The sequence below is a fragment of the Luteimonas sp. Soil_C_16 genome (genome assembly GCF_057657295.1).
The window spans coordinates 1-111,778 of record NZ_JBDGIS010000008.1 but is presented as its reverse complement, the minus strand read 5'-3'; the positions used below and the strand labels follow the sequence as shown (position 1 = coordinate 111,778).

Here is a 111,778-nt window from a genome sequence, read left to right as displayed (position 1 = left end):
ACGGCCCGACGCTGCTGACGTTGTTCGCGCTGTACAAGCCGAACGTCGAACCGGACGCGGTGCTGGGCGCGGTCAACGAGGAAGTCGCACGCATCGTTGCCGAAGGCGTGCCCGCCGAAACGCTGGCCGCTGCCAAGACCAAGCTGCTGGCCGATTACGTCAACGGCCTGGAGCCCTTCATCTCGCGCGCCGACGAGCTCGCCAAGGCGCAGCTGCTGTGGGGCGATGCGGAGACGCTCAACAAGGTGCCCGAGTGGGTGCAGGCGGTGACCGTCGCCGACGTGCAGCGCGTGGCGAAGACCTATCTGACCGATGCCAACCGCACCGTCATCGATCGCGTGCCGGCCGCGATGGCGCCCGCGCGCGGCATCGCCCCGCCGGCTGCCCCGGCGCCCGCTGCCGCACCGGCGCAGGACTGAGGAGATCGATATGCACAAGCACTACATTCCGACCCGCGGCCTGCGTCCGCTCGCACTGGCGCTCGGCGCCTGCCTGTTCGCCAGCGCGGCCTGCGCGCAGCAGCCGGCCGCCGCCGGCGCACCGCCCGCCACCGCGCCACCGACCGAATTGCCCGCAGGTCTGCCCGATTACGGCGCCGACAAGCCGTTGCCCGAACTCGGCCTCGTCGAACACAGGCTCGACAACGGCCTGACCGTCTGGGTGCTGCCGCGCCAGGGCGGCCTGCCGCGTGTCGACTACGTGCTCGCCGTGCGCGGCGGTCTCGCCAGCGATCCGTCGCAGTTGCCAGGCATGTCGAACCTGCTCGCGGGCCTGATGCGCGAAGGCACCGCCACGCGCAGCTCGGTGCAGATCGCGCAAGAGCTCGACCGCCTCGGCGGCTCGATCGGCGCGACCGCGAGCAACGATGGGTTGTTCGTCAGCGCGTCGGGCCTGTCGTCGTCGGCGCAGCCGTTGGCGACGCTGTTCGCCGACGTGGTGCGCAATCCGGCGTTCCCCGCGAACGAAGTGCAGCTGGCGAAGACCAATGCGCTGCAGGGCCTCAAGGCCATGCAGGCGCAGCCGAGCTACCAGGCTAACCGTGCGATGGGTCGCGTGCTGTTCGGCGATCATCCCTACGGCAACACGCTGCCGACCGAAGCGGCGATCAACGGCACCGACATCGCCGGCCTGCAGGCCGCGCATGCCGCGCGCTTCCGGCCCGACCACGCACTGCTGGTGATCGCAGGGCCGGTGACGCCAGACGCGGCCAAGGCGCTGGCCGAGTCGATGTTCGGCAACTGGCAGGGCCGTGGCGATCCGATCGCCGAGGTCGCGGCGCCGGCGTATCCGAAGGGCCCGCAGTTCGTGCTCGTGCCGCGCCAGAACAGCGTGCAGTCGGCGGTGCGCATCGGCCGTCCGGCCTTCGATGCGGACGACGACCGCGCCATCCCCGCAGCGCTGGCCAACACGATTCTCGGCGGCGGCTTCGACAGCCGGCTGATGCGCAACCTGCGCGAGGACAAGGGCTATACCTACGGGGCCGGCAGCAGCTTCGGCCTGCGCGCGGCGGGCGGGTCCTTCCAGGCACAGGCCGACGTGCGCAACGAAGTGACCGGGGCCGCGATCGGCGAATTCCTGAAGGAGTTCGAGACGATGCGCGAGCAGACGGTGCCGGCCGATGAACTGCAGCGCGCCAAGCGCTTCACCGCCGGCACCTACCTGTTCCAGAACCAGCTGCAGTACGCGGTCGCGTCCGCGCTCGCCGGCAACTGGCTGCTGGGCCGGCCGGCCGACTACCTCAGCACCTACGTCGACAAGGTCAACAATGTGACCGCGGCGCAGGTGCAGTCGGTCGCGCGCGAGTTCTTCGATCCGAAGCAGCAGAGCATCGTCGTGGTCGGCGATGCGGCCGTCGCCGAGCAGCTGAAGACTTATGGGAGCTTCGGCAGCGGCGAGTGACTATGGGCATCGCGTGACGCAACGCAGAAGGCCCCGCACGTGCGGGGCCTTCTGTTGTCGAGCGGCGTTGCGGCCCGGGTGAAGCGCGAGAATGCCCGTCACCGCAGCGGGACATGATCCCGGGCGGATGCCCGCCTTTCCAGCGCACTCAACGCGGTTTCGCGTCTTCTGCCGCGAGCTGTGCTTCGAACCGCGTCGCCGCGCCTTCCGCATACGCCGCGCACGTCAACGCGTTTGCGCCCGCCGTATCGCCAGCCGCGTAGTTCCACTCGCTCGCACCGGGATGCGGCGTCAGCAGCAGATCGCAGGGCAGGCCGCGCACCACATCGAACGAACGCCTGTAGTCCTCGACCCGGCGCGGATAGCGCGGATTGCCCTGCAACCGGTAGCCCGGCGCACTGAGGCTGTCGACGTACGCGATCCGCACCGGGCGGCCGTCGCGGGTGTCGGTCCAGGTCCACGCGACGCTGCCGGGCGTGTGGCCGGGAATGAAATGCACGGTGAAGTCGATGCCGCCCTGCGACACCACTTCGTGGTCCATGACGATGCGGTCGGTCTGCACCGGCGGATACGTGATCTCGTCGCCGAAGTGCAGGTCGTCGCTGCCGCCGCGCGCGAACAGCGCCGCGGACTCCGCGTTGGCGACGAGATGCGCGCCGGTGCGGCGCTTGAGCGCGGCGAATGGACCGGCGTGATCGGCGTGCGCGTGGCTCGACAGCAGCAGGCGCAGATCGCCCGGTGCGACGTTCAGGCGCTGCATGTTCGCCAGAAGCAGATCCGCAGCCTGCGGCATGCCGCCATCAAGCAGTACGGCGCCGTCGTCCGTCATCACCAGCAGTGCGGTCAGTCCTTCGGTGCCGATCTGCCAGGTGCGATCGGCGATGCGGACCGGCGCGATCGGCTGCCGCCACGACGCATCGACCGTGTAGGCCTCGAGTTGCGGCAGCGGCGGTTCCGCAGCACTGGCGGTCAACGCCGCCGACAGCAGACAGGTGACGAGCGAACAGGCGAGCGGGAACGGGCGCATCGGAGGTCCAGCGGCAGGCGGACGCATAGTCTGCCGCGTCCAGCGCGTCCTGCAACCCGCTTCAGGCGCTCGCGGTCGCGTCGCGCGCGCCGGGCCGGTTGAGCCACGCGGCGAAGGCGGCGGCGGTGAAGAACATCAGCAGGCTGTAGACCGCGGCAGGCGCCGACATCGTCGCGTTGCCGAGCACGCTGAGCGCGATGAAGATCGCCAGCGTGCCGTTGTGGATGCCGATCTCCATCGCGATCGCGATCGCCTGCCGGCGGGGCAGTAGCAGCGCCCGCGGCGCCGCGTAGCCGGCGCCCATGCTGACCAGATTGAACAGTAGGCAGGCGAGGCCGACCGCGGCGAAGTAGGCGAGCAGCGTGTCCCAGGTGCCGGCGACGGCCGCGACGATCAGCAGCACCAGCACGATCACCGACAGCAAGCGGATCGGCTTCTCCATCCGCGAGGCGAATCCGCTGGCGAACGCGCGCACCAGCATGCCGATGCTGACCGGCAGCAGGATGATCAGCGCGACCTCGACGATCTTGCGCGTCGGCGGCGGCACGTACTGGCCGGCGCCGAGGAAGAACTCCAGCGACAGGTTGAGGATGATCGGCAGCGTGACCAGGCACAGCACGCTGTTGACCGCGGTCAGGGTGATGTTGAGCGCCACGTCGCCGCGCGCGATGTGGCTGTAGATGTTCGCAGTCGCGCCGCCGGGCGATGCGGCCAGCAGCATCAGGCCGACGGCGAGTTCGGGCGGCAGCCGGAACAGCAGCGCGAGTGCGAGCGCCGCCCACGGCAACACGCCGATCTGCAGGACGAGCCCGATCAGCACCGCACGCGGATAGCGTGCGACGCGGCGGAAATCATCGAGCGTCAGGCCGAGGCCGAGTCCGAACATGATCACGCCGAGCGCGAGCGGCAACAGCACGGTGGTCAGCAGCGATGCCTGCATGGAACGTCCTTCGGCTCAGGTGCGCGCGTCGACGCGATCGCGCCGCAGTGCGAGCCGGCCACCGCACCAGGCGAGCGGGATCGGCCCGATCACACCGAGCAGGGTCATCCACAGCGGATGCGGCAGCATCCAGGCATTGCCAATCACGCCCAGCACGATCAGCACACCCACCGCGATCGCGGCGCTCATGCGGCGCACGCGTGCGAGCCGCGCCGCGACCCAGCCCCCACAGACCGCGGCGAGCAGCCAGCCGCCCAGCACCCAGACGAGCTTGCCGGTCGGTGCATTGGCGACGATCTGCGCGAGGTCCGCTTCGTTGGCGAGCTGCCCGGCGGGCATCGGGAACATCCACGACCCGAAGAACTCCAGCCCGAGCATCACCATCATGGCGACGACCATGCCCAGCATCACCGAGAACATCGTGCGGATCATGGCGCCTCCCCAGCGCGAACCGGCGTGCAGCATCGCGCGGCGGGTGGAGGAGGGCAAGCGGCGGTGCGGCAATCGCGGTGTACCCGCGCGTTGCTTCATCCCCGGAGCGAGTCGCTGGATGACCAGCGCCTTTCATTCGAACAGCGAGCGGGGTCAACGCGCTCGCGATTTCCGGTCGGCGACTGGCTCAGCGCGAACGTTTTTACGACTCCACACCCGCCGGCGCCGTCGTGATCGGCTGGTCATCAGGCTGCCCACGCTGCGCCGCGATCCACGCGTCGATCTTCGCGTCCAGCAACGGCAACGGCAGCGCGCCGTCCTTCAGCACTTCCGCATGGAAGGCGCGGATGTCGAACGCCTCGCCCAGCGCAGCCTCGCTGCGCTTGCGCAGTTCCTGGATCTTGAGTTCGCCGATCTTGTAGGCCAGTGCCTGGCCGGGCCATGCGATGTAACGCTCGGCCTCGGCGATCGCATCGGGTTCGCTGACCGACGAGTTCTCGAACATGTAGTCGAGCACCTGCTGGCGCGTCCAGCCTTTGCTGTGCAGGCCGGTGTCGACGACCAGGCGCACCGCGCGCCACAGCTCGCCCTGCAGGCGGCCGAAATAATCATAGGGATCGGTGTAGAGGCCGAGTTCCTTGCCCAGGCTTTCGGCATACAGGCCCCAGCCTTCGATGTACGCGGTCTCGCCGCCGAAGCGGCGGAACGCGGGCAGGCCGGTCAGCTCCTGCTGCAGCGCCAGCTGGAAGTGGTGGCCGGGGATCGCCTCGTGCAGGAACAGATCTTCGGCATCCCAGCGCTTGCGTGTGGGCAGGTCGAAGGTGTTGACGTAGAAGATGCCCGGGCGCGTGCCGTCCTCGCTGGGGCTCATGTACTCGCCGCCTGCGGCCGACGCGGCGCGGAAGGCCTCGATCGGACGGATCTCGAAGCCGGCCTTGGGCGTCAGCGAGAACAGGTCGGGCACCCTGGCTTCGATCTTCTTCTCGATCGCGCGGTAGTGCGCGAGCAACTGGTCTTCGGAGCGGAACTCGAAACGCCGATCGGTCTGCATGAAGCGGAAGAAATCCTGCAGCGATCCTTCGAACTTCGTCTCCGCCATCACGCCGCGGATCTGCTCGTGGATGCGCGCGACTTCATCCAGGCCGATCTGGTGGATCGCATCGGGCGTGAGGTCGGACGTGGTCTGGTTCCGGGCCGAGAACGCATACCAGGCCATGCCGTCGGGCAGCGCATCGAGACCGACGCTGTCACGCGTGTGCGGCATGTAGTCGTTGGCGATGAAGTCGCGCTGGCGCTGGATCGCAGGATTGAGCTGGTCGGCGATCAGCGTGCGGAACGCGGCCGTCAGACGTTCGCGATCGGCCTGCGGAATGTCATCCGGAAACGTGTCGACCGGCCCCCAGAACGGACTCTTCTCCACGTCGTCGACGAGGATCGCGTCGAATTGCGGCAGCACCTTCTCCATCACCACGCGTGGCTGCACGACATTGGCGTCGATGCCGGCGCGCATGTTCGCGATCTCGGTATCGAGCAGCACGGGAATGCGCGCGGCGCGGCGCAGCCAGGCATCGTAGTCTTCAACGGTCGCGAACGGCTGCGCGTTCGTGCCCGAGCCCAGCAGCACGGAGTAGCTGACGATGCTGCCCATCTGGTTGACCGGCATCATCCAGCCCGGAAACCGCTCGCCGTCGAGCGCGTTGCGGCGGTCGTCGACGAAGATGCGATAGCTCAGCAAGTCCTGCCCCTGCAGGCCTTCGCTGCCGACCGCCTCGACGGTCTTGAGCCAGCGCTCGTTGAAGCTGCGCACCTGCTCGCGGTATTCGGCGCTACCGAAATCCGGCAGCTGGTCGTTGTAGCGCGCATCGCCCTGGAACGTCGCCTGCACGGGATTGAGCTTGAGCACGTCTTCCCAGTACTCGGCATACAGCGTGGTCAACCTCGCGGCGCGCGCTGCGGCATCTTCGACCGGCGCTTCGGCGACGGGGGCGGCCGCGGTCTGCGCGGGCGCATCGCGATTGCAGCCGACGAGTGCGCCACCGGCGGCGATTGCGATGGCGATGGCGAGAACGAGCGGCTGCTGCATGTCGGGCTCCAGGGGCGATTCGGGTCGATGCTGTCGAACGCGACGCAAGGCCGGCAAGGGCCGGAGGTCACGGGCTCAGGGCGCGGGCGGCGCCGGGGCTGGCGTCACGGGCGGCGCTGGTGGCGGGTCGAAGGGGATCGTATCCGGTGCGACCGCGCCACCGGAGATGATGAAGCTCATCGCCTGGTCGACGGTCCAGTCGGTCGGCGTGATCTTCTCGAGCGGCACGATTTCCAGATAGCCCGACGTCGGATTCGGCGTGGTCGGCACGTAGACCGCGGCGAGTTCGCGGCCGGTGCCCTGTTCGCGGATCACCCGGGTCACGAAGCCGACCGATTTCATCTCCGCGTGCGGGAAGTCGATCAGGACCACGCGCTGGGTGCCGTCGGGTTTCGTCTGCAGGATGTCGAGCAGCTTGCGCGCGCTGGAATAGATCACGTTCGCCAGCGGAATGCGGCGCACCAGCGCATCGACCCACGACAGCATGCGCTGGCCGATCACGCGACGCGCGAGCCAGCCCACGCCGAGGATCAGCGCGATGGTCGCGAGCATCGCGATCGTGGCCTGGACCGAGACCGCGTTGATCCAGCCCATCGAATTCGGAAAGCCCGCGGCGATCCGGTGCGCCAGCGGCGCGACCCACGGCGTGCTGATGTTGGACAGCAGCACGAAGACGAACTTGACGACGATCCAGGTCAGCCAGATCGGCAGCAGGGTCAGCAGGCCGGTGAGGAACAGACGCTGCAGGCGTCCGCCCAGGGTGTGGGCACTCATTGGAATCCGCGGGTGGGGTGGGGAACGCAACATGATGCGCCCCGCGACTGCACCGCGGAAGCGTGGTGCACGGCCACCGCCGTCCGACCGCTCGAATCAGGGCAGATGCGCGAGGCGGAAGCCGACGTCGTCGTAGCCGCGGCGCGGGTCCAGCGCACGGCTGGCGAGTTCGTCGCGCTGGCTGCGGCCGGCGGCGATGCGGTCCTTGCAGGCCGCCGCGCAGTCGCTGCGCCATTCGGCCGGACCGACCGCGCGCGTGGCGACGCTGGCACCCTGGGCGGTGGACGCGACGACGATGCTGCGGCCCTCGCGTTCGCTGCGCCAGCGCGCATAGTCCACCGCATCGTGCCAGGACACGCAGACCACGGGATCGGACGGGGACTGCTCGAATCCGGGGTTCTCCCAGTCCTTGGGCGACAGTGCACGCAGCACGGAACCGCGCGCGCGGCACGCCGCGGACTTGTGGCCGGTCGCCGCGACGAAGGCGGCGTAGTCCGCCCGCGTGACCGGCGCATTGGAGATCGCGTACACGCCGTCGCTGCTGCGGATCACGCGGGCGCCGCCGGCGACGCTGGCGGCCAGCGCGGCGACGTCGGGAATGGTCATGGCCTGGCGGCGCAGGCGCGACGTCGCAGCGGCATCGAGGCCCACCGCTTCGGCCGAGGCCAGGCTCGCGACCGCTTCGCCGCGATCGACATCGGTGACCGCCTGGCCGATGCGCGCTTCGAGCGCGTCGTCGACACGGGCGCGCAGGCGGCGCATCGCGTCGCCGTCGGCCTGCCCGGTCGCAGTCGCATGCTGGCGCGCAGCGGCGAGGAGCGCGCTCGCATCCCCGTGGTCGCCCTTGGCGATCAGCGCCGTGGCGCGTGCGCCGGCGGCATCGAACGCGCGGCCGGACAGCGGCGCGAAGCGCAGGTGTTCGCGATCGGCCTGCCAGGCGCGGGTCAGCGATTCGAACGCGTTCGCGCCGGCGGGCGCGGCCAGGTGGCCTGCACGCAACTGGCGCTCCGCATCGCCGAGGTGGCGGTCGGACGCCGAGACTGGCGCAGCCTTCGGTGCCGCGGATGCGTCCGCCGCGGCCGCGGTGGCGGAGGGGCGTGCGTCGTCATGGGCGAGGCCTTCGGCATCGACGGGCGCGGCTGCGTTGCCGGCGGCGACTGCGAGGCCGGGCGTCGGTGCATCGGCATCCGGCGCGCCGGACGGACGCAGCAGAAAACCGATGCCGGCCGCGACCACCAGCACCGCCGGAATCCACAGCATCGGCGAGACATGCCGCGCACCGGTACCGAGGCGACGTGCGCCTTCGCCGATGCGCCGGAACGTACCGGTGACGACCGGTTCGCGCTTGCCGTCGCGCTGCGGCACCTGCGCCAGCGCCTGCAGCATCTGGTTGGCGTCGGCGAAGCGGCGGCCGGGCGATTTCGCGAGGGCGCGGTCGATGAAACGCTGCCAGTGCCGCAGCGGCGGCGACAGGCGCGGGATCGGATTCTGGGTGTGGGCGATCGCCATCGACAGCGCGTCCTCGCCCTGGTACGGCAGGCTGCCGTTGAGCATCTCCCAGGCCAGCACGCCGACACTGTAGAGATCGGCGCGGAAGTCGACCTGCTGGCCGCGCGCCTGCTCGGGCGCCATGTAGGCGGTGCTGCCGACGGCCAGCCCGACCATCGTGACCCGCGTGCCGTACCCGCGACGCAGGGCGATGCCGAAATCCGCCAGCAGCGGCCGGTCGGCTTCGTCGAACAGCACGTTCTCGGCCTTGACGTCGCGATGGATCACGCCACGCGCATGCGCGTACGCCAGCGCCGACAGCAGGGCGCGCAGCACTTCGCGCACGCGGGCGTGGTCGCCGGTGAGATCACGGCTGCCCAGATGGCCGTGCGGCAAGTACGGCATCGCGTACCACGGCAGTCCGGCATCGGTGCGCCCGACCTCGTGGATGCCGACGATATTGGGATGCTCGAGCCGGGCGATCGTGCGCGCTTCGTTCTCGAAGCGGCGACGGCTCACTTCATCGGCCAGCGCCTCGGGCAGCATGACCTTGATCGCCACGTCGCGGCCCAGCGACAGCTGCGTGCCGAGATAGACCGTGGCCATGCCGCCGTGTCCGACGATGCGCAGCAGACGGTAACCGGCGATGTCCGGAAAGACCGTCGAATCGGGCCCGGCTGACGTGTACGACATGGTTCCCCCTGTGCGTCGCACAGCATACCGAGGGCGCGCCGGAAAACGGTGTGATGCGTTGCCGGGTCCGACGCGCGCGTCGTGCCGTGCGCAGCGCGGGGCATCAGGCCGCGCGCGCGTGCCCGGCGGCGACCATGGCCATCGCGACCGCCTCGGCGGCCTTGATGCCGTCCACGCCCGCCGACAGGATGCCGCCGGCGTAGCCCGCACCTTCGCCCGCAGGAAACAGGCCGCGCGTGTTCAAGCTCTGCCCGTCGGCATGACGGGTGATGCGCAGCGGCGAGGACGTGCGCGTTTCCACGCCGGTCAGCAGCGCATCGTGCATCGCAAAGCCGCGCAGCTGGCGGTCAAAGGCCGGCAGCGCTTCGCGGATCGCGGTGATCGCATACTCGGGCAACGCGCCCGACAGATCGCCCAGACGCACGCCGGGCGTATACGACGGCACGACGCTGCCGAACGCGCTCGATGCACGCCCGGCGAGCAGATCGCCGACCAGCTGGCCCGGTGCTTCGTACTCGCCACCGCCGAGCGCGAACGCGTTCGACTCCCAGTGGCGCTGCAGCGCGATACCGGCCAGCGGTCCGCCTTCGGGCGCGTAGGGCAGGAAATCCTCGGGCGTGATGCCGACGACGATCGCCGCATTCGCGTTGCGCTCGTTGCGCGAGTACTGGCTCATGCCGTTGGTCACCACGCGGCCCGGTTCGCTGGCCGCCGCCACCACGGTGCCGCCGGGGCACATGCAGAAGCTGTAGACCGAGCGGCCGTTGCGCGCGTGGTGCACCAGCTTGTAGTCGGCGGCGCCGAGCAGCGGATGACCGGCCTGCGGGCCGAAGCGCGCGGCGTCGACCAGCGACTGCGGGTGCTCGATGCGGAAGCCGATCGAGAACGGCTTGGCTTCCAGGAACACGCCCCGCGTGTGCAGCATCGCGAAGGTGTCGCGCGCGCTGTGGCCCAGCGCCATGACCACATGGTCGCTGCGGATCTCGCCGCCGCCGGCCAGGGTCACGCCGCGGATGTGGCGCACGCCGTCGGCATCGGTGTCGATCAGCAGGTCGTCGACGCGGCTGGAGAAGCGGATCTCGCCGCCCAGCGATTCGATCGTCGCGCGCATGTGTTCGACCATCGACACCAGCCGGAACGTGCCGATGTGCGGCTTGCTGACGTAGAGGATTTCCTCCGGCGCGCCGGCGGCGACGAACTCGGTCAGCACCTTGCGGCCGTGGTGGCGCTTGTCGGAGATCTGGCTGTAGAGCTTGCCGTCGGAGAACGTGCCCGCCCCGCCTTCGCCGAACTGCACGTTGGATTCGGGATTCAGCACCTTCTTGCGCCACAGGCCGAAGGTGTCCACCGTGCGTTCGCGCACGGCCTTGCCGCGCTCCAGCACGATCGGGCGGAATCCCATCTGGGCCAGTACCAGCGCCGCGAACAGGCCGCAGGGACCGGTGCCGATCACCAGCGGGCGCAGCGGCATTGCATCGCTGGCATGGGCGACGAAGCGGTACGAGGTGTCCGGCGATGCGCCGACCTTGCCGCTGCCACTGGCCACGGCGCCGTCGCCCTGTTCGCCCGCGGCCGCGGCTTCGGGATCGAGTTCCAGCCGCTGCAGGATGTCGGCCTCGCGCGGCGTCTCCACGTCGACCGAATAGATCAGCACGATCGCCCCGCGCCGGCGTGCGTCGTAGCTGCGCTTGGCCACGGTGAACCCGGTGAGCTCGTCGGCGTGGATGCCCAGCCGCGCGATGATCGCCGCGGGCAGTGCGGCATCGTCGTGGTCGAGGGGCAGTTTGAGGTCGGTGAGTCGGAGCATCGGGATTCGGGGCGTTGGAGGCGGGCGTGGGTCTGCTGGCGTGGCGCATCGCACGCAGGCGATCGGGTGCGTCGATGCATCCGGCGCAGGGTCAAGCGCGGCGCACAGGATACCTGTCGAGCCTCTGTACACGGGCGGCGTGCCTGTCGGACCGTCGCGAACAGGCTTGCCGAAATGGCAGACTGCCGGTCCGCAGGACGCGGATCGGGGGAGCGGGTATGCGCTGGTTGAAACGGTTGGGCTTGGGGTTATTGGTCGTGGTGCTCGTGCTGGCGGCGCTGTGGACGTGGTCGCGGTTGCGTGGACCTACGCCGGAACAGCGCGCGGCGCTGGCGGTGCTCGAAGCACCGAACACGTTCGAGGGGCGCAATGCGTTCGATTCGATCTGGGTGCTGCCATATGACGTGCCGGACTCGGAGATCGGGACGGTCGCAGACGCGGATATGGAAGCGCTAACTGCGGCGACGCGTGCGCCGCGCACTGCATTTTCCTTCGTCAGCGCAGCTGCGCGTTATCCGGATCTGCAGCCCGGATCGAGTGAAGTTGTGCCCTGCAGCTTCGGTGGCGTGGATTGTCTGGCCAAGGTGTCAGCGGCATTCGATGACTACGCAGAGCTGGTGCAGGCGAACGCACGGTTGATCGAGCGCGTCGAGGCACTGTCGGCGTACGATCATCACGCGAATCGCCAGCCAGGGGATTTTCGCGCGCCGATGCCGCGTTTGACTCTGCTGGCTTGGCCGGTCACTGCGCATGCAGTGCAATTCACGAGTGGCGAGCAGGTAGCCGCGGTCGAGGCCACCTGCCGTGATCTCGCTGCCTGGCGGCGTATGGGGACGCAAAGCGACACCCTGATCTTCAGGATGGTGAGCGCTTCGCTTGTGACGGACGGTTACGGCGGCCTGTTGGCTGGGATGCTCGCCGAGATGCCGCGCGATACACCGCTGCCGTCCGCCTGCGAAGCGGCCCTCGTGCCGCCGGCAGCTGAGGAGGCATCGATCTGTCCCGCCGTGCGCGGGGAGTTTGCCTGGAGTATGCGTGTGAGCGAAACGCTGCCGCAGATGCAGGCGTCCAATGCATGGAGTTGGCTGGTGCTCGATCAGAATGGATTCCGTGCCTTGATGGCAGAGCAAATGGTGCCGCCATGTCTCAAGCAGGAGGCTGCACTGGCTGCGGATCAACGGCTCACGGTTAAGGCCGTAACCGCCCCTGCATGGCACCGTTTTGAATGCATCGCCAACATCTCAGGCTGCATTCTCGGAGATATCGCTGGACCCGCGTACGCCCGCAATGCGTGGCGTGCCCAAGATCAAATTGCACGCCTGCAACTCCTCTCCACCTTGGCCTGGCTGCGCGATCAGCCCGATGACGACACGCTTGCCGAACGTCTCGCACGCCGCCCTGCCGACTTGCGTAGTCCCGCACGCGACATCACTGTCACAGCGGACGGGCGATCGATCGAGATCGCGCAGTACGACACCAGTCGCGGCGCGGCCTGGTCGCTGCCCCTGCCGGCCTACCTCGTCGAGTCGACCACGGCCTCGGATTGACCACTGCGCCGCTTGCGGCGCACATAGACCTGCTTGCGCACGCGGGCAACCAGTTCGCCCGAGGCGTCAACGACGTCGGTGGTGAACCAGTGCAGATGCTTGCTGCCGTCGGCGGTGACGGCGCGGATGGCCTCGACCGTCGCGGTGTCGAGATCGAAGGCCGCGTGCACGGTGCCGCGGCCCGGGCGGATGAACTCGATTTCGCCGGCCTTGTCCCAGACCACGTGGTCCTTGCCGAGCGCGCGCAGGGTCATGATCATCCAGAACGGATCGGTCATCGCGAACAGGCTGCCGCCGAAGTGCGTGCCGACGTAGTTGCGGTTGAACCAGCGCTGGCGCAGTTCGACGCGCGCATGCCGGAAACCGTCGTCGATCCGGGTCACGCGGATGCCCGAAAACAGGAACGGCGGCCACAGGTTCATCAGCAGGCGGAAGCGGCGTGGCGTCATGGGCAGGCGATCGGCGAGGGGACGCCGATCTTGCCATACGCCGCTGTACGGAAGCGCCCGGAGGCGCTGGATCAGAACAGCAGCGACGCCATCTTCCGGCGGTAACGGCCGACGAGTTCGGCGTCCTCGATGATGCGGAACGCATCGATCAGCGCCTTGCGCGGCAGGCCGTCGTCGAAATCGCGGTCGCGGCGCAGCAGCTCGATGAACTGTTCGAGGCCGGCCTCGGTGTCGCCGGCGACAATGTGCTGCACGCCGAGCAGATGACGCGCGCGCAGATCACCTTCGTCGGCCGCGATTGCCGCCTGGAGCGCATCGGTAGACGGCGCGCCGGCCAGCACCGTGGCGAAGCCCAGACGCGCGCGGGCTTTCACTGCACGGTCGTCGGTGGACAGGTTTGCCGGCAGACCGTCGAGTAGCGCTTCGGCCTCCTGCGCGGCGCCGGTCTGCAGCAGGGCGAGCGCGAGGTCGAGTTTGAGTTCGGACTTGTCCGGCTCGGCAACGACCGCGTCGCGCAGCCGCGCGACTTCGGCGGCCGGATCCAGCGGTGCGGGTTCGGCATCTTCGATGGCGCCGCCCTCGGCCGGCTCGATGCCGTGCTTCTTCAGGAATTCGCGGATCTCGCCTTCGGGCAGTGCGCCCGGGAAGCCGTCGACCGGCTGGCCGCCGATCAGCAGGAACACCGTCGGCACCGAGCGGATCTGGAACGCGGCCGCGATCTGCTGTTCCTTGTCGACGTCGACCTTGGCCAGCACGAACGCACCGTTGTACTCGCCCGCCAGCTTTTCCAGCACCGGTCCCAGCGACTTGCAGGGGCCGCACCATTCGGCCCAGAAATCGATCAGGACCGGGGTCTGCAACGACGCCTGCAACACCTCGGTCTCGAAGGTCGCGGTGGTCGCGTCGAAGACGTGGGGCAGGGCGGCGGGAGCGGGGGCGTTGCCGTCGAGAAGCATGCGGAAGTCCATTGAAGAGGGGATGCGCGAGCGCGATCCCGAAGGATGGCGACGGATGCGCAGGATACAACCATGTCAAAAATAGTTGACATGCCGATCCCGGAATGTAAATTCTTCTTGACCTGATGTCCGTTGGAGAAGACACGCATGGCGGTCGATCATCTGCAGTCCGACGTCCAGGCGTTCGGGGAGCGCTACGCACGCGGCGCGGCGCTCGGTGCGGCCTGCCTGTCGGTCTGGACGCTGTTGACGGGCGTAATCGACCCCAGCCCGTTCCCGTTGGCGAGCGTGGCCGGCGTCTTGATGCTGTCGCACTGGTTCAGGCGCCGTGCGCTGGCCGATGCCGAGCGCCGGCGCGGCGTGCTCGAGGACGAGCGGGACGCGGTGTTCCTGGCGCAGGGAGACCGAGCGTTCCGGTGGGTCGCCAGTGCATGAGCGGTCGGGCTGGCACTCGCCGTGGCCTTGCCGGCATCGCGCGCGCTGTTGCTGGAGGTCCACCTGCGCCTGCCGGGCGCGCTGTTGCTGGGCGTACTCGTCGCCAATCTCGCGGGCCACTCGGCAGTCGCGTTGGCCTACGCGCGCAACCGTCGATGAGCCGCGTCCGATGACTGGTACCCCCATCGCCAACGAGATCCGCCGCCTGCGCTTCGAGCATGGCGAGATGACCCAGCAGGCGCTGGCCGATGCCTGCCAGGTCACGCGACAGACGATCATCGCGCTGGAAGCGGGGCGCTATGCGCCGTCGCTGGAACTCGCGTTCCGGATCGCGCGGACGTTCGGCGTCGGTGTCGAAGGCGTCTTCCGGTGGGCGGCGTGAGCAGCGTGCGGCTGCGATCGCTGGTCGCCGGTGCGCATGTCTGCACCTTGCTGATGCTGCTGGTGTTCGCAGTGCTGACCGGTGTGCCCGCGGGCGCGCCGCTGGCCTGGTCCGGCGCACGCGGGATGCCGCTGGCGTGGCTGTTCAATGCGCTGGCGTGGATCGGGCCGGGGGTCGTCGTCGCGTTCGCTGCATTGCGCCTGCGCGCAACGCTGCCGGACGCGGGGCTCGGTGCGGGCATTGCGCTGCGCCTGGTGCTGCTGGCCGCGTTGGCCTTCGCCGCGCAGGGTGTCTGGACGCTGGACCCGAACGAACTCGATGCCGGCGCCAGCCGCTGGCATGCCACGGCGTGGATGGTCTGGAACCTGGCGTTCGGTGCGGGCGCACTGATGGCCGGTATTGCGCTGCGCGCGGTGCGATGGCCGTCGCTGGTGATCTGCGTGCTGGTGGCGCTGTGCCTGCTGGTGCCGTCACTGTTCGGCGATCAGCTCGGCGCGCGCGTGGTGCTGGGGTGCTGGTGGGGCTGGACGCTGCTGCTCGCATGGCGCCTGCCGCGCCCGCGCTGAGGCGGGCGCAGGCAGACCCCTTCAGTCGACGACAGGCGGCGCGACGTCCGGGCTGCGATGCACGCGGCCCGCCGTCATCACGAAGTCGACGTTCATCACCGCATTGATGTCGGCCACCGGATCGCCCGGCATCGCGATGATGTCGGCGCGCTTGCCCGGTTCGATGACGCCCTGGTCGTCGACGCCGAGCACGGTAGCCGCATGTAGCGTGGCCGACTGCAGCGCGTATGCGGCCGGAATGCCGGCCTCGACCATGTAGAGGAACTCGCGCGCGTTGTCGCCGTGCGGGCCGACGCCCTGGTCGGTGCCGAACGCGATCGGCACGCCGGCGCGGTACGCGCGCGCCGCGGTGTCCTGGATCTGCGCGCCGATCGTCGCCGCCTTCGGCCGCACGACTTCCGGGAAATAGCCGGGCTCCTTCGCCTTGTCGGCGACGAAGCGGCCGGCGTAGATCGTCGGCACGTACCACGTGCCGCGCTGCTTCATCAGCCGCATGACCTCGTCGTCCATGTGCGTGCCGTGCTCGATGCTGGTCACGCCGGCGAGCACCGCGCGTTTCATGCCCTCCGTGCCGTGCGCATGCGCGGCGACGCGGTAGCCGTAGTCCTTGGCCGTGTCGACGATCGCCTGGACCTCGTCGACCGTGAACTGCGGCGCATCGCCGCTGCGCGCATAGCTCAGCACGCCGCCGGTGGCGGTGATCTTGATGACGTCGCTGCCTTCCTTGTAGCGCTGGCGTACGGCCTGGCGCGCGTCGTCGATCGAATTGATTACGCCTTCGGTCGGGCCGGGCGGGCCGAGCAGATGCGAGAGCATCGAGTTGTAGCCGTTGCTCGGATCGGCATGACCGCCGGTGGTCGCGATCGACTTGCCCGCCGCGAAGATGCGCGGCCCCGGCACCAGGCCCTGGTTGATGGCATCACGCAGATGCGGGCTGACCTCGCCGCCCAGATCGCGCACGGTGGTGAAGCCCGCCGACAGCGTCTTCTCTGCGTAGCCCACGGCGCGGAACGCGTAGTCCACCGGATCGAGGCGGAAGCCTTCCGAATAGCTCGCCGGGCTGGACTGCGAGCCCAGATGCACGTGCAGGTCGGTCCAGCCGGGCGAACAGGTGCGGTCGCCGAGCACGATCGATTCCACGCCGTCCTGCAGCTTCGCGCGGCCCGGAATCACTTCGCGGATTGTGCCGTTCTCGACCAGGATCGTGTGCTCGCCGAGCACGCGGCCGCTGCGCGCATCGAACAGGCGTTCGCAGTGCACGGCGGTCTGGTTGGCGGCAGCCGCCGCGGCGGGCAGCAGCAGCGCGATCGCGAGCAGGCCCAGCGACGGACGGGCGAACGGGCGGGCGAGGGGACGACGGGCCATGTGGCACTCCGGAGCGGCGGCGGTCCCGGATTGAAGCACGCGGACGCGCCGCGCGGGCGCACTCAATCGTCGTAGGAGACGTGCAGCACGCGATTGCGACCTTCGGCCTTGGCGCGATACAGCGTGGCGTCGGCCAGTTGCAGCAGGACTTCGGGCGTCAGCCCGTCGCCGGGGAAGGTCGCGATGCCGATCGACATCGTGACCGGGCCGAGCTGCTGCCCCAGATGCTGGACGGTCGCGATCTCGACCGCGCGGCGGATCTGTTCGGCACGCACGAGGGCGCCCGCGGCGTCCAGCTCGGGCAGCACCACGGTGAACTCCTCGCCGCCGTAGCGGCAGGCGATGTCCTCGGCGCGCACGCCGGCCTGGATCTGGCGGCCGACCTGACCCAGCAGCGCATCGCCGGCGGCGTGGCCGTGGGTGTCGTTGAAGCGCTTGAAGTGGTCGACGTCGAGCATCAGCACCGACAGCGGCAGGCCACGTCGCTCGCAGCGCTGCAGCTCGCGGGCCAGGCTTTCCTCGAGATAGCGGCGGTTGAACAGGCCGGTCAGCGGATCGCGCAGCGACTGCGTGCGCAGCGTCTCGCGCAGTTGCAGGTTGGCGATCGCCAGTCCCAGCTGCTCGGCGAGCTGGCCGATGAGTTCGTCGACCGCCGAACCGTGGTCCATCGCATCGGCGGGCGCGCTGACCTGCAGCAGGCCGATCGAGGTGCCCTGCGCACTGAGCGGCAGGCACAGCGACGTGATGCCGGGCGCCGGCGTGCCGGCATCCAGATGGGCGCAGGTCAGCTGGCGCGATTCCTCGCCGGAGACCATGTGCGCCTGGCCGCGACGCAGCGCCCAGCAGTCGGACGGCATCAGCGAATCGGTGCTGCTGATCAGGTGATCGCCGAAGCTGGCGACGCTGTCGTGGAAATTCTGCGAGGCGCGGATCAGGTAGAAACGTCCGCTGGCGTCGGGCACCAGGCGCCGGATGGTGTCGATCGACAGTTGCACGATCTCCTCCAGCGTCTGGCAGCTCTGCAGCAGGCCGGAGTAGCGGGCGAGATCGTGCCGCTGCTTCGATAACTGGTCGACCTGCGCCATGCTCAGCGCCATCTCGTGGGCCGCGCTGCGCGCTTCGAATTCGAGCCGCCGGGCGCGTTTGTTCTCGCGGGTCACGCTGACCATCAGCGAGATCATCAGGCCGCCCGACAGCAGCATGCCCAGCACGACGATGGCGATCAGCAGATTCGCGTAGCGGTCGCTGCGCGCCTTGCGCTGGTCGAGCAGGCGCAGTTCCTCGCGCCGCATTTCGGAAGCCGCCGCGTCGAACTCGTTCCATTGGCGCAGGGTCAGCGTCGAATTCGTGGCCTGGCGGGCCACGTCGGCACCCTGCAGCTCCTGCAGGTCGAACAGCCGCCGCAGTTCGGACAGATGCGCCTGCGCCGCTTCGCGCATCCGCTTCGCCCGGGCGTGCTGGCCGGGGTTGTCGCGGATCGCCGACGCCAGGGCCTCGTGGGCGGTGTCCACCTGGTGGGTCGCGATCAGGTACTGGCTGCGGAATTCGGGATGGCCGGTCAGCCGGTAAGCGCGCGCATTGGCCTCGGTGCTGCGGATCGCGCGCTCGGCGACCTCGATCCGGTTGATCACCTCGTAGGTGTGTCCGATCCACTCGTTGCTCGTGCGCAGGCTCGACACGCCCCAGACGCTGGCGATCCCGACGCCCAGCAACAGCAACAGCGCCAGCGCGAACGCGGGCAGGCGGTAGGACGACAACCGGGAAGACGATGCAGGCAAGGCGGGGGAACCTGACGGCGCTGGCGCGATTCTAGCGCCAGTGACGCGCATCACGTCTGCGGCGACCGGCCCGGCACGCTCCGAATGGCGGCCGCATCTGCGCTGCGGTAGGCTGCCCGGCCGTTTCCGCAGCAGCAGCGTCCCGTGTCCAGCGAACCCGTCGTCGTCGATCCCAACGCCTACCAGCCCACTCCGGTGGAATCCGATGCCCAGACCTTCTGGACGTCGACCCGTGCGTTCGAGGTCACGGAACGGGACGACAAGCCCAAGTACTACTGCCTGTCGATGCTGCCGTATCCATCGGGCGCGCTGCACATGGGCCACGTGCGCAACTACACGCTCAGCGACGTCATCAGCCGCTACCAGCGGATGATCGGCAAGAATGTGTTGCAGCCGATGGGCTGGGACGCCTTCGGTCTGCCGGCCGAGAACGCCGCGATCAAGAACGCGACCGCCCCGGCCAAGTGGACCTACGCCAACATCGCGCACATGCGCAGCCAGCTGCAGTCGCTGGGCTACGCGATCGACTGGAGCCGCGAATTCGCGACCTGCGCGCCGGACTACTACGTCCACGAGCAGCGCATGTTCGTGCGCCTGATGAAGAAGGGCCTGGCCTACCGCCGCAACTCGGTCGTCAACTGGGATCCGGTCGACCAGACCGTGCTCGCCAACGAGCAGGTCATCGACGGCCGCGGCTGGCGCTCGGGCGCGCTGGTGGAGAAGCGCGAGATTCCGCAGTGGTTCCTCAAGATCACCGCCTACGCGCAGGAACTGCTCGACGGTCTGGACACGCTGGGTGGCTGGCCGGATTCGGTCAAGACCATGCAGCGCAACTGGATCGGACGCAGCGAAGGTCTTGAGTTCGCGTTCGACGTGGCCGGCAGCGACGACACACTCGCCGTCTACACCACGCGCCCCGACACGCTGATGGGCGTGACCTTCGTGTCCGTCGCCGCCGAGCATCCGCTGGCGATGCGCGCGGCCGAAACCAATCCGGATCTGGCGGAATTCATCGCCGACCTGCGCCAGGGCGGCGTGTCCGAGGCCGAGCTGGAAACCCAGGTCAAGCGCGGCATGGACACCGGCCTGCGTGCGATCCATCCGGTGACCGGTGAAGAAATCCCGATCTGGGTCGCCAATTTCGTGCTGATGGGCTACGGCACCGGCGCGGTCATGGCGGTGCCCGGCCACGACCAGCGCGACTGGGAATTCGCGAAGGCCTACGGCCTGCCGATCCGGATGGTGGTCGTGCCGACCGACGTGCGGGATGCCCTCGAGGAAATCGGCCGCGACCGCGCCACGCACACCGATCCGATGCAGTCCGCGCTGGGCGGCGGCGCGTCGCTGGACGTTTACGACACCGGCGCGGCCGTGCAGGTGGTCGAGTCCTTCGAGCGCCGCATCGCCGAAGAGGGCGCCTACACCGACCGCGGCTGGCTGGTGAATTCCGGCGAGTTCGACGGTCTCGACTTCCAGCAGGCGCTCGATGCACTGGCGACGCGCTTCGAGGCCGAGCGCCGCGGCGCGCGCAAGGTGAATTTCCGTCTGCGCGACTGGGGCGTGAGCCGCCAGCGCTACTGGGGCTGCCCGATTCCGGTGATCTACTGCGATGCCTGCGGCGCGGTGCCGGTGCCCGAGGACCAGCTCCCCGTGCTGCTGCCCGAGGACGTCGAAGACGCGTTCGCCAACCCGGGCGTCGTGCAGTCGCCGATCAAGTCCGACCCCGAGTGGCGCAAGACCACGTGTCCGACCTGCGGCGGCGCTGCCGAACGCGAGACCGACACCTTCGACACCTTCATGGAGTCGAGCTGGTACACCGCGCGCTACACCTCGCCCGGTGCGGCCGACATGGTCGACGCGCGCGCCGACTACTGGACGCCGGTCGACCAGTACATCGGCGGCATCGAGCACGCGATCCTGCACCTGCTGTATTTCCGCTTCTATCACCGCCTGATGCGCGATGAAGGCCTGGTGCGCAGCGACGAGCCGGTGATCAACCTGCTGACCCAGGGCATGGTCATCGCCGATACTTTCTATCGGGAGCAGGGCAACGGCGGCAAGGACTGGATCAACCCGGCCGATGTCGAGATCGTCCGCGACGACAAGGGCCGGATCACCGGCGCGACCTCGAAGCTAGACGGCCAGCCGGTCTCGATCGGCGGCACCGAGAAGATGTCCAAGTCGAAGAACAACGGCGTGGATCCGCAGTCGATGATCGGCAAGTACGGTGCTGATACCGTGCGCCTGTTCTCGATGTTCGCGGCCCCGCCCGAGCAGTCGCTGGAGTGGAACGAGGCCGGCGTCGAAGGCATGTCGCGCTTCCTGCGCCGGTTGTGGAACCAGGTGCAGAAGCACGTGCAGGGCGGGGCGGTCGGCACGTTCGACGTCGCGGCCGCCACGCCCGCGCAGAAGACCCTGCGTCGCCAGCTGCACGAAGCGATCCAGAAGGTCGGCGACGACTACGGCCGTCGCCACAGCTTCAACACCGCGATCGCCGCGGTGATGGAACTGCTCAACCACGTCGGCAAGTTCGACGAGGCCGACGCGAACGCGCGTGCGCTGCGTCAGGAAAGCTTCGAGACCATCACGCTGCTGCTCAACCCGATCACCCCGCACATCAGCCACACGCTGTGGCAGCTGCTGGGCCATGCCGAGACGCTGCTCGAGGACGTGCCGTTCCCGCAGGCCGACGCCGCCGCGCTGGAACGCGACGCGCTGACGCTGGCAGTGCAGGTCAACGGCAAGCTGCGCGGCACGATCGAGGTCGCGGTCGATCTGCCGAAGGATGCGGTCGAGGCGATGGCGCTAGCCGAGCCCAATGTCGTCAAGTTCCTGAGCGGGCTGACGGTGCGCAAGGTCATCGTGGTGCCGGGCAAGATCGTCAACATCGTCGCCGGCTGAACCCGGCGTCGCCGCGCTTCGCGCGCGGCGCTTGCCGGCCCTGTCCCCCTCGTCCAGACTCCGCCCATGCGCATCCTCCGACCGGTTTTCCTGCCTCTGGCCCTCGTCGCCCTCGTGGTGACGCTCTCCGCCTGCGGCTTCCATCTGCGCAACGCGCTGACGCTGCCGCCGAATCTCGGCCCGGTCGACATCGTGTCCAGCGATCCCTACAGCCGCCTGGCCCGCTCGGTCGAGCGCGCGCTGGCCGCCGCCGGTGCCGAGATCGCCGAGCCCCGCGCGACCGATGTCGCGACGCTCAACATCCAGTCCGAACGCTGGGCCGCGCTGCCGGCCAGTCTCGACGCGCAGGGCCGCGCGCAGGAATACACGCTGCGCTACGCGGTGGTGTTCTCGATGCGCGATGCCGACGGCCGCGACATCGTGCCGCAGCAGGCGATCGAACTCGCCCGCGACTACCTCGCGCCGCCGACCGATTCGATCGGCGCCGACTCCGAACGCGAGCTGCTGTCGCGCGAACTCGAGCGCGAGATGACCGCCTCGATCATCCGTCGCATCGATGCGGTGTTCCGCAATCCCCAGGAACGCACCCGCAGGTGAACCCGGCCGTGCACGGTATGCGTCCATCGTGGAGCTGACCCCCGAACGCCTGCCCGCGCAGCTCGCCCGCGAGCCGCTGCGCCCCGCCTATCTGATCGCCGGTCCCGAGCCGCTGCGCGTACTCGAAGCCGCCGATGCCGTGCGCGCCGCCGCGCGCGAACAGGGCGTCGCCGAGCGCGAAGTGTTCGAGCCCGAGGGTCGCGACATCGACTGGAACGCGGTCGAGGCTACGTTCCGCGCGCCGAGCCTGTTCGCCTCGCGCCGCATGGTCGAAATCCGCCTGCCGACGACCAAGCCCGGCAAGGACGGTGCCGCGGTCATCAGCGGCTTCTGCGCTGATCCGCCGTCCGACGTGACCCTGCTGGTCACCGGCGGCGAATGGAGCCGCCAGCACGGCGGCAAGTGGAGCGAGGCGATCATTGGCATCGGCCATCTCGTCGTCGCCTGGCAGGTCAAGCCGCACGAACTCGAAGGCTGGATCGAGGCGCGCCTACGCAGCCGCAACGTGCTGGCCGACCGCGCCGCCGTGCAGCAGCTGGCCGAACGCGTCGACGGCAACCTGCTCGCCGCCGCGCAGGAAGTCGACAAGCTCGCGCTGCTGGCTGACGGCAGCACGCTCGATGGGCCGCGCATGCAGGCACTGGTCGCCGACGCCGCGCGCTTCGACGTGTTCCGCCTGCTCGATGCCACGCTCAACGGTCAACCGGCGCAGGTCGTGCGCATGCTCGCGGGCCTGCGCGCCGAGGGCGCGGCGATTCCGGCGCTGATGGGCATGGTGGTCATGGAACTTGCACGTGCCGCGCAACTGGCGCAGGTGCAGGCGCGCGGCGGCAACATGGCCAACGAATTCAAGGCGCAGCGCATCTGGGATGCTCGCCAGGCGGGGTACCGGCGCGCGCTGCAGCGGCATCCCGAAACGCGCTGGGTGCGTTTCGTCGCCGAGGCCGGACGTGTCGATCGCATCGCCAAGGGCCGTGGCCGCTGGGGCGTGGATCCCGTCGACGGCTGGCTCGCGCTGGAGCGTCTGCTGGTCGCGGTGGCCGACGCGCGCGCGGGCGCCCTGCTGGCCGCCTGAGCGGCTGCGATGGCACTGCACCTCGTCTACGGCGGCACCTTCGATCCGATCCACAACGGGCATCTGGCGATCGCCTGCGCCGCGCGCGATGCGCTGGACTGCACCGTGCACCTGATGCCGGCCGGCGATCCGCCGCATCGCGCACCGCCCGGCGCCGACGGTGCGACGCGCGCGGCGATGGTCGCGCTGGCGATCGAAGGCGTGCCGGGCCTCGTACTCGACCGCCGCGAACTCGAACGCGTCGGCCGCAGCTACACCGTCGACACGCTGGCGGAACTGCGCGGAACGCTGGAGGCCTCGGCGCCGCTGGCGTGGCTGGTCGGCGCCGACAGCCTGCTCGGCCTGCCGGGCTGGCACCGCTGGCGCGATCTGTTCGGACTCGCGCATCTGGTGGTGGCCGAACGCCCGGGCAGTGCGCTCGACGCGGCGCTGCCGGCCGGACTCGCCGAGGCACTGCAGGATCGCTGGACGCGCGCGCCCGCGGATCTCCAATCGCAGCCCGCTGGCAGGGTGCTCCGTCTGCATCAGCCACTGTCGGCGGTGTCGGCGACCGCGATCCGCGCGCGTCTTGCGGCGGGCGCGTCGACCTCCGGTTGGTTGCCGCCCGCGGTGGCCGCATTCATCCAGGAGAAGGGGTTGTACGGGGCGGCCGCCCCCGCTCCGCTATAATTTCCGCCGCACTTTCAGAGCCAGACCTTTGTCCAATCCCGCACACGTCATCAAGACCCGCCTGCCAGAGCCCCCGCCGTCCCCGGATGCGCTGCTCGAAGTGGCCCGCGCGGCCGTCGCAGAACTCAAGGCCGTCGACGTCGTCGACATCGACGTGCGCGGCCGCAGCAGCGTCTGCGATTTCATGGTCATCGCGTCGGGCACGTCCAGCCGTCACGTCAAGTCGATCGCTGACGAAGTCGTCAAGCACGCCAAGAAGCTGGGTTGCCAGCCGCTGGGCGTCGAAGGCGAGCGCGAGGCCGAATGGGTGCTCGTCGACCTGGGTGACGTCATCGTCCACGTCATGCTGCCGCGCGTGCGCGAGTTCTATGCGCTCGAGCGTCTGTGGACCGTCGGCGACCAGCCGCCGGAAGACGAGCGCGGCCCGCGTCGCGATGCCTGATCGCGCCGTCCCGGCACGTCCGGGACGCGCAGCGGGATGAGCGCGGCACGATGAAAGCGAAACTGATTGCAGTCGGCGAGCGCGCCCCCGCCTGGGTGGCCGAGGGCTTCGCCGAGTACCGCAAGCGGCTGTCGCACTGGCTGCCGCTGGATCTGGTCGAAGTCGAGCCCGGCCTGCGCGGCAAGGGCCGCGATACCGTGCGCGCGATGTCCGACGAAGGCGCGCGCGTCCTCGCCGCCATCCCGCGAGACGCGCTGGTGATCACACTCGACGGCCGCGGCCGCCTGCATTCCTCGGAAGATCTCGCCCAGCGCCTCGAACACTGGCGCATGCAGGGGCGTGATCTCGCGTTCCTCATCGGCGGGCCGGAGGGCCATGCGCCGGATGTCCTTGCACGCGCCGACGAGCGCTGGTCGCTCGGCCCGTTGACGCTGCCGCACATGCTGGTGCGCCTGGTGCTGGCCGAGCAGGTCTACCGCGCCGCGGCGATGCTGGCGAATCATCCGTACCACCGGGCCTAGGGCAGTTTGGCGGTTGTCGATTGATCCAGTGTCGAGAGCGTCGATGCGCGATGTCTTCATCACCTCGACTGATTCGCGCGACGCGTCGGCGTGTCGGAGAAACTCACCCGTCATTCCGGCGAACGCCGGAATCCAGTGCCTTCTGCTCTTCGGCGAGGGGGGCAGAAGCACGACGGCGCTGGTGCGATCAATCAGGCTGTCGTGAGGCGCTTGTGCGTGTGCTCGGCACCTGACGAACAGCCAAGACGCTGGATTCCGGCGTTCGCCGGAATGACGGGGAGGCGCTTCAAGCTTCTGCTGATCAGGTCTGCTGTGCGAACTAAGTCGACGGTGCGAAGAACAACGCCGCCCGTCATCCGATCCACCGGATGACGGGACAGCCGCAATCCATCACCCCCGCGAAAGATTGAACGCGATCGGCACCAGTCCGATCGCTTCCACCGGCACGCCATCGCGCATCGCTGGCTGGAAGGTCCACATCCGCTGCACGTGACGAAGGGCAGCGCGATCGAGGTCGCGGTTGCCGCTGCTGCGGTGGATGCGCACGTCCATCGGGCGACCGTCGGTACCGACGTGGACTTCCAGCAACACCACGCCCTCGGCTCCTGCGGTCAGTGCGGCACGCGGATAGTCGGGCGCGGGTGCACTCGCGTACTGCAGGGCGATGCCGGACATCGGCGTGGTGTCGATCACGGTCGGCGCGACGTCGACCGGCGGGCCGTCGATCGCCGGCAGCGCCGGCAAGGTGCCGGCATCGACGACGACCGCGGCATCGACCGGCGCGATCCGCGGCAGCGTCTGTTGCGGCACGACCGGCGATGGCGTGCTGCGCGGCTGCACCACCTCGACACGTTCCGGCGGCAGCTCCGGCTTCGGCGGAGGCGGCGTAATCCACTGGAACTCCTGCTTGCGTTCCGGCAGGGCGTACTCGAGCGCGTCGCGACTGGCCGGCACCAGCAGCACCATGAACAGCATCGCGTTGAGGGCGAGGGTGCCGCTGAGTCCGACGATGCGCACGGCATCGGGACGCGACGGTTCGTGGACGGGTCCGCGCATGCGGGGACCAATGGGCTGCAGCACCATGCACCACCTCCTGTGTGCGGGCCGGATGGCCCGTGGAAGCGTCAACGTGGCAGCGGTGGCAATGGGGTCGAAGGCCGGCCGCGCCGTCGCATCGTTCGCCCCGAACCTGCGCCGATCGCGGCATGTCGACAAGACCGGCCCGACGAACGGATGCGCGCGCGGGACCGGCGGTTCAACGCGGCTGACGGGGCGCGCGCACTGAACCCTGCCTGCCCAGCAGCTGTGGCGCCACACTGCGCAATCGCGCCTCGTCCGCACCCGCACACGACAGGGCCCGCGCATGGCGGGCCCTGTCGATGCACCGGATCTCGCTGGATCAGTCTTCCGGCATGCTCTCCGGCTCGCGGTCGAGACCGCCTTCGTCCGGATTGTGCTCGCCGGTATCGGCCGGCTGCTGGGCGTCGCCCTTGTCGGTCGGGTTCTTCTCCGGGTAGCCGGGATTCTGTCCGGGCTTGACCGGCGGTTCGGGCGTGGTCCTGTTCTGGCTCATGTCAGCGTCCCAGTTCGAAAACGACGTCGAGATTGGCGGACAGGGTGGTTTCACCGGGTGAAACCGAGGTGGCCGGCGCGCTGTCGGCCATCGCGCGCATGGCCATCATCGGACGCGGCGGCTGGAAGCCACCACCCTCGCTGATGCTGACGATGCGGCGCACGCGCATGCCCAGCGACGCCGCATAGACCTCGGCGCGCGCCTGCGCCTTCTTCAGTGCATCGGCCCGTGCCAGGTCCTGCACGCCTTCGGCGTCCTCGATCTCGAACGTCGGGCCGTTGATCTGGTTGGCGCCGCTGGCGACCAGCGCGTCGAGCACCTGGCCCAGCTTGCCGATGTCGCGCACCTTGAGGTTGACCGTGTTGCTGGCCTGGTAGCCGGTGATCACCGGCGGCTGGTTGTCGGCGTAGCGGTACTGCGGGCTGAGGTTGATGCCCGAGGTCTGCACGTCGCGCTCGGCGATGCCGGCGGTCTTGATCGCGCCCATCAGCTTGGACATCTGCTCGGCGTTGGCACGCATCGCGGCGTTGGCATCGGCGGCCTGGGTCACGACGCCGGTCGACAGCGTGGCGATGTCGGGCGCACGGCTGGCTTCGGCCTGCGCGGAGATCGACAGCAGCGTGCCGTCACTCGGCGCGGCGTGGTGCGTGGCGGGCTGGGCGCTGGCGGTCATCGTCAGGGTTCCGAGGGCGAGGCCGCAGGCGAGCAGCAGGGGGCGGGGGATCAGGTGCATTCGAGGCTCCGTTGAGATGAACAAGGGTCGTCACGCACCGGTGAACGGCCCGTGAGCCAGGCCGGGGTTACGCAGGTTCAGCCGGCGGTCGGACACCGCCCGCACGGTATCCTTCCCGGATGCTGCATCTGGCTTCGCAATCCCCCCGCCGCCGCGATCTTCTGGCCCGTCTCGGACTGCCCTTCGGGCGGGTCGACGTCGACGTGCCCGAGGTCCAGATCCCCGGTGAATCCGCCGCCGATTACGTGCTGCGCGTCGCGGCCGACAAGGCGCGGGCCGGGCTGCAGGCGCTCGCCGAATCCGGTGAGCCGGGCGATGCCGTCGTGCTCGGCGCCGACACCGAAGTCGTGCTCGACGGGGTGGTGTTCGGCAAGCCGCGCGACGCCGCCGATGCGATCCGCATGCTGCAGGCGCTGTCGGGCCGCACGCACCAGGTGATCTCGGCCGTGGTGCTGGCCGCCGCGGACCGGCAGGCCGAGGCGACCGTCGTCACCGAGGTCACCTTCGATGCGCTCGACGCCGACACCATCGCGGCCTACGTCGCCAGCGGCGAACCACACGGCAAAGCCGGCGCGTACGCGATCCAGGGCGGCGCGGAACTGTTCGTCGCGCGCATGGCCGGCAGCCATTCGGGCGTGATCGGACTGCCGCTGCAGCAGACCGCGGCGCTGTTGCGGAGCTTCGGCCTGCAACCGCAGCCCTTCGCCACCCAAGACCACAAGGCGTGACACGGACATGTCGGAAGAGATCCTGATCAACGTGACCCCGCGCGAGACCCGCGTGGCGGTGGTCGAGAACGGCATGCTGCAGGAGCTGCACATCGAACGCGGCTGGCGTCGCGGCGTGGTCGGCAACATCTACAAGGGCAAGGTCCAGCGCGTCATGCCGGGCATGCAGGCGGCGTTCGTCGACATCGGCCTGGAGCGCGCGGCGTTCCTGCACGCCAACGACGTCATGCGGCCGCCGCAGACCGGCAACGATGGCGAGGGCGGTGGCGACAGCCTGTTCCCGTCGACCGCGCCGACGCTGCCGGTCACCGAACTGCTGCGCGACGGGCAGGACATCGTGGTGCAGGTCGTCAAGGATCCGATCGGCACCAAGGGCGCGCGCCTGACCACGCAGATCAGCATTCCGTCGCGCTATCTCGTGCTGCTGCCGCAGTCGCGCGTGGTCGGCGTGTCGGCGCGGATCGAGGACGACGTCGAGCGCACGCGGCTGAAGACACTGGTCTCCGAACTCGCCGCGGCGACCGGCGGGCACGGCTACATCGTGCGCACCAACGCCGAAGGCCAGAGTGCCGAGGCGCTGGCCGAGGACATCGCCTACCTGCAGCGCGCCTGGGCGCTGATCGAACACACCACCGGCGATTCGCGGGTGGGCGCGCGGGTCTACGAGGATCTGACGCTGCCGATGCGCGCAGTCCGCGACCTGATGCGCCGCGATGTCGACAAGGTCAAGGTCGATTCGCGCGATACCTACGAAAAACTGTGCATCTTCGCCGCGCAGTACCTGCCCGCGCCCGGCCCGGCCGAGCAGGCGCGACTGGTCGACCGCATCGAGTCCTACACCGGCACGCGGCCGATCTTCGACCTGTACGGCGTCGAGGACGAGATCCAGCGCGCGCTCAAGAAGGACGTGCCGCTGAAATCCGGCGGCTATCTGGTGATCGACCAGACCGAGGCGATGACCACGGTCGACGTCAACACCGGCTCGTTCCTGGGCCAGCGCAATCTCGAGGAAACGGTGTTCCGCACCAATCTCGAAGCGGCGCAGGCGGTCGCGCGCCAGCTGCGGCTGCGCAATCTGGGCGGCATCATCATCATCGACTTCATCGACATGGTGGATGCGGAGCACAAGCGCCAGGTGCTGCGCACGCTGGAGAAGTCGCTGTCGAAGGACCACGCCAAGACCACGGTCTACGACTTCTCGCCGCTGGGTCTGGTCGAGATGACGCGCAAGCGCACCGTCGAGAGTCTGGAGCGCCAGCTCGGCGAGGCCTGCACGGCCTGCAACGGCCGCGGCATCGTCAAGACGATCGAGACCGTGACCTACGAAATCTTCCGCGAGATCGTGCGCGCGGTGCGCCAGTTCGAGGCCGATCGCCTGCTGGTGATCGCCTCGCCCAAGGTCGTGTCGACGATCACCGACGAAGAGTCGGCGGCGGTCGTCGAGCTGGAGGAATTTCTCGGCAAGTCGATCCGCTTCCAGTCCGACGATCAGTACCTGCAGGAACAGTTCGACGTTGTGCTGCTCTGAGATCCACCGCAGGCGGACCGCGCAACCCGCGCACGTCGGGTGGGCCGCCGCATGACCGCCTGGGCGACGCGACTGCACCGCCTGCGGCGCAGCGCGTGGTATCTCGTCGCCGCGGTGCTGGTGACGATGGCGCTGGTCGCGGTGGTCGCCGCGCAGGTCGCACTGCCGTGGCTGGAGCGCAATCCGCAGACGGTCGCCTCGTGGCTCAGCGAGCGCGCCGGTCGCCCGGTCGCGTTCGACACGCTCGATGCGACGTGGACGCGTCGCGGCCCGCTGCTGCGCGTGACCGGCCTGCGCATCGGCGATCCTGCCGCTGCGGTGCCGATCGGCACCGCCGAAATCCAGGTCGCGCAGTATTCGGGTCTGCTGCCCGGGCGCTCGCTGACCGAACTGCGGCTGCACGGCATCGCACTGACGCTGCAGCGCAATGACGACGGCAGCTGGCAGGTGCGCGGCCTGCCGGGCGCCGCCCACGCCGAAGAGGATCCGCTCGATGCGCTGCAGGGCCTGGGCGAGCTGCAGGTCGTCGATGCGCGGCTGACGATCGATGCGCCGTCGCTGTCGATCGCGCACACGCTGCCGCGCGTGGATCTGCGCATGCAGGTCGATCGCCGCCGCGTGCGCGCCGCCGCGCGCGCGTGGGTCGAGGCCGGGGGCGCGCCACTGGATCTGCGTCTGGAACTGCTGCGCGCGCAGGGCGATGGCCGCGCCTACGTCGCGATGCCGCGCAACGATCTGCAGCTGTGGTCGCCCTTGCTCGCGCCCAGCGGCGTGGCGATCCGCGAAGGCCATGGCCGCGTGACCGCCTGGATCGACCTGCGCGGGCGCAAGGTCGAGGCGATCACCGGAGACGTGGCCCTCGATGCACTGACGCTGCAACGCGCCGGCGATGTGGCGCGCGCTGCCGGCGATGCGCCGACGGTCGTCTTCGACGGTGCGACCGCGCGTCTGCACTGGACCCACGCCGACGGCGACTGGCGTCTCGATGCGCCGACGCTGCGGGTGACGCAGCAGGGGCGTGAGCAGGTGCTCGATGGTCTCGTGCTCGCCGGCGGGCAGCACTGGGCGATGCACGCGGCGCGCGTCGAAGTCGCGCCGCTGATCGCGCTGGCCGCGCTCGGCGACGGCGTGTCGCCGACGCTGCGCACCTGGCTGCAGGCCGCCGCGCCGCATGCGGTGCTGTCGGACGTCGACTTCGCCGCGCGCGCGGGCGGGCCGGTGCGGGTATCGGCGCGGATCGAGGATTTCGGATTCTCGCCGGTCGCCGACCGCCCCGGATTGCATGGCCTCGGCGGCACGCTGGTCGGGGACGGGCAGGGCGTGGTGTTCCGCCCTGATCCCGATGCGCGCCTGGTGTTCGACTGGCCATCCGGTTTCGGCGTGCCGCATCCGCTGCGGCTCACGGGCGAGATCGCCGGCTGGCGCGACGGCGACGCGTGGCGCGTCCAGACGCCGGGCCTGCGCGTGGAAGGCGACGGCTATGCCGCCGATGCGCGCGGCGGCCTGTCGTTCGACGGCGACGGCACGCGGCCACGGCTCGATCTGGCCGCGGATGTCGACGCGGCGCAGATTCCGGTCGCGAAGAAATTCTGGGTGCGCCACACGATGCCGGTCGCCGCGCGCGAATGGCTGGACATGGCATTGGTCGCCGGCACCGTGCGCAACGGCCGCGGCATCGTCGCCGGCGATCTCGACGACTGGCCGTTCGGGGTCGAGGACGGCAAGGACCGTCGCGGCGTGTTCTTCGCCGAAGGCGACATCGCCGACGCGACGATCCGGTTCCAGGACGACTGGCCGGCGATGACGAAGCTCGGCGGACACGTGCGTTTCATCAACGACGGGTTCCGGCTCGATCCCTCGACCGGCGAACTGGTCGGCGTGCCGCTGCGCGATGTCGTCGCCGGCATCCGCAACTACGGCGAGACGCCGGTCGAAGTCGCCGCGACCGCGCAGGCCGATGCGAAGCAGCTGCTCTCGCTGATGCGGCAGAGCCCGTTCCAGACCCTGCACGGCGAGACCCTGGATGCGCTCGACGTCGTGGGGCCCGCGCATGTGGCGGTGTCGGTCGCGGCGGGACATGGCGAACCGATGCGGCTCGACGGCGAAGTGAAGCTCGAAGGCGTGGCGATGCGCGAATCGCGGTTCGACCTCGCGTTCGAACATGTACGCGGACCGGTGGCGTTCGACCAGACGGGGTTCCATGCCGATGCGCTGGATGCGCACCAGGACGGGCAGGCCGGCACGCTCGCCTTGCGCGCCGGCGTGGGGCACGTGCGCCAGCGAAGCAACGCGTTCGAGGGCGAACTCGACATGCCGCTCGATGCGAACGCGCTGCTGGCGCGTGCGCCCGATCTGGCGTGGCTGCGTCCGCACGTCCGGGGTCGCGCCCCGTGGCAGGTGCAGGTGGCCGTGCCCGACGCCCCCGCAGGCGAGGGCGCCCCGGCCGCGCGCCTGCTGCTGCGCTCCGATCTCGTCGGCACGACACTGCGACTGCCGGCGCCACTCGACAAACCGGCCGGACGCGCGCTGCGCACGACGATCGAAGCGCCGCTGCCGTTCGGCACCGGCGATGTGCTGGTCGGCTTCGGCAACCGGCTCGCGTTGCGTGCGCGCACCAGCGGCGCACGTGCGGGCATCCGCGTGGACATGGGGCAGGCGCGCGTCGACGACGCGGCGCCCGCCGCCGGCATCGCCGTCTTCGGCCGCACGCCGGTGGTCGATGTGTTCGACTGGATCGGCCTGATGGGCGCGGGCGACGACGGCGACGGGTTGGCGTTGGAGCAGGTGGACGTGACCACGGCCGATCTGCGGCTCGCCGGCGGTCGTCTCGGCCAGACCCGCATCACCGCCGCGCGTCGCGATGCCGGGACCGATCTGCGCCTCGACGGCGCCGCGCTGGCCGGTGACGTGCGCATTCCCGATGCCGACGGCGCACCGCTCGCGATCGCGCTGCAGCGCCTGCACTGGCCCGCGCCTGCGCCCAAGCCCGATGCCGTGGCGATCGCGGCACCCACAGCGCCGGTGATCGCGCGCGTCCCCGCAGCGACGCCGGTCGACGACACGCTCGATCCCGCATCGGTGCCGCCGATCCAGCTCGCGATCGACGATCTGCGCTTCGGCGACGTGGCGCTGGGCCGCGTGGACGCGTCTTCGCGTCGCATCCCCGGCGGCCTGGCGGTCGATCGTCTGCAGGTCCGCGCGCCGGACCATCGCATCGATGTGACCGGCCGCTGGACCGGACGCGGCGCGGCGGCGCGCACCGCGCTGCAGGCCGACGTGGAAAGCGAGAATTTCGGCCGGCTCGCGTCGGGCCTCGGCTTCGCGGGGAGCATCGTCGGCGGGCAGGGACGCGTGGACTTCGACGCGGCCTGGCCGGGCGCGCCGAATGCATTCCAGGTCGCGCAGCTCGAAGGCGCGATGAAGATCGCGCTGCGCGACGGGCAACTGGTTGAAGTGGAGCCGGGCGCGGGTCGTGTGCTGGGTCTGCTCAGCGTCGCCGAACTGCCGCGCCGGCTGATGCTCGATTTCCGCGACTTCTTCAGCAAGGGCTTCGGCTTCAACCGCATCGCCGGCGACATCCGCTTCGGCAACGGCACCGCGCGTGGCGACAACCTCGTCATCGATGGACCAGCGGCGGAAATCCGCATCCGCGGCAGCGCCGATCTCGCTGCGCGCACGCACGACCAGGACATCGAAGTGCTGCCCAAGACCGGCAACCTGCTGCCGGCGGTCGGCGCGTTGACGCTCGGCCCCGTGGGCGCTGCAGTGGGCGCGGTCGCGAACGCGGTGTTGCGCAAGCCGCTGGCCGAGATGGGCGCACGCAACTATCACGTCAGCGGCCCGTGGCAGGATCCGAAGGTGGACGTGGTCGAGCGTCGCGACGCGGCGCCCCCTTCGAGCACGCCCTCGACGCAGCCACAATCGGCTAACTGACGCGTTTTCGCCGGCGATTGCGGGCCTGCAGGTTCAGTTTCGGCTTGCCATCGACGGCTTTGCCCCCACACTTGGCGGATGTCCGAATCTCCCGTTTCCTCCGGCGGCGCGCTCGCGCTGGCCGAATCCCGCCTGCTGTTGCCCGCCGGTCTCGACACCTCCGGCCTCGACCGCGCGTTCTCCGCCCTGCTCGGACCAGGCATCGATTTCGGTGACCTGTATTTCCAGCACTCGCGTCGCGAGAGCTGGGCGGTCGAGGACGGCATCGTCAAGAGTGGCTCGCATGCGATCGAGCAGGGCGTGGGCGTGCGCGCGATCAGCGGCGAGAAGACCGGCTTCGCCTACTCCGACGACATCGATGCGGTCGCGCTGCTCGGCGCAGCGCAGTCGGCGCGTGCGATCGCCCGCGATGGCCGCGCGCACGCACCGCTCGCGCTGGCACGCACCCGCGCCCACGATCTGTATCCCGCGCAGGATCCGATCGACGCGCTCGGCAGCGAGGCGAAGGTCGAAGCGCTGCGCCGCGTCGACCGCCTGCTGCGCGCTGCCGATCCGCGCGTGCAGCAGGTGATGGTCAGCCTGACGGGCGGCGTCGACACCGTGCTGGTGGCGCGCAGTGACGGCGTGCTCGCCGGCGACGTGCGTCCGCTGGTGCGGCTCAACATCCAGGTGCTGGTGGAACACAACGGCCGCCGCGAATCCGGCTACTCGGGTTACGGCGGGCGGTACTCGTACGAAGAACTGCTGGGCGACGGCAAGCCGGAGCGCTTCGCGCGCGAGGCGCTGCGCCAGGCACTGGTGAATCTCGAAGCGATCGATGCGCCGGCCGGCACCATGCCGGTCGTGCTCGGCGCCGGCTGGCCCGGCGTGCTGCTGCACGAAGCGGTCGGTCACGGCCTCGAAGGCGATTTCGCGCGCAAGGGCACCAGCACGTATGCGGGCCGCATCGGTCAGCGTGTCGCCTCGAAGGGCGTGACGATCGTCGATGACGGCACGCTCGACGGTCGCCGCGGTTCGCTCAACATCGATGACGAAGGCACGCCGACGCACTGCACGACGCTGATCGAGGACGGTGTGCTGACCGGTTACATGCAAGACACGCTCAACGCGCGCCTGATGGGTGTCGCGCCGACCGGCAACGGCCGCCGCGAATCCTTCGCGCATCTGGTGATGCCGCGCATGACCAATACCTACATGCTGGCCGGTCAGGACGATCCGCAGGACATGATCCGCTCGGTCAAGAAGGGCCTGTACGCGGTGAACTTCGGCGGCGGCCAGGTCGACATCACCAACGGCAAGTACGTGTTCTCGGCGACCGAGGCCTATCTGATCGAAGACGGGAAGATCACCGCGCCGGTCAAGGGCGCGACGCTGATCGGCAACGGTCCTGAGACGATGCAGCGCGTGCGCATGATCGGCCACGACATGGCGCTCGACGAAGGCGTCGGCGTCTGCGGAAAGGACGGGCAGAGCGTCCCGGTCGGCGTGGGCCAGCCGCATCTGCTGATCGACCAGCTGACCGTCGGCGGCACGCAGGCTTGAGAGCCGCCGTGCAGGACTTGGGTTGCGTTAGTCGGAGCGGCTTTGGGCTGCGCTCCAATAAATCCGTCATTCCCGCTTCCGCGGGAATGACGGCATATGAAACTCAGCGTGCGTCGTCGCCGTCGCCGGGTTCGTCGCCTTCGTCTTCCAGACGCGCTTCCTCGGCCGCAGCGTCTTCGCCTGCCGCGAGCGAGGCAGCGGCGAACACGCCGCGCAGCTCGCGGAACAGTTCGCGGAACGCGGCGGGCGGTTTGTTCTTCGCGCGCTCGGCCAGTGCGTTGCGCACCAGCTGGCGCAGGCGCTGGCGGTCGGCCTCCGGGTACGCATCGAGCAGTTCGGCCAGGGCCGCATCGCCGTCGTCGAGCAGGCGCGTGCGCCAAGCTTCGGCGCGGTGCAGCTGGGCGGTCTCGACGCGCGCGGCGGCGCCACCGGCGTCCATCGCGTCGCGGATCGCTTCCAGTGTCTCGTCGCTCTCGCGGCGCATCTGCTTGGCGAGGAACGCCAGCTGCCGTTTGCGCGCGATGTGCGAGGTGATGCGCCGCGCATCGGCGATGTGCGGCAGCAGTGTGTCGGGAACGGGCAGTTTGCCCAGCTGGTTTTCGGACAGTGCGACCAGGGCGTCCGCCAGCGACAGCACTTCCAGCGCTTCGCGCCGGTTCTGCTTGCGGCTGGGACCCAGGTACTCGCCCGATTCTTCGTTGATGCCTCTCATTGCAACAGGATAAGTCATTGCCCATGTCCCACGCCTTGATCGACGTTCATCCGGCCGACGATTCGGCCGTCCGTCTCGACGCACTGGCCGCGCTGTCGCAGCGCCTGCTCGACCGGTGCCGCGCCGCCGGCGCCACCCAGGCCGAGGTCTCGTGCTCGGAAGACGCGGGCCTGAGCGTCAACGTGCGCATGGGCGAGGTCGAGACCGTCGAGTCCACGCGCGACCGCGGCATCGGCGTCACCGTCTACTTCGGCAAGCGCAAGGGCACCGCCAGCACCGCCGATCTGCGCGAGGACAGCCTCGCCGCGACGGTCGACCAGGCCTGCGCGATCGCGCGTTTCACCGAGGACGATGAAGCCTCGGGCCTCGCCGATGCCGACCTGATGGCGCGCCCCGGTGCCGATGGCCGCTTCGACGAGTACGACGCCTGGCATCCCTGGGCCCTGGATGCGGACGCCGCGGTGGATCTGGCACTGGCCTGCGAGGCCGCCGGTCGCGATGCCGATCCGCGCATCGCCAATTCCGATGGCGCCTCGGTCAGCACGTCGAAGGGCCTGAGCGTCTACGCCAACAGCCATGGCTTCGTCGGCGCCGAGCGGGGCAGCCACCACAGCATCGGCTGTGCGCTGATCGCGGGCGAGGGCGAACACATGCAGCGCGAGGGCTGGTACAGCGTGGCGCTCGCCGAGTCCGATCTCGATGCGCCGGCTGCGATCGGCCGACGCGCCGCGGAGCGCACGCTCGCGCGACTGGACCCGCGGCCGCTGGCGACGGGCAGCTATCCGGTGCTGTTCCAGGCCGAGGTCGCGCGCTCGCTGATCGGCCATCTGCTGGGCGCGGTGTCCGGCGGCGCGCTGTACCGCCGCGCGAGCTTCCTGCTCGACAGCGTCGGCACGCAGCTGTTTCCCGAGTGGTTCGACATTTTCGAGCGCCCGTTCCTCCAGCGCGGGTTCCAGTCGTCGGCCTACGACGCCGAAGGCGTGGCCACGCGCGAATCCCCGCTGATCGAGGGCGGCGTGCTGCAGCGCTACGTGCTCGGCAGCTATTCGGCGCGCAAGCTGGGGCTGCAGACCACCGGCAATGCCGGCGGCGTGCACAACCTCGAGATTCCCGCCAACGCCGGCGGTCTGCAGGATCTGCTGCGCGGCATGGATCGCGGCCTGCTGGTCACCGGCCTGATGGGGCAGGGCGTCAATGCGGTGACCGGCGATTACTCGCGCGGCGCGTCGGGCTTCTGGGTCGAGGGCGGCGAGATCCGCCACGCGGTCGACGGCATCACCATCGCCGGCAATCTGAAACAGATGTTCGCCACCATCGAAGCCGTGGGCAGCGACGTCGACCCGCGTTCGCACGTGCGCACGGGCTCGATCCTGCTCGGGCGCATGACCGTTGCCGGTGGCGAGTGACGTTGCCGCACTTGACGGCTGTGCGCCTTCCCTGAACAGTGCGCCGCAAGGCCACGGCCTGTGATCCTTCCACCCAACCCGAGGCGTCCCGCATGAGCGAGTTCGACAAGTACACCACCGCATCGCCTCCCCCCGCCGGCGTCGCCTCCGCGGAAGAACGCCAGTGGGGCCTGTTCGGCCATCTGTCGGCGCTGACCGGTCTGTTCACCGGCGGCATCGGCAACATCGTCGGTCCGCTGGTGATCTGGCTGATCAAGAAGGACACCATGCCCTTCGCCGCCGACCAGGCGCGCGAGGCGCTCAACTTCAACATCACCCTGGCGCTGGTCGGCGTGGTGCTGTTCCTGATCACCCTGGTGACCTTCGGCCTCGGCGCGGTGCTGACGATGCCGGTCGGCCTGCTGCTGGGCATCGCGTGGCTGGTGCTGACCATCATCGGCGCGATGAAGGCGAACGACGGGGTGGCCTACCGTTATCCCTTCGCGCTGCGCCTGGTCAAGTAAGCGATCGATCCGGCTGCACCGCACAGGCCCCGGCGTCCGCGCCGGGGCCTGTCGCGTTGCGGGGGTGCCGGAAGTCCGGGTGACGTCCGCGTCTGGCGCCGCGCGCGACGCGCGGGCAGGCTGGCGCCACGATCCACGACCGGAGGTGTCCCATGCAGACCGCATCCTTTCCGCAGACCCTGCCCGCCGATGACAGCCGCCACTGGGCGGCGGCGATGCACATCGGGGCACTGGTGCTCGCGCTGCTGACGAGCTGGATGTCCGGCGTCGCGGGCGCGCTCGTGGCCGGCGTGGTCTATCTGGCAAAGCGCGACGACGATGCGTTCGTCGCCGCGCACGCGCGCGATGCGCTGAACTTCCACCTGAGCATGTGCCTCTACGCCTGCGCGATCTTCGTCGCGGCCATCGGCCTGCTCGGTGCCACGGTGCTGACGCTCGGCATCGGCGCGATCGTGACGCTGCCGGCCGGCCTGATGCTGGTGGCAGCGGCCTGTGGCCTCGCAATGCTGTGGCTGATCAGCAGCATCGTCGCCGCGGTGCGCGCTTTGAACGGCGAGCACTACCGGCATCCGCTGACGATCCGGTTCTTCGGCGGCTGAGTCTGATGAGGGCCGGGCGCTGATCGCGTCCCGGCTTCAGAAATCGCGTTCGATCGCGCGGCGGCCGAGCGCGGCCAACGGCGCGACGGTCTCGCCGAACGGAACCAGCGCGTCTCGCATGCGCGTCGCGAGTGCATCGAGGCGCGCACGCGAGGCATCGGCGCCGATCAGCGCGGGAAACGTCGCCTTGTCCTGCGCAACGTCCTTGCCGGCGGTCTTGCCGAGCGTCGCGCTGTCGCCCTCGATGTCGAGCAGGTCGTCGCGGATCTGGAAGGCGAGGCCCAGCGCATCGGCGAAATCATCCAGACGCGCGCGTGTGTCAGCATCCACGCCGGCAGCGAGCGCGCCCAGCGCGACCGCCGCGCGCAGCAGGGCGCCGGTCTTCATCGCGTGCAGGCGTTCGAGCGCGGTCACGCCGATCGCGCCCCCGTCACCGGTCGCCGCCAGATCGAGCGCCTGGCCGCCGCACATGCCGTTCGCGCCCGACGCGCGCGCGAGCGTCGCGACCATCGCCAGCCGGACCTCCGCAGCGAGTGGCGCTTCGGCGAGCAGCGAGAACGCGAGCGTCTGCAATGCGTCACCGGCCAGGATCGCAGTGGCTTCGTCGAAGGCGACGTGCACGGTCGGCTGGCCGCGACGCAGGGCGTCGTCGTCCATTGCCGGCAGGTCGTCGTGCACCAGCGAGTAGGCATGCACCAGCTCGACCGCCGCGGCCGCGGCATCGGCGGCGCCCGCGGGCGCACCGAAGGCATAGGCGGTGGCGTGGACCAGCAGCGGACGCATGCGCTTGCCGCCCAGCAGTACTGCATGTGCCATCGCGGCGTGCAGGCGCGGCTCGCCGTCGGCGACGGTGTCGAGCGCCTGCTGCAAGGTGGCGTCGGTGCGTGCGCGCCAGCGCTCGATCAGCGTGGCGGTGTCGTCTGCCGCGTCAGGCATCGGGATCGTCGAATCCGGCATCGCCGAACGGCTGCGCGCGTTCGGGCGCTGCGGGATCGCTGAGCAGCTTCACGCGCAGCTCGGCGTCTTCGAGCGCCTGCTGGCAGCGCCGGTACAGACCGACGCCGCGCTCGTAGGCGCCCAGCGATTCTTCCAGACTCAGTTCGCCACCTTCCATGCGCTCGACGAGCGTCTCGAGCTGGGTCAGAGCGTTTTCGAAATCGGCGACGGGACTGGCTTCGGCGGCAGCGGGTTTCTTCGGCATGCGCGGATTTTAAGCGATCCGCGCGTCCGGCACCGTGTACATGTCGCCGGGCGGCGACCAGTGCAGGCGGCGGTTGCCGTCGCGCAGCCAGGCGTCGAAGCCGGCGTCGAAGGCGAGATCACCGGCCGCCAGTACGCGGCCGTCGCCGTCGACCAGCACCGGCAGATGCGCGCGGATCCAGGGGGGCGCGTCAAGCGACTGCAGCACGTGTTTGAGCGCGTGCGTGTGGGCACGGCCGGGCAGGCGGATGCGCTCGCCGCCCTGACGGGCCCGGACGGTCCACGCACGGCCAGCCGGCGCGCCGTCGAGCCACAGCCGGCCGCCATCAGGCAGTTGCAGCGGTGCACCGCCGTCCCAGGTCGCGGTGAAGCCGGCATCCAGCGGCGCCCGGATCGGCCCGGCCTGCAGCAGGCCGCGCCAGCGCTGCAGGCGATGGCCGGCCCAGTCGAAGCGGGGCACGCGATCCGTGCGGCCCATTTCGAGGTCGGCGTTGCACCAGTCGATGGCACGCGCCGGAAGGGGCGGCCCCTGGAGCGCCGCGATCCAGCGACGCAGGACGCGCGCGCGGCGTGCGTCCGGGAGTGCACGCAACGCGTCGAGGCGCAGCACGGCGGGATCGGGCGTCCGCGCCGTTGCCAGCGCATCGTCGTCCCACACGTCGAGCAACGCGCCCGTCTCGGCCTGCAGCGCCGCGACCACCGACAGCGCGGCGTCCGCGTGCGGCCAACGCGTGCGCAGCAGCGGCAACACGCGATTGCGCAGGAAATTGCGGTCGGCATCGTCCACCGCGTTGCTCGGATCCTCGATCCATTCGAGACCGTGTGCCTGCGCATACGCGACCAGCTGCGCACGCGGCAGCGCGAGCAGGGGCCGCCACAGCCAACCGTTCGCGAAGCGGCGCAGCGGACGCATCGCGGCGAGCCCATCCGGCCCCGACGCGCGCAGCGCACGCAGCAGCACGGTTTCGGCCTGGTCGTCGCGGTGGTGGGCGAGGGCGAGCACATCGCCCGCCCCGAGCTGCGCAGCGAATGCGGCGTGGCGCGCCGCACGCGCTGCGGCTTCGGGACCCTCGCCGCTGTCGCGCGCCACGTCGACCCGGACCACACTGCACGGCACTTGGAGTCGTGCGCAGGTCGCCATGCAGTGCGCGGCCCACGCGTCCGCGTCGGCCTGCAGGCCGTGATGCACATGCACCGCATGCAGCCCGCGCGCGTGCAGCGCCGGCGTCTGTGCGAGTGCGTGCAGCAGGACGGTCGAATCCAGCCCGCCGCTGTAGCCGACGACGAGGCAGCCATGTGCATCGGGCAGCAGGTCCGGCAGCGGCAGATCGATCGGCATGTGGACATGGTAGCGAGGCGCGCTCGTCTCGCGTTCGCTGGGCAACACCGCTGGTCGCCCACGGACGCGATGCAGCGATCCGGGGATGCGGTCGCCCTGCGGTGCTATGCGGCCTACAGTCGCGCATCGCCTCTGCAGGAAGTCCCCACATGTCCGCCCTGTTCACCCCGTTCCGCCAGCGCGATCTGACACTGCGCAACCGCATCGCAGTCTCGCCGATGTGCCAGTACGCGTCCGGCGATGGCCTGCCGAACGACTGGCACCGCGTGCATCTGGGCAGCCGCGCGGTCGGTGGTGCGGGCCTGGTGATGACCGAGGCCTGCGCGGTGTCGCCCGAGGGCCGGATCTCGCCGCAGGACGCCGGGATCTGGAACGACGCGCAGGTGCAGGCCTGGGCGCCGATCGCGCACTTCATCCGCGCGCAGGGCGCGGCGCCGGCGATCCAGCTGGCGCATGCCGGGCGCAAAGCCAGCACGTTCGCGCCGTGGCGCGGGCGCGGTGCGGTGCCGGTCGCCGAGGGCGGCTGGCAGGTCGTGGCGCCCTCGGCGCAGGCCTACAGCGCCGAGTATCCCGCGCCACAGGCGCTCGACGCGGCCGGCATCGCGCAGGTGGTCGACGATTTCCGCGCGAGCGCGTTGCGCGCGCTGGACGCCGGCTTCGAGGTCGCCGAACTCCACGCCGCGCACGGCTATCTGCTGCACCAGTTCCTGTCACCGTTGTCGAACACGCGCGACGACGCCTGGGGCGGCCCTTTCGACAATCGCGTCCGCGTGGTGCTCGACGTTGTCGATGCGGTGCGCGGCGTCTGGCCCGAACGCCTGCCACTGTGGGTGCGCATTTCGGCGAGCGACTGGGTCGAGGGCGGTTGGGATGTCGAACAGAGCGTCGAACTCGCGCGCCTGCTGAAAGCGCGTGGCGTAGATCTGGTCGACACCTCGAGCGGCGGCCTGTCGCCGCTGCAGTCGATCGAGGCGGTGCCGGACTACCAGGTGCCGTTCGCACGGCGCATCCGCGATGAAGTCGGCATCGCGACCGGTGCGGTCGGCCTGATCACGACGCCGGCGCAGGCCGAGCGCATCGTCGCCGACGGCGATGCCGACATCGTGCTGATGGCACGCGAGCTGCTGCGCGATCCCTACTTCCCGCGTCGCGCGGCACGCGAACTGGGCGTCGAGATCGAAACGCCGGACCAGTATCTGCGCGCGTGGTGAGAGCGCTCAGCGCGTCAGCGCCTCCGCGTTGCGCGTATAGAGATCGGTGATGTCGAAGAACACCTCGCGCGTGCTGCCATCGCCCATCGTCAGGGTCAGCTTGTCGTAGTGCCGACCGCCTTCGTGCAGCAGAGCCTGCTGGGTGACATCGCGCGCCCGCAGGACCTGCTGCACGAAATCGTATTCGTTGCTCACCAGGCACGGGTGCCAGGCGGTCGCCGGTGTCGTGCCGTCGCCACTGCCGTCGATGTGGCGCAGCAGTGCATTGGTCAATGCCCGGCCTTCGATCAGGCGTTCGCGGTCACCGGCGCTGTTGGCGAGCGCGTTGCGCAGCATCTGCAACTGGATCGATGGCACCTGGTCCAGATCGCCGATGCGCTCGGCCAACCCCGCGAGGATGGGCGCGGCAGCCGGCACGGTCGCCTCTGAAGTCACCGCTGCGCTGACTGCGGCGCGCGCGTCGCGGATCGCGCTTTCGATCTCGAGCGGTGACCGGGCGGAGGCACTGGTGATCGCAGTGCAGGCTGCCTGCGCGGCATCCGCTAGCGCGGGCGCCCGGGTCGCGACTTCAAGCGCGGTGTCGTCGGCCGCCGCAATCGTTGTCGCGGTGAAGGCGACGAGTGCCAGAGTCAGGGCAGACAGTCGGCCACGGGGGGCAAATAGGCGCGTTTTCATCGAGGCATCCATTCGTCGAGTGAGCGACGAGTCTGCCACGCGTCCCGGAAGAACCGCTGAAGGCCGGACAGGCGCCGACGGGTCGCGCGCGGATCAGGCCGCCTCGTACGCCCCGTAACTGCGCAGACGCTCGTACCGGCGCTGCAGCAGTGTCTCGACCGGCAACTGTTCCAGTTGGTCGAGCTCGTTCATCAGCACGGCCTTGAGGCGCGTCGCGGTCTGGCGCGGGTTGCGGTGTGCGCCGCCGATCGGCTCGCGCACCACCTTGTCGACCAGGCCCAGCGACTTGAGCCGCTTGGCGGTGAGGCCGAGTTGCTCGGCGGCGTCGCGCGCCTTGCCCGCGTCCTTCCACAGGATCGAGGCGCAGCCTTCCGGCGAGATCACCGAGTAGGTGCTGTATTCGAGCATCAGCGTGCGGTCGCCCACGCCGATCGCCAGCGCGCCGCCGGAGCCGCCTTCGCCGATCACGGTGCAGATGATCGGCGTCTTGAGTTCCGCCATTTCCAGCAGGTTGCGGGCGATGGCCTCGGACTGGCCGCGTTCTTCGGCGCCGATGCCGGGATACGCGCCCGGCGTGTCGATGAAGGTCAGCAGCGGCAGCTTGAAGCGCTCGGCCATCTTCATCAGGCGCAGCGCCTTGCGGTAGCCCTCGGGGCGCGGCATGCCGAAGTTGCGACGCACCTTCGTCTTGGTGTCGCGGCCCTTCTGGTGGCCGATGATGACCACGCTGCGGCCATCGATGCGGCCCAGACCACCCACGATCGCGGCATCGTCGGCATAGGCGCGATCGCCGGCCAGTTCCTCGAACTCGTCGCAGATGCTGCGGATGTAGTCGTTGGTGTACGGGCGCTGGGGGTGGCGGGCGAGCTGTGACACCTGCCACGGCGTGAGGTCGCGGAAGATGTGCGCGGTGCGCTTGCGCAGCTTGTCGCGCAGCGTGGCGAGTTCGGCGTCGATGTTGACCGCCGGGCCGTCGCTGGCCTGGCGCAGTTCCTGGATCTTCGCTTCGAGATCGGCGATGGGCTGTTCGAAGTCGAGGTAGTTCGGATTCATTCGGGAAAGCCGTCCGTTGGGAGGCGGCCGCGGTGCGGACCCGGGCGCGGTGCGCCACGCGGGCCCGGCCGGAGCCGGAAAGGGCGACAGTCTAGCGGAGAGCGCCCGATGAGGCCGTACGAGGGCGTCTGGATCGCAGATCGCCGCATGTTGGCGGATGTTGCGAAGCCGGATGCGGCGCTGTTTGCGCGCGAGGAACCTGTTCAAGGTCCGTCGCGAGCGCAGCCGGATGGTGTGAGGCGGCGCGCAGAAAGCGCAGCGTACACACGGTACGTGAGCATTCCGAGCACCGCACGCGCGCCAGCCGGCAAGCGCAGCAGGACATTGAACAGGTTCTCAGTTGGCCCAGGGCTTGGCGATGTCCAGTCGCGCGATGCGCACGCCGGCCTGGGCCCGCAGGGTCCCGGGCAGTTCGGCGTCCACGCGCACCGAATGGCTGCCGTTGACGTCCAGCGTCCCGGCGCTGCCGGCTTCCAGCAGCAGGTCCAGACGCAGCGGCGTCTTGCCGGGGCGATGCTGGGCCAGCACCTGCTCCACGCGCGCCAGCGTGCCGGGCACGCGCAGGTCCAGACGCAGCGACAGCCGGCGTGCATGCTCCGGGCACACGGTGTGGAAATCCCAGCAGCGCTTCACCCGAAGCGCGAAGCCGCCGCTGAACTCGTCCTCGCGCAGGCCGCCTTCGACGATCAGGATGCGGTCACGCGTCAGCAGGTGCGCGTACTCGCTGCTGGCATCGGCGAAGAAGCCGCATTCGAGCCGGCCGCGGCCGTCTTCCAGCAGCACGAAGGCCTGCGAGTCGCCGCGCTTGCGCATCGCGCCGACCTGGCCGGCGATGATCACCTGGGTTTCCGGGCGCCAGCTGTTGCCGCCGCCTTTCTGGTCGCGCGCCGCCCACAGGCTGTCGAGCTGGCCCAGATCAGTGCCGACCAGCGCCTGCAGCTCGTCGCGATACGGATCGAGCGGATGGCCACTGAGGTAGTGCCCCAGCGTGTCGCGTTCGCCGTCGAGTTTCTGCTTGAGCGGCCATTCCTCGCACTCGGGCAGATCGATGTGCAGCGCATCGCTGTCGCCGACGCTGCTGCCGAACATGTCGACGATGCCGGCGCTGCGGTTGCGCGCGAGCTGGTCGGTCGCCTTCAGCGCCTCGGGCAGCTGCAGCATCAGTGACGCGCGGTTCTTGCCGAGTGCGTCGAGTGCACCGGCGTTGATCAGCGCTTCGAGCGTGCGCTTGTTGAGGCGCGAGGAGTCGACGCGGCGGCAGAAATCCAGCAGATCGGGGAACACGCCGGCATGCACGCGCGCCTCGACGATGTTCTCGCACGCGCCACGGCCGACGCCCTTCACCGCGCCGAGTCCGTAGCGGATGGTCTGCGGATCGATCGCCTCGAACATGTAGGCCGATGCGTTGACGTCGGGTGGCAGCACGTCCAGGCCCATCGTCCGCGCTTCGGTCAGGAAGCCGGTGACCTTGTCGGTGTTGTCCATGTCCGACGACAGCACCGCGGCCATGAACTCGGCCGGGTAGTGCACCTTCAGCCACGCGGTCTGGTAGGCGACCAGCGCGTAGGCGGCCGAGTGCGACTTGTTGAAGCCGTACTCGGCGAACTTCTCCATCAGGTCGAAGATCTGCGTGGCCTGGACCGGATCCACCGCGTTCGCCGCCGCGCCGGCTTCGAACTTGGCGCGCTCCTTGGCCATCTCCTCGGGCTTTTTCTTGCCCATCGCGCGACGCAGCATGTCCGCGCCGCCCAGCGAATAGCCGGCCAGGACCTGGGCGATCTGCATCACCTGTTCCTGGTAGACGATGACGCCGTAGGTGGGCGAGAGCACCGGCTCCAGCGACGGATGCGGATAGCTCACGTCCGTGCGGCCGTGCTTGCGGTCGACCCATTCCTTGTCCATCCCCGAACCCAGCGGGCCGGGACGGAACAGCGCGGCGAGCGCGATGATGTCCTCGAACGTATCGGGCTGCGCGCGCTTGAGGAGCTCGCGCATGCCGCGCGATTCGAACTGGAACACCGCGACCGTGTCGCCACGCGCGAAGAGCTTGTAGCTCTCGATGTCGTCGAGCGGCAGCGCGGCGATGTCGAGCGGATCCTCGCCCGCGGTCGCGCGGCGCGCGTTGATCGCCTTGACCGCCCAGTCGATGATCGTGAGCGTGCGCAGGCCGAGGAAGTCGAACTTCACCAGGCCGATTGTCTCGACGTCGTCCTTGTCGAACTGGGTGACCGGATTGCGGCCGCGGCCGCCTTCGTCGTGTTCGGCGAACAGCGGGCAGAAATCGCTGAGCGGCGACGGCGCGATCACCACGCCGCCGGCGTGCTTGCCGGCATTGCGGGTCAGGTCCTCGAGCTGCAGGGCGAGATCAAGCAGGTCGTGGACGTCGTCCTCGTCGTTGTAGCGCGCGATCAGTTCATCGGAGCGCCAGGCATCGTCGCTGCGCGACTTGTCGGTGCGTCCGAGCGCGTCCTCCAGGCCGATGCCCAGCGTGGGCGGCACCAGCTTGGAAATGCCGTCGACCATGCCGTAGGGATAGCCGAGCACGCGGCCGGTATCGCGCACCACGGCCTTCGCGGCCATGGTGCCGTAGGTGATGATCTGGCTGACGCGGTCGCGCCCGTACTTCGCGGCGACGTAGTCGATGACCTCGTCGCGGCGGTCCATGCAGAAGTCGATGTCGAAGTCGGGCATCGACACGCGTTCGGGATTGAGGAAGCGCTCGAACAGCAGGTCGTAGGGCAGCGGATCGATGTCGGTGATCTTCAGCGCCCACGCGACCAGCGAGCCGGCGCCCGAACCACGGCCCGGGCCGACGGGGATGTCGTGTTCCTTGGCCCACTTGATGAAGTCCGAGACGATCAGGAAGTAGCCCGGGAACCCCATCTTGCAGATCACGTCGAGCTCGACGTTCAACCGTTCGACGTAACTCTCGCGCGTGTGGCCGGCCGCGACCGGATACTTCTCCAGACGCTCGACCAGGCCCTCGTGCGACTGCGCGCGGATCCAGGTGTCGAGCGTGTGTTCGCTGGGCACCGGGTAGGCGGGCAGGTAATAGGTGCCGAGGCGCAGTTCGAGATTGCAGCGCTGCGCGAGCGCGAGCGTGTTGTCGATCGCATCGGGCACGTCGGAGAACAGCGCGGCCATCTCGTCGGCCGACTTCAGGTACTGCTCGCGCGTGTAGAGCTTCGGGCGACGCGGATCGTCGAGCACGCGGCCGGTCGAGATGCACACGCGCGCCTCGTGCGCGTCGAAACCGTCGGCATCGAGGAAGCGCACGTCGTTGCCGGCGATCACCGGCAGCGAGAGATCGGACGAGACCTGCAGCGCGAGTGCGTTGTGCACGGCTTCGTCGTCGAAGCCGCAGCGTGTGAGCTGCAGGAACAGGCGATCGTCGAAGACGTCGCGCCATTGCGCGTACCACTGCCGCGCGAGATCGTCGCGGCCACCGGCCAGCAGCTTCGCCGCCGGGCCATGTCGGCCGGCGATCGCGAACAGGCCGGTGTTCGCCTCGCGCAGCCACTCCGGGCGCACGACGACGCCATCGGTGCGATGGCCTTCCATCCACGCACGCGTGAGCAGGCGCGACAGCGACAGATAGCCGTCGTGGTCGCGGCACAGCAGGGTCAGCGTCGAGGCCGGTTCATCGCCTTCGGCGAGCGAGATGTCCGCGCCCATCACAGGCTTGATCCCGGCGCCCTCGGCCGCTTTGTAGAACTTGACCAGCGCGAACAGGTTGTTGCGGTCGGTCAGCGCGACCGACGGCTGGTCGAGCGCGGCGCAGCGTTTCACCAGCTCCTTGATCCGGATCGTCGAATCGGAGAGCGAGTATTCGCTGTGGACGTGGAGGTGGGCGAAGCGCGCGGACATTGCAGGGGCGTGGCAACCGGAGGGTCAGGTTAGGGCCGGGGCGGGGGCCGGACAAGGCTTGACAGGGGGCAGGTCGCGCTCTGGTGCGGCAGGTGTGTGCCGGCCCACCGGGAACGGTTCAGACGTGGACGTCCGGCACGGCTAGATCAGGCCGGCAATGGCTCGGCGAACAGGTCCGCGGTGGCAGGTTCCGCGATGGCCTCCGACACGGCGTCGGGCAGCAGACGCGACACCGGCGCGAAGCTGCGGCGGTGATGCACGCAGGGGCCGTGCGCCTGCAGCGCGGCGAGATGCGTCGGTGCGCTGTAGCCCTTGTGCCGGTCGAAGCCGTAATCGGGAAACTGCGCATGCAGTTCGACCATCGCGCGATCGCGCGCGACCTTGGCGAGGATCGAGGCCGCCATGATCGACTGCTCGATCGCATCGCCGCCGACGATCGCACGCGCAGGGCAGGGCAGACCGCGCGGCAGGCGGTTGCCGTCGATCAGCACGCGCTCGGCGGCGGGCGCCAGCGCCTGCACCGCACGCGCCATGCCGACCATCGTCGCCTGGAAGATGTTGATGCGATCGATCTCGTCGACATCGACGAACTCGACCCGCCACGCGAGTGCACGCTCGACGATCTGCGGATACAGCGCCTCGCGGCGTTTCTCCGTCAACTTCTTCGAATCATCGAGGCCGTCGATCGGGCGCTTGGGATGCAGGATCACGGCGGCGACGACGACCGGTCCGGCGAGCGGGCCACGCCCGGCCTCGTCGACGCCGGCGATGCGCAGGCGCCGGGTCATGGCGTCCGCGCCGGTGCAGGCAGCGCGGGCGCTGCGAGACGCGCGACCGCATCGGCTGCGGTCGCCGATGCGCCCTGGCGCAGCTGCAGATGCAGATCGCGGTAGACCGGCTGCAGCGCATCGGCCGCGGCCGGATCGCGGAACCAGTGCAGCACCGCGGCGGACAGATGTTCGGGCGTGCAGTCTTCCTGCATGAACTCCGGCGCGATCGTGCGGCCGGCGAGCACGTTGGGCAGCGAGAAGCGATCGACCTGCATCAGCTTGAAGAGACGCACGAGGAACGCCGTGCTCGGCGCGATGCGGTAGCCGACGACCATCGGGCGCTTGGCCAGCAAGGCTTCGAGCGTCGCCGTGCCGGAGGCGAGCAGCACGACGTCGCTGGCGACCATTGCGACGCGCGCCTGGCCGTCGAGCACGCGAACGTCGAGCGCCGCATAACGCGGGTGTGCGAGCAGTGCATCGATCGCAGCGCGGCAGCCGGCGTTCGCAGCCGGCACGACGATCCGCAGACCGGGCAGGGCGGCGGCGACACGCGCGGCGGCATCGAGAAACACCTCGCCGAGCCGGCCGATCTCGCCCAGGCGCGAGCCCGGCAACACCGCCAGCACGGGCGCGTCCTGCGGCAGCCCGAGCGCATCGCGCGCGGCCGCACGATCGGGCTCCAGCGCCACCATCTCTGCCAGCGGATGACCGACGAAGCGCGCGTCGACACCATGCGTCGCATAGATCGGCGGCTCCATCGGGAACAGGCACAGCACGAGATCCGCGCTGCGGCCGATCTTCGCCGCGCGCCCCTGCCGCCAGGCCCAGATCGACGGGCTGACGTAATGCACGGTGCGGATGCCGCGGTCCTTGAGCGTGCGCTCCAGTCCGAGATTGAAATCGGGCGCATCGATGCCGATGAAGACATCCGGGCGCCAGTCGAGCAGACGCGCGCGCAGTGTCTTGCGCAGCTTGAGCAGGCGCGGCAGATGACGCAGCACTTCCGACAGCCCCATGACCGCGAGCTCGGACGCGTCGTGCCAGGTGTCCATGCCGGCCGCGCGCATCGCATCGCCGCCGACACCGGCGAAGATCGCTTGCGGATAGCGCGCGCGCAGCTGTTCGATCAGTCCGGCGCCGAGCAGGTCGCCGGAGGCTTCGCCGGCGACGAGCGCGATGCGCAGCGGCGCACCGGACGTGCGGTCGTCGAGCAGGGATACGGATGCGGGCGCGGGACTGGACACGGTGGCATTGTGCGGCATCGACGGCGCGTCGTGCCGTGGAAGCGGTCAACGCAGCAGCGGACGATCGCCTGCGTCGATGAAGTCGAGGAACGCGCGCACGTCTCCGCTGTCCTGCGCCATTTCTTCCAGCCGCACGCGCGCATCGGCCAGCGAATCGCCCGACACGTACAGGGCGCGGTAGGCACGCTTGATCGCCGACGTGCGTGCACTGTCGAAGCCACGACGCTTCAGGCCTTCGGCGTTGATGCCGCGCGGCCGGCCGTAGCCGTCCTGCGCCACCATCACGAACGGCGGCACGTCGCCATTGACGAAAGCGCCCATGCCGATGAACGCATGCGCGCCGATCCGGCAGAACTGGTGGATGCCGACGAAGCCGCTGAGGATCACGTGGTCGCCGACGGTGACGTGGCCGGCCAGCGTGGCGTTGTTCGAGAACACGCAGCGGTTGCCGACGACGCAGTCGTGGGCGACGTGCGTATAGGCGAGGAACCAGTTGTCGTCGCCGACGCGGGTGATGCCGCCACCGTCGCCGGTGCCGCGGTTGATCGTGACGAATTCGCGGATCGTGTTGCGGTCGCCGATCACCAATTCCGCGCGCTCGCCGGCGAACTTCTTGTCCTGCGGCTCGCCGCCGATCGCGGCATGGCCGTGGATGTGGTTCTCGCGGCCGATACGCGTCGGCCCATGGATGCTGGAATGCGGTCCGACGATGGTGCCGGCGCCGATCTCGACGTCCGGGCCGATCAGCGTGAACGCACCGATGCGCACGTCCTCGCCCAGCGTCGCGCCGGGATCGACGACCGCGCTGGGATGGACCTGCGCGGCGCCCATGTCAGCGCGGGACCTCGGCGCAGAGGATCTCCGCGCAGGCCGCCTGTTCGCCGTCGACGCGCGCGATGCCGCTATACATGGTCATGTTGCGGATCTCGCGCTTGATCGTGACTTCGAGCTCGAGACGGTCGCCCGGCACCACCATGCGCGAGAACTTCGCGGCGTCGACCTTGACCAGATACGACAGGTTGCCTTCGCAGTCCTTGCCCTTGGTCAGATGGGTCAGGATGCCGCCGGCCTGCGCCATCGCCTCGACGACGAGCACGCCCGGCATCACCGGCTGGCCGGGGAAATGGCCTTGGAAGAACTCCTCGTTGGCCGAGACGTTCTTGTAGCAGAGCACGCGCTTGCCGTGCTCGAACTCGACGACGCGGTCGACGAGCAGGAACGGATAGCGGTGCGGCAGCAGCTTGTGGACGCCGTCGATGTAGATCGGCAGCGTGATCGCGTCTGTCATGGTTCCCCCTTCCCGAGCGCCGTGACGCGACGCGCGAGCGAATCGAGCTGACGGATCCGCACGGCATTCTTCCGCCACTCGCGCGTGGGCTGGGCGGGAATGCCGGCGGAATATTCGCCGGGCTCGGTGATGGATGCGGACACCATCGTCATCGCGTGGACGACGACGTGATCGCAGATGTCGAGATGGCCGGCGACGCCGACCTTGCCGGCGAGCAGGCAGTAACTGCCGATCTTGGTGCTGCCGGCGATGCCGACGCAGCCCGCGATCGCGGTGTGCGCACCGATGCGCACGTTGTGTCCGATCTGGATCAGGTTGTCGAGGCGCACGCCTTCGGCGAGCGTGGTGTCGTCGAGCGCGCCGCGGTCGATGGTCGTGTTGGCGCCGATGTCGCAATCGTCGCCGACGACCACGCCGCCGAGCTGCGGCACGTTGATCCAGCGTCCGGCGTCCATCGCCAGGCCGAAGCCCTCCGATCCCAGCACGGCCCCCGGATGGATGGTGACGCGGGCGCCCAGGCGCACGCGCTTGACCAGGGTCACGCGGGCGATCAGACGGCTGCCGTCGCCGACGATGCAGTCCTCGCCGATCACGCAGCCGGCACCGATGGTCACGCCGGCACCGATCACGCTGCGCGCGCCGATGCTGACGTGCGGGCCGATCGACGCCGACGCATCGACCTGCGCACTCGGATCGACGACCGAGAGGGCGTGGACGCCCGCGGGCGCATCGCTGGCGGGATCGAACAGCGCCGCGATCTTCGCGTAGGCGACGTAGGGATCCTTCGCGATCAGCGCGGTGCCGGCATACCCGTCCGCATCCGCCTCGCGCAGCACGACGATGCCGGCGCCGGTTTCGGCGAGCTGCGGGCGGTAGCGCGGATTGGACAGGAACGCGAGCTGGCCACTGGTGGCCGTGGCGAGAGTCGCGACGCCCGACACCGAAGTGTCCGGCTCGCCGTGGACGACGAGACCGAAGCGCTGCGCGAGCGCTCCGGCGGTATGGCGGGTCTGCGTGTCGGTCATCGGTCGCGCTGGATCAGAACGCGCCGCCGAAGGTGAACTGCAGACGTTCGACTTCGTCGCCCTGCTTGATCAGATCGCCGGCGCCACCACGGACTTCCTTCTGCTGGCGCAGCGGGTACGAATAGCTGATCGAGATCGGGCCGACCGGTGCGCGCCACATCAGCGCCACACCGGCCGACGCGCGCAGTTCCTTCGCGTCCCAGCTGTCGACGTCCTTGTAGACGTTGCCGAAGTCGACGAAGGCCGAGATGCGCGCGGCGGGCGACTTGATCAGCTGCGGGAAGAACATCTCCAGCGAACCGATGGTCTTCACCGCGCCGCCGATCGGCTGCAGGAACGAGCTGTTGAGCGCGGTCTCGCGCGGGCCGAGCGTGTTGTCGCGGAAGCCACGCACCGAGCGCGGACCACCGGCGTAGAAGTTCTCGTAGAACGGCAGGCCGCTGGCGGTGAGCGTGCGGATGTAGTCGGGCGACGACGGATCGCAGGGATCGCTCGGCGCGGCGCCGGGTACCTGCGTGTCGACCACGCCGTCACCGTTGCTGTCCACGAAGGTCGGCGCGGTGTAGCAGACGTTGCGCACAACGTCGCTGCCGTAGCTGTCGCCGTAGCCGAGCTCGGCGCGGGTATTGAGGATCAGGTGCCGGTTGATCGGCCAGTACTTCGAGATCTCGTAGTTGAGCTTGTAGTACTCGGCGGACGAGCCGGGCAGGGTGCTCTCCAGCGAAACGCGCTGCATCATGCCGCGGGTCGGCTGCAGATAGTCGTTGCGGGTGTCGCGCGCCCAGGCCAGTTCGCTGCGCCAGGCATGGAAGGTGCGCGAGCCGAACGCATCGACGTAATCGACGATCGATTCCGGCGAGGAGCCGCGGAAGGTGAAGATCTGGTTGCGGTCGACGCCGAGCAGCAGCGAGATCGAGTCGTTCTCGGTCAGCGGAATGCCCAGGATCGTCTGGCCGGCGGCGCTGGTCGACGAATACTGCGCGGTGTTGAACTCGGAGTTGTCGAACTCGCGCCACCACAGGTTGTAGCCCAGCGACATGCCCCCGTCGGTGAAGTACGGGTTCATGAAGGAGAACGAGTAGCGCTGCAGGTAGACGTTGCGCTGCGCTTCCACCGACACGCGGTTGCCGCTGCCGAGGAAGTTGTTCTGCGACAGCTGCACCGACGTGGTCACGCCGGCGAGCTGCGAGTAGCCGAGGCCGAACACGAAGCTGCCCGACGTGGTTTCGGTGACGCTGAACACCACGTCGACCTGGTCGTTGCTGCCCGGCACCGGCTGGCTTTCGACGTTGACGCTGCCCGATTCGAAATAGCCCAGGCGCTGCAGACGGACCTTGGAGCGGTCGACCGCGGCCTGCGAGTACCAGGCGCCTTCGAACTGGCGCATCTCGCGGCGCATCACTTCGTCGGACGTGCGGCTGTTGCCCTTGAACTGGACGCGGCGCACCTGGACGCGCGGGCCCGGCACGACCTGCAGATTGATCGCGACCGTGCGGTTCTCGCGGTCGACTTCCGGAATCGGGTTCACCTGTGCGAACGCGTAGCCGATGTTGCCGAGCGTCGCGATGATCGCGTCCGAGCTCAGCTCCAGCAGCGCGCGCGAGAACACCTGGTCCTTCTGCACGAAGACGCGGCTTTCGATCTCTTCCTTCGGCAGCACCGTGTTGCCGGTGATCTGCACGTCCGACACCTTGTAGATCTCGCCTTCGGTGACGCCGGCGGTGATGAACATGTCGGCCTTGTCGGGACTGATCGAAACCTGGACGCTGTCTTCGCTGAAGTCGATGTAGCCGCGGTCGAGATAGAAGTTGTGCAGCTTTTCGCGATCGCCCTCGAGCTTCTCGCGCGAGTACTGGTCGTCACGGCGGTACCAGCTGAGCCAGTTCGACTCGCCCGATTCCCAGTTGTCGGTCAGCGTGTCGAGATCGTAGGTCTCGTTGCCGATGATGTTGATGTGGCGGATCTTAGCCGCCTTGCCTTCCTCGACGTTGATCGCGATGTCGACGCGGTTGCGGTCGAGGCGCGAGACGGTCGGGGTGATCTTGACGTTGTACTTGCCGCGGTTGTTGTACTGGCGCACCAGTTCCTGGGTCACGCGGTCGAGGTCGAGGCGGTCGAAGGTCTCGCCTTCGGACAGGCCGATCTCGTTGAGACCCTTGGTCAGGTCTTCGGTCTTGATGTCCTTGTTACCGGTCAGCGTGAGGCGGTTGATCGCCGGACGCTCGCTCACCGTGAACACGAGGATGTCGCCCTGGCGCGCGACCTGGATGTCTTCGAAGAAGCCGGTGCGGTACAGCGCGCGAACCGCATCGCTGATGCGCGTCGAATTGACGGTGTCGCCGCGCTCGACCGGCAGGTAGGTGAACACGGTGCCGGCGCCGATGCGCTGCAGGCCGTCGACACGGATGTCGCTGACCGTGAAGCTGCTCGCGCTCGAAGGTGCCAGCGGGGGCAGGGCGGTGGGCGCAGGCGCGGCAACAGGTGCGTTCGCGGCCGTCTGGGCCCAGGCCGGCGCGGCGATCACCGTGGCGAGGGCGAGGGCAAGCAGTCGGCGGTCAGGCATTCGCGTCATCTTTGAATCCGGGTAGGGGAGTGGTTCCGGCGCGGTGTGTGCGGCGGAATCCGGGTCGAGGCAGGTGTCAGCGCACGAGTTGGAGGATGTCGTTGTAGAACGCCAGGCCCATCAGACTGGCCAGCAGGGCCAGGCCGACGTATTGCCCGGCCACCATCGCGCGCTCGCTGACCGGGCTGCCTTTGACCAACTCGATAAGGTAATACAAGAGGTGTCCCCCATCCAGCAGCGGGATGGGGAGGAGGTTCAGGATCGCCAGGCTCAGCGACAGCAACGCGAGGATCGTCAGGTACCACGCAGGTCCTTGGCCGGCATAGGTATTGGCCGCGCGCGCAATCGTGATTGGGCCGGCCACCGTGTTCTCGATCGCCACCCGGCCGCTGAAGGCGCGCCCGATCATGCCGACCAGCTGGCCGGTCAGATGACCGACTTCATGGAACGCCGCCGGCACCGACGCGAGTACCCCGTACTGCTGAATCGCGTCCTTCTCCGGCATCGGCAGGTCGCGCGGCGGCGCGATACCGAAGGCCCAGTATTCGCCGCGCCCGTCGGGCAGCTCCATGCGCTTGGGTGTCATCTCCAGTGCGAGGCGCTCGCCGTCGCGTTCCACTTCGACCATCGCCTGGCCGCCGCGGTCGCCCAGCGTCTGCACCAACGGGCCGATGTCCTCGAACACGCGCACCGGGCTGCCGTCGATGGCCGTGAGGCGGTCGCCTTCGGCCAGGACGCCCCAGGCCGCGGATCCGGGCTCGACGCGGCCCACGACCGCTGGCAGCAGCAGATGCCGTGGCCACAGGCCGATCGCCGACGCGATACGCCGCTGGTCGAAATCCTCGGGTAGTTGCGACAGGCGCAGTTCGCGGACCACGTCGCGGTCGCGTTCGTCGGTGACGTGCAGGGCGATGTCCCGGCGATCCAGCGCGGCCGGCAGCAGCGCGAGCTGCACCTCCATCCACGTCGGCGTCTCGCGGTCACCGACGGCATCGATGTGGTCGCCCGCGCGCAGGCCCGAAGTTTCGGCGATGCCGCTGGCCTGGCCGACGACGGGCGCGTAATCGGGGCGACCGATGACGAACATCGCCCACAGCAGCACCACGCACAGGATCAGATTGGCGATCGGCCCGGCGGCGACGATCGCGATGCGCTTCCACACCGACGCGCGGTTGAAGGCTTCGTGCGCTTCGGCCTCCGGCACCGGGCTTTCGCGCTCGTCGAGCATCTTGACGTAGCCACCCAGCGGGATCATCGCGATCTGGTAGACCGTGCCGTCCTTGCCGCGGCGCGACCACAGCGCGCGACCGAATCCGATCGAGAAGCGCAGCACGCGCACGCCGCACCGGCGCGCGACCCAGTAATGGCCGAACTCGTGGAAGGTGACCAGCACGCCGAGGCTGACGATCAGCCACCACACCGAGCCGAAGAATTCAGACATCACGCTTGCTCAATGGACGGCACCGGTTTCGATCGCCTGCGTGGCGACGCTGCGCGCGCGCGCGTCGGCATCGCGCAGCACGGCCAGCGACGCCGCGTCAGCGGCGGGAAGCGTGTCGAGCACGTGCTCGACCAGCGTGGGAATGGCTAGAAAACGCAGGTGCCCCTGAAGAAAGGCTGAAACCGCCACTTCGTTCGCCGCGTTCAGCAGCGCGGGCGCGGTACCGCCAGCCGCCAGTGCGCCTCGGGCGAGCGCCAGGCAGGGGAATGCGTCGAGATCCGGCGCTTCGAAATCGAGGCGGCCATGCTGCAGCAGATCCAGACCCGACACGCCGGAGGCGATGCGATCGGGATAGCCCAGGCCCACCGCGAGCGCGGTGCGCATGTCGGGCAGTCCGAGCTGGGCGAGGGTGGAACCGTCGATGAACTCGACGAAGGAGTGCACCAGGCTCTGCGGATGCACCAGCACGTCGAGACGTTCGACCGGCATCGCGAACAGGTGATGCGCCTCGATCAGTTCCAGCCCCTTGTTCATCAGCGTCGCCGAGTCGACCGAGATCTTCGGCCCCATCGACCACTTGGGATGCGCGACGGCCTGTGCCGGCGTCACCTCCGCGAGCGATGCGCGGCTGCGCCCGCGGAACGGGCCGCCGGATGCGGTCAGGATGATGCGGGCGACGCCGCTGCAGTCGCCATCGGCGGGCAGGCACTGGTGGATCGCGTTGTGTTCGCTGTCGATCGGCACGATGGTCGCGCCCGCATCGCGCGCGGCCTGCATCATCAGCGCACCGGCCAGCACCAGCGATTCCTTGTTGGCCAGCAGCACACGCTTGCCGGCGCGCAGCGCAGCCAGCGTGGAATCGAGCCCGGCCGCGCCGACGATCGCGGCGACGACGGTGTCGCAGGCCTCCGCATCGCGGGCGAGCGCATCGAGTGCAGGCATGCCGGCATGCGGCGTGGTGTCGAGGCCCGCGTCGCGCAGCGCCGACGCCAGTGCGTCGAGCAACGCCGCATCGGCGATCACTGCATGATCCGGTCGGTGCGTGACGCACAGCGCGACCAGTGCGGGTACGTTGCTGCCCGCCGCCAGCACGCTGGCGCGCAGGCGATCGGGATGCCGGGCGATGACGTCCAGCGCCGAGGTGCCGATCGAACCGGTGGCGCCGAAGACCGCGACCTTGCGGATCATGCGCGGCACGTCCGGCCGCGGCACGCGAAGACGGACTGCATCGTCAGAAACCGAGCCAGATCTGGCCGAACGCGAACACCGGCAGCGCCGCCAGCACGCTGTCGAGGCGATCGAGCACGCCGCCGTGACCGGGAATCAACGTACCCGAGTCCTTGGCGCCCACGTGGCGCTTGAGCAGGCTTTCGAACAGATCGCCGACCACCGATGCCAGCACGGTCAGCACCGCGACCAGCGCGACCAGCGGCAACTGCGCGACGGTCGCGCCGGCGAGCGGCGCGAATGCGACCGCGACCAGCACGCCCGCGACGACGCCGCCGGCCAGGCCTTCGACGGTCTTGTTCGGGCTGATGCGTGGCGCGAGCTTGCGCTTGCCGAACTTGCGGCCGGCGAAATACGCGCCGGTGTCGGTGGCCCAGACGATCGCCAGCGCCAGCAGCAGCCAGCGGTTGCCGTGTCCGCCGTTCTCGCCGGCGTGGATCACGCACAGCGCGGCCCAGGCCGGAATCACCGCCAGCGTGCCGGCCGCGAGCTTGAACACGCGCGCCCGGGTGTCGTGATCGGAGGCGAAGTCGTAATGGCGCAGCCACAACGTCGCCAGCAGCCACCAGACGACACCGATCATCGCCAAGATCTTCAGCAGCACCAGCGAGCCGCCGCCGGTCGCCGATGCCCAGACGATGGCCACCATCAGCAGCAGGTTCAGCGCCAGCAGCGCGGTGCGCGCCAGCGTGTCGTCGATGTCGGTCAGCCGCAGCCATTCCCACAGCGCGGCGAGGAAGATGATCGCCGAGACGGCGGCCATCCATGGCGTATTGAGCAGCAGCACGGCGGCGATGGCGACGGGCGCCATCAGCAGGGCCGCGAGGATGCGGGTGGATGTCATGGGTGGCCCTCCCCGGGCGCGTCCTGTGCGGTGGCGATCTGCTCGCCCGTCAGCCCGAAGCGTCGCTCGCGCGAGGCATAGACCTGTAGCGCCTGCTCGAGTTCCTGCGCGCCGAACTCGGGCCACAGGGTCTCGGTGAACCACAGCTCGGTGTAGGCGAGCTGCCACAACAGGAAATTGCTGACGCGCAGATCGCCGCCGGTGCGGATGAAAAGATCCGGCGCCGGCAGGTCGGCCAGCGCGACCCGTGCGCCGAGCGCGGCTTCGTCAATCTGGTCCGGACGCAGACGGCCCGCCGCGACATCCTCGGCCAGCGAACGCGCGGCCGAGGCGATGTCCTGGCGTCCGCCGTAACTGGCAGCCACCGCCAGCGTCAGCCGTGTGTTGCCGGCAGTCAGCGTTTCCGCCGCGGCCATGCGGCCGCGGATGCCGTCGCTGAAACGGCCACGCTCGCCGATGAAACGCAGGCGCACGCCGCGACGATGCAGCTCGCCGACTTCACGGTCGAGCGCGCCCAGGAACAGCTTCATCAGCGCGCCGACTTCCTCGTCGGGACGGCCCCAGTTCTCGCTGGAGAACGCGAACAGGGTCAGCGCGTCGACGCCGCGTTCGAGGCAGAAATCGATGCAGAGGTTGACGGTGCGCGCGCCGGCCCGGTGGCCGATCGCACGCGGACGCTTGCGACGCGCCGCCCAGCGCCCGTTGCCGTCCATGATGACGGCGATGTGGCGCGGGACAGGCCCGGTCGGAATCGGTGCGTTCATGCGGACTGCGGACGGACCGTCAGACCGACATCAGTTCCTGTTCCTTGGCCTTGACGACCTCGTCGACATCCTTGATCGCCGAATCGGTGATCTTCTGGATCTCGTCCTCGCTGCGGCGCTCGTCGTCCTCGGAGATCAGCTTCTCCTTGAGGAGTTCCTTGATCTGCTGGTTGGCATCGCGGCGGATGTTGCGGATGGCGACCTTGCTGTCCTCGCCTTCGCTGTGCACGACCTTGGACAAGTCGCGGCGGCGCTCTTCGGTCAGCGCGGGCAGGTTGAGGCGGATCGTGGTGCCGGCGGTGTTCGGGGTCAGGCCGAGGTCGGAGCCGAGAATCGCCTTCTCGATCGCGCCGACGATCTGCTTCTCCCACGGCGTGATCGTCAGCGAGCGGGCATCGGACACCACCACGCTGGCGACCTGGTTCAGCGGCATGTCCGAACCGTGGTAGTTGACCTTGATGTGGTCGACCAGCGCGCTGGACGCGCGGCCGGTACGCACCTTGACCAGCGTGTGCTTGAGCGCTTCGACGCTCTTGGCCATGCGGGTCTGGGTGTCTTTCTTGATGTCGTTGAGCATGGGCAGCCCCGGTCCGTGTGCGAATCGGACGATTATAAGCGTCCGGGACCGACCACGGGGCCGGGGGATGCTGCGGCGCCGAGCAGCGCCGCGCGCAGCAGGCTCAGCTGCGGCCCTGGACCAGCGTGCCGATCGGTTCGCCGCGCAGGATGCGCAGCAGCACGCCGGCCTGGCTCATGTCGAAGATGCGCAGCGGCAGGTCGGAATCGCGCGCGAGCGCGAAGGCCGCGGTGTCCATGACCTCGAGACCCTGGCTCAGCACCTCGTCGTAGGTCAGGCGGTCGTAACGATTGGCATCGGGCACCTTCTTCGGATCGGCGTCGTAGACGCCGTCGACCTTGGTCGCCTTGAGCAGCAGATCCGCGCCGATTTCGATGCCGCGCAGCGCGGCGCCCGAATCGGTGGTGAAGAACGGGCTGCCGACACCGGCGGCGAAGATCGCGATGCGGCCCTTTTCCAGATGGCGGATCGCGCGACGGCGGATGTAGTCCTCGCAGACGTCGTTGATCTTGATCGCGCTCATCACGCGCGCACGTGCGCCGCGCTTCTCGAGCGCGTCCTGCATCGCCAGCGCGTTGATGACGGTCGCCAGCATGCCCATCTGGTCGCCGGTGACGCGGTCCATGCCGGCCGCGGCCAGGCCCGCACCGCGGAAGATGTTGCCGCCGCCGATGACCAGGCCGACCTCGGCACCGGCCTTCTGCGCCTCGATGACTTCGTCGGCCAGGCGACCGATGACCTTGGGATCGATGCCGTAATCCTCGTCGCCCATCAGGGCCTCGCCGGACAACTTGAGCAGGACGCGGCGGTAGGCGAGCGGGGCAGACGACATACGGTGACTCCGGGGGCGAGGACGGTGCGGATTCTAGGGGATCGACGCCCCCCGTGCGCGAAGCATCCATCAGCATTCCGTTATGTCGCATCCCGACGATCCGCGATCGCAACGGAGTCGCGCCCGCTGGCGTCGCGATGCATCGCGACGTCATGCACGCCCGATGACGGATGCATCTGCGGGGCTGCGCCGACGATGCGTCCATCGGCGCGCGTCCTTGTCGAACTCAATCCTGTGTGTGTGTGCGCCCGTCGTGTGTGCGGTCGGACGCGTCGCCTGCACCCGCTTTGTCGTCGCTGTCGTCTCCGGTCACGACGGGCGGCGGAACGCCTTCGACGTGGCCGTCGGCATGGACGCGCCGTTCGAACGAGGGGCCGGCCGTGAGCGATGTGTCGTTGCCCTCGGCCGAGGGGTTGTCGTCGTGGGCGTAGGCGTCGCCGCGCGCCGCCTTGCGGTCGTGGATCGCCACGTGGTCGCGCTGTTGCGGCTGGTCGGGATTGGACGCCGAGCGGGTGTCTTTGCTGGACATGGGCAGGTTCGCGAGCGGGGGAAGGACCACCGTGGGTGGAGCAGCGGCCACGCACCGTGAAAAGTGCGCGCGTTTTTCCGGATCGATGGATCGCTTTCGTGCGGCTTTCAGATTTTTCTCAGAGCCGGGCGCGGCCCCTTTCCCGGCATGCTTCGTCTTCCAGTGCAGGAGTTCAGGGTCCCCCGTGGGCGGGCCCGCCAGACGACACGATGCTTACGGACGTGACGACAAGACGGTTGCGGCGACTCCGTTCGGCCCGCTCGATCCGCAACACCGGCATTCTGCTCGGCGTGGTGCTCACGGCGGGCCTCGCCACGCTCGTCCTGCTCGATCGCGACGCGCGGCTGGACGCGGCGTCTCGGCAGAGCATGGCGCTGGCCACCGGCACCGACCGTCTGCTGCACTACGAACTGCGCAACATCGAACGCGCGTTGCGGGGCATCGCCGCGGAGCGGAGGGCCGACGCCGCGCTGCCGCCGGCGCTGGCGGGTGACAGGCTGGATGTCTGGATGGCCGGCGTCATCGACCGCCACGATGAACTGGAATCGATAGCCGTGTTCGACCGGTCCGGGCGCGCGCGATCCGGCGCCGTTGCGGATGCGCGGGTCAGCGACTGGCTGGCCACGCTCGATCATCGGGCGGGCCCGCTGGTCGCAGGCCCGCTGCTGCCGCAGGGCAAGGGTGGCACGCTGCCGCTGGCGCTCGCGGCGGACGATGCGTGGATCGTCGCCCTGTTCCGGACGCGCGAACTCGAAGGCATGGTCGATTCGCTCGACGTCGGCGCGGAGGGCAGCGCCACCATCTACACCCAGGCCGGCGTCGTGGTCGCGCGCTTCGGCCGCACGGGTACGCACGTCGGCAAGCACGTCGATCTGCCGCCGGAAGTGCGGGTGGAGGGCGCGCGTTTCAGCGGCGATCTGGTCAGCCAGCTCGACGGTGTCGAGCGCAAGGTCGCCTTCAGCAACACCAGCGATTACCCCTTCGTCGTCAGCGCCGGCATCGGCTTGCACGAAGCTCTCGCGCCCTGGCGCCGGTACGCCGTGTCCGCGTGCGTGCTCGCCTTGCTCTACTGGCTGGTGTTCGGCCTGGTGGTGCGACGCGCCCGCAAGGACGAGATCGCGCGCGAGGCGCTGATGGCCGAAGTGGAGGCGCAGGCCGAGTGGCTCCAGCAGGCCCAGCTCGCGTCCGGGACCGGCGTGTGGCGCATGTATCCCGCCGCGGGCTACGTCCGCGCCACCGAGGAGATGGCGGCGCTCTACGGACTGGACAGCGTCGACGGCCGGATCCCGGTGCAGGCGTTCATCGATCGCATCCACGACGACGACCGGCCGCGTATCCAGACCGAGCTCGCCGCATCGCAGATCGACCAGCTGCCCTTCGTGCAGGAATACCGGGTGGTGCTCGACGACGGCGCGTCGCGGTGGCTGAAGATCCGCGGCGCGACCGTCCGTGATGGCGCGGACCCGGTGATGACAGGCACCGCGCAGGACGTCACCGAACGCCGCGATGCGCAACAACGCATGGAACGCGCCGAACTGCAGTTCCGGCACATCTTCGAGCGCAATCCGCTGCCGGCCTGGGTCTACGACCTGGAGGATCTGCGCTTCCTCGCGGTCAACGAGGCGGCCGTGGACACCTACGGCTACAACCGCGAGGACCTGCTGCATATGGCGGTCACCGATCTGCTGGCGCCCGAAGACCAGGCCGCCGGCCGTGAAGCGCTGGCACCGGGGGGCGGCCACGATGCGCAGGACCGGCCGTGGATGCTGATGACGCGCGATGCGCGGCATGTCGAAGTCCGCGTGCACGCGCGCACGATCGAACTCGACGGACGGCCGGCGCGACTGGTGCTGGCCGAGGACGTCAGCGTCCGCATGAGTTACGAGCGCGATCTGGCCTGGCGCGCCAACCACGATCCGACCACCGGCATGCTGACGCTCGCCGCACTGGCCGACCAGCTCGATTCGCACTGCGCAGCCGACGGCGGGAGCGGTTTCGCCATCGCCTATGTACAGCTGCGCGATCTGGAACTGATCGCGCCGACGCTGGGCCGCCGCGCGGGCGAGAACATCCTGTGCGAGGCAGCCGCACGCTTCAACCAGGTCGCCGAGCGCTACGGCGCCTGCGGCTACATGCCGTCGGAGACGTTCGTCATCGCCGCGCTCGATCCGCGCGAGCGCGACGCCATGGTCGCCGCGCTGCTCGCGGCGATCGGCATTCCGGTCGAGGCCGAAGGCGGCACGTTTCCGCTGGAAGCCTGGATCGGACTGGCCAGCGGCCCGTGCGAGGACGGCGGGGCCGATAAGGTCATCGGCCATGCGGCGCTGGCGTCGCTGCATGCGCGCCGGGAGAACCTGCAGGTGGTGCACTACAGCGCGGCGATGGCCGAGCACGCCTCGAGCCGGCTGGCGATGGTGCGGCAGCTGCGCCAGGCGCATGAACGCAGCGAGTTCGAGCTGCATTTCCAGCCCATCCATCGTCTGCACGACGGCAGCCTCGCCGCGATCGAAGCCCTGCTGCGCTGGCGCCAGCCCGATGGCAGCTACGTCTCGCCGGCGCAGTTCATTCCGCTGTGCGAGGAGTCCGGGCTGATCGTGCCGATCGGCGGCTGGGTGCTGGAGGAGTCGGCGCGCATGCACGCGCGTCTGGTCGCCGCGGGCCTTGGTGATGTGGCGATCGCGGTGAACGTGTCCGCGGTGCAGTTCGAGGCCGACATGACGCCGGAATCGATCCGGCATCTGTTCGAACGCCACGCATTGCCGCCGCGCGCGCTGCATCTGGAGCTGACCGAAAGCGTGCTGCTGCGGCATCCCGACGATGCGCGATCGCTGATGGGCACGTTGCGCAACGAAGGCCTGTGCCTGTCGATCGACGACTTCGGCACCGGCTTTTCGAGCATGGCCTATCTGCGCGAACTGCCGCTCGACCATCTGAAGATCGACCGCGCCTTCGTGCGTGACGTGACGGAGGATCCGCGCAGCGCCGCGATCTGCCGTGCGTTGATCGCGCTCGGCCATGGCCTCGGACTGGCGATCATCGCCGAAGGCGTCGAAGAGGCCGAGCAGCTCGAATGGCTGCGCGCGCACGGCTGCGACCAGGCGCAGGGCTACCACCTCGGTCGCCCGATGCCGATCGACGCGCTGCTGGAAAGCCTGGCCGAGGAGACCAGCGAGATCGATTGACGCCACGCATCCGCGCCACCGGTTTCGGCGCGCAGCGCACGCGCCGTCGGCTGCGGATCACCGGATCCGACGCCTCCCGCGAATCCGGTGCGACGTCAGAGCCGCGCGCCGATCGCCGCGGCGTCGCCGGGCATGCCGAAGTGGAAGCCCTGCAGCGAGGTGCAACCCAGTTCGGTCAGCAGCCGCTGCTGCGCCTCGGTCTCCACGCCTTCGGCGATCACCGACAGGTTCAGCGTGCGACCGAGCGCGATGATCGCCGAGACGATCGCGGCATCCTCGCTGCCGGCGACGAGATCCTTGACGAAGGCGCGGTCGATCTTGAGTTCGCTAGCCGGCAGCCGCTTGAGATACAGCAGGCTCGAATAGCCGGTGCCGAAATCGTCGATCGAGATCTGCACGCCCAGCGCCGACAGCCGTTGCAGGATCGCCAGACTCGCTTCCGGGTCGTGCATCGCCGTCGATTCGGTGATCTCCAGGATCAGCGACGAGGGCGGCATGCCGTGGCGGGCGAGCGCCTCCTTGATCTTGCCCAGCAGGCCGGGCGAGCGGAACTGGGTCGCCGACAGGTTCACCGACACCGAGGGGACATCGCGACCGAGCGCGCGCCATTCCATCAGCTGGCGGCAGGCCTCGTTGATGACCCAGCGGCCGATCTCCAGGATCAGACCGGTCTTCTCGGCCAGCGGAATGAAGGTGTCCGGCATCACCAGACCGCGCTCGGGGTGGTGCCAGCGCAGCAGCGCTTCGAGGCCGACCAGCGGGCCGTCGGGCGCGCGCAGCTTGGGCTGGTAATTGAGCGTGAACTGGTCCAGCGCCAGCGCGCGTCGCAGATCCTGGATCAGGGCGAGCTCGGCGTGCGCGCCGCGATTCATCGACGGCTCGAAGAAACAGTAGGCGTTGCGGCCCTGGTCCTTGGCCGAGTACATCGCTGCATCGGCATTGGTCATCAGTTCGCGCGCGCTGGTGCCGTCGGCGCCGAAGATCGCGATGCCGATGCTGCCGGTCACGTTGAGTTCGCCGCCTTCGATCTGCACCGGCATCGAGACGGTCTGCAGCAGCTTGTCGGCCAGCGTCGCGGCATCGCCCGGCTCCTTGATGTCGGCGAGCACGACGAACTCGTCGCCGCCCAGCCGCGCCAGCGTGTCCTCGGCGCGGATCTCGGCAGCCAGGTGACGCGCCACCTGCAGCAGCAGACGATCGCCGACCGGATGGCCATAGGCATCGTTGACCGCCTTGAAGCCGTCGAGATCGACGAACAGCAGCGCGAAACGGTTGCCGTTGCGCACCGCGCGGCGGATCGCGTGTTCGAGGCGGTCCTCCAGCAGCAGACGGTTCGGCAGCTTGGTCAGATTGTCGTGCAGGGCGAGATAGGTCAGTTCCTGGTTCGCCTTCTTGAGCGAATCGCTGAGCAGGGTGGTGCGCTCCTGCAGGCGCCGGTCGAGGATCGACGTGGTCAGCGCCAGTCCGAGGATCGCGAACGTCGTGGCGCCGACCAGGCTGGCCAGCCACTGCGGCGAGATGCCGCCGGCGATCGCGGCACCGCAGATGCTGCCTTCCGGGAAGCCGGCCGCAGCCATGCCGGTGTAGTGCATGCCGACGACCGCCACGCCCATCACCAGCGCGGCCAGACTGCGCGCGCGCACCACACCTGCGCCTTCGCGGCGCAGCGAGAACGCGATCCACAGCGCCGCGCCGGCTGCGGCGATCGCGATCACGATCGACAGCGCGAACCAGCCCGGGTGGTAGTCGCTGCCCGGCTGCATGTGCATGGCTTCCATGCCGACGTAATGCATGGCGGCGATGCCGGCGCCGAGGATCAGCGCCGCGACACCGAGCTTGCGCATGGGCAGGTCGCGGCCGGAGACCACGTGCAGGGCATAGGCCGAGCTGCAGATCGCGATCAGCAGCGAGTACAGCGTCACCGCGAGGTCGTAGCCCTGCGGGATCGGCAACTGGAAGGCCAGCATGCCGAGGAAGTGCATCGACCAGATGCCGAAGCCCATCGCCACTGCGCCGCCGATCAGCCAGCTGCGCGAGGCCCAGCCGTCGCTGGCCGCGATCCGGCCGGCCATGTCGAGCGCGACATAGGACGCGAAGGCGGCGACCACATACGAGATGGCGACGAGCAGCGGGTTGTAGGTGCCGACGAGCATGGGACTGACCGGAACGGGAGGCTGAGCCTGAGTAGCAACCCGCGTGCCAATGTCGAGATCCGGTGAAGACCGTTGCGACGCGGCACGAATCCGCGCAGGGCCCGGACACAACAAACCCGACCGCACGGTCGGGTCAGGTTGTGACGCAATGCGCAGATCGACCGGCGTGACGCCGGCCGCTCAGACGCTGCGGATCAGACGACGTCGGGTTCGCTGAAGGCTTCCGGCTCGTCCTCGGCCGACCCGACCGGGATGCAGCTGCAGAACACGTTCTTGTCGCCGTGCACGTTGTCGACGCGCGCGACCGGCGGCCAGTACTTCGTGTGGCGCAGCGTCGCCAGCGGGAACGCGGCCAGTTCGCGCGGGTAGGCGTGGGTCCACTCGCTGGCGGTGACCTGCATCGCCGTGTGCGGCGCGTGCTTGAGCGGGTTGTCCTCTCGGTCCAGACGGCCGTCCTCGATCGCGCGGATCTCGTCGCGGATCTGGATCATCGCGTCGATGAAGCGGTCGAGTTCGTGCAGCGATTCGCTTTCGGTCGGCTCGACCATCAGCGTGCCGGTGACCGGGAAGCTCAGCGTCGGCGCGTGGAAGCCGAAGTCAATCAGGCGCTTGGCCACGTCCTCGGCGCTGATGCCGGTCGCGTCCTTGATCAGGCGCAGATCGAGGATGCACTCGTGCGCGACCAGATCGTTGCGGCCGGTGTAGAGCGTCGGGTAATGCGGTGCGAGGCGCCTGGCGACGTAGTTGGCATTGAGCAGCGCGACCTGGGTGGCGCGGCGCAGACCGTCGGCGCCCATCATCGCGATGTACATCCAGCTGATCGGCAGGATCGACGCCGAACCGTGCGTCGCCGCCGAGACCATGCCCACCTCGCCATCGCCGCCGAGCGCGCGCGGCAGATACGGCGCGAGATGCGACTTGACCGCGCACGGGCCGACGCCCGGGCCGCCGCCGCCGTGCGGAATGCAGAAGGTCTTGTGCAGGTTCAGATGGCTGACGTCCGAGCCCCATTTGCCGGGCTTGGCCACGCCGACGAGGGCGTTCATGTTGGCGCCGTCGGTGTACACCTGGCCGCCGTGCTGGTGGACGATGTCGCAGATCGCGACCACGTCTTCCTCGAACACGCCGTGCGTGGACGGGTAGGTGATCATGATCGCGGCCAGGCGATCCGAGTACTTCTCCGCCTTGGCGCGGATGTCGTCGACGTCGACGTTGCCGTCCTTGTCGCAGCGGGTCACGACGACGGTCATGCCGACCATCTGCGCGGACGCGGGATTGGTGCCGTGCGCGGATTCGGGGATCAGGCAGATGTCGCGATGGCCCTGGCCCTGCGCCTGCTGGTAGGCGCGGATCGCGAGCAGGCCGGCGAACTCGCCCTGCGCGCCGGAGTTGGGCTGGAAGCTCACCGCGTCGTAGCCGGTGATCTCGACCAGCATCGCTTCCAGACCGTCGATCAGCTCGGTGTAGCCGACGGTCTGGTCGGCCGGCGCGAGCGGGTGGATGTTGCCGAACTCGGGCCAGGTGACCGGAATCATCTCGGCGGTCGCGTTGAGCTTCATCGTGCACGAGCCCAGCGGGATCATCGTGCGGTCCATCGCCAGATCGCGATCGGCCAGCGTGCGCATGTAGCGCAGCAGTTCGTGCTCGCTGTGGTGCGTGTTGAACACCGGGTGGGTCAGGAATTTCGTGTCGCGCGCGAGTGCCGTCGGGAGTGCGTCAGCAGTCGCGCCGTCGAGTGCTTCGATGTCGATCCCGGCGCCGAAGAGCTTGGCCAGCGCGACGACTTCATCGCGGGTCGTGGTCTCGTCGAGGCTGATGCCGACCGACGACGCGTCGATCGCGCGCAGGTTGAAGCCGGCTGCACGCGCCTTGCCGTGCAACGCATCGGCGTCGACGCCGGTCACGTGCAGCGTGTCGAAGAACGCATCGCCGACGCGGACGCCCGCCTGGCCTAGCGCGGCGGCCAGGATCGAGGCGAAGCGGTGCGTGCGACGGGCGATGCGGGTCAGGCCGTCGGGGCCGTGGTAGACGGCGTACATCGACGCCATCACCGCCAGCAGCACCTGCGCGGTACAGATGTTCGACGTCGCCTTCTCGCGGCGGATGTGCTGCTCGCGGGTCTGCAGCGTCAGGCGATAGGCCTGGTTGCCGGCGGCGTCGACCGACACGCCGATCAGGCGGCCCGGCATCGAGCGCTTGTAGGCATCGCGGCAGGCCATGAAGCCGGCATGCGGGCCACCGAAGCCGAACGGCACGCCGAAGCGCTGCGAGTTGCCGACGACGATGTCGGCGCCCCAGCGGCCCGGCGCCTGGATCAGGGTCAGCGCCAGCAGATCGGTCGCGACCGCGACGATGCCGCCGCGCGCGTGCACGGCATCGGCGACTTCGGCGTGATCGCCGATGCGGCCGAAGGTGTTCGGGTACTGCAGCAGCACGCCGTAGCTGTCGGCGTCCTTGGCGTCGGCAGCGGGGCCGATCAGCAGCTCGATGCCGAGGCCGTCGGCACGCGTGCGCAGCACGTCGAGCGTCTGCGGATGCACATCGTCGGCAACGAAGAACACGTTGGACTTCGACTTCGCCGAACGCTTGGCCAGCGTCATCGCTTCGGCGGCGGCGGTCGCTTCGTCGAGCAGCGAGGCGTTCGCGATGTCCATGCCGGTCAGGTCGGTGACCATCGTCTGGAAGTTGATCAGCGCTTCCATGCGGCCCTGCGAAATCTCCGCCTGGTAGGGCGTGTAGGCCGTGTACCAGGCCGGGTTCTCGAGGATGTTGCGCAGGATGACGTTCGGCGTGTGCGTGCCGTAGTAGCCCTGGCCGATGACGCTGCGCAGCACGGTGTTCCGTTCCGCGACCTTGCGGATCTTCGCCAGCGCGTCGACTTCGGTCATCGCGTCGGGCAGGGCGAGCGGCGCGCGGGAGGCGATCTTGCCCGGCACGATCGCATCGGTCATCGCATCGAGGGAGTCGTGGCCGACCACGCCGAGCATGTGGGCGATCTCGGCATCGTTCGGGCCGATGTGGCGTTCGACGAAGGCCGAGTGGTGTTCGAGGTCGCGCAGGGTCGAAGCGGTCATGGCAGGCATCCGTCAAAAGGGGCTCTGGAATGCCGGCGTCCGCCACTGTCGATCCGCGTCGCGGACGACGATGGCCGAAGACCGCCGGTCTTCCGCGTGCCCCTCTGTCCTTTTGCCTGAGAGTTTGGAAGCGGTGCGCTTCGTGCCCCTTCGGCGCCGGGTGCGCCATGCAGGCGTTCCGGTCTCTCCAGAGTGTTGCCGTTGCAGCGGTACGGGGCCTGAGCGATTCCGGGCGGTTGCGCCTACGGCAGGGACGCTCTCGAGGAGCGCCCGCTTCTCCCACTGCATACGCGACGCAGTATACCGGCCACGTTGCGCGCCCGCGCGTGTCGCGGCGGCCCGACGGAACGCGCCGTTGCCGGGGCGTCGGCATCGACCGGCCTATGATGTCGCGCTTCCAGGCGGCCGCCGCGCCGCGCCCGGTCCGTGAATGCGGACGACTTCCGGTGTCCCGATGTCCGAATGCCTTTGTCCTGTCGTCGCGCGTGCGCCGGCGTCTTCCGATGCGCCCGTCGTCGCCCGCACGTGGCGGGTGGGCGCGTGAGACAGCCACGCATGCCGTCGATCCGCACGCTGGCCCTGCTGCTGGCGGGTCTGGCGATGTTCGGCCCCTTCTCGATCGACACGATCTTTCCGGCGTTCCCGGCGATGGGCGGCGATCTGGATGCCGACCCGGCGGCGATGCAGCAGACGATCGCGGTGTATCTGATCGCCTACGCCCTGATGAGCATCGTGCACGGGCCGTTGTCGGATGCGATCGGCAGGCGTGCAGTGATCCTCGGTGGCCTGGCGATCTTCGTGGTCGCGTCGGTGGGCTGCGCGCTGTCGACCGATCTGACCACGCTGCTGGGCTTCCGCGCGTTGCAGGGCCTGTCGGCGGGCGTGGGCCTGATCGTCGGCCGCGCGGTGATCCGCGACGTGCTGCAGGGCGACGATGCGCAGCGGCTGATGAGCCAGGTCATGATGATCTTCAGCATCGCGCCGGCGATCGCGCCGATCATCGGCGGCTGGCTGCTGGGCTGGGGGCGCTGGCCGCTGATCTTCTGGTTCCTGGTCGCGTTCTCGCTGGTGCTGCTGGTGGTGGTGTGGCGGTGGTTGCCGGAAACCCATCCGCGCGAGCACCGGATCTCGCTCGCGCCGCGGCGTTTGCTGCGCGACTACGTGTCGATCGTCGCCAACCGGCGTTTCCAGCGCATCGCCGCGGCGGGTGCGTTCAACTTCTCGGCGCTGTTCCTGTACATCGCGTCGACGCCGGTGTTCGTGGTCGACGTGCTGGGCCTCAACGAGCGCCAGTTCGGCTGGTTCTTCGTACCGATGATCAGCGGCATGATGCTCGGCTCCTGGGTGTCGGGGCGCGCGGCGGGTCGCATCACCGGCACGCGGCTGGCCAACATCGGCTTCGCCTGCAGCGGTGTCGCGGTGACGTTGAACGTCGCCTACAACCTGCTGGTCGACCAGCCCGCGATTCCGTGGGCGGTGATGCCGGCGATGCTCAATTCGTTCGGCATCGCGCTGACGTTCCCGATCCTGACGCTCGCGATCCTCGACATGTATCCGCGCCAGCGCGGTTCGGCGTCGTCGCTGCAGGCCTTCACCGGTCTGGTGCTCAATGCCGCGGTTGCCGGCCTGCTGTCGCCGCTGGTCAGCCACCAGCCGTTGCTGCTGGCCGTGACCTCGGCAGCGTTCATGCTGGTCGGCTGGATGTTCTGGCGCTGGGAACTCGCGCGCGGCGCACGACCGCCGGGCTGTCCGCGCGATCCCGCATCATTGGAGCCCACCGACCAGATGTGAGTCCGGTCGTCGGCGGAAACGAAGAAGGGCCGGCGGATGCCGGCCCTTCTTCGTGGTCCACGCGACGCTGGATCAACTCTGCGTGGGCGCCGGTGCGGCCGGCTGCGCGGCCGGCGCAGGCGCGGGCGACTGCGCGGTGGCCGGTGCGGTCCAGCCGCAGGTCTTGCCTTCGTTCTGCTCGGTCAGCCACGTCTGCAGCGGTGCGAAGTACTCGAGCACCGGCGCGGCATCCATCTGCTCGCCGCCGGTCAGTTCCTTCAGCGTCTGCTGCCAGGGCTGGCTGTTGCCCTTCTCGAGCATCGCCCAGAACTTCTCGCCGGCGGCCTTGTTGCCGTAGAAGCTGCACTGGTTCAACGGGCCGGTGTAACCGGACGCATCGCACAGCGCCTTGTAGAACTGGAACTGCAGCACGTGCGACAGGAAGTAGCGCGTGTAGGGCGTGTTGCCCGGCACGTGGTACTTGGCGCCGGCGTCGAAGAATTCCTCGCCGCGTGCGGTGGCCGGCGCGACGCCCTGGTACTGCGCCTTCAGCGCCCACCACGCGCTGTTGTAGTTCTCCGGGGTGATCGAGCCGTCGAACACGCCCCAGCGCCAGCGGTCGATCATCAGGCCGAACGGCAGGAACGACACCTTCGCCAGCGCCATGCGCATCTGCGAGTTGACCAGCGATTCCTGCGTCTGCTGCTGCTCGCCGACCAGTCCGATCGACTGCAGGTACTGCGGCGTCATCGACAGCACGATCGTGTCGCCGATCGCCTCGTGGAAGCCGTCGTGCGCACCGGTCTGGAACAGCGGCGGACGGCCGTTGTAGGCGAGGTAGTAATAGACGTGGCCGAGCTCGTGGTAGATCGTCGTGAAATCTTCCTCGTTCGGCTTGGTGCACATCTTGGTGCGCACGTCCGGCTGGGCATCGGCACCCTCACCGATCTTGACGCCCATGTCCCAGGCGCTGGCGTGGCAAACCACGTCGCGGTCGCGCGGCTTCACGAACTGCGTCTTCGTCCAGAAGCTCTCCGGCAGCTTGGGCATGCCCAGCGAGGTGTAGAAATCCTCGGCGCGCTGATTCATGCGCTTGGCGTTTTCGGTCAGCGCGGCCTGGGCGATGTCGGCGCGGCGATCCGAATCGATCAGCGCGTTTTCCTTGACCATGCGTTCGTTGAGCAGCGCCTGGTAGTCCCGCTCCAGCGTGCCGGTGATGTCGAGGTCGCCGGCATTGGGGTAGGGCTGCAGCACGTCCCAGAGGTTGCCCCAGTCCTGCTGCCACATGTTGCCCATCAGATGCGCCGGCAGCAGGCCGCCTTCGACGGTGCCGCGGCCGGGATAGCGCGCTTCCAGGCGCGTGCGCGTGTAGCAGTGCAGCTGCTCGTACAGCGGCTTGACCTGGTTCCACAAACGGTCGGTCTCGGCGGCGAGCTCGGCCGGCGGCATGTCGTAGCCCGAGCGCCAGGCCTCACCCGCATCGGCGAAGCCGAGGTCGCGCGACCCTTCGTTCACGAGTTCGACGAATCGCGTGTAGTCCGCGCGCATCGGCTGGGCGATCGTGTGCCAGCCCTGCCAGGCGTCGAGTTGCGCGTCGTAGTCGCGGCTGCTGCGCAGCACGTCTTCGAGCTGGCCCAGCTGGCGACAGCTGCGCGCTTCGCCTTCGCCGGTGCAGTACTGGCCGGCGCCGTAAGTGCCCTCCATCCTCGACGCGATTCGGGTCAGTTCGGCGAGGTGTTCGGGATTGCGCGGCGGCGGCATCGATGCGCCGAGCTTGAGCAGGTTGATCGCGCGCGCGGTCTCGGGCGACATCTGCTGGCCTTCGAACTTGCGCGACTGTTCGATCCAGCTGTTGAGCTGGGCGAGGTAGCGCTCGTTGTACTTGGCGGCCAGCAACTGGCTGTCGTCGTTGATGTAGGTCGCCGACAGCCACTGCGAGGCGGTCAACTCCGGCATCAGGGCACGCACTTCCTCATTGACGCGGGCGATGAACTGGTCGGCGGTCTCGCCGGCCGGCGCGGCGGCAGGGCCGGTCGGCGTCGCGGCATCGGGCGATTCGGACCGGTTGCAGCCGGCGAGCGTCAGGCTCGCGGCCACGGCGAGGGCGAGCAGGGCGTGGCGTTGTTTCACGGACAGCTTCCGGTCAGCTAGGGAACGGGGAGGCTAGTGCGCCGCCCACGGGGCTGCAAGTGGCGATGCGCGGGGCGCGGAATGGCCGTGCGCGCACGCGCACGCGATGCGGATTCGAATCGCACGCGCGCGCGTCGTGCCGCGTCCACGCGTCTACGGCGCGTTGGCGTCCCGCCGATCGAGCGCCGGCAGCAGATCGCGCGCGACCAGCCAGCTGCGCGCGTCCTCCGCATCCTGTTCGAACCACGCACGCGCCGAGCCGAGGCGGAATGTGTAGCCCCAGGTGTCCATGTCCGCCATCAGGCGTTCGCGGCCGACGCCCGGCAGTGTGTCGGCGAGCACGATCTGCAGGTAGCAGGTCGCGTCTTCTTCCTCGACCGAATCGGTCGCATCGGTGTGCACCGCGGCGCGGCGCTCGGCCGGCAGCACGATCAGATGGCCGGCCTCGTGCAGCAGCGAATGCACCGGCGTGTCGCCGCGCGCGTGCACGTCGGTGCCGATGATCCCGGCCTCCGGCGCGCCCCAGTAGCTGCCCGGAATCGGCGCGCCGTCGGGCACGCGATGCAGGGTCAGGCCGTAAGCGGCGAGCAGGGCGGCGGGCGCGTCGAAGCCGATGTCGGCCAGACACAGCACGTGCCCGGCCGCGTCGGCCGTGTCGATGTCGCGTGGCGCATCCACCGTACGACTCAGGCGGTGGCCTGACGCTCTTCGGGCAGGGCGACCGAGATGTCGAGCACGTCGTGGTCGCCGTCCTTGACCAGATCCACCTTGACCGCTTCGACATCGATGCTGACGTACTTGCGGATCACTTCGAGCAGCTCGCGCTGCAGCAGCGGCAGGTAATCGGGGGCGCCGCGATTGGTCCGCTCCTGCGCGACGATGATGCGCAACCGGTCCTTCGCGATCGAGGCGGTGTTCTTCTTCGGCTTGAGGAAATCGAACATACCCATGATCAGCCTCCGAACAGCTTGCTGAAGAAGCCCTTCTTGTCGGTGGCCGTGAAACGCATCGGGCGCTCCTGGCCCAGCAGGCGTGCAACCGCGTCGTCGTAGGCCTGGCCGGCATTGGACTCGGCCGACAGGATCACGGGTTCACCCTTGTTGGAGGCATTGAGTACGTCGCCCGATTCGGGAATCACGCCGATCGTCTTCAGGCCCAGCACTTCCTCGACGTCGGTGATCGACAGCATTTCGCCGGTCTCCACGCGCGCGGGGCTGTAGCGGGTCAGCAGCAGGTGTTCCTGCACGCGCTCGCCGTTCTCGGCGCGGCGGGTCTTGGACTGCAGCAGGCCGATGACGCGGTCGGAGTCGCGCACCGACGACACTTCCGGATTCACCACCACGACGGCGCGGTCGGCGAAGTACATCGCCAGGAACGCGCCCTTCTCGATGCCGGCCGGGGAATCGCAGACGATGTACTCGAAACCGTCGTCGGCCAGTTCCTTGAGCACGCGTTCCACGCCTTCGGTGGTCAGCGCGTCCTTGTCGCGGGTCTGCGACGCGGCCAGCACGTAAAGATTGTCGAACCGCTTGTCCTTGATCAGTGCCTGCTTGAGCGAGGCTTCGCCCTGCACCACGTTGACCAGGTCGTACACCACGCGGCGCTCGCAGCCCATGATCAGGTCGAGGTTGCGCAGACCCACGTCGAAGTCCACGACCGCCGTGCGCTTGCCCTGGCGGGCGAGGCCGATGGCGATGCTCGCGCTGCTGGTGGTCTTGCCGACGCCGCCCTTGCCCGAGGTGACTACGATGATTTCAGCCAAAACACATCTCCTGGTGTGTCGCCGTCACTCGAGTGCGGCGATCTTCAATTCGTCATGCTCCAGCCAGACCTGGACGGCCTTGCCATGGAGTTCGCGGGGAATATCGTCCAGCACTTTGTAGTGGCCCGCTACTGCGACCAGCTCGGCGTGGAAACTGCGGCAGAAGATACGCGCAGTCGCGCTGCCCTGTGCGCCTGCCAGTGCACGGCCGCGCAACGGGCCGTAAATGTGGATGGAACCGTCGGCGATGACCTCGGCACCGGCCCCGACCGAGGACAGCACGGTCAGGTCGCGATTCTGGGCGTAGAGCTGCTGGCCCGAGCGTACCGAACCCGCCTGCATCAGGCCCGGCTCGACGGCCGCGGCGGCCGGGGCGGCCTTCGCGGCCGACGGCGGCGCGGCAGCAGGCTCCGGCGCTGCGCGCGGGGGCGCCGGTGCGGGCGCGGCGTCGGCGTTCTCGTACTGGGCACGGAACTTCGACAGCACCGGCAGATCCAGCGATTCGGCGAGCGCGGCATTGGCCGGGTTGCCCCAGGCCAGCGCGACCGGCAATGCGCCGGCATCGCGCAGCGCATCGATCAGCGCCTGCGCGGTGGTCGTGTCGGGCAGCTCGGCCAGGCCGCCGAAATCCAGGATCACCGCGGCGCGCTCGAAGAGCTTGGGCGCGCGCGTCACGCGGCTGCGCATTTCCTCGGCCAGGCGCGCGACGTCGAGCGTGCGCACGCGCAGGTTGGCGATGCCGACCTGGCCGATCTTCAGTTCGCCGGCCGGTTCGAAATCGGCGGCGGGGGCGGGGCGGGACGCCATCAGGCTTTCGTCTCCTCGGTGGTGCGGGCACGCACGCGGGGGCGGCCCAGCCAGGGTTCGTCGGGCAGCGCGCCGCCGTAGGTCTCGCGCACCCATGCATAGCTGCACAGGTCCTTGACCAGCATCGACGCCCGGATGTCGGTGCCCGGCATCACGTGCTGGCCCACCTCGCGGAATCCGAAGCTGCCGTGGAACAGGCGCACCGGATCGTTGTCGTGTTCGAGGAACACTTCGCAGGTCAGCAGCGGGTGGCGGACTTCGGAATAGCTCTGCACATCGGCGTAGAACGCGCGGCCCACACCGCCGCCGCGACGGCGGCTGGCGACCACGACGCGGTCGATGTAGAAGAAATCGGGGTAGTGCGATTCGAACCAGCGGAAGTTGCTGCTGTCGTGGCCGCTGCCGGCGCCGAAGCCGATCAGGAAGCCGACCATCCCGCCATCGCGTTCGGCGACCCGGAAATACTCCGCGGTGTCGTGCAGGTGGCGAAGACGGGCCGCATCCAGCGGCAGGATCGAGGGACCGGCGGCGTTGTTGAGTTCGAGGATGGAATCCAGCTCGTGCGCATGCACGTCGCGGACGACGATCGACATTCCAGACTCCAGAGACTACCGATGGACGCGCGAGACGACCGGTCTGCGGCGCTCCTGCCGCTGCGCGTCGCACAGGGCCGGATTATTGCATGACGGGGACCACCGGGCGACCGGCCGCGACACCGGCGGCATGACTTCAGGCCCGTCCGGACGCGCCGACATGTGCCTAACATGCTGGCATGCTCCGTGATCTGAACCACAATCGTCTGCTCCGCATCGCCGGCCTGTTCACCTGGGCGTTGACCGGCCTGCCGTTGCTGATGCTGTCGCTGGCGCCGGTGGAGCAGCTGACCGCCGGCGATGTGCGCGTCACCCTCGACAGCTGGCCCAGCTGGGCGGCGTGGGCGGTGTTCGGCCTGAGCTACGCCTGGCTCACCCGCGGGCTCGGCGAGCGCCGGATCCGCGCATTCGATCATCTGTTGGTGCTGCTGCTGGCCGGCAGCGCGATCGGCATCAGCTACTACAGCCAGAGCGGCCTGGGCAGCATCCTGCTGATGGTCGTGGCCTGCGTGCTGCCGTGGCTGCTGCCGCTGTGGGTGGGCGTGGCGCTGCTGGTGGCCTGCGAGTTCGTCATCGTGCCGGTCTACGTGCGCGGCCTGGATTTCACCTGGCCCGAGGCCGTGCTGCAGGCGGCGCTGTACGTCGGCTTCACCGGCTTCGCCTTCGTCACCGGCTTCGTCGCGCACCAGCAGGCCCAGGCGCGAGAAGAGCAGCGCCGGCTCAATGCAGAACTGCGCGCGACCCGCGCGCTCCTGGCCGAGAGCGTGCGCGTCAACGAGCGCACCCGCATCTCCCGCGAGCTGCACGATCTGCTCGGCCACCATCTCACCGCGCTGAGCCTCAATCTCGAGATCGCCAGTCACCTCGCAAGCGGGCAGGCGCAGGAGCACGTGGGGCAGGCACAGACGCTGGCCAAGCTGCTGCTCAGCGACGTGCGCGAGGCGGTGAGCCAGTTGCGCGACGACGATGCGATCGACATGCGCGCGACCCTGCTGCCGCTGGCCGAGCATGTGCCGAGCCTGCAGGTCGACATGCAGTTGCCGGTGCAGTTCGTCGTCGACGATCCCGAACGTGCGCACGTCCTGCTGCGCTGCACGCAGGAGATCATCACCAATGCCGTGCGCCATTCCGGCGCCAGCCTGCTCCGCCTGCGCTACAGCCATGACCGCGACACGATCCGCGTCGATGCGCGCGACGACGGCCGCGGCGCAGAGGCCGCGCGCATCGGCAACGGCCTGACCGGCATGCGCGAGCGCCTCGCGGCCTACGGCGGCACTCTGCACGTGGAAACCGCGCCCGATCGCGGTTTCGTACTGAAACTGGAACTGCCGCTGGCGGATGCGACCGGCCTGCGCGATGCTGCGCGGCGGGGCGAAGCGCAGTCGCCGGCATGAATCCGCAATGGGAGGCACCATGATCCGAGTCTGCCTGGTCGACGACCAGACCCTGGTGCGCCAGGGCATCCGTTCGCTGCTCGCGCTCGACGGCGGCATCGAAGTGATCGCCGAGGCTTCCGACGGCCGTCAGGCGGTCGAGACGATTCCCGAGGTCAAGCCCGATGTCGTGCTGATGGACATGCGCATGCCGGCGATGTCCGGGCTCGAAGCCATCCAGGCCCTGTCGCGCGCGGGCACGCTGCCGCCGACGATCATCCTGACCACCTTCGACGACGACCAGCTGGTGTTGGCCGGACTCAAGGCCGGCGCGAAGGGCTATCTGCTCAAGGACGTGTCGCTCGATCAGCTCGTCGGCGCGATCCGCACCGTCGCCGGTGGCGGCTCGCTGGTGCAGCCGGCGGTGACCCAGCGCCTGCTGACGGGTCTGGAGCAGATGCGCAACGAGTTCGTCAGTCTCGACAAGCCGGATCCACTGACCGATCGCGAGACCGAGATCCTGCGCCTGATGGCCGGCGGCTTTTCCAACAAGGAAATCGCCAACTCGCTGGGTGTGGCCGAAGGCACCATCAAGAACCACGTCTCCAACATTCTCTCCAAGCTCGGCGTGCGCGACCGGACCCGCGCCGTGCTCAAGGCCTTCGAGCTGCAACTGGTCTGAGCGGCAGCGCGCGCGCCGACGGGTGCGCGGCAACGCCGGCGTTGCGTCCCCTTCGCAGCGGCACATCCGCTCGCCAGGCCGCGCCGTGCGGCCGTTTCACCATGCGCCGACACCGACTTGCTGAATGTGCCGTCGCCCGGCGCGACGGACGGTGCGTGGCCGCGCATCCTGCGGCTCGGGTCGCCCGCGCATCGATGCTTGATTGGACTCGCCCGGTTACACGCAACTTGATACGATTGCCGGTCTGTGCCGCCTCAGGCCGGATTTGGTCCTGGAGAACTCTGAATGACCCGTCTGCTCGAACTGCTGATTTCATGCGTCATCGTCGCCGTGCTGTTTCTCGTGGTGGCCGTCCTGCTTCCCTCCAGCCGCACCCTGACCGAATCAGCGGAAACCAACCGTCGTCAGACGATCGTGTTCGACACGCTCAACAGCGTGCTCCGCTTCAAGGACTGGTCGCCGGTCACCGCGTATGACCCGAACGCCGAACTGAAGATCTCCGGCCCCGAAGCCGGTGTCGGGGCGCGCATCGACTACAGCTCGACCCTCAAGCGCGTCGGTGACGGCAGCTGGGAAATCACCGAGTCCGAGCCGGGTACCCGCGTGGTCTACGCGGTCGAGAACCCGACCCGCGGCAACAACAAGACGACCACCTTCACCCTGAAGCCGACCGGTCGCAACAACCGCAACATCGAAATCACCCAGACCTACAGCGTCGATTACGGCTGGGATCTGCTGGGCCGTTTCGCCGGCCTGTACGTCAGCCGCAACATCGGTGACGGCATCAAGCTGGGCCTGGGTCGTCTGACCAACATGCTGGCCGCGGTGCCGAACGTCGATTACCGCGCCGAAGGCAGCACGCTGGCCAACCTGGCCGCCGCCGACCGTCCGGCCGAGAACCTGCTGGTCGTCGCCGCCGGTGCCGTCGAGCGCAACAACCAGGTCATCCAGGACTCGATGAAGGCCAACGTGGAGTGGATCAACCGCACCATGGCGGCGAATAACCTGGAAGCCGCCGGTCCGCTGCGCATCATCACCACCGAACTGGGTCGCGAAACCTACACGTTCGACATCGGCATGCCGGTCCGCAAGAAGGGCACCGGTCCGGCCGCGCCTGCTGCGCCGGCTGCTGCCGAAGGCGAGGGTGAAGAGACCGCCGCCGCCGCGCCGCCGGTTGCCGCATCGACCACCGATGCCGTCGAGCTGACCGGTCTGCAGCTGCTGGGCCCGGTGAAGGCTGTGTTCGTGCCGCGCGCTCGCGTCGCCAAGGCGAACTACAAGGGCTTCATGGCCGAGCTGGACAACGTCCGCAACGCCGTGCGCGCCTGGGCGCTGACGCAGGGTTACGAGGTCACCGACCGTCCGTACGAAAACTACGTCAACGGCATCGATACCGCGTTCACCGAGAACGGCGAGTTCGAGGTGTTCTGGACGCTGCGTGATCCGAACGCGGCACCTGCCGCAGCGGCGCCGGCGGCAGCGCCGGCACCGGCTGAAACCCCGGCGCCGGCCGAGGCGGCCGAGTCGGCCGAGGCACCTGCAGCGGCTCCGGCCGAGTAAGCAGGCGCAACCGCGCAGGTTGTGCATCGCACGCCGCATCCTTCGGGATGCGGCGTGTGTCGTTTCAGGGCCGCCGTTTTTTACGCGTGGCCCGCATCGCGCCGCTCGCGCGGCAATGGAGCAGGCAATGGGAATCGGATCCGGACGCACTGCGCGGCACATCGGTGGCCTGGTGGCGGCCGGCGCGCTGCTGGCGGGCGTGTCGGTCGGGCTGTCGGCCTACGCCGCGCATGCCGTCGACGGCGATGCGCGCGCCGCATTGCAGACCGCGGCGGTGTTCGCCTTCGGCCACGGCATCGCGCTCGTGCTGATGGGGCGCGCGGTGCGCGGCACGATCGAGCTGGCCTCTCTCGTCGCGTTGCTGCTCGGTACGCTGCTGTTCGCCGGCGCGCTGATCTCACGCCACCTGTTCGGCGGGCCGTCGTTCTTCGCGCCCTGGGGCGGCATGTTGACGATACTCGGCTGGCTGCTGCAGGCCGTGGCCGCGCTGCGGCGCTGATCGCGGCGCAGCAGCGGCTCAGTCGGTGGCGGGCCGGTACCGCCAGTGCCAGGGCTCGTAGACGATGCCGTGCGGATTGTCGCGTGGATAACTCATCGTGAACCCGTGGTCGGCGGCGTGGCGCGTCAGCCACTCGAATGCCGCGGTGTCCTCGAAAGATTCTTCTGCGGGCGGCTCACCCGGCGCGCTGATGTCGAGCGCGCTGCCGGCGTGGTGCTCGCTGTAACCGGGCGCGGCGTTGACCGCGAGAATCGCGTCGAGCGACAGGCCGCGCGCGCGTTTGCGATCGAAGATGCCCAGCTGGTAATCGTGGCTGCGATAGCCGGAGACCGCATCGAGTACGACGCCGTCGCGCGCGGCCGCCGCGTGGAGTCCCTGCCATGCGCGGGCGGTCTCCGACGTCAGCCACAAGGGACGGCGGTAGCGGTCGAGCCCGGCAAAGGCCAGCCACGCGGGTTCGGCGACGAGCGCAAGGCCGGTGCGCGCGGCATAGTCGTCGGCGTCGAGACCCAGCGCCGCGAGTCGGGCTTCGACCTGCGACAGCGGCAGATCGGGCGCCGCCGCGTGCGCCGCATGCGGCGCGCCCGCGTCGAGCAGATCCAATGCATCGTCGATGCCGGGCTCACGCTGCCAGCGCGGCATCAGCCCGATCACACCTTCGGGCAGCGCCGCGGCGAGATACGCACCGTCGCGCTTGCGCCGGAGCACCTGCGTCGCACGCGACAGCACCCGCGCGTCGCGATTGCTGCGCGCGCGCAGCAGGCGCGCGGGCCAGAGTTCGACATCGGGCGTGTTGAGCAGGAAGCGGGACGATGGATGGGCGTGCATGCGTGCAGCTTAGCGGCGCCGCAGCGCGCCGTCAGGGCGACGCGGTGACCGGTGCGAAATGCAGGCCGGCCACGCGACCTTCGGCATCGAGTGCGACGGTCGCATCCAGACTGGCCTGGGCGCGATGGATGCGTGTGACCACCACCGTCATGCCCTGCTGTCGCGTCACCCGGGGCGTATCGCGTGAGGTGACCGGCCCGGCGGCTTCGATCTGCGTCTGCACCTGGCGCAATGCATCGGCACTGAGCGCAGCGGTCATCTGCGGATCGAATGTGGCGGTGACCGCCGCGTAATCGCCTGCGTCCAGTTGTTCGAGCACGCGGGCCGCAGTGGCTTCGGCATCGGAGGTCGCGGTCTGCGCAATCGCGCTGCCCGTCGTGGCGCAGAGCAGGGCAGCAAGCAGCAGGGAACGGGTACGCATGATCGAGTCCTTTCGTTGAAATCTGGAATGAAACGGAGTGAAGCTGACCTTCTAAAGTACGCCCTGCGGCAGCAGCAGCGGCACCAGCGCATGCAGCACCAGATCGGCGGCGAAATGGGACAGCACGGCCATTTCGAAGCCGCGCTTCCAGTACAGCCAGCCGAACACGACACCACCGATGCCGTTGAGCAGCAGCGTGCGCGCGACGACGCCCGCGTCGAGGCCCCAGACCATCGATGCCGCCGGCAGATGTCCGAGTCCAAACAAGAGTGCGGCGATCAGGATCGCGGCCCATGCCACGCGCGGCGACAATGTGCCGTCGAAGCCGGCGCGCCTGCGCAGCAGCCAGGTCGCGGCCCACGCGATCAGCGTCATCAGGAACAGGCGCAGCTGCAGCTCTTCGACGATGCCGCCGTAGAACGAGGCCATCAGCCCGTAGAGCGCGCTGCGCGCCCCGATGATGTCGGTCATCTGGACGTCCGTGTCCGGCAACAGCAGCGGATCGAGCACGCGCGACAGCACGAGAATCGCGATCGCGACCGCGACGCCCAGCCCGAGCGACTGCCAGGGTGTGCGATCGCGGATCCGCGCATCGCCATGCCGGCTGACCCAATGCTGCAGCAGCGGCGCGCCGAGACCGACGCGGTGGCCCATGCGCAGGCCGCCCCAGGCGAGCAGGGCGCAGAGGATGAACATCGACATCGCCTGGATCGCGATCAGCGCCGGCAGCGGGATCGCGCCGCCGCCGGTCATGCGCGCAGGATCGATCTGCAGCAGATAGGGGATGACCGCGAGCGTGGCGACTGCGGCAGCGGCGGCGAGCAGGACCGCAATGCGCAGGTCCTGCCGCGGACGCGGCGCGTTCAAGGTCGCGCTCATGCGCGTTTCTTGAGGAACAGCAGCGTGGGGCCGACCGGCGCGGCGTACACGGCGTTGACCAGTTCCCAGCCCTGCAGGCCCAGTGATTGCAGGCGCGCCTCGATGTCCGTCGGCTTGATCCCGCCCAGCAGGCTCACCTTGATCTCCTCTACCTTGTATTGCCAACGCTCACTCATGCTCTGTGTCCTTCGGTCCTTCGGGTTCGGATGCCGGCGCGATACGGCCCGCGCGTCGCAGCGCCTCGCGCAGCAGGAATTCGATCTGCGCGTTGGCACTGCGCAGATCGTCGTCGGCCCAGCGCTGCACGGCCGCGAGGATCGCGGCGTTGATGCGCAGCGGATAGGCCTTCTTGTCGCTCACCCGCGACCGCCTCGCGCGCGGCGCTTGGCGCTGGCGACGGTGAAGATGCACGCGGCCGCCAGGCCATTGACCGCGATGAACATCACCACGATCAGCACGAGCAGGCGCCGCTCCTGATCGCCCCACAGCGCGAGGCCGAGCGCCGTGGCCAGCATCGCCAGGCCGATCATGCGCAGCAGCCGTGCGAGCGTGTTGTCGAGCACGGCCTTGTCGCGCACCGTCATGCCACCGCTGCCGCTCGACAGCGGCAGGCGCCCCTGCACGAGCCAGCGCGCCGACACGAACGCCGGCACCGCCATCAGCGCGAATACGATCGCGGCGAGGTGATGCGACGCCATCAGTACAGCGAGCCCGTGTTGATGATCGGCTGGGTGCCGCGATCGCCGCACAGCACGACCAGCAGGTTGCTGACCATCGCCGCCTTGCGCTCCTCGTCCAGCGTGACGACGCCGCTCTTCTGCAACTCCATCAGCGCCATTTCGACCATGCCGACCGCGCCGGCCACGATGCGCGTACGCGCGGCGATGACCGCGTTCGCCTGCTGACGCTGCAGCATCGCGTGGGCGATTTCCGGCGCGTAGGCGAGGTGGCTGATGCGTGCGTCGAGTACGTCGACGCCGGCCGCGGTCAGGCGCTCGTCGAGATGTTCCTTCAGACGATCGGAGATCTCGGTGGGATGGCTGCGCAGCGAGATCTGATCGTCCTCGTGCTGGTCGTAGGGATAGCTGGTCGCCATCGCGCGCAACGCCGCTTCGGACTGGATGTGCACGAAGCTCTCGTAGTCGTCGACGTTGAACACGGCTTCGGCCGAATCGACGACGCGCCAGACGATGACCGCGGCGATTTCGATCGGGCTGCCTTCGAGTTCGTTGACCTTGAGCCGGCCGCTCTCGAAGTTGCGCACGCGCAGCGAGACTTTCTTCTTGGTCAGGAACGGGTTGTTCCAGCGCAGACCGGCGTCCTTGACCGTGCCCACGTAGTTGCCGAACAGGCTCAGCACCGCGGCCTGGTTGGGTTCGATCATGTAGTGGCCGATCAGGGTGAACGCGGTCGCCAGGGCGACGACGATCGCGACGACCGGCAGGACGCCGCCGCTGCCCGTCAGCGTCCACGCGCACAGGGCGAGGACCGCCAGCTGGACCAGCAGGACCGGGATGCCGGGCAGGGAGCGGATCGGGTTTTCTTGCATCGCGGCGTCCTCGGATGGGTTTTGGATTTGATATCCAATTGATATCTTTCTGTCAATACTCACGCGCCCGCATGGGCCATCCCGTCACCATCGCCCGACGCCGTCCTCTGGAGCCCCGATGTCCCGACCCCGCCATTTCTCGATGCTCCGCGACTTCCAGCTGGCCGACTGGTTCACGCTGGGCAACGCCTTCTGCGGCACCGGTGCGGTGTTCGCTGCGATGCGCTATCTGCAGGACGGCAGCGTGCGCGATCTGCTGGTCGGCATGGCGCTGATCCCGCTGGCCTTCATCTTCGACGCGCTCGACGGCCGCATCGCACGCTGGCGCAAGGTCGCCTCCACGCTGGGCCGCGAACTCGATTCGCTGGCAGACGTCATCTCCTTCGGCGTCGCGCCGGCCGCGCTGGCCTATGCCTGCGGCATGCAGGGCGGGTGGGATGTGCTCGTGCTCGCCGGCTTCGTCTGCTGCGGCGTCAGCCGCCTCGCGCGCTACAACGTGACCGCCGAGACCCTGTCGCAGGGCAGCGACAAGGTGAAGTTCTTCGAGGGCACGCCGATTCCGTCGAGCCTGCTGCTGGTGGTGCTGCTCGCGGTCGCCGCCTGGCAGGGCAGCATCGGTGAGGCCCTGTGGCTCGGCGAAATGCGTCTCGGCCCGTGGCTGCTGCATCCGCTGGTGCTGGTCTTCGCCGCCTCCGGCGCGATGATGGTCAGCAAGACGCTGCGCATTCCCAAGTTCTGACCCGTCGGCGCCGCGTGGCGTTGCTATGATCGAACGCGGTTCGCAGGAGTCGACGATGTTCAACATGGGACAGGGACCGGACGCGCAGGTCGCGGATCTGGAGCGCCTCGCGCGCCGTTACTGGGATGCGTGGCGCGATGCCTTGCAGCGCACGATGCCGGGCAACGACTGGAACCCGATGGGCGCAGCGCCGTCGAGCGCGGGCGCCATGCCGTGGGGCGATCCCACGCAGTGGTTCAAGGGCGCCGCACCGCCGCCCGATGCCGGCACCGATGCATTGCGGCAGCTGCAGTCGATGGCGGGCCCCTGGCTCGAACAGATGCAGCGTGTCGCGGCGGGATTCGTGGGCCGCGAGGCCTCGCCCGAGGCAATTACCGCTGCCTGGCGCGAGGCGATGGGCGGCAATCCGGTCGGCACCATGTTCGCCGGCCTGCAGGGGCCGGGCATCGAAGGCTGGGACACGTGGCTGCAGCGGCTCAAGCCCTGGTTCGACGCGGCAGGCGCGAGCCAGGCGCTGGGTGGCAGCGGACGCGATGCGTTCTCGCTGCCGACATTCGGCCTGACCCGCGAGCATCAGGAGCGCTGGCAGCACCTGGGTCGCGCATTCGCCGACCATCAGCGCAGCCAGCAGGATTACCAGACGTTGCTGATGCAGGCTTCGACGGCTGCGTTCGGCATCTTTGAACGCAAGCTCGCCGCGCGTGATCCGGCGACGCCGATCGAAACGCCGCGCGCGCTGTTCGATCTGTGGATCGATGCTGCCGAAGAGGCCTACGCGGATGTCGCGCTGTCGCCCGCGTTCCGCAAGGCCTACGCCGATATGGTCGCGGGCCAGATGCGTCTGCGCCAGGCCGTGCAGCGCGAGGTTGAACAGGCCTGCCGCGTGCTCGACCTGCCGACGCGCACCGAACTCGATGGCGCGCATCGCAAGATCGCCGATCTCGAACGTGCGCTGCGTCGCGTGCGGGATCGTCTCGATGCCGTCGATGGTGCGGGCGCGCATGCGACCGCCACCTCGACCGCGCCGCCGCGTCGCCCTGCGGGGCCGACGCGTGTCGTGACGCCGGCGCCCGATCCGGCGGCGTCGAAGTCGCGTGTTGCAGCAGAAGACGCAGCCCCGGCGCAACCGGCTGCGAAGCGGGCAACCGTGAGACGGGCGCCTGCGAAGAAGTCGGCGGCGAAGAAGGTTGCGGTCAAGAAGACTGCAGCCAAAAAGGTCGCTGCGAAGAAGTCCACGACAAAACGTGCCGTCACGAAAACACCTGGCAAGAAAGTCGCACCGGCAAAGAAGGCTGTCGCGAAGAGGCCACCTGCGAAGACGACCGTCTCGAAGCCTGCACCGGCAGCGAAGTCGCGATCCGCAGCCAGCACCCGCGGTCGCAGTCCTGTCGCGGCCGCGAAGACGTCCGCGCGCAGCACGCGATCCGCCCGTCGCACGACGCCGGCACCTGCCACACCGGCGCGCGCGTCACGCAAGACTGCGCGCGCGCCGACGCGCGTCGCCAGCCTGCCCAACCTCGGTTTCGTCTCGCCGATTCCGATCGCGCCCGAGCCCCTGCAGGGCAAGGGCGGCAAGCCGCGTAAAGGGAAGCGCTGACCATGGCCGGACCGCTGCACATCACACCCGATCGCATCGCCGACGAAGCCGCGCGCATGCAGCAGAAGCTGGGCGTCGGCCTGCGCACGCTGCGCGAGGTCGGTGATTTCGACTACGGCGCAACCACGAAGCAGGAAGTCTGGCGCGACGGCAAGGTCGTGCTGTACCGCTTCATCGGCGAAAAGGCGCCGACCGCGCGCGTGCCGCTGCTGATCGCCTACGCACTGGTCAACCGGCCGTACATGGTCGATCTGCAGCACAACCGGTCGATCGTGAAAGGTCTGCTCGAGCGCGGCGAGGATGTCTACATCCTCGACTGGGGCTACCCGGACCGCTCCGATCGCTTCCTGATGCTCGAGGACTACATCGAACGCTTTCTCGGTGGCGCGGTGGATCACCTGCGTCGCAGCGCAGGGCTCGATGCGATCAACCTGCTCGGCATCTGCCAGGGCGGCACGTTCGCACTGAGCTACGCCGCGCTGCATCCCGAGCGCGTGCGCAATCTGATCACGATGGTCACGCCGGTGGATTTCCACACCGACGACAACATGCTCGCGCACTGGACGCGCGATCTCGACGTCGACCTGTTCGTCGACACGCTCGGTAACGTGCCGGCCGACATGATGAACGCGTGCTACCTCACGCTGAAGCCGTGGCGGCTGCTGGTGCAGAAATACGTGGGCGTGGTCGACATCCTCGACGACGCACCGGCGCTGGAGGATTTCCTGCGCATGGAGAAGTGGATCTTCGATTCGCCCGACCAGGCCGGCGAAACCTTCCGCCAGTACATCAAGCAGTTCTACCAGGGCAACGGCTTCGTCAATGGCGGCATCGTCATCGGCGATCGCGAAGTGCATCTGGGGCTGGTCGAGATGCCGGTGCTCAACATCTTCGCCGAGCAGGACCATCTGGTGCCGCCGGATGCGTCGCGCGCGCTGCGCGGGCTCGTCGGCACGCAGGACTATTCGGAACTGTCGTTCCGCGGCGGACACATCGGCATCTACGTGTCGGGTCGCGCGCAGACCCAGGTGCCGTCGGCGATCCACGACTGGCTGGCGCAGCGCGCATGATGCGCCTGCGATCCGGGGGCGCGCGCTGATGTCGACGCCCACATTGAGCCGCACGCGCGAGGATCGCGTGATCGCCGGCGTCGTCGGCGGCATTGCCCGGCGCTACGGGTGGAATCCGACGATCGTGCGCGCGCTGTTTGTCATCGTGTCGGTGGTGTCGGCCGCGTTCCCAGGCCTCCTCGTCTACCTGCTGCTGTGGATGCTGATGCCGGAAGGCGAGGGCTGAGCGTGCATCCGGTGGTGCGCGTCGCGGCCCTGGCGCTCGGCGCGGTGTGGACGGTGCCCAACACGCTGATCGGCCTCGTCGGCGGGCTCGCGGGCCTGCCCTTCGGTGCGCACTGCCGCTGGCGTCGCGACGATCTCGCACTGGTGTTCGACCGCTGGCCCTGGGGCCCGGGCGGGGCGATCACGTTCGGCAACGTGATCCTGCATACCGGCGACTCGCTGGACGTGCGCTGCACGACCTACGCGCACCGCGCGGCCTGGTGCGAGGACGCGCCGATCCAGCTGGCCGACCACGAACGCGCGCATGTCTACCAGTACATGGTGCTCGGGCCGCTGTTCCTGCCGATGTATCTGGTCTTCGGCGGGGTCAGCGTGCGCAACCGCTTCGAGCGTGCCGCCGATCGTTACGCCCTGACCGGCCGCGGCTGGTGGCCTTGGCCGCGCCCCTGAGCCTGCCGACGGACGGTCGAAGGTGTTGACGGGTCGATAACGGATCCGGCGCTAGCTTCGTGGCGTCGAAGCAGACCCCGGACGGCAAGGCCGACCGCAGACGCTCCGGCACTGGAAGGCCCGGCCGGCCGGAGACATCCGGCAGACTGGGCCTTTCGCACATCCGGCAGTCCGAGAGGCCGGTGTGTTCCCGAGGTCACTGGAGCCGTCGATGCGCTACGACCGTGATGCCGTATCCCCCTGGGCCTTCTTTCTGCCGATCGCGCTCGCCGTGCTGGTGGGCAGCCTCGTCGCCGATGCGATCGGCGGCATGCTCCGCGACCGCTTCGACGACGCGCCGCCGGCGGTGGTCGCACAGACGCCCGCGCCGGTCGACACGCCACCGGTTCAGACCACTGCGCCGGTCGAGACGGCGCCGGCACTGTACGCACCCGTCGCACAGCCCGAGCCGGTGGTCGAAGCTCCGAATCCAGACGCTGCCCAGCTCGCGCAGCCCGACACTGCGGGCGAGGCACCGTCGGCCGCGGCGACGCCGGTGAATGATGGCGCACGTCGCCTGTCGGGACCGATGACCGCACGCCAGGCGGGCGAGAGCGAGAGCTGCATCAACAATACCGTCGCCACGCGCAGTCCGAACGGTTGGGAACAGGCACTGGAAAACGATGCGCCGGTGCGCTGCGAGGCGACCTCGAACTGAGGGCGCCGGTAGGGGTTGTCGCAGCCGGACGCGTATGAAGCGGCGCGGGCGCTGGCGCGCTGGCAACGCCAACCGCTGCTGCGTCGTACCGATCGCCGCGCCATCGGCAGCGAAACGCCGTTCGCAGAACATCACGTGTTCCGTGTCCACCAGCACCACGCTGCTGCACCGGGTGCCGTACTGCCGATCTTCGATGAAGGCGGGCGACAGACGTCGCTCCAGCGCGCGCCCGACACCGGTCTCCGGAAGCGCCGCGTCTGGCGCCGTGCGCGTATCCCGCAGCCCGGCGAACACCGGTGCCAGCGCCGCAACGTCGATCGACGCGAGCGGAGCGCCGGGCGCGGTCGTCTCCAGCCAGTCGGCCAGCGTCCGCGTCGCCGCGGTGCTCTTCGGCCAAGGCGCATCGAAGGCGCCGTTGGACATCGCATGCAGGCCCGGCGCAACCGGCGCGGCATCGAAACGCGGGTGGTTGCTGGCGAACCACAGCGCATCGCCATCCCAGAGCAGCAGATTGAAGCGGCCGTAGTCCCGCGCCGTCCTCGACAGGCCCTGCGCGAAGTCGGCAGCCGATACCTCGCCCTGCGCGAAGTCGCGCACCAGCCAGCCACGCGACAGCGCAGCCGCCTCCGGCGCGCTGCCGGCGCGCACGTTCGTCACTGCGGCAAGCCGCCCGCGCGACGAGGCGAGCAGCCAGCTGCCGCCCTGCACCAGATCACGGCCGCCGTAGACGTCGGGATGCTGCGGATCGAACGCAGCGGCCGCGGTCGGGCGCGCGTGGAATTCGTCGCGGTTGGCGATCAGCGCGAGTGGCAGATCGGGGCGGGTGTTCCAGGCGATGGCGATTAGGCACATGCCCGCATGCTAGCCGAGCATCCGGGTGGGCGATGCGAGACTCGATGCGGCACACGACGACGTTCGCGACGGCCCCAACGGCAACGGCCCGCATGCGCGGGCCGTCGACTGGTACCGGAGGCGGGACTCGAACCCGCACGCTTTTAAGGGCGGCGGATTTTGAGTCCGCTGCGTCTACCATTCCGCCACTCCGGCACGGACGCGGGAGTATAGCGGAAGCGCGCGGCGGCCTGAATCCCGGCGTCTTTGCGTTCTCCAAACATGTGGGGCGGCATCATGCGCAAGCCGGCGCAGGGCCGGGAGCCCGGGAGGCCACATGCACGATCGAATCGAGCCGCACGGGATGGCGGCCTGGATGTCTGCGCGAACGCGCCTGTCGGCGGCGCGCGCGCGTCGTATGCGGATCCTGTTCGCGGTGCTGCTGCCGTTGACCGCCGCTGCCTGCGCGAGCCAGCCGGCCCAGCGCGTCGCCGATGCCGAGCCGGTCGCCGAACGCGAGATCGTGCTGCCGGCGGGCAGCCGCACCGTGCCGGCGCAGCCCAACGGCGAGGTGCGCCTCGCCGAAGGCGTGTTCCGCGTGCACCTGAGCAACATCCGCTGCGTGCGCGCGCCGTGTCCCAACGGCTACATGGTGTCCAACGTCGAAGGCCGGCCGGACGCGTTGCGTCCCGACGTACCGCAGCCGGTGTCGCGCATGCCCGAACAGGTCCGCTTCGATGCAGCCTCCGGTGGCGCGGTCGAGGACGGTCTGGTGGAGAAAGCGCACATCGGCGACGGCATCGTGGTCGACGGCCGTGCCTGGCTGATCGAAGGTGGCCGCACGCTGCGGGTCGAAGTCAGGCAGCTGCTGTCCGACTGACCTCGGTGCCGGGGCGTCGGCTCAGCCGGCGCCGCCTTCGTCCGCGATCTTCGACGCGGCGATCCACGCATCGACCGCGCGCGACACCACGTCCAGCGGCAACGCGCCGTTCTCCAGCAGCACGCTGTGGAAGGCGCGCAGGTCGAAACGCTTCTTCAGCGACTGCCGCGCATGTCCGCGCAGCGCGAGCAGCGTGTGCAGGCCGACCGTGTGCGCGCACGCGCGACCTGGACGCACCAGCTGACGCTGCGCTTCGCTGCGCGCCTGCGCCTCGCTCATCCCGGCGACGTCGCGCAGATAGGTCTGCGCCTGCGCGAGCGTCCAGCGTTCGGAATGCAGGCCCGTATCGACGACCAGTCGCGCCGCGTGCACCAGCTCCGCGCGCAGGCGGCCGAGATCGCCCTGCGGATCGTCGTCGTAGACCCCCATCTCGACCGCTAGCCGCTCGGCATACATCGCCCAGCCTTCGGTGAACGCGGTCGGCGCCAGACTGCGCCGCAGTCGCGGCAACGCGAGCTGCGACTGAGCGAGACCGACTTGCAGGTGATGGCCGGGCAGTCCGTTGTGATAGACCAGCGTCGGCAGCCCGCCTTCGGGCAGGGCACGCACCTGCGCGACATCGAGCACCAGGGCGCCGGGCCGCACGTCGCCGCCGGGCGGCACGTAGTAGACCGCGGCGTTGCCGGTCGCGTAGGCCGGCGCCAGCTGGACTTCGAGTGGTTGCGTCGGCAGTGCGCTGAAGTAACCGGGCAGCGCGTCCTCGATCGCATCCAGGCGCGCCTGCACCGATGCGCGCAAGGCCTCGCGGTCGGCGTCGGAGATGGGCGGAACGCCGTCTTCGGGCGCACCGTCCGCGGGTTCCGCGGCCTCAGGCGCCTCGCCCCCGGTCAGCGGCAGGCGGTCGCGGACGATCGCCGCCATCTCGCCGCGGATGCGGCTGACTTCATCGTGTCCGAGGGCATGCAACTGGGCCGCGTCGATGCCGACGCCGGTGTTCCAGCGCAGCGCCGCGGCATAGTAGTCGTCGCCGTCGGGCAAGGCCCAAACGCCATTGTCGGCATCCTGCGTGGCGATGGCGGCTTCGATACGCGCGAGCAGGCGCGTGTAGGCCGGCAGCGTGGCGTCCTCGATTGCCGCACGCGCATCGCGCAACAGTTCCTCGCGCAGCGCGGCGTCGATGCCCTGCGCGCCGTCCAGCTTGCGGGCGAACGCCTGCACGAACGGACTGCTGTCCACGCCGACGCGGACCAGATCGCGGATCTGCAGCGCGGCGCCTTCGAGTGCGATGCGCGGCGGCACGACACCGTGGCTCGCCTGCAGGTCGAGGTTGTCGCGCACCTGGTCGAGCTTGGTCGCCACCGCATGCAGTCGCGCGACGTAATTGCGTGCCTCGGCCGCACCGGTCACCGGCTGCGCGCTTTCGAAGAAGCCCGGCAGCGACATCGGAATGCTCGACAGCTGGTCGACGGCGTAAAGATTCGTGCCCAGCGGCAACCATGCCGGCGACCAGTCGAAGCCGAGCAGATCGGCCTGGCTGCGGTAGAACCAGCGCGCCATTTCCAGCGTGCGTTGCTGCTGCGGCGCGAAGGCGTCGTCGTCGATATCGTCGAGCGCGGCGAGATTCGCGGCCAGCGTGTCACGCAGTTCGGCGCGGTGGACCAGTGACGCGTCGGTCAGGCGACCGGCGGCGATGCGCGAATCCGGACTGTCGATGCCGAGCACGGTCATCGCTTCGGGATCGTTGGCGAGGAACGCATCGAACTGCGCGTCGACCAGCGCATCGACAGCGCGGCCATCGGCATCGGGCACGGTGGGGGACTGGCCGCAGGCGGCAAGCAACATCGCCAAGGAGGCGGTCAGCAGCGATCGGGTCATCGGCCTCGACGGAGAGCGGCGGGGGGAGCCGGCCCACTGTAGCGGCTGGGGTCGCGGGATGCGCCCCCCTGTTCACCTTCGACGGGCGACGTTGCAGCCGTCGATCAGTCGACGGTGTCGACGGCCAGCGAGGCGTCGTAGCGCAGATACCAGTCGTCCGCCTCGGGACGGAAGCGCGCGCAATGTTCGATCGGCGCCTGGTAGACGTGCAACGACACCGCGATGGCTTCGGCACTGGCGTTGCGGATCGTGTGGTACTCGTGCGGCGGAATCAGGCTGCCGGCGCTGCCGACACCGGCCTGAATGCCCGAGGCCGCGCGGAAACGGAATCGCTCGCCGTCGGATTCGAGCAGTTCGTACTGGGCGATTTCCAGCGTGCCGCGCCAGATGCCTTCCACGCACCACAGGCCGTCGTGGTCGTGAATCGGCGTGCCCTGGCCGGGCGCCCAGGTCATCGCGACGATGCTGTAGCCGTGCGCAGGACTGCGATACAGCTCGCGACGCGCGTAGTGGCCGTCGACCGGCAACTGCGTGCAGGCCGGCAGTTCGACCGCGGGATCGCGGATCAGCGCGCACATGGCGCCGCGCAGCGCGCTGGTGACGGCGTGGTGGTCGCCGGCCGCGATGGCCGCATCGATCGCTGCGATCATCCGGTCGCGGCCCTGGAAGGCGACGTCGGGGATGTCGGTGGCGGTGGACTCGAAACGCATTGCTGCAGTCTAGCCCGCGACCTGCGCACGTGCAGGCGGCAGCGCAGCAAGAAAATCCGCGACCGCCGGTCCGAAGCGCGCGATGTCGACGAGAAACGCGTCGTGCCCCTGCGGCGATTCCAGCGGCAGGAAGGTCGCGTCGATACCGCCGGCGCGCAGGCCGTCGGCGATCTGCTGTTGCTGCTGCAGCGGAAACAGGATGTCGGTGTGCACGCCGATCGCGAGCGCGCGTTCGACGCGCAGTGTCGCCAGGCCGTCGTCGGTGCTGCCGCCGCAGCTTTCGCCGATGTCGAACCAGTCCATCGAGCGGCTGAGGTAGAGATAGCAGTTGGGATCGAAGCGGCGCACGAACCGGCGCGCATGGCCTTCGAGATAGCTCTCGACTTCGAATTCGAGGCCGAACGGCTCGTCGTCGTCGCGGCGGTCGGATTCCAGCCGCACGCGGCCGAAGCGGCCGTCCCATTCCAGCGCCGAGCGATAGGTGATCACGCCGAGCTTGCGCGCCATGCGCATGCCGCTCTCGGGATAGGCGCTGTCGGTGTAGGCACCGTTCTGCCACATCGGATCGAGGCGGATCGCCTCGCGCTGCAGCGAGCGGATCGCGATCGAGAACGGCAATGCGCGCGCGGCGCCGCAGATGTTGATGTGCGTGCGCGCGAGACCCGGAAAGCGCGCGAGCAATGCGAGCGCGGTCATGCCGCCCATCGAATTGCCGATCACGCAGGCCAACCGTTCGATGCCGAGCGCGGCGACGACGTGCGCAGCGGCGTCGGCGCCGTCTTCGACCGACAGTTCCGGAAACGCGAGCCGGTACGGCGCGCCGGTGTCGGGATTGTTCGATGCCGGGCCGGTGGAGCCCTTGCAGCTGCCGAGCGAGTTCACGCAGATCACGAACCAGCGGTCGGTATCGATCGGTTTGCCGGGGCCGAGCATCGGCTCCCACCAGCCGGGCGTGGTGTCGTCGGCGTGGCTGGCAGCGTGCGCGTCGGGCGACAGGCCGGTGACGATCAGGATCGCGTTACCGCGTTCGGCGTCGAGCGTGCCCCAGGTCTCGTAGGCCATGCGGGCGCCGCGGAGCGCGCCACCGCGCTTCATCGGGAACGGCGAGGGCAGATCGATGAAGCGGCTGCCCGGCGGGATGAATTCGGTCATCGCGCCAGTGTAGCGACTCGGCGTGTGGCGCCGGTCAGGGCGTCGCGGCGACGGGCACGACGAGCTCGACCGGATCGCGCGCCGGCAACGTCACTCGCACCGGTGCGGATTCGAGATCGCCTGCGGCGCGTGCGGCATCGCCACTGCGCGAGATGCGCGCGACGAGTTCCACCGAATCGAGCGCCGACAGCGGCTGGGTCGGCATCGGGCTGTCGCCGTCGCCGAGCACGATGTCGAGCGGCAACGCCGACACCGGATGCCGCTGCACCGCGAACGGCATCGGCGGACCGCCGGGCTGGCGGGCGATGACGAACACCGTTGCGTCGCCGGGCAGCGTGGCGCCGGCAGGATCGAGTCGTACGCGGACGCGTAACGCATGCGTGCCAGGCGTGGGGGCTGCGGTAGTCGCCGATGCGTCGTCCACAGGCATGCCGGCGGCAGTGCGCGCGACGGCGATCTGGGTGCGCAGCGCGTCGGCAGCGGCACCATCGAGCAGCGGCAGCAAGGGCGTCCACGTCGCGACCGCGCCGGCATCGTCGCCGGCCTGACGCTGCGCGATGCCCAGATACCAGCGTGCATGCTGATGGTCGGGATTGCGCGCGAGCACATCGCGCAATGTCCGGACCGCCGCCGCATCGAAGCGCCGGTCGGGCGCTGCGCGCGCGCTGGCCTGCGCGGCTTCGACCTGCACCGCGTCGTCCTCGGGCAGCAGCTTCGCAGCGCGTGCGATCGCATCGCGCGCGTCGGCGTGCCGGTCCAGTCCGGCGTAGGCGCGGCCCAGCAGCAGCCAGCCTTCGGGCTGCCGAGGATCGCGCTGCAGATCGGCTTCCAGACGCGCGATCGCATCGTCCAGTGAATCGGGCGCGGCGAGCTCGGCGGGATCGAGCGCCTGCGGCGTGCCCACCAGCATGTACATGCCGGCCACCAGCACCGGCACAAGCAGCGTGACCGCGATCGCCACCCGCGACGCGCCGCGGCGCAGCCCCCAGGTCAAGGCGACCACGGTCCCCAGCGTCAGCACGATCGCGAGCACGACGAACAGCAGCATCACCAGGTCTCCGTGTCGTCGGGCGGCAGCGGCGCGGCCTGCCGGCGCGACGCGACGACGCGCCAGATCACCACACCACCGACGCCGAGCAGCAGCAGCGGGCCGAACCACAGCAGCCACGTCGACGGGCCGATCTGCGGGCGGTACAGCACGAACTCGCCATAGCGCGCGACCAGATGCGCCTTGATCGCCGGGTCGTCCAGTCCTTCGCGCATCAGCGTCAGCACTTCGCGGCGCAGGTCGTGGGCGATCTGCGCGTTGGAATCGGCCAGCGACTGGTTCTGGCACATCACGCAGCGCAGTTCGGCGACGAGGCTGTGGAAGCGGCGTTCTTCGGCCGTGTCCTCGAAACGCAACGGCGCGGCATCGACAGCGGCCTGCGCGCGCGCAGCCTGCGGCCACGTCAGGCACAACAGCAATGCGAGCAACGCGGCGCGGATCACGGCGCCTCCAGCTGTTCGACGACGGGCATCAGCTGCTCGCGGATCGTCGCATCGGTCATCGGGCCGACGTGCTTCCACAGGATCGTGCCGTCGCCATCGACGAGGAAGGTTTCCGGCGCGCCGTAGATGCCCCATTCGATCGCGGCCTTGCCGTCGTAGTCGGCGAGCACGAGCGCGTAGGGATTGCCGAACTGCGCGAGCCAGCGCGTCGCGTCTTCGGGTTCGTCCTTCCAGTTGAAGCCGATCACGCGCACGCGGCCGGTCTTGGCAAAGGCGCTGACTACCGCATGTTCCTCGCGGCAACCCGGGCACCAGCTGCCCCAGACGTTGAGCAGATACGGCGCGCCGCGCAGATCGGCCTGCGTGACCAGGCGCTCCGGCGCGCCGAGCACCGGCAAGCGGAATGCCGGCGCCGGCTTGCCGATCAGGGGCGAGGGCAGGGCGTCGCGGTCGGGACTGCGGCTCAGCCAGACGCCGGCGGCCAGCAGCGCGAGGATCACGCCGAAGACGACCAACGGCAGCCAGCGGGCGCGCGAGGCGCTGGGCGCGCTCATGCGGTCTTCTCGCGACGCGGCCGGCGGAAGCGGCGATCGGCTGCGGTCACGAAACCGCCCAGCGCCATCAGGAACGCGCCCGCCCAGACCCAGCGCACGAAGGGTTTGATGTGCACGCGCAACGCCCAGGCGTCGCCGCCGAGTGGTTCACCGAGCGCGACGTAGACGTCGCGCGACACGCCGGGACGGATCGCCGTCTCGGTCATCACCTGGCCGCCGCTGGCGTAGGTGCGTTTCTCGGGATGCAGCGTGGTGACCAGCCGGTCGTCGCGCAGCATCCGCACCGTGCCGCGGTCGGATTCGTAGTTCGGGCCGACGTGATGCGCGACGCTGTCGAGCACGAAGGCATCGCGGCCGATCTCCAGCGATTGTCCCGGCAGCAGCGCGACCTCGCGCTGCACATTGAGGCCTTCGACCAGCAGCGCGCCGATCAGGAACACCGAAATGCCCAGATGCCCGAGCACCATGCCGGTCATCTCCGCGCCCATCCGGCCACCCGGCGCGCGCAGGCGCGTCCACACGAATCGCGCCGTGCCGCCGGCCACCCAGACCGCACCGGCCACGCCCATCGCCACCTTCCACGGCCCCTGCGGCGCGGTGAAGAACGCGAGGGTCGCGGCGATCAGCGCGAGCGCCGCCCACGGCAGCAGCATGCGCAGCAGCTTCGACATGTCTTCGTTCTGCCAGCGGGTCAGCGGACCGAACGGCAGCAACAGCACCAGCGGCGCCATCAGCAGCAGGAACAGCAGCCCGAAGTAGGGCGGGCCGACCGAAATCTTGCCGAGATTCAACGCATCAGCCAGCAGCGGATACAGCGTGCCCAGGAGCACCATCGCGCAGGCCGCGACCAGCAGTAGATTGTTCGCCAGCAGCAGGGTTTCGCGCGAGGTCGCCGCGAACGGTTTGCCGTCGCGGCCATCGGGTGCGCGCAGCGCGTACAGCAGCAGCGAACCGCCGACGACGAGGCCGAGGAACACCAGGATGAAGAGCCCGCGCGTGGGATCGGCGGCGAAGCTGTGCACGCTGGTCAGCACGCCCGAACGCACGAGGAATGCACCGAGCAGCGACAGCGAGAACGTCGCGATCGCCAGCAGCAGCGTCCAGCCATGGAAACTGCCGCGTTTTTCGGTCACCGCCTGCGAATGGATCAGCGCCGCGCCGGCAAGCCACGGCATGAAGCTGGCGTTCTCGACCGGATCCCAGAACCACCAGCCGCCCCAGCCGAGTTCGTAGTACGCCCACCACGAGCCGAGCGCGATGCCGATCGTCAAAAACGCCCACGACACGTTCGTCCACGGCCGCGTCCAGCGCAGCCAGTGCGCGTCGACCCTGCCGTCGAGCAGCGCGGCGATCGCGAAGGCGAACGGCACCATGAAACCCGAGTAGCCGATGTAGAGCATCGGCGGGTGCACGATCATCCCCGGATCCTGCAGCAGCGGATTCAGATCGCGGCCTTCGAGGGGCATCGGCAGGATGCGTTCGAACGGGTTGCTGGTGAAGATCAGGAACGCTAGAAAGCCCAGGCAGACCGCGCCCATGACGCTGAGCACGCGCGCCAGCACCACGTCCGGCAACGAGCGCGAGAACCACGCCACCGCCGCGTTCCAGCACGCGAGCACGAACACCCACAGCAGCAGCGAACCCTCGTGGCCGCCCCAGACCGCGGTGAAGCGGTAGACCATCGGCAGCAGCGAGTTCGAGTTCTCGGCGACGTAGCGCACCGAGAAATCCTGTTGCACGAAGGCGGTGGTCAGCATCGCCCAGGCGACGAACGTCAGCGCCCACTGCGCATAGGCCGCGGGACGCGCGGTCGCCATCCACGGCGCGAGACCGCGCTGCGCGCCGAGCAGCGGCAGCACCGTCTGCAGGGTCGCGGCGATCAGCGCCAGCAACAGCGCGATCTGGCCGAGCTCAGGCAGCATCGGCGACTCCGGCATGTGCGCCACGCACCCCTTCGATCACTGCGTGGCGTCCGCGTCGGCCGGCGTCACGATGCCGTGCTTGTCGTGCGCGAGGCCCATCTTGTCGGCAACTTCTTTCGGCACGTAGGTCTCGTCGTGGCGCGCGAGCACCTGCTCGGCGACGAAGGTGTCGCCGTCCATGCGCCCGGTCGCGATCACCGCCTGGTGTTCGCGGAACAGATCAGGCAACAGGCCAGTGTAGCGCACCGGCAGTTCGGCATCGCCGTCGGTCACGCGGAAGCGCGCTTCCATGGAGCCTTGCGCGCGCGAGAACGAACCGCCGGCGACCATGCCGCCGAGGCGGAACCGCGCCTCACCCGACGACACCGCGGCGCCCGCGATCCCGCCCAGCACTTCGTGCGGCGTGTACAGATAGGAGACGTTGCGCTGCAGGGCGAACGCGATCAGCGTCATCGACAGCGCGCTGGCCGCGACGATCGCGACGACGAACAGCAGACGGCGGCGGCGGACCGGATTCATCGGGTCAGCTCGGCGGTGTCGTCCGCGGCGACCGTCGTCGCCGCAGCCCGGCGCGATGCCAGCAGGCGCACCGCGCGCAGCAGCTGCGCGGTGCGGATGCGCGGCGCGACGAAATCCCAGGCCAGCACGGCGGCGAACACCGCGTAGGCGGCCACGACGTATTCGATGTAGGTCATGCGCGATCTCCAGTCGGCGCGATCAGCGCCCGCACCCAGTCCTTGCCGGCTTCGCGGCGCAGGTTGTCGGCGCGCGCGCGCGCCAGCAGCGAGCCGACGAACCAGAACTTGGTGCCGATCACCATCCACAGCAGCGGCCACAGCATGCTGCCGTCGATGCTCGACTCGCCGAACACGCGGATCGTCTGGCCCTGGTGCAGCGAATCCCACCACACCACCGAATAGCGGATCACCGGCAGCAGCACGACGCCGACGATCGCCAGCAGGCCGGCCGCGCGCGCGGCGGTGCGCTTGTCCTCGATCGCGCCGTACAGGCCGATCACGCCCAGATACAGGAACAGCAGGATCAGCTCGGTGGTCAGGCGCGGATCCCAGTCCCACCAGGTGCCCCACATCGGCCGGCCCCAGATCGAACCGGTGGCGAGCGTGATCACGGTGAACGCGGCGCCGATCGGCGCGCAGGCCATCGCGAGGATCTCGCAGAGCTTGATCCGCCACACGAGTGCGATCGCGGCGTATATCGCCATGGCCGCGAACACGGCCAGACTCATCCACGCGCTCGGCACGTGGATGTAGAGGATGCGGAAGCTGTCGCCCTGCTGGTAATCGGCCGGCACCACGTACAGCGCGCCATACAGACCGACCGCCATCGTCGCCAGGCCGAGGCCGAAGCCCCACGGCGCCCAGCGCCGCGCGAAGCGGTCGAAGGTGGAGGGCGAGCCGAGTTGATGGAACCAGAGCAGGACAGGATTCATGTAGGCGTGCGGGTCGCTGGCTTGCGGTCTCGGAGCGCGCATGGCGGGCATGCGGTCGCGGGCGTGGCGCGGCGTTGCGGGACGGATTGCACGTCGGCGACGGGACCCTCCAGACCCGTCGCGGGGCCGGTCAATTGAGTGCGATGCGGATGGCGGTCGCCGCAGCGACGGGTGCCAGCACGAGCGCGGCGGCAAGGCCCGCGGCGAGCAGCAACAGCCCGCCGGATGGATCATGCCCCTGCGCCGCGATCGCGACGCTGCCGGCACCGAACACCAGCACCGGAACGTACAGGGGCAGGGCAAGCAGTGCCAGCAGGATACCGGAACGGCGCATGCCGATGGTCAGCGCGGCGACCACCGCGCCCAGCAGGCTCAGCAGCGGGGTGCCGAGTGCGAGACCGGCCAGCAGCACCGGCAGCTGGGCGCGCGGCAGGCCCAGCAGTTCGGCCAGCAAGGGCGTGGCGGCAAGCAGCGGGAGCGTCGTCGTCGCCCAGTGCACCGCGGTGCGCACCAGCACCAGCCAGGCCAGCGGCACCGGGCTGAGCATCCACTGTTCGAGCGAGCCGTCCTCGGCATCGCCGCGGAACAGCGTGTCGAGCGCGAGCAGGCCGGCGAGCACCGCTGCGACCCACAACACGCCGGGCGCCACGGCGCGCAGCGTCGCGGGTTCGTTGCCCAGCGCCAGCGCGAACAGCACCACGACCAGCAATGCGAACAGCGCCGGTTGCAGTGCATCGCCGCGACGCCGCCACAGCAGGCGCAGGTCGCGGGCGATCAGTGCGGATGCGCTGCCGGGCAGGGTCGGGGTCGCGCTCATGCGGCCGCGTCCAGCACCAGTTCGCGGGTGCGCACCGGCGGCGCGGCGTAGGCCCCGTGCGTGGTCACCAGTGCCGCGCCGCCGTCGTCGAGCTGGGCGCGCACCATGCGGTTGACCAGTTCGATGCCCTGCAGATCGAGATTGGCGTAAGGCTCGTCGAGCAGCCACAACGGCGACGGCGACATCCACAGCCGCGCCAGCGAGAGCCGCTTCTTCTGCCCGGCCGACATCTGCCGCACCAGCAGATGCGCATGCGCGGCCAGTCCGACCAGGGCGAGCGCGCGCTCGGCGGTCTGGCTCGCGCGGCAGCCCTGCAGACGGGCGAGGAAGTCGAGGTTCTCGATCGCATCGAGATCGGCCTTCAGGCCGGGCAGATGCCCGAGATACGCCATCGTGCCGGCGCGCATCGCGCGGGCCACCGGCGCGCCGTCGACCTCGACCGTGCCGCCATCGGCTTCGAGCAGACCGGCCAGCACCCGCAGCAGCGTCGTCTTGCCCGCACCGTTGCCGCCCTGCACGAGCAGCGCTTCACCGGTGGCGACATCGAAATCGAGCGGTCCGAACACCGGTCGCGCGTCGCGCGTGAAGCACAGACCGCGGGCGGCGAGCAGCGGCGGGACGGAAGCGGACTCGGACATGCGGCAGCGATGGGCCCGTGGGCGCGACCGGGTCGATCGCGCGGCCATCGTATCCGCAGCGATGCGGTTTGCGTCAGCGCAGCCAGTCGACGTGCTGGTCGCCTTCGAGTCCGGCGGGGCGTTCGGCATACATGCGCAAACGCACGGGGGTCTCGCGGGGCCACCACAGCGTGCCGAGTTGTCCGTAGCGGCGTGCCAGCGCGTCGAAGGCGTCGACGTCCATGCCGAACACGATCCAGCTCGGCTCGCGCCAGCTGCGGTCGGCGGCGCTGGCGAAGGCGGGCATGTGCGGCAGGCCGAGTGCGGTCAGTTCCGCTTCGAGCGCCCTGTCCGAGCGCCGGTTCTCGGTGGGCGGGCGTGCGACCGACATCGGATTCCATGCCGACACGAGACCGAAGCCGGCCGCATCGGGATAACGCAGATCCAGGCCCGGCGTGGGCAGCCCGATGACGATGTCGTGCCAGTCGTCGCGGTGCTGCCAGCGGTAACGGGCATCCAGATAGGCGTGCAGCAGCGTGACCAGGCGGGTGTCGTCGATGGGATGCTGGTTGTTCATGGCGGCGGTTTATCCCCGTGGTCCGCGTCCGTACACTCGTGGCCCCTCAGATCCCCAACGGCATGCAGGCGATGATCCGGACCAAGCTTCCCAAGGTCGGCACCACGATCTTCACCGTGATGTCCCAGCTTGCGGTCGAACACGGCGCCGTCAACCTCGGGCAGGGGTTTCCCGATTTCGACGTGCCGCAGCGCCTGGTCGATGCACTCGCCGCGGCCATGCGCGCCGGCCACAACCAGTATGCGCCGATGACGGGGATCCCGGCGCTGCGGCAGGCGATCGCGGAGAAGACCGAACGCGTGTACGGACATCTGCCCGATGCCGATGCGGAGATCACCGTCACCAGCGGCGCCACCGAAGCCCTCTTCAACGCGATCCACGCCGTCGTGCGCGCAGGCGAGGAGGTCATCGTCCTCGACCCCGCCTACGACAGCTACGAGCCGGCGATCGAACTGGCTGGCGCAGTGGCCGTGCACGTGCCGCTGGACCCGGCGACGTTCGCGCCCGACTGGCAGCGCGTGCGCGACGCGGTCACACCGAAAACGCGGATGCTGATCGTCAACAGCCCGCACAACCCGTCCGGCGCGATGTTCGGCGCGGCCGACATGCAGGCGATCGCCGAGCTGCTGCAGGGCACCGGCATCTATCTGCTGTCGGACGAGGTCTACGAGCACATCGTGTTCGACGGCGCGCGCCACGAATCCGCGCTGCGCTGGCCGGAACTGCGCGAACGCAGCTTCGTCGTGTCGAGCTTCGGCAAGACCTACCACTGCACCGGCTGGAAGCTCGGCTACTGCATCGCGCCGCCCGCGCTGAGCGCGGAATTCCGCAAGGTGCACCAGTACAACGTGTTCTGCACCTTCGCGCCGGCGCAGCATGCGTTCGCGGAGATGTTGCGCGAGGAACCGGCACACTACGAGCAGCTCGGCGCCTTCTACCAGACCAAGCGCGACGCATTCGCCGCGCAGCTCGCCACTACACGCCTCAAGTGTCTGCCGGTGCCGGGCGGCTATTTCCAGCTGGTCGACTATTCGGCGGTCAGCGATCTCGACGACGCCGAATTCTGTCGCTGGCTGACGGTCGAGAAGGGCGTCGCCGCGATTCCGCTGTCGCCGTTCTATGCGGCGCCGCCCGTCGGCCAGCGCCTGGCGCGGCTGTGTTTCGCCAAGAACGACGCGACGCTGGACGCGGCGATCAAGCGCCTGCAAAAGCTCTAAGCGTGCGCTGCGACGTTCGGTCGCGGCGGACCTTCAGCGATGCATCGCTAGACTTATGCCCTGCGCACTCCGCGCCTTGCCATCGAACGACTGTCGACCGTGCTTCTCCGTGCTGCCGCCATCGCCGTGTCCATGCTGTTGCTCGCGAGCTGCAGCGCGCCGCCGGCCGGGCCGTATACCGGAACCGATCTGACCGGCGTGTCCTACGGCCGCAGTCTCGATCTCGAAGACACGCAGGGCCAGCCGCGCGGGCTCGGCGATTTCCGCGGGCGCTACGTGCTGCTGTCGTTCGGCTACACGCACTGCCCCGAAGTCTGTCCGACCAGTCTGCTGAAGGCTTCGCAGATCCGCCGCGCGCTGGGTGCGGACGGCGAGCAGCTGCAGATCGTGTTCGTCACCGTGGACCCCAAGCGCGACACGGGCGAGATCCTCGCGCAGTACGTGGGCGCATTCGGCGGTGACATCGTCGCGCTGCGCGGCGACGACATGCAGACGCGGCTCGCGGCGCAGTCGTTCCGCGTGACCTATCGCGAAGTGCCGACGAGTTCGTCCTACGCGATGGACCACACGATGGTGAACTATCTGATCGGTCCCGATGGCCGTTTGCGCCTCGCATTCCAGTACGACCAGCCCGTCGACACGATGGTCGACGACATCCGTCTGGCGATGACGCCTGTGCAGGCGGCGGGCTGACCACGCAGTCAGCATTTCCCGACTTGCGATTCATCTCACGCGCAGCGTAGCCTCGGACGCCGGGGTGGTACGGGAATGGAGAGACAGGGATGACGATTCGCGTGTTCATGGTCGACGACCATGCACTCGTCCGCACGGGCCTGCGCATGATCCTGTCGAGCGAGGCGGACATCGAAGTGGTCGGCGAGGCCGAGAGCGGCGAGGAAGCGTTGCCGCTGATCCGCAGGCTCAAGCCGGACATCGTGCTGTGCGATCTGCATCTGCCGGGCGTCAGTGGACTGGAAGTGACCGAACGCGTGGTGCGTGGACAGCCGGAAACGCGGGTGATCGTGGTGTCGATCCTCGAAGACGGGCCGATGCCGCGCCGGATGATCGAAGCCGGTGCATCCGGGTACGTGGGCAAGGGCGGCGATGCCGCGGAGCTCGTGCGCGCGGTGCGCGACGTCGCACGTGGGCGGCGGTATCTCGCCAGCAACATCGCGCAGAATCTGGCGCTGTCGGGCATCGGCGGCAATGAGACGCCGTTCGACGCGTTGTCGCCGCGCGAGATGGAAGTGGCGATGCTGCTGCTGCAGGGTCTGCGCCAGGAAGACATCGCGCGGCGTCTGAGCCTCAGCGCCAAGACGGTCAACACGCACAAGTCGCGTCTGTTCGAGAAGCTGCAGATCCAGGACTCGATCGCGCTCGCGCGCTTGGCGAGCCAGTACCGCATCGCGCCGGTGGAGCTGGCGATCTGACGCGGGACCGCATACCACACCCTTGCCTGCATCCGCAGCCAGGACATCACACTCCAAGAAAAAACCCCGGCCGAAGCCGGGGTTTTTCGTGGTCACACGCGTCGGAATGACTCAGGCATCGTTCGGACGCGACCGCAGGCGTGGATCGGTGCGGTAGTCCGACTCGGGCTCATCGTCGCTGTCTGCGTCGTCTGACTCCGCCGACGCTGCGTCTGCGAACGCAGGCTCGGCCGGCGTTGCGATCTCGTCATCCGTCAGCGCCGCGTCGCCCGGCGCAACGCCGGTCGTTTCGGGCTCGAAGGACGACGTCTCGTCGGGCTGCGCAGCGGCCTGTGCGGGCGCATCGAACAGGCCCTGGGTCACCGGTGCACGCGGCGCGGCCGGGGTCTCGTCGACCTGTGCCGGTGCGCTGACCTCATCGATCGACGGTGTGGCGTCGAACTGCGGTGCGACAGCAACCGATACGTCGGCGCTGACGCTCGGCTCGGCCTGCGGCGCAGGATCGAAGCCGCGAGTCGTTTCGACCGGCGCCACCGGGCGGGCCACATTCGCGACGTCGTCCGCGGCGATCTCGGCAGGCGCGATGTCCTGCGCCGGCGTCACGTCTGCGACGACCGGCGATTCGACTGCCGGCAGCGAAACGGGAGCATCGACGACGGGCGAAGCGCGTTCGACCGGGCTCTGCGCGACGTCGACCTCGACCGAGGCCGGCGCCGCGGTCCAGGTCTCGACCGACCGAGCGGGCGCAGGCGTGTCGAGAACCGGCGTTGCCGGCTCGCTCGCCTGCACAACCGCACCCGCGGCGACCGCAGCCGCTGCGACGGCCGGCCGCGCGTCCTGCTGCTCGGATGCGCGCGGTTCGCGCGCCGGCTGCGCCGCAGGTGCGGGCAGATCGTCGAAATCGAACTCGGGCTGGCCGTGACCAGTAGCCACGGCGGTGTCGTCGTCGCCCGCGTCATCGCTGTCCAGCGCGGTCTCGTCGCCGGCCGAGCCGTCACCGGCCTTGCCGCGACGACGGCGACGGCCACCACGACGACCGCGACGGCGACGGCCGTTGCTGCCGTCATCGTCGCCGGCCTCGCCGTTGCCATCAGCATCGGACGGACTGGTGTCGTTGCTGTCGTCCGAATCCGTGTCGATCTGCACCGGCGCGATCTCGGGGCGCGGTGCCGCGTGCGTGGCGACGGCAGCGGGTGCGCTGTCGGTCGTCGTTGCCGGCGCGGCCTGCTCGATGTCGGGCTGGGCGGGGCGGGGCGCTTCGATCGATGCAGCAGCGACCGGCGTTGCGGTGGCGATCGCCGCCTGGGCCTCGGTCACATCGCCTTCGGTCTTCTGGCGCGGGCCACGCTGCTTCTGGCGCTGGCGACGTTCCTGCTGACGCTCCTTGCGCGCGCCGGCGTCGGCGACGGCCGCGGGCTCGCGACGCGCTTCACGCTGCGCGTCGTCGCGGGGCGGCTGCGCGGGCGCCGCCTGCTTCGTCTCGTTCGTGGTCGGCGACGGGTTCGATCCGCCCTGACCCTGACGGCCACCGCGACGGTCGCGGCGCTGGCCATTACGACCGCGATCGTTGCGATCGCCGCGGTTTTCGCCGCGCGGGCCGCCATCGGCACGCGGCGCGCGCTCGGTCTGCGCCGGTGCAGCCGGCTTGGCCGGCGCAGGCGGTGCGAACAGCGTCCTGAGCCAGCCCATGACGCCACCGGTGGCGACCGGTGCAGCGGGCGCAGGCGCCGGCTGCGGCACGGGCGCCGGTGCGGGCGCCACGGCTTCCGGCTTCGGCTCGCGGATCGGCGCAGGCTGCGTCGGACGCACGTTGGTGACGGCCGGCGGCGGTACGTTGAGGTTGTTCTTGCTCAGCGCGATCGTCGCCACGCGACGCGGCGTGCCGCGCTGGTAGCTCGGGCGCGCGGTTTCCTCGCCGAGCTCGTTCTCGCGGATGCGCGAGACCTCGTAGTGTGGCGTGTGCAGCTGCTCGTCGGCGACGATGATGATCGGCGCGTCGTGGCGCTTCTCGATCTCCTCGAGGGCGCTGCGCTTCTCGTTGAGCAGGTAGTTCGCGATCTCGACCGGGGCCTGCACCAGCACCTGTCCGGTGTTGTCCTTCATCGCGTGCTCTTCGGCCACGCGGATGATCGACAACGACAGCGACTCGATGCTGCGCATGCGGCCGTGGCCTTCGCAGCGCGGGCAGACGATCTGGCTCGACTCGCCGAGCGACGCGCGCAGGCGCTGACGGCTCATTTCGAGCAGGCCGAACTTCGAGATCTTGTTCTGCTGCACGCGGGCGCGGTCGTACTTGAGCGCGTTCTGCAGCTTGTTCTCGACGTCGCGCTGGTGCTTGTTCGACGACATGTCGATGAAGTCGATGACCACCAGGCCGCCGAGATCGCGCAGGCGCAGCTGGCGGGCCACTTCCTCGGCCGCTTCCAGGTTGGTGTTGAACGCGGTTTCCTCGATGTCGCCGCCCTTGGTGGCGCGGGCGGAGTTCACGTCGATCGCGGTCAGGGCTTCGGTCTGGTCGATGACCAGCGCGCCGCCGGACGGCAGGCGCACGGTGCGCTCGTAGGCGCTCTCGATCTGCGACTCGATCTGGTAGCGGTTGAACAGCGGCACATCGTCGGTGTAGTGCTTGAGCTTGCGCAGGTTGTGCGGCATCACCTGCTCGACGAATTCCTTCGCCTCTGCGTACATCTCCGGCGTATCGACGAGGATCTCGGCGATATCGGCGCGCATGTAGTCGCGCAGCGCGCGGGTGATCAGGCGCGATTCCTGGTAGATCAGGAACGGCGAGGGCTTGCTCAGCGCGGCGTCGGCGATCGCGCGCCAGATGCTCAGCAGGTAGTCGAGATCCCACTGCAGCTCTTCGGCGTCACGGCCGACACCGGCGGTACGGATGATCACGCCCATCTCGTCCGGGATGTCGAGCGCGTCCATCGCCTTCTTCAGCTCGGCGCGGTCCTCACCCTCGATCCGGCGCGACACGCCACCGGCAGTCGGCGAGTTGGGCATCAGCACCATGTAACGGCCAGCCAGCGAGATGAACGTGGTCAGGGCGGCGCCCTTGTTGCCGCGCTCTTCCTTGTCGACCTGGACGACGACTTCCTGGCCTTCGCGCAGGAGCTCCTTGATCGCGCCCTTGTTCGGGTCCGCGCCGGCCTGGAAGTAGTCGCGGGAGACTTCCTTCAGCGGCAGGAAGCCGTGGCGGGCGGCACCGTATTCGACGAACGCGGCTTCGAGGGAGGGCTCGATGCGGGTGATCCGGCCCTTGTAGATGTTGGACTTCTTCTGTTCCCTGGACGGCTGTTCGATGTCGATGTCGTACAGGGACTGGCCATCAACGATGGCGACGCGCAGTTCTTCTGCCTGCGTCGCGTTGATCAGCATGCGCTTCATGGTTGCGTTTCCTTGCGCGCTCTCACGCGCGGAACGCCGGGGCGTTTCGCCTGGATGAAGCCTGAAGCCGCCGCGCACGCGCAGCGACGAACCGGATTGTCCAGCGCTACGACACCACGGCGGGCCGCGGGAGCGCTCTGTGTTGTCTGGGTAGTGCAGGCCGCGGACCGCTTGCGACCGGTGTTTCGGCGGTCGCGAGCGTCACGCGGGACGTGTTCAGCGCCGATGCCAGGCATCGGGCGATGGTCGGTACTGCCGTACAGCCGCTAACATGGCCGCCCCTGGGGCGGTGGCCGCGCACTGTCCGGAAGCCTTTGAGAGGCGGGCTTTTGGCCCGTGTTCTTTCAAAGAAATCAGCACCTTAGATCGCGGCCCGAGTGTACCAGATAAACAGGCGACGATGACTGACAACGGTTCCGGCTCCGCCGGCGGCGGTGGTGTGCGACTGGTCCGGGTTCCGGACGATCGCGACGGCCAGCGCCTCGACAACTTCCTGCTCGGCCAGCTCAAGGGCGCGCCGAGGTCGATCATCTACAAGATCGTACGCAGCGGGCAGGTCCGCGTGAACGGGGGCCGCGCCAAGCCCGAGCGCAAGCTCGATGCGGGCGACGAGGTGCGGATTCCACCGGTCAGGCTGGAGACGCCGGGCGAGGCGGGCACGCCGTCGAAGGGCCTGCTGGCGGCCATGGACGCCAGCATCGTGTTCGAGGACGCGCGGCTGCTGGCGATCAGCAAGCCCAGCGGCATCGCCAGCCACGGCGGCAGCGGCATCAGCTTCGGCGTCATCGAAACCCTGCGCGCGCTGCGGCCGACCCAGTCGCTCGAGTTGGTGCACCGGCTCGACCGCGACACCTCGGGCCTGATGGTGCTGGCCAAGAAGCGCTCGGCCCTGACACAGCTGCAAGCCCTGCTGCGCGAGGACCACGGCGCCGGCATCCGCAAGCGCTATCTGACGCTGCTGGCCGGGCGCATGCCCGACGGCACGATGAGCGTCGATGCGCCGCTGCACGTGGGCCTGCGCCAGGGCGGCGAGCGCCACGTGCAGGTGAACCCGGCCGGCAAGACATCGCTGAGCCACTTCGGCGTGCTGGAGCGGCGGGGCGGGCAGTCGTACTGCGAGGTCCGGATCGAGACCGGCCGCACCCACCAGATCCGCGTCCACGCCCAGCACATCGGCCACCCGGTCGCAGGTGACGACAAATACGGCGATGTGAAGGTCAACAAGCGCATGCGTGACCAGATCGGCCTCAAGCGCCTGTTCCTGCATGCCGCGTCGCTCGAATTCACCCTCGACGATGGCGAGGCCTACCTCCTCGACGCTCCGCTCGCCGACGATCTGCGCGAGGCGCTCGACCGCTTGCGCTGAGCCGGGCGGTCCGCAGTTCCCGGGCGCGCGTGCCGGCTCAGGCGATCAGCTGGTCGGCCTTGGCCGCGCAGATGAAGTCGTTCTCGCTCAGGCCGCCGACATCGTGGGTCGAGAAGCGCACGTCGACGCGGTCGTAGTGCACGCCGAGATCGGGATGGTGGTCTTCGCGGTGGGCGATGAAGGCCAGCGCGTTCACGAAGGCCATCGTGCGGTGGTAATCGTCGAAGCGGAACGTGCGGGTCAGCGCCTGACCGTCTTCGGCGAGCGTCCAGCCGGCCACCTGCGGCAGCAGTTCGCGCACGCGCGCTTCCGGCAGACGGTGCGCGTCGCCGCGGCGCGGCACACAGCGGGCATCGCCGAGTGGAATGAGGTCGGACATCGTGGAATCTCCTGTCGAGAGCCGTTCATGCGGCAGACGGCGACCGGCGTGTGCACGGGCGCGGGGCCGCTAGAATACGCGGCATGATCAACATCTCTGAAACCGCGCAAACGCATTTCCGCAAGCTGATCGAGCGCGAGACTCTGCCGGGCCTCGGCGTGCGGCTGTCGGCCGTGCATGCCGGCACCCCGCGTGCGGACGTGCGCCTGGAGTTCGCGGGCAGCGATGACCTGCAGGGCGACGAGTGGGCGATCGATTGCGACGGCTTCACGCTGTGGCTCGACGCGCCGAGCGTGCCGTACCTCGATGGCGCCGAGATCGATTACGAAAGCCGCGCCACCGGCGGCCAGCTGCAGATCCGCGCGCCGAAGATCAAGGGCGAGGCGCCACCGGAAGCCGCTTCGCTGGTCGAGCGCGTGCGCTGGGTCGTCGAGCAGGAGATCAACCCGCAGCTCGCCCAGCACCGCGGCCACGTCAGCGTGCAGGAAGTGACGGCCGAAGGCGTCGTCGTACTGCGCTTCGGCGGCGGCTGCCACGGCTGCGGCCTGGTCGACGTCACGCTGAAGCAGGGCATCGAGAAGACGCTGATGGAAAAAGCGCCGGGCGTGACCGCGGTCCGCGACGCGACCGATCACGACACCGGCGACGCGCCGTACATGCCGCGCGACGCGGCCTGATTCTTCCGGAACCGGCGGCCGCCACCGGATGTTCACTGCTGCCGACCTGATCGACGTGCTGCGCCGCCGCCGGCGCCGTTCGATCCGGCCGGAAGATGCGCCCGAAGGATTTCCCGCCGGCTGGACCCGCTGGTTCGACACGATGCGCGCGCGCGCCGGCGCGGTGACCGGCGCGACTGCAGAGGCGATCGTCGCGGTGCTCGTCGCACGGCCCGCGCCGCCGCGGCGCAAAGGCCGGGTGCCGAAGAACGCACTGGCCGCGTGGATCAGCCTGCTGCATCCGCGCTGGGAGCCGGAGCCCCGCGAGCATCGCGGCCCCAAGCGCGTGTCGATGGTGCTTGCGCTGTTCGCGCAACTGCTCTGGGTCGGCGGTCTGCTGGTGCTGACGCAGGCCCATTTCGCAGTGCCGGCGCCGGCCGCGCAGGGCGAAGAACACGTGGTGCAGGCCGTCTTCATCGGTGACGGCACGCCCGAGGATGCGGGCGCAGGCGAGGCAGGCGAGCCGGTCACGATCGTGCAGGTGCCGCCCGCGCCGACGGCCGCGCCCACGCCATCGGACGCGCCAGCTGCGCCGACCGCGCCGCAGGACTCGTCGACCGCGCAGGACGCCGTGGTCGCGACCGAGCCCGTCGAGCCGACCGAGCAGGTCCTGCAGGTCACGCAGACCCCGGTGCCGGATATCGAGTTCACCCTGCCGCCGCCGCGTCCCGGCGCCGCGCCCGATATCGCCGTGCGCGATCGCCAGGTGCCCGAAGCGCAGCTGCAGGCCGTCGAGATCCCGGCGCTGCGCACACCCGCGCCGCTGGCCGAAGTCACCGCGCAACAGCGCGAGATCGAGGTCGAAGTCCGCGATCGCAGCGTGCCGCAGCCGACCGAGACCTTTCGCCTGCCGACGCGCGAGGCTCCATCGGTCGTGGTCGATGCGCCCGAGGTGCCGACGCGACAGGTCGCTGACGTCGTCGCACGCGAACGCGCAGTGCCGATGCGAGAAGCGCCGACGCCGGCACCCGAGTCGCCTGCGCCCACGGCGCCGGTTGCCGCCACGCCGTCGCCGCGCCCACCGACGCCTGGGCCACCGGGAACGCGTACGCCTGCGCCGAATCCGACAGCGGGCGCCGGTACGCGCGCGGGCGTGCCGCCGGGCGCGGCTCCGTCGACCCGCGCTGCCGACGACTGGGGCAACGGCACCACCGCGCGCGAGGGCGGTCAGCCCGGGAGTCCATCCGGCCTGCTCGGCGCCGACGGTCGCCCGCGTCTCGCGGGTGACGGACGCGTCGGCGGTGGCCTGCCGCCGGGCACCGTCACCGAGGATTTCGCCCGGATCGATCGCGAAGGCACCTGGCTCAAGCGCCCGCCGACCGACTACGAACCCACGAGCTTCGACCGGTTCTGGACGCCCAGCGAAACCCTGCTGCAGGAATGGGTGCGCCGCAGCGTCAAGACCGTGCTGATCCCGATTCCCGGCACCAGCAAGACCGTGCAGTGCAACGTGGCGTTGTTGATGTTCGGCGGCGCCTGCGGCATCACCGATCCGAACATGCAGGACGTGGAGACCGATGGTCGCCCGCCGCCGGATGTGCCGTGGAAGCCGGAGCTGCAGGAAGATCAGGACAGCCTGGGCGGCTGATTGATTTGCGCTTGGCGCCTGTGCGCCATCGCTTCTTCTTGCTGTTCTGATGCCGTCACTCCCGCGCAGTCGAGAGGCCATGACGTTGCTCGCTCTCGCTCTCGCTTTCGCTTCTGCTTTAGCTGCGGCTTTGGCTTTGGCTTTGGCTTTGCTTTCAGCTTTTGATTTCAATCGAGCCGTAAAGCGAGCCGAGCATCGCAGGGCGGCGGGGTCGAAGAGCAGCCCATGTCTGAGCGCAGCGAGT

103 protein-coding genes, 1 tRNA gene, 1 pseudogene and 1 riboswitch (1 of these 106 cut by a window edge) are annotated in these 111,778 nt (G+C 69.2%); of the genes and pseudogenes, 39 read left to right on the top strand and 66 right to left on the bottom strand.

Features of this window, described 5'->3' with window-relative positions; all coding sequences use genetic code 11:
• Positions 1 to 419, top strand: partial view of a M16 family metallopeptidase gene (locus AC3A5T_RS14955; RefSeq protein WP_487629225.1) — the end only. 1,003 nt of this gene lie to the left of the window's left edge; only the last 419 of its 1,422 coding nucleotides appear in the window; the start codon falls outside the window, past its left edge; its stop codon occupies positions 417 to 419.
• A gap of 10 nt (positions 420 to 429) precedes the next feature.
• Positions 430 to 1,899 (top strand): M16 family metallopeptidase, encoded by a 1,470-nt coding sequence (locus AC3A5T_RS14950; RefSeq protein WP_487629224.1) that lies wholly within the window; start codon positions 430 to 432, stop codon positions 1,897 to 1,899.
• Positions 1,900 to 2,047: 148 nt separating this feature from the next.
• Here AC3A5T_RS14950 and bla read toward each other — a convergent pair whose 3' ends face one another.
• The 7 genes from bla to AC3A5T_RS14915 form a co-directional block, all read right to left on the bottom strand.
• The gene (gene bla / locus AC3A5T_RS14945; protein WP_487629223.1) at positions 2,048 to 2,926 is read right to left on the bottom strand and encodes a subclass B3 metallo-beta-lactamase; all 879 of its coding nucleotides are present in this window, start codon (positions 2,924 to 2,926) and stop codon (positions 2,048 to 2,050) included.
• A 61-nt stretch (positions 2,927 to 2,987) separates the two neighbouring features.
• Positions 2,988 to 3,866 (bottom strand): bile acid:sodium symporter family protein, encoded by an 879-nt coding sequence (locus AC3A5T_RS14940; RefSeq protein ID WP_487629222.1) that lies wholly within the window; start codon positions 3,864 to 3,866, stop codon positions 2,988 to 2,990.
• A 15-nt stretch (positions 3,867 to 3,881) separates the two neighbouring features.
• Entirely contained in the window at positions 3,882 to 4,298 is a 417-nt protein-coding gene (locus AC3A5T_RS14935; protein ID WP_332076671.1) for a hypothetical protein, read from the bottom strand.
• Positions 4,299 to 4,500: 202 nt separating this feature from the next.
• Positions 4,501 to 6,381, bottom strand: coding sequence for a DUF885 domain-containing protein (locus AC3A5T_RS14930; RefSeq protein WP_487629221.1), 1,881 nt, complete (start codon positions 6,379 to 6,381; stop codon positions 4,501 to 4,503).
• A 75-nt stretch (positions 6,382 to 6,456) separates the two neighbouring features.
• Positions 6,457 to 7,155 (bottom strand): DUF502 domain-containing protein, encoded by a 699-nt coding sequence (locus AC3A5T_RS14925; protein ID WP_487629220.1) that lies wholly within the window; start codon positions 7,153 to 7,155, stop codon positions 6,457 to 6,459.
• Positions 7,156 to 7,251: 96 nt separating this feature from the next.
• Positions 7,252 to 9,336, bottom strand: coding sequence for a bifunctional serine/threonine-protein kinase/formylglycine-generating enzyme family protein (locus AC3A5T_RS14920; protein ID WP_487629219.1), 2,085 nt, complete (start codon positions 9,334 to 9,336; stop codon positions 7,252 to 7,254).
• A 103-nt stretch (positions 9,337 to 9,439) separates the two neighbouring features.
• The gene (locus tag AC3A5T_RS14915) at positions 9,440 to 11,143 is read right to left on the bottom strand and encodes an NAD(P)/FAD-dependent oxidoreductase (RefSeq protein ID WP_487629218.1); all 1,704 of its coding nucleotides are present in this window, start codon (positions 11,141 to 11,143) and stop codon (positions 9,440 to 9,442) included.
• A gap of 218 nt (positions 11,144 to 11,361) precedes the next feature.
• On the opposite strand from AC3A5T_RS14915, the gene AC3A5T_RS14910 reads away from it, so the two are divergent.
• The gene (locus tag AC3A5T_RS14910; protein ID WP_487629217.1) at positions 11,362 to 12,690 is read left to right on the top strand and encodes a hypothetical protein; all 1,329 of its coding nucleotides are present in this window, start codon (positions 11,362 to 11,364) and stop codon (positions 12,688 to 12,690) included.
• Here the strand turns inward: AC3A5T_RS14910 and AC3A5T_RS14905 are convergent.
• Together AC3A5T_RS14905 and trxA are read right to left on the bottom strand one after the other, a co-directional pair.
• On the bottom strand, positions 12,657 to 13,139 hold the full coding sequence (locus tag AC3A5T_RS14905) for a DUF4442 domain-containing protein (RefSeq protein ID WP_487629216.1): 483 nt from the start codon (positions 13,137 to 13,139) through the stop codon (positions 12,657 to 12,659). The genes AC3A5T_RS14910 and AC3A5T_RS14905 overlap by 34 nt on opposite strands.
• 71 nt (positions 13,140 to 13,210) lie before the next feature.
• The gene (gene trxA / locus AC3A5T_RS14900; RefSeq protein ID WP_487629215.1) at positions 13,211 to 14,095 is read right to left on the bottom strand and encodes a thioredoxin; all 885 of its coding nucleotides are present in this window, start codon (positions 14,093 to 14,095) and stop codon (positions 13,211 to 13,213) included.
• A 147-nt stretch (positions 14,096 to 14,242) separates the two neighbouring features.
• Here trxA and AC3A5T_RS14895 point away from each other — a divergent pair, with 147 nt between their 5' ends.
• From AC3A5T_RS14895 to AC3A5T_RS14880, 4 genes are read left to right on the top strand one after another with little or no spacing between them, the layout of a single operon-like run.
• A complete protein-coding gene (locus AC3A5T_RS14895) occupies positions 14,243 to 14,530 on the top strand; it encodes a hypothetical protein (RefSeq protein WP_487629214.1) in 288 nt (95 codons plus the stop codon).
• A 21-nt stretch (positions 14,531 to 14,551) separates the two neighbouring features.
• Positions 14,552 to 14,689 (top strand): hypothetical protein, encoded by a 138-nt coding sequence (locus AC3A5T_RS14890; RefSeq protein ID WP_487629213.1) that lies wholly within the window; start codon positions 14,552 to 14,554, stop codon positions 14,687 to 14,689.
• Between the two features lie 10 nt (positions 14,690 to 14,699).
• Positions 14,700 to 14,912: a helix-turn-helix transcriptional regulator gene (locus tag AC3A5T_RS14885; protein ID WP_232114982.1), complete on the top strand. Its 213-nt coding sequence runs from the start codon at positions 14,700 to 14,702 to the stop codon at positions 14,910 to 14,912.
• Positions 14,909 to 15,478 carry a hypothetical protein gene (locus AC3A5T_RS14880; RefSeq protein ID WP_487629212.1) on the top strand — a complete coding sequence of 190 codons (570 nt, stop codon included), beginning with the start codon at positions 14,909 to 14,911 and terminating at the stop codon, positions 15,476 to 15,478. The genes AC3A5T_RS14885 and AC3A5T_RS14880 overlap by 4 nt, the downstream gene beginning before the upstream one ends.
• 21 nt (positions 15,479 to 15,499) lie before the next feature.
• Here AC3A5T_RS14880 and AC3A5T_RS14875 read toward each other — a convergent pair whose 3' ends face one another.
• On the bottom strand, positions 15,500 to 16,843 hold the full coding sequence (locus AC3A5T_RS14875) for a metal-dependent hydrolase family protein (protein ID WP_487629211.1): 1,344 nt from the start codon (positions 16,841 to 16,843) through the stop codon (positions 15,500 to 15,502).
• Between the two features lie 62 nt (positions 16,844 to 16,905).
• The gene (locus AC3A5T_RS14870) at positions 16,906 to 18,600 is read right to left on the bottom strand and encodes a sensor domain-containing diguanylate cyclase (RefSeq protein ID WP_487629210.1); all 1,695 of its coding nucleotides are present in this window, start codon (positions 18,598 to 18,600) and stop codon (positions 16,906 to 16,908) included.
• Positions 18,601 to 18,765: 165 nt separating this feature from the next.
• On the opposite strand from AC3A5T_RS14870, the gene leuS reads away from it, so the two are divergent.
• From leuS to rlmH, 6 genes are all read left to right on the top strand, one after another.
• A complete protein-coding gene (gene leuS / locus AC3A5T_RS14865) occupies positions 18,766 to 21,522 on the top strand; it encodes a leucine--tRNA ligase (protein ID WP_487629209.1) in 2,757 nt (918 codons plus the stop codon).
• 66 nt (positions 21,523 to 21,588) lie between these two features.
• On the top strand, positions 21,589 to 22,119 hold the full coding sequence (locus AC3A5T_RS14860; RefSeq protein ID WP_487629208.1) for an LPS-assembly lipoprotein LptE: 531 nt from the start codon (positions 21,589 to 21,591) through the stop codon (positions 22,117 to 22,119).
• 28 nt (positions 22,120 to 22,147) lie between these two features.
• Complete coding sequence (gene holA, locus AC3A5T_RS14855; protein ID WP_487629207.1) at positions 22,148 to 23,194, top strand: DNA polymerase III subunit delta; 1,047 nt, start codon at positions 22,148 to 22,150, stop codon at positions 23,192 to 23,194.
• Between the two features lie 9 nt (positions 23,195 to 23,203).
• On the top strand, positions 23,204 to 23,863 hold the full coding sequence (gene nadD / locus AC3A5T_RS14850) for a nicotinate-nucleotide adenylyltransferase (RefSeq protein ID WP_487629206.1): 660 nt from the start codon (positions 23,204 to 23,206) through the stop codon (positions 23,861 to 23,863).
• A gap of 28 nt (positions 23,864 to 23,891) precedes the next feature.
• Entirely contained in the window at positions 23,892 to 24,305 is a 414-nt protein-coding gene (rsfS, locus tag AC3A5T_RS14845; protein WP_332076688.1) for a ribosome silencing factor, read from the top strand.
• A gap of 50 nt (positions 24,306 to 24,355) precedes the next feature.
• A complete protein-coding gene (rlmH, locus tag AC3A5T_RS14840; RefSeq protein ID WP_487629205.1) occupies positions 24,356 to 24,826 on the top strand; it encodes a 23S rRNA (pseudouridine(1915)-N(3))-methyltransferase RlmH in 471 nt (156 codons plus the stop codon).
• A 390-nt stretch (positions 24,827 to 25,216) separates the two neighbouring features.
• Here the strand turns inward: rlmH and AC3A5T_RS14835 are convergent, their stop codons facing one another.
• From AC3A5T_RS14835 to AC3A5T_RS14825, 3 genes are all read right to left on the bottom strand, one after another.
• Positions 25,217 to 25,882 (bottom strand): energy transducer TonB, encoded by a 666-nt coding sequence (locus AC3A5T_RS14835; RefSeq protein ID WP_487629204.1) that lies wholly within the window; start codon positions 25,880 to 25,882, stop codon positions 25,217 to 25,219.
• A 343-nt stretch (positions 25,883 to 26,225) separates the two neighbouring features.
• On the bottom strand, positions 26,226 to 26,399 hold the full coding sequence (locus AC3A5T_RS14830) for a hypothetical protein (protein ID WP_487629203.1): 174 nt from the start codon (positions 26,397 to 26,399) through the stop codon (positions 26,226 to 26,228).
• A 1-nt stretch (position 26,400) separates the two neighbouring features.
• Positions 26,401 to 27,132 carry an SIMPL domain-containing protein gene (locus AC3A5T_RS14825; protein ID WP_332076692.1) on the bottom strand — a complete coding sequence of 244 codons (732 nt, stop codon included), beginning with the start codon at positions 27,130 to 27,132 and terminating at the stop codon, positions 26,401 to 26,403.
• Between the two features lie 119 nt (positions 27,133 to 27,251).
• On the opposite strand from AC3A5T_RS14825, the gene AC3A5T_RS14820 reads away from it, so the two are divergent.
• From AC3A5T_RS14820 to tldD, 4 genes are all read left to right on the top strand, one after another.
• Positions 27,252 to 27,860 (top strand): Maf family protein, encoded by a 609-nt coding sequence (locus AC3A5T_RS14820; protein WP_487629202.1) that lies wholly within the window; start codon positions 27,252 to 27,254, stop codon positions 27,858 to 27,860.
• A gap of 7 nt (positions 27,861 to 27,867) precedes the next feature.
• Entirely contained in the window at positions 27,868 to 29,388 is a 1,521-nt protein-coding gene (rng, locus tag AC3A5T_RS14815; RefSeq protein WP_332076694.1) for a ribonuclease G, read from the top strand.
• Between the two features lie 51 nt (positions 29,389 to 29,439).
• The gene (locus AC3A5T_RS14810; RefSeq protein ID WP_487629201.1) at positions 29,440 to 33,321 is read left to right on the top strand and encodes a YhdP family protein; all 3,882 of its coding nucleotides are present in this window, start codon (positions 29,440 to 29,442) and stop codon (positions 33,319 to 33,321) included.
• A 78-nt stretch (positions 33,322 to 33,399) separates the two neighbouring features.
• Positions 33,400 to 34,863 carry a metalloprotease TldD gene (tldD, locus tag AC3A5T_RS14805; RefSeq protein WP_487629200.1) on the top strand — a complete coding sequence of 488 codons (1,464 nt, stop codon included), beginning with the start codon at positions 33,400 to 33,402 and terminating at the stop codon, positions 34,861 to 34,863.
• A 103-nt stretch (positions 34,864 to 34,966) separates the two neighbouring features.
• Here tldD and yjgA read toward each other — a convergent pair whose 3' ends face one another.
• A complete protein-coding gene (gene yjgA, locus AC3A5T_RS14800; protein WP_487629199.1) occupies positions 34,967 to 35,575 on the bottom strand; it encodes a ribosome biogenesis factor YjgA in 609 nt (202 codons plus the stop codon).
• Positions 35,576 to 35,598: 23 nt separating this feature from the next.
• On the opposite strand from yjgA, the gene pmbA reads away from it, so the two are divergent.
• The 3 genes from pmbA to AC3A5T_RS14785 all read left to right on the top strand — a co-directional run bounded on the left by pmbA (position 35,599) and on the right by AC3A5T_RS14785 (position 38,083).
• Positions 35,599 to 36,981, top strand: coding sequence for a metalloprotease PmbA (pmbA, locus tag AC3A5T_RS14795; RefSeq protein ID WP_487629198.1), 1,383 nt, complete (start codon positions 35,599 to 35,601; stop codon positions 36,979 to 36,981).
• Positions 36,982 to 37,073: 92 nt separating this feature from the next.
• Positions 37,074 to 37,484 carry a DUF4870 domain-containing protein gene (locus AC3A5T_RS14790; protein WP_332076699.1) on the top strand — a complete coding sequence of 137 codons (411 nt, stop codon included), beginning with the start codon at positions 37,074 to 37,076 and terminating at the stop codon, positions 37,482 to 37,484.
• 152 nt (positions 37,485 to 37,636) lie between these two features.
• On the top strand, positions 37,637 to 38,083 hold the full coding sequence (locus AC3A5T_RS14785; RefSeq protein ID WP_487629197.1) for a DUF4870 domain-containing protein: 447 nt from the start codon (positions 37,637 to 37,639) through the stop codon (positions 38,081 to 38,083).
• A 36-nt stretch (positions 38,084 to 38,119) separates the two neighbouring features.
• Here AC3A5T_RS14785 and AC3A5T_RS14780 read toward each other — a convergent pair whose 3' ends face one another.
• The 3 genes from AC3A5T_RS14780 to tilS are packed head-to-tail and all read right to left on the bottom strand — an operon-like array spanning position 38,120 to position 40,622.
• Positions 38,120 to 39,019, bottom strand: a complete 900-nt coding sequence (locus tag AC3A5T_RS14780; protein WP_487629196.1) for a farnesyl diphosphate synthase — start codon at positions 39,017 to 39,019, stop codon at positions 38,120 to 38,122.
• Entirely contained in the window at positions 39,012 to 39,284 is a 273-nt protein-coding gene (locus tag AC3A5T_RS14775) for an exodeoxyribonuclease VII small subunit (protein ID WP_487629195.1), read from the bottom strand. Before AC3A5T_RS14775 ends, AC3A5T_RS14780 begins: the two co-directional genes overlap by 8 nt.
• 9 nt (positions 39,285 to 39,293) lie before the next feature.
• Complete coding sequence (gene tilS, locus AC3A5T_RS14770) at positions 39,294 to 40,622, bottom strand: tRNA lysidine(34) synthetase TilS (protein WP_487629194.1); 1,329 nt, start codon at positions 40,620 to 40,622, stop codon at positions 39,294 to 39,296.
• 149 nt (positions 40,623 to 40,771) lie between these two features.
• Here tilS and AC3A5T_RS14765 point away from each other — a divergent pair, with 149 nt between their 5' ends.
• On the top strand, positions 40,772 to 41,833 hold the full coding sequence (locus AC3A5T_RS14765) for an NADH:flavin oxidoreductase/NADH oxidase (RefSeq protein WP_487629193.1): 1,062 nt from the start codon (positions 40,772 to 40,774) through the stop codon (positions 41,831 to 41,833).
• 6 nt (positions 41,834 to 41,839) lie between these two features.
• On the opposite strand, the gene AC3A5T_RS14760 is transcribed toward AC3A5T_RS14765, so the two are convergent.
• The 16 genes from AC3A5T_RS14760 to AC3A5T_RS14685 form a co-directional block, all read right to left on the bottom strand.
• Entirely contained in the window at positions 41,840 to 42,508 is a 669-nt protein-coding gene (locus AC3A5T_RS14760; protein ID WP_487629192.1) for a hypothetical protein, read from the bottom strand.
• Positions 42,509 to 42,601: 93 nt separating this feature from the next.
• Complete coding sequence (locus AC3A5T_RS14755; protein ID WP_232137718.1) at positions 42,602 to 43,561, bottom strand: acetyl-CoA carboxylase carboxyltransferase subunit alpha; 960 nt, start codon at positions 43,559 to 43,561, stop codon at positions 42,602 to 42,604.
• A 336-nt stretch (positions 43,562 to 43,897) separates the two neighbouring features.
• The gene (dnaE, locus tag AC3A5T_RS14750) at positions 43,898 to 47,428 is read right to left on the bottom strand and encodes a DNA polymerase III subunit alpha (protein ID WP_487629191.1); all 3,531 of its coding nucleotides are present in this window, start codon (positions 47,426 to 47,428) and stop codon (positions 43,898 to 43,900) included.
• Between the two features lie 146 nt (positions 47,429 to 47,574).
• Positions 47,575 to 48,216, bottom strand: coding sequence for a ribonuclease HII (rnhB, locus tag AC3A5T_RS14745; RefSeq protein WP_487629190.1), 642 nt, complete (start codon positions 48,214 to 48,216; stop codon positions 47,575 to 47,577).
• Entirely contained in the window at positions 48,213 to 49,460 is a 1,248-nt protein-coding gene (gene lpxB / locus AC3A5T_RS14740) for a lipid-A-disaccharide synthase (protein WP_487629189.1), read from the bottom strand. Before lpxB ends, rnhB begins: the two co-directional genes overlap by 4 nt.
• A 27-nt stretch (positions 49,461 to 49,487) precedes the next feature.
• Positions 49,488 to 50,273, bottom strand: a complete 786-nt coding sequence (gene lpxA / locus AC3A5T_RS14735) for an acyl-ACP--UDP-N-acetylglucosamine O-acyltransferase (protein ID WP_487629188.1) — start codon at positions 50,271 to 50,273, stop codon at positions 49,488 to 49,490.
• Between the two features lies 1 nt (position 50,274).
• Positions 50,275 to 50,730 carry a 3-hydroxyacyl-ACP dehydratase FabZ gene (fabZ, locus tag AC3A5T_RS14730; protein ID WP_332076710.1) on the bottom strand — a complete coding sequence of 152 codons (456 nt, stop codon included), beginning with the start codon at positions 50,728 to 50,730 and terminating at the stop codon, positions 50,275 to 50,277.
• Positions 50,727 to 51,755 (bottom strand): UDP-3-O-(3-hydroxymyristoyl)glucosamine N-acyltransferase, encoded by a 1,029-nt coding sequence (gene lpxD, locus AC3A5T_RS14725; protein WP_487629187.1) that lies wholly within the window; start codon positions 51,753 to 51,755, stop codon positions 50,727 to 50,729. Before lpxD ends, fabZ begins: the two co-directional genes overlap by 4 nt.
• Positions 51,756 to 51,768: 13 nt before the next feature.
• Positions 51,769 to 54,327 carry an outer membrane protein assembly factor BamA gene (bamA, locus tag AC3A5T_RS14720; RefSeq protein WP_487629186.1) on the bottom strand — a complete coding sequence of 853 codons (2,559 nt, stop codon included), beginning with the start codon at positions 54,325 to 54,327 and terminating at the stop codon, positions 51,769 to 51,771.
• A 67-nt stretch (positions 54,328 to 54,394) separates the two neighbouring features.
• Positions 54,395 to 55,759, bottom strand: coding sequence for an RIP metalloprotease RseP (gene rseP / locus AC3A5T_RS14715; RefSeq protein WP_487629185.1), 1,365 nt, complete (start codon positions 55,757 to 55,759; stop codon positions 54,395 to 54,397).
• A gap of 9 nt (positions 55,760 to 55,768) precedes the next feature.
• Entirely contained in the window at positions 55,769 to 56,947 is a 1,179-nt protein-coding gene (dxr, locus tag AC3A5T_RS14710) for a 1-deoxy-D-xylulose-5-phosphate reductoisomerase (RefSeq protein ID WP_487629184.1), read from the bottom strand.
• Positions 56,948 to 56,990: 43 nt separating this feature from the next.
• Positions 56,991 to 57,830, bottom strand: a complete 840-nt coding sequence (locus AC3A5T_RS14705) for a phosphatidate cytidylyltransferase (protein WP_332076715.1) — start codon at positions 57,828 to 57,830, stop codon at positions 56,991 to 56,993.
• A complete protein-coding gene (gene uppS, locus AC3A5T_RS14700) occupies positions 57,827 to 58,594 on the bottom strand; it encodes a polyprenyl diphosphate synthase (protein WP_487629183.1) in 768 nt (255 codons plus the stop codon). Before uppS ends, AC3A5T_RS14705 begins: the two co-directional genes overlap by 4 nt.
• Before the next feature lie 19 nt (positions 58,595 to 58,613).
• A complete protein-coding gene (frr, locus tag AC3A5T_RS14695) occupies positions 58,614 to 59,171 on the bottom strand; it encodes a ribosome recycling factor (protein ID WP_332076717.1) in 558 nt (185 codons plus the stop codon).
• 103 nt (positions 59,172 to 59,274) lie between these two features.
• The gene (gene pyrH / locus AC3A5T_RS14690) at positions 59,275 to 60,003 is read right to left on the bottom strand and encodes a UMP kinase (protein WP_487629182.1); all 729 of its coding nucleotides are present in this window, start codon (positions 60,001 to 60,003) and stop codon (positions 59,275 to 59,277) included.
• A 226-nt stretch (positions 60,004 to 60,229) separates the two neighbouring features.
• The gene (locus tag AC3A5T_RS14685; RefSeq protein WP_487629181.1) at positions 60,230 to 60,532 is read right to left on the bottom strand and encodes a hypothetical protein; all 303 of its coding nucleotides are present in this window, start codon (positions 60,530 to 60,532) and stop codon (positions 60,230 to 60,232) included.
• A 236-nt stretch (positions 60,533 to 60,768) separates the two neighbouring features.
• Between AC3A5T_RS14685 and AC3A5T_RS14680 the strand changes: the two genes are divergently transcribed.
• Positions 60,769 to 63,714, top strand: coding sequence for a bifunctional diguanylate cyclase/phosphodiesterase (locus AC3A5T_RS14680; protein WP_487629180.1), 2,946 nt, complete (start codon positions 60,769 to 60,771; stop codon positions 63,712 to 63,714).
• Between the two features lie 95 nt (positions 63,715 to 63,809).
• On the opposite strand, the gene AC3A5T_RS14675 is transcribed toward AC3A5T_RS14680, so the two are convergent.
• Positions 63,810 to 65,867, bottom strand: a complete 2,058-nt coding sequence (locus tag AC3A5T_RS14675) for a putative bifunctional diguanylate cyclase/phosphodiesterase (RefSeq protein WP_487629179.1) — start codon at positions 65,865 to 65,867, stop codon at positions 63,810 to 63,812.
• A 194-nt stretch (positions 65,868 to 66,061) separates the two neighbouring features.
• Entirely contained in the window at positions 66,062 to 68,950 is a 2,889-nt protein-coding gene (gene gcvP / locus AC3A5T_RS14670) for an aminomethyl-transferring glycine dehydrogenase (protein ID WP_487629178.1), read from the bottom strand.
• A gap of 85 nt (positions 68,951 to 69,035) precedes the next feature.
• Positions 69,036 to 69,142, bottom strand: a riboswitch (glycine riboswitch).
• Between the two features lie 354 nt (positions 69,143 to 69,496).
• Here gcvP and AC3A5T_RS14665 point away from each other — a divergent pair.
• Positions 69,497 to 70,732, top strand: a complete 1,236-nt coding sequence (locus AC3A5T_RS14665; protein ID WP_487629177.1) for a multidrug effflux MFS transporter — start codon at positions 69,497 to 69,499, stop codon at positions 70,730 to 70,732.
• 72 nt (positions 70,733 to 70,804) lie between these two features.
• On the opposite strand, the gene AC3A5T_RS14660 is transcribed toward AC3A5T_RS14665, so the two are convergent.
• The 6 genes from AC3A5T_RS14660 to AC3A5T_RS14635 all read right to left on the bottom strand — a co-directional run bounded on the left by AC3A5T_RS14660 (position 70,805) and on the right by AC3A5T_RS14635 (position 76,003).
• Positions 70,805 to 72,841: a M2 family metallopeptidase gene (locus AC3A5T_RS14660; protein WP_487629176.1), complete on the bottom strand. Its 2,037-nt coding sequence runs from the start codon at positions 72,839 to 72,841 to the stop codon at positions 70,805 to 70,807.
• Between the two features lie 153 nt (positions 72,842 to 72,994).
• Positions 72,995 to 73,501 (bottom strand): hypothetical protein, encoded by a 507-nt coding sequence (locus tag AC3A5T_RS14655; protein WP_487629290.1) that lies wholly within the window; start codon positions 73,499 to 73,501, stop codon positions 72,995 to 72,997.
• Positions 73,502 to 73,527: 26 nt separating this feature from the next.
• The gene (gene minE, locus AC3A5T_RS14650) at positions 73,528 to 73,791 is read right to left on the bottom strand and encodes a cell division topological specificity factor MinE (RefSeq protein WP_055248846.1); all 264 of its coding nucleotides are present in this window, start codon (positions 73,789 to 73,791) and stop codon (positions 73,528 to 73,530) included.
• Positions 73,792 to 73,793: 2 nt separating this feature from the next.
• Positions 73,794 to 74,603 carry a septum site-determining protein MinD gene (minD, locus tag AC3A5T_RS14645; RefSeq protein ID WP_332076726.1) on the bottom strand — a complete coding sequence of 270 codons (810 nt, stop codon included), beginning with the start codon at positions 74,601 to 74,603 and terminating at the stop codon, positions 73,794 to 73,796.
• Between the two features lie 24 nt (positions 74,604 to 74,627).
• Positions 74,628 to 75,410: a septum site-determining protein MinC gene (gene minC, locus AC3A5T_RS14640; protein WP_487629175.1), complete on the bottom strand. Its 783-nt coding sequence runs from the start codon at positions 75,408 to 75,410 to the stop codon at positions 74,628 to 74,630.
• Positions 75,410 to 76,003, bottom strand: a complete 594-nt coding sequence (locus AC3A5T_RS14635; RefSeq protein ID WP_487629174.1) for a GNAT family N-acetyltransferase — start codon at positions 76,001 to 76,003, stop codon at positions 75,410 to 75,412. Before AC3A5T_RS14635 ends, minC begins: the two co-directional genes overlap by 1 nt.
• Positions 76,004 to 76,182: 179 nt before the next feature.
• Between AC3A5T_RS14635 and AC3A5T_RS14630 the strand changes: the two genes are divergently transcribed.
• From AC3A5T_RS14630 to AC3A5T_RS14615, 4 genes and pseudogenes are all read left to right on the top strand, one after another.
• Complete coding sequence (locus AC3A5T_RS14630) at positions 76,183 to 77,397, top strand: sensor histidine kinase (protein ID WP_487629173.1); 1,215 nt, start codon at positions 76,183 to 76,185, stop codon at positions 77,395 to 77,397.
• Positions 77,398 to 77,416: 19 nt separating this feature from the next.
• Positions 77,417 to 78,058 (top strand): response regulator, encoded by a 642-nt coding sequence (locus tag AC3A5T_RS14625; RefSeq protein WP_159678569.1) that lies wholly within the window; start codon positions 77,417 to 77,419, stop codon positions 78,056 to 78,058.
• Between the two features lie 285 nt (positions 78,059 to 78,343).
• Positions 78,344 to 79,498: pseudogene (locus AC3A5T_RS14620) on the top strand (polyketide cyclase); the annotation flags it as partial.
• A gap of 247 nt (positions 79,499 to 79,745) precedes the next feature.
• Positions 79,746 to 80,117, top strand: coding sequence for a DUF423 domain-containing protein (locus AC3A5T_RS14615; RefSeq protein WP_487629172.1), 372 nt, complete (start codon positions 79,746 to 79,748; stop codon positions 80,115 to 80,117).
• An 18-nt stretch (positions 80,118 to 80,135) separates the two neighbouring features.
• Here AC3A5T_RS14615 and AC3A5T_RS14610 read toward each other — a convergent pair whose 3' ends face one another.
• From AC3A5T_RS14610 to AC3A5T_RS14580, 7 genes are read right to left on the bottom strand one after another with little or no spacing between them, the layout of a single operon-like run.
• Positions 80,136 to 80,945, bottom strand: coding sequence for a M15 family metallopeptidase (locus AC3A5T_RS14610; protein ID WP_487629171.1), 810 nt, complete (start codon positions 80,943 to 80,945; stop codon positions 80,136 to 80,138).
• A gap of 31 nt (positions 80,946 to 80,976) precedes the next feature.
• Positions 80,977 to 81,366, bottom strand: coding sequence for a DUF3887 domain-containing protein (locus tag AC3A5T_RS14605; RefSeq protein WP_487629170.1), 390 nt, complete (start codon positions 81,364 to 81,366; stop codon positions 80,977 to 80,979).
• 51 nt (positions 81,367 to 81,417) lie between these two features.
• On the bottom strand, positions 81,418 to 82,245 hold the full coding sequence (locus tag AC3A5T_RS14600) for a CPBP family glutamic-type intramembrane protease (RefSeq protein WP_487629169.1): 828 nt from the start codon (positions 82,243 to 82,245) through the stop codon (positions 81,418 to 81,420).
• Entirely contained in the window at positions 82,242 to 82,421 is a 180-nt protein-coding gene (locus AC3A5T_RS14595) for a DUF4177 domain-containing protein (protein ID WP_332076734.1), read from the bottom strand. Before AC3A5T_RS14595 ends, AC3A5T_RS14600 begins: the two co-directional genes overlap by 4 nt.
• The gene (locus tag AC3A5T_RS14590; protein ID WP_332076735.1) at positions 82,414 to 82,605 is read right to left on the bottom strand and encodes a type II toxin-antitoxin system antitoxin; all 192 of its coding nucleotides are present in this window, start codon (positions 82,603 to 82,605) and stop codon (positions 82,414 to 82,416) included. Before AC3A5T_RS14590 ends, AC3A5T_RS14595 begins: the two co-directional genes overlap by 8 nt.
• Entirely contained in the window at positions 82,602 to 82,943 is a 342-nt protein-coding gene (locus AC3A5T_RS14585) for a hypothetical protein (RefSeq protein ID WP_487629168.1), read from the bottom strand. The genes AC3A5T_RS14590 and AC3A5T_RS14585 overlap by 4 nt, the downstream gene beginning before the upstream one ends.
• Entirely contained in the window at positions 82,943 to 83,794 is an 852-nt protein-coding gene (locus tag AC3A5T_RS14580; protein ID WP_332076737.1) for an SPFH domain-containing protein, read from the bottom strand. Before AC3A5T_RS14580 ends, AC3A5T_RS14585 begins: the two co-directional genes overlap by 1 nt.
• Before the next feature lie 118 nt (positions 83,795 to 83,912).
• On the opposite strand from AC3A5T_RS14580, the gene AC3A5T_RS14575 reads away from it, so the two are divergent.
• From AC3A5T_RS14575 to AC3A5T_RS14555, 5 genes are read left to right on the top strand one after another with little or no spacing between them, the layout of a single operon-like run.
• On the top strand, positions 83,913 to 84,533 hold the full coding sequence (locus AC3A5T_RS14575; protein ID WP_487629167.1) for a CDP-alcohol phosphatidyltransferase family protein: 621 nt from the start codon (positions 83,913 to 83,915) through the stop codon (positions 84,531 to 84,533).
• A gap of 55 nt (positions 84,534 to 84,588) precedes the next feature.
• On the top strand, positions 84,589 to 86,130 hold the full coding sequence (gene phaE / locus AC3A5T_RS14570) for a class III poly(R)-hydroxyalkanoic acid synthase subunit PhaE (RefSeq protein WP_487629166.1): 1,542 nt from the start codon (positions 84,589 to 84,591) through the stop codon (positions 86,128 to 86,130).
• A 2-nt stretch (positions 86,131 to 86,132) separates the two neighbouring features.
• The gene (gene phaC, locus AC3A5T_RS14565; RefSeq protein WP_487629165.1) at positions 86,133 to 87,200 is read left to right on the top strand and encodes a class III poly(R)-hydroxyalkanoic acid synthase subunit PhaC; all 1,068 of its coding nucleotides are present in this window, start codon (positions 86,133 to 86,135) and stop codon (positions 87,198 to 87,200) included.
• A gap of 28 nt (positions 87,201 to 87,228) precedes the next feature.
• Complete coding sequence (locus tag AC3A5T_RS14560) at positions 87,229 to 87,426, top strand: PspC domain-containing protein (RefSeq protein ID WP_487629164.1); 198 nt, start codon at positions 87,229 to 87,231, stop codon at positions 87,424 to 87,426.
• A gap of 14 nt (positions 87,427 to 87,440) precedes the next feature.
• Positions 87,441 to 87,875 (top strand): hypothetical protein, encoded by a 435-nt coding sequence (locus tag AC3A5T_RS14555; protein WP_332076741.1) that lies wholly within the window; start codon positions 87,441 to 87,443, stop codon positions 87,873 to 87,875.
• Positions 87,876 to 88,071: 196 nt separating this feature from the next.
• Here AC3A5T_RS14555 and AC3A5T_RS14550 read toward each other — a convergent pair whose 3' ends face one another.
• Positions 88,072 to 89,424, bottom strand: coding sequence for an NRDE family protein (locus tag AC3A5T_RS14550; RefSeq protein WP_487629163.1), 1,353 nt, complete (start codon positions 89,422 to 89,424; stop codon positions 88,072 to 88,074).
• 109 nt (positions 89,425 to 89,533) lie between these two features.
• Positions 89,534 to 89,619, bottom strand: a tRNA-Leu gene (locus tag AC3A5T_RS14545).
• A 160-nt stretch (positions 89,620 to 89,779) separates the two neighbouring features.
• Here AC3A5T_RS14545 and AC3A5T_RS14540 point away from each other — a divergent pair.
• Complete coding sequence (locus AC3A5T_RS14540; protein WP_487629162.1) at positions 89,780 to 90,283, top strand: hypothetical protein; 504 nt, start codon at positions 89,780 to 89,782, stop codon at positions 90,281 to 90,283.
• A 21-nt stretch (positions 90,284 to 90,304) separates the two neighbouring features.
• Here AC3A5T_RS14540 and AC3A5T_RS14535 read toward each other — a convergent pair whose 3' ends face one another.
• From AC3A5T_RS14535 to AC3A5T_RS14475, 13 genes are all read right to left on the bottom strand, one after another.
• The gene (locus tag AC3A5T_RS14535) at positions 90,305 to 92,158 is read right to left on the bottom strand and encodes a DUF885 domain-containing protein (protein ID WP_487629161.1); all 1,854 of its coding nucleotides are present in this window, start codon (positions 92,156 to 92,158) and stop codon (positions 90,305 to 90,307) included.
• Between the two features lie 104 nt (positions 92,159 to 92,262).
• Positions 92,263 to 92,868, bottom strand: coding sequence for a cysteine dioxygenase family protein (locus AC3A5T_RS14530; protein ID WP_487629160.1), 606 nt, complete (start codon positions 92,866 to 92,868; stop codon positions 92,263 to 92,265).
• A 9-nt stretch (positions 92,869 to 92,877) separates the two neighbouring features.
• Positions 92,878 to 94,020: a homoserine O-acetyltransferase MetX gene (metX, locus tag AC3A5T_RS14525; RefSeq protein WP_487629159.1), complete on the bottom strand. Its 1,143-nt coding sequence runs from the start codon at positions 94,018 to 94,020 to the stop codon at positions 92,878 to 92,880.
• Between the two features lie 34 nt (positions 94,021 to 94,054).
• Positions 94,055 to 95,068, bottom strand: a complete 1,014-nt coding sequence (locus AC3A5T_RS14520; protein WP_487629158.1) for a tetratricopeptide repeat protein — start codon at positions 95,066 to 95,068, stop codon at positions 94,055 to 94,057.
• Positions 95,068 to 95,511: a cytochrome c-type biogenesis protein gene (locus tag AC3A5T_RS14515; protein WP_487629157.1), complete on the bottom strand. Its 444-nt coding sequence runs from the start codon at positions 95,509 to 95,511 to the stop codon at positions 95,068 to 95,070. The genes AC3A5T_RS14520 and AC3A5T_RS14515 overlap by 1 nt, the downstream gene beginning before the upstream one ends.
• Positions 95,508 to 96,065 carry a DsbE family thiol:disulfide interchange protein gene (locus tag AC3A5T_RS14510; protein ID WP_487629156.1) on the bottom strand — a complete coding sequence of 186 codons (558 nt, stop codon included), beginning with the start codon at positions 96,063 to 96,065 and terminating at the stop codon, positions 95,508 to 95,510. Before AC3A5T_RS14510 ends, AC3A5T_RS14515 begins: the two co-directional genes overlap by 4 nt.
• Positions 96,062 to 97,987, bottom strand: coding sequence for a heme lyase CcmF/NrfE family subunit (locus AC3A5T_RS14505; RefSeq protein WP_487629155.1), 1,926 nt, complete (start codon positions 97,985 to 97,987; stop codon positions 96,062 to 96,064). The genes AC3A5T_RS14510 and AC3A5T_RS14505 overlap by 4 nt, the downstream gene beginning before the upstream one ends.
• 36 nt (positions 97,988 to 98,023) lie before the next feature.
• Positions 98,024 to 98,506, bottom strand: coding sequence for a cytochrome c maturation protein CcmE (ccmE, locus tag AC3A5T_RS14500; protein WP_332076751.1), 483 nt, complete (start codon positions 98,504 to 98,506; stop codon positions 98,024 to 98,026).
• Complete coding sequence (gene ccmD, locus AC3A5T_RS14495) at positions 98,503 to 98,682, bottom strand: heme exporter protein CcmD (RefSeq protein WP_332076752.1); 180 nt, start codon at positions 98,680 to 98,682, stop codon at positions 98,503 to 98,505. Before ccmD ends, ccmE begins: the two co-directional genes overlap by 4 nt.
• Positions 98,679 to 99,437 (bottom strand): heme ABC transporter permease CcmC, encoded by a 759-nt coding sequence (gene ccmC / locus AC3A5T_RS14490; protein ID WP_487629154.1) that lies wholly within the window; start codon positions 99,435 to 99,437, stop codon positions 98,679 to 98,681. The genes ccmD and ccmC overlap by 4 nt, the downstream gene beginning before the upstream one ends.
• A gap of 130 nt (positions 99,438 to 99,567) precedes the next feature.
• Complete coding sequence (gene ccmB / locus AC3A5T_RS14485) at positions 99,568 to 100,254, bottom strand: heme exporter protein CcmB (protein ID WP_487629153.1); 687 nt, start codon at positions 100,252 to 100,254, stop codon at positions 99,568 to 99,570.
• Entirely contained in the window at positions 100,251 to 100,892 is a 642-nt protein-coding gene (ccmA, locus tag AC3A5T_RS14480) for a heme ABC exporter ATP-binding protein CcmA (RefSeq protein ID WP_487629152.1), read from the bottom strand. The genes ccmB and ccmA overlap by 4 nt, the downstream gene beginning before the upstream one ends.
• A gap of 73 nt (positions 100,893 to 100,965) precedes the next feature.
• Positions 100,966 to 101,448, bottom strand: a complete 483-nt coding sequence (locus AC3A5T_RS14475) for a DUF3293 domain-containing protein (protein WP_487629151.1) — start codon at positions 101,446 to 101,448, stop codon at positions 100,966 to 100,968.
• A 71-nt stretch (positions 101,449 to 101,519) separates the two neighbouring features.
• On the opposite strand from AC3A5T_RS14475, the gene AC3A5T_RS14470 reads away from it, so the two are divergent.
• The 3 genes from AC3A5T_RS14470 (at position 101,520) to AC3A5T_RS14460 (ending at position 104,095) form a co-directional block, all read left to right on the top strand.
• Positions 101,520 to 102,665, top strand: coding sequence for a pyridoxal phosphate-dependent aminotransferase (locus tag AC3A5T_RS14470; RefSeq protein ID WP_487629150.1), 1,146 nt, complete (start codon positions 101,520 to 101,522; stop codon positions 102,663 to 102,665).
• 132 nt (positions 102,666 to 102,797) lie between these two features.
• Positions 102,798 to 103,358, top strand: a complete 561-nt coding sequence (locus AC3A5T_RS14465) for an SCO family protein (protein ID WP_487629289.1) — start codon at positions 102,798 to 102,800, stop codon at positions 103,356 to 103,358.
• An 89-nt stretch (positions 103,359 to 103,447) separates the two neighbouring features.
• Complete coding sequence (locus tag AC3A5T_RS14460; protein ID WP_332076758.1) at positions 103,448 to 104,095, top strand: response regulator; 648 nt, start codon at positions 103,448 to 103,450, stop codon at positions 104,093 to 104,095.
• A gap of 111 nt (positions 104,096 to 104,206) precedes the next feature.
• Here the strand turns inward: AC3A5T_RS14460 and AC3A5T_RS14455 are convergent, their stop codons facing one another.
• Positions 104,207 to 107,485: an Rne/Rng family ribonuclease gene (locus AC3A5T_RS14455; RefSeq protein WP_487629149.1), complete on the bottom strand. Its 3,279-nt coding sequence runs from the start codon at positions 107,483 to 107,485 to the stop codon at positions 104,207 to 104,209.
• Positions 107,486 to 107,885: 400 nt separating this feature from the next.
• On the opposite strand from AC3A5T_RS14455, the gene AC3A5T_RS14450 reads away from it, so the two are divergent.
• Positions 107,886 to 108,851 (top strand): RluA family pseudouridine synthase, encoded by a 966-nt coding sequence (locus AC3A5T_RS14450; RefSeq protein WP_487629288.1) that lies wholly within the window; start codon positions 107,886 to 107,888, stop codon positions 108,849 to 108,851.
• 37 nt (positions 108,852 to 108,888) lie between these two features.
• On the opposite strand, the gene AC3A5T_RS14445 is transcribed toward AC3A5T_RS14450, so the two are convergent.
• On the bottom strand, positions 108,889 to 109,230 hold the full coding sequence (locus tag AC3A5T_RS14445; RefSeq protein ID WP_332076760.1) for a 4a-hydroxytetrahydrobiopterin dehydratase: 342 nt from the start codon (positions 109,228 to 109,230) through the stop codon (positions 108,889 to 108,891).
• Between the two features lie 83 nt (positions 109,231 to 109,313).
• On the opposite strand from AC3A5T_RS14445, the gene AC3A5T_RS14440 reads away from it, so the two are divergent.
• Both AC3A5T_RS14440 and AC3A5T_RS14435 read left to right on the top strand, forming a co-directional pair.
• Complete coding sequence (locus tag AC3A5T_RS14440) at positions 109,314 to 109,907, top strand: NfuA family Fe-S biogenesis protein (RefSeq protein ID WP_332076761.1); 594 nt, start codon at positions 109,314 to 109,316, stop codon at positions 109,905 to 109,907.
• 28 nt (positions 109,908 to 109,935) lie between these two features.
• Entirely contained in the window at positions 109,936 to 111,534 is a 1,599-nt protein-coding gene (locus AC3A5T_RS14435; RefSeq protein ID WP_487629148.1) for a hypothetical protein, read from the top strand.
• Positions 111,535 to 111,778 lie beyond the last annotated feature (244 nt).

What these genes read in the sequence shown, in the direction of transcription:
- AC3A5T_RS14635 (WP_487629174.1), bottom strand. Translation starts at nt 76,003, where the DNA reads ATGTCGATCGTCGTCCGCGACGTGCATGCGCACGAGCTGGATTCCATC.
- AC3A5T_RS14925 (WP_487629220.1), bottom strand. Translation starts at nt 7,155, where the DNA reads ATGAGTGCCCACACCCTGGGCGGACGCCTGCAGCGTCTGTTCCTCACC.
- rnhB (WP_487629190.1), bottom strand. Translation starts at nt 48,216, where the DNA reads ATGACCCGGCGCCTGCGCATCGCCGGCGTCGACGAGGCCGGGCGTGGC.
- ccmB (WP_487629153.1), bottom strand. Translation starts at nt 100,254, where the DNA reads ATGAGCGCGACCCCGACCCTGCCCGGCAGCGCATCCGCACTGATCGCC.
- AC3A5T_RS14625 (WP_159678569.1), top strand. Translation starts at nt 77,417, where the DNA reads ATGATCCGAGTCTGCCTGGTCGACGACCAGACCCTGGTGCGCCAGGGC.
- AC3A5T_RS14940 (WP_487629222.1), bottom strand. Translation starts at nt 3,866, where the DNA reads ATGCAGGCATCGCTGCTGACCACCGTGCTGTTGCCGCTCGCGCTCGGC.
- AC3A5T_RS14505 (WP_487629155.1), bottom strand. Translation starts at nt 97,987, where the DNA reads ATGCTGCCTGAGCTCGGCCAGATCGCGCTGTTGCTGGCGCTGATCGCC.
- AC3A5T_RS14540 (WP_487629162.1), top strand. Translation starts at nt 89,780, where the DNA reads ATGTCTGCGCGAACGCGCCTGTCGGCGGCGCGCGCGCGTCGTATGCGG.
- AC3A5T_RS14510 (WP_487629156.1), bottom strand. Translation starts at nt 96,065, where the DNA reads ATGAGCGCGCCCAGCGCCTCGCGCGCCCGCTGGCTGCCGTTGGTCGTC.
- AC3A5T_RS14785 (WP_487629197.1), top strand. Translation starts at nt 37,637, where the DNA reads ATGCAGACCGCATCCTTTCCGCAGACCCTGCCCGCCGATGACAGCCGC.
- tilS (WP_487629194.1), bottom strand. Translation starts at nt 40,622, where the DNA reads ATGCCGATCGATCTGCCGCTGCCGGACCTGCTGCCCGATGCACATGGC.
- AC3A5T_RS14935 (WP_332076671.1), bottom strand. Translation starts at nt 4,298, where the DNA reads ATGATCCGCACGATGTTCTCGGTGATGCTGGGCATGGTCGTCGCCATG.
- AC3A5T_RS14435 (WP_487629148.1), top strand. Translation starts at nt 109,936, where the DNA reads ATGTTCACTGCTGCCGACCTGATCGACGTGCTGCGCCGCCGCCGGCGC.
- AC3A5T_RS14775 (WP_487629195.1), bottom strand. Translation starts at nt 39,284, where the DNA reads ATGCCGAAGAAACCCGCTGCCGCCGAAGCCAGTCCCGTCGCCGATTTC.
- bamA (WP_487629186.1), bottom strand. Translation starts at nt 54,327, where the DNA reads ATGACGCGAATGCCTGACCGCCGACTGCTTGCCCTCGCCCTCGCCACG.
- AC3A5T_RS14705 (WP_332076715.1), bottom strand. Translation starts at nt 57,830, where the DNA reads ATGACATCCACCCGCATCCTCGCGGCCCTGCTGATGGCGCCCGTCGCC.
- pyrH (WP_487629182.1), bottom strand. Translation starts at nt 60,003, where the DNA reads ATGTCGTCTGCCCCGCTCGCCTACCGCCGCGTCCTGCTCAAGTTGTCC.
- AC3A5T_RS14885 (WP_232114982.1), top strand. Translation starts at nt 14,700, where the DNA reads ATGACTGGTACCCCCATCGCCAACGAGATCCGCCGCCTGCGCTTCGAG.
- AC3A5T_RS14920 (WP_487629219.1), bottom strand. Translation starts at nt 9,336, where the DNA reads ATGTCGTACACGTCAGCCGGGCCCGATTCGACGGTCTTTCCGGACATC.
- AC3A5T_RS14550 (WP_487629163.1), bottom strand. Translation starts at nt 89,424, where the DNA reads ATGTGCCTAATCGCCATCGCCTGGAACACCCGCCCCGATCTGCCACTC.
- rng (WP_332076694.1), top strand. Translation starts at nt 27,868, where the DNA reads ATGTCGGAAGAGATCCTGATCAACGTGACCCCGCGCGAGACCCGCGTG.
- lpxB (WP_487629189.1), bottom strand. Translation starts at nt 49,460, where the DNA reads ATGCCGCACAATGCCACCGTGTCCAGTCCCGCGCCCGCATCCGTATCC.
- AC3A5T_RS14520 (WP_487629158.1), bottom strand. Translation starts at nt 95,068, where the DNA reads ATGCTGCTGTTCGTCGTGCTCGCGATCGTGCTGACGCTGGGGACCGTG.
- AC3A5T_RS14915 (WP_487629218.1), bottom strand. Translation starts at nt 11,143, where the DNA reads ATGCTCCGACTCACCGACCTCAAACTGCCCCTCGACCACGACGATGCC.
- rseP (WP_487629185.1), bottom strand. Translation starts at nt 55,759, where the DNA reads ATGTCTGAATTCTTCGGCTCGGTGTGGTGGCTGATCGTCAGCCTCGGC.
- AC3A5T_RS14475 (WP_487629151.1), bottom strand. Translation starts at nt 101,448, where the DNA reads ATGAACAACCAGCATCCCATCGACGACACCCGCCTGGTCACGCTGCTG.
- AC3A5T_RS14860 (WP_487629208.1), top strand. Translation starts at nt 21,589, where the DNA reads ATGCGCATCCTCCGACCGGTTTTCCTGCCTCTGGCCCTCGTCGCCCTC.
- AC3A5T_RS14950 (WP_487629224.1), top strand. Translation starts at nt 430, where the DNA reads ATGCACAAGCACTACATTCCGACCCGCGGCCTGCGTCCGCTCGCACTG.
- AC3A5T_RS14465 (WP_487629289.1), top strand. Translation starts at nt 102,798, where the DNA reads ATGCTGTTGCTCGCGAGCTGCAGCGCGCCGCCGGCCGGGCCGTATACC.
- phaC (WP_487629165.1), top strand. Translation starts at nt 86,133, where the DNA reads ATGGCCGGACCGCTGCACATCACACCCGATCGCATCGCCGACGAAGCC.
- AC3A5T_RS14780 (WP_487629196.1), bottom strand. Translation starts at nt 39,019, where the DNA reads ATGCCTGACGCGGCAGACGACACCGCCACGCTGATCGAGCGCTGGCGC.
- dxr (WP_487629184.1), bottom strand. Translation starts at nt 56,947, where the DNA reads ATGATCCGCAAGGTCGCGGTCTTCGGCGCCACCGGTTCGATCGGCACC.
- AC3A5T_RS14600 (WP_487629169.1), bottom strand. Translation starts at nt 82,245, where the DNA reads ATGAGCGCGACCTTGAACGCGCCGCGTCCGCGGCAGGACCTGCGCATT.
- AC3A5T_RS14685 (WP_487629181.1), bottom strand. Translation starts at nt 60,532, where the DNA reads ATGTCCAGCAAAGACACCCGCTCGGCGTCCAATCCCGACCAGCCGCAA.
- AC3A5T_RS14835 (WP_487629204.1), bottom strand. Translation starts at nt 25,882, where the DNA reads ATGCGCGGACCCGTCCACGAACCGTCGCGTCCCGATGCCGTGCGCATC.
- uppS (WP_487629183.1), bottom strand. Translation starts at nt 58,594, where the DNA reads ATGAACGCACCGATTCCGACCGGGCCTGTCCCGCGCCACATCGCCGTC.
- AC3A5T_RS14560 (WP_487629164.1), top strand. Translation starts at nt 87,229, where the DNA reads ATGTCGACGCCCACATTGAGCCGCACGCGCGAGGATCGCGTGATCGCC.
- metX (WP_487629159.1), bottom strand. Translation starts at nt 94,020, where the DNA reads ATGACCGAATTCATCCCGCCGGGCAGCCGCTTCATCGATCTGCCCTCG.
- bla (WP_487629223.1), bottom strand. Translation starts at nt 2,926, where the DNA reads ATGCGCCCGTTCCCGCTCGCCTGTTCGCTCGTCACCTGTCTGCTGTCG.
- AC3A5T_RS14820 (WP_487629202.1), top strand. Translation starts at nt 27,252, where the DNA reads ATGCTGCATCTGGCTTCGCAATCCCCCCGCCGCCGCGATCTTCTGGCC.
- AC3A5T_RS14825 (WP_332076692.1), bottom strand. Translation starts at nt 27,132, where the DNA reads ATGCACCTGATCCCCCGCCCCCTGCTGCTCGCCTGCGGCCTCGCCCTC.
- yjgA (WP_487629199.1), bottom strand. Translation starts at nt 35,575, where the DNA reads ATGAGAGGCATCAACGAAGAATCGGGCGAGTACCTGGGTCCCAGCCGC.
- AC3A5T_RS14875 (WP_487629211.1), bottom strand. Translation starts at nt 16,843, where the DNA reads ATGGCCCGTCGTCCCCTCGCCCGCCCGTTCGCCCGTCCGTCGCTGGGC.
- AC3A5T_RS14535 (WP_487629161.1), bottom strand. Translation starts at nt 92,158, where the DNA reads ATGACCCGATCGCTGCTGACCGCCTCCTTGGCGATGTTGCTTGCCGCC.
- nadD (WP_487629206.1), top strand. Translation starts at nt 23,204, where the DNA reads ATGGCACTGCACCTCGTCTACGGCGGCACCTTCGATCCGATCCACAAC.
- AC3A5T_RS14460 (WP_332076758.1), top strand. Translation starts at nt 103,448, where the DNA reads ATGACGATTCGCGTGTTCATGGTCGACGACCATGCACTCGTCCGCACG.
- ccmC (WP_487629154.1), bottom strand. Translation starts at nt 99,437, where the DNA reads ATGAATCCTGTCCTGCTCTGGTTCCATCAACTCGGCTCGCCCTCCACC.
- AC3A5T_RS14630 (WP_487629173.1), top strand. Translation starts at nt 76,183, where the DNA reads ATGCTCCGTGATCTGAACCACAATCGTCTGCTCCGCATCGCCGGCCTG.
- rlmH (WP_487629205.1), top strand. Translation starts at nt 24,356, where the DNA reads ATGAAAGCGAAACTGATTGCAGTCGGCGAGCGCGCCCCCGCCTGGGTG.
- ccmD (WP_332076752.1), bottom strand. Translation starts at nt 98,682, where the DNA reads ATGACCTACATCGAATACGTCGTGGCCGCCTACGCGGTGTTCGCCGCC.
- trxA (WP_487629215.1), bottom strand. Translation starts at nt 14,095, where the DNA reads ATGCTTCTCGACGGCAACGCCCCCGCTCCCGCCGCCCTGCCCCACGTC.
- gcvP (WP_487629178.1), bottom strand. Translation starts at nt 68,950, where the DNA reads ATGCCTGCCATGACCGCTTCGACCCTGCGCGACCTCGAACACCACTCG.
- AC3A5T_RS14675 (WP_487629179.1), bottom strand. Translation starts at nt 65,867, where the DNA reads ATGCTCGTCGGCACCTACAACCCGCTGCTCGTCGCCATCTCGTATGTG.
- dnaE (WP_487629191.1), bottom strand. Translation starts at nt 47,428, where the DNA reads ATGTCCGCGCGCTTCGCCCACCTCCACGTCCACAGCGAATACTCGCTC.
- AC3A5T_RS14575 (WP_487629167.1), top strand. Translation starts at nt 83,913, where the DNA reads ATGTCCCGACCCCGCCATTTCTCGATGCTCCGCGACTTCCAGCTGGCC.
- ccmA (WP_487629152.1), bottom strand. Translation starts at nt 100,892, where the DNA reads ATGTCCGAGTCCGCTTCCGTCCCGCCGCTGCTCGCCGCCCGCGGTCTG.
- minE (WP_055248846.1), bottom strand. Translation starts at nt 73,791, where the DNA reads ATGGGTATGTTCGATTTCCTCAAGCCGAAGAAGAACACCGCCTCGATC.
- AC3A5T_RS14755 (WP_232137718.1), bottom strand. Translation starts at nt 43,561, where the DNA reads ATGAATCCGAACTACCTCGACTTCGAACAGCCCATCGCCGATCTCGAA.
- frr (WP_332076717.1), bottom strand. Translation starts at nt 59,171, where the DNA reads ATGCTCAACGACATCAAGAAAGACACCCAGACCCGCATGGCCAAGAGC.
- AC3A5T_RS14595 (WP_332076734.1), bottom strand. Translation starts at nt 82,421, where the DNA reads ATGAGTGAGCGTTGGCAATACAAGGTAGAGGAGATCAAGGTGAGCCTG.
- AC3A5T_RS14810 (WP_487629201.1), top strand. Translation starts at nt 29,440, where the DNA reads ATGACCGCCTGGGCGACGCGACTGCACCGCCTGCGGCGCAGCGCGTGG.
- AC3A5T_RS14910 (WP_487629217.1), top strand. Translation starts at nt 11,362, where the DNA reads ATGCGCTGGTTGAAACGGTTGGGCTTGGGGTTATTGGTCGTGGTGCTC.
- AC3A5T_RS14760 (WP_487629192.1), bottom strand. Translation starts at nt 42,508, where the DNA reads ATGAAAACGCGCCTATTTGCCCCCCGTGGCCGACTGTCTGCCCTGACT.
- AC3A5T_RS14450 (WP_487629288.1), top strand. Translation starts at nt 107,886, where the DNA reads ATGACTGACAACGGTTCCGGCTCCGCCGGCGGCGGTGGTGTGCGACTG.
- AC3A5T_RS14605 (WP_487629170.1), bottom strand. Translation starts at nt 81,366, where the DNA reads ATGCGTACCCGTTCCCTGCTGCTTGCTGCCCTGCTCTGCGCCACGACG.
- lpxD (WP_487629187.1), bottom strand. Translation starts at nt 51,755, where the DNA reads ATGACCGACACGCAGACCCGCCATACCGCCGGAGCGCTCGCGCAGCGC.
- AC3A5T_RS14615 (WP_487629172.1), top strand. Translation starts at nt 79,746, where the DNA reads ATGGGAATCGGATCCGGACGCACTGCGCGGCACATCGGTGGCCTGGTG.
- phaE (WP_487629166.1), top strand. Translation starts at nt 84,589, where the DNA reads ATGTTCAACATGGGACAGGGACCGGACGCGCAGGTCGCGGATCTGGAG.
- AC3A5T_RS14585 (WP_487629168.1), bottom strand. Translation starts at nt 82,943, where the DNA reads ATGGCGTCGCATCACCTCGCCGCGATCGTATTCGCGCTGATGGCGGTG.
- ccmE (WP_332076751.1), bottom strand. Translation starts at nt 98,506, where the DNA reads ATGAATCCGGTCCGCCGCCGCCGTCTGCTGTTCGTCGTCGCGATCGTC.
- pmbA (WP_487629198.1), top strand. Translation starts at nt 35,599, where the DNA reads ATGTCCCACGCCTTGATCGACGTTCATCCGGCCGACGATTCGGCCGTC.
- AC3A5T_RS14530 (WP_487629160.1), bottom strand. Translation starts at nt 92,868, where the DNA reads ATGCGTTTCGAGTCCACCGCCACCGACATCCCCGACGTCGCCTTCCAG.
- tldD (WP_487629200.1), top strand. Translation starts at nt 33,400, where the DNA reads ATGTCCGAATCTCCCGTTTCCTCCGGCGGCGCGCTCGCGCTGGCCGAA.
- AC3A5T_RS14765 (WP_487629193.1), top strand. Translation starts at nt 40,772, where the DNA reads ATGTCCGCCCTGTTCACCCCGTTCCGCCAGCGCGATCTGACACTGCGC.
- AC3A5T_RS14790 (WP_332076699.1), top strand. Translation starts at nt 37,074, where the DNA reads ATGAGCGAGTTCGACAAGTACACCACCGCATCGCCTCCCCCCGCCGGC.
- AC3A5T_RS14905 (WP_487629216.1), bottom strand. Translation starts at nt 13,139, where the DNA reads ATGACGCCACGCCGCTTCCGCCTGCTGATGAACCTGTGGCCGCCGTTC.
- AC3A5T_RS14440 (WP_332076761.1), top strand. Translation starts at nt 109,314, where the DNA reads ATGATCAACATCTCTGAAACCGCGCAAACGCATTTCCGCAAGCTGATC.
- AC3A5T_RS14895 (WP_487629214.1), top strand. Translation starts at nt 14,243, where the DNA reads ATGGCGGTCGATCATCTGCAGTCCGACGTCCAGGCGTTCGGGGAGCGC.
- AC3A5T_RS14470 (WP_487629150.1), top strand. Translation starts at nt 101,520, where the DNA reads ATGATCCGGACCAAGCTTCCCAAGGTCGGCACCACGATCTTCACCGTG.
- fabZ (WP_332076710.1), bottom strand. Translation starts at nt 50,730, where the DNA reads ATGACAGACGCGATCACGCTGCCGATCTACATCGACGGCGTCCACAAG.
- AC3A5T_RS14610 (WP_487629171.1), bottom strand. Translation starts at nt 80,945, where the DNA reads ATGCACGCCCATCCATCGTCCCGCTTCCTGCTCAACACGCCCGATGTC.
- minC (WP_487629175.1), bottom strand. Translation starts at nt 75,410, where the DNA reads ATGGCGTCCCGCCCCGCCCCCGCCGCCGATTTCGAACCGGCCGGCGAA.
- AC3A5T_RS14665 (WP_487629177.1), top strand. Translation starts at nt 69,497, where the DNA reads ATGCCGTCGATCCGCACGCTGGCCCTGCTGCTGGCGGGTCTGGCGATG.
- AC3A5T_RS14580 (WP_332076737.1), bottom strand. Translation starts at nt 83,794, where the DNA reads ATGCAAGAAAACCCGATCCGCTCCCTGCCCGGCATCCCGGTCCTGCTG.
- AC3A5T_RS14445 (WP_332076760.1), bottom strand. Translation starts at nt 109,230, where the DNA reads ATGTCCGACCTCATTCCACTCGGCGATGCCCGCTGTGTGCCGCGCCGC.
- AC3A5T_RS14455 (WP_487629149.1), bottom strand. Translation starts at nt 107,485, where the DNA reads ATGAAGCGCATGCTGATCAACGCGACGCAGGCAGAAGAACTGCGCGTC.
- lpxA (WP_487629188.1), bottom strand. Translation starts at nt 50,273, where the DNA reads ATGGGCGCCGCGCAGGTCCATCCCAGCGCGGTCGTCGATCCCGGCGCG.
- AC3A5T_RS14830 (WP_487629203.1), bottom strand. Translation starts at nt 26,399, where the DNA reads ATGAGCCAGAACAGGACCACGCCCGAACCGCCGGTCAAGCCCGGACAG.
- AC3A5T_RS14930 (WP_487629221.1), bottom strand. Translation starts at nt 6,381, where the DNA reads ATGCAGCAGCCGCTCGTTCTCGCCATCGCCATCGCAATCGCCGCCGGT.